Origin of the sequence: Stenotrophomonas pavanii, from assembly GCF_900101175.1 — a bacterium.
Lineage (GTDB): Bacteria > Pseudomonadota > Gammaproteobacteria > Xanthomonadales > Xanthomonadaceae > Stenotrophomonas > Stenotrophomonas pavanii.
Window position 1 is genome coordinate 281,188 of record NZ_FNFQ01000003.1, and the last position, 114,921, is coordinate 396,108.

Sequence of the window (114,921 nt, forward strand, 5' to 3'; positions counted from 1 at the left end):
CCAGCGCGCGCGGCTTCGAGGTCCGCGTGGTCCCGCTGCAGTTCATTTCCGCCACCGAGATGAAGAAGGTGCTGGAGCCGTATGCGCGCCCCAACGCCATCGTCAACGTCGACAGCGGGCGCAACGTGATCACCCTCGGCGGTACCCGCGCCGAGCTGGAAAATTACCTGCGCACCGTCGAGATCTTCGATGTCGACTGGCTGTCGGGCATGTCGGTGGGCGTGTTCCCGATCCAGTCGGGCAAGGCCGAGCAGGTCGCTGCCGACCTGGAGAAAGTGTTCGGCGAGGAGAGCAAGACGCCCAGCGCCGGCATGTTCCGCTTCCTGCCGCTGGAGAACGCCAACGCCGTGCTGGTGATCACCCCGCAGGTGCGCTACCTGGACCAGATCCAGCAGTGGCTGGACCGCATCGACACCGCCGGCGGCAGTGCCCGCCTGTTCTCCTACGAACTGCGTTACATCAAGGCGCGCGACCTGGCCGAGCGCCTCAGCGAGGCCTTTGCCAGCAGTGGCAACCGGGGCGCTTCCAGCCCGGCCTCGCTCGCGCCGGGGGCGATCCCGTCGCAGCTGGGCAGTGACGGCGATCGTGGCATGGATACCACAAGCAGCACCCTGGGCTCGACGCTGGGCGGTACCAGTGGCAGCGGCGGCAGCGGCAATGGCAGCCTGAACCTGCCGCAGCGCCAGCCCGGCAACGTCAGCGTCAGCCTGGAAGTGGAAGGTGACCGCGTCGGCGTATCGGCGGTGGAGGAAACCAACACCCTGCTGGTGCGGTCCAGCCCGCAGGCCTGGCGCTCGATCCGCGAGGTGATCGAGAAGCTGGACGTGATGCCGCTGCAGGTGCACATCGAGGCGCAGGTGGCCGAAGTCGCGCTGACCGGCGACCTGAAGTACGGCGTGAACTGGTTCTTCGACAATGCCGTGGCCGGTCGCGCGCTCACCGGAGCCCTGGCGGGCCTGACCCTGCCGCCGGCTGCAGGTGGCTCGTGGAACACCTTCGCCGGCGGCGTCACCGGCAACGACGGCGTCGGCTGGGCCTTCACCGGCCACAACGCGGCCGCGGTGGTCAGTGCGCTGGACAAGGTGACCGACCTGCGCCTGCTGCAGACGCCGTCGGTGTTCGTGCGCAACAACGCCGAGGCCACGCTCAACGTGGGCGACAAGGTGCCGATCAACACCACCACGGTGAACACCGGCGTGGGCACCAGCACCTACAGCTCGGTGCAGTACATCGACACCGGTGTGATCCTCAAGGTGCGCCCGCGCGTGACCCGCGACGGCACCGTGTTCCTGGACATCGTGCAGGAAGTCAGCAGCGCCTCGGACGTGCCCGACAGCTGCAACCCCACCGAGCGCAACTGCAACCCGCGCATCTCGACCAAGAAGCTGTCCACCGAAGCAGCGGTGCAGAGTGGCGACACCATCATGCTGGCGGGCCTGATCACCGACTCGGCCACCGATGGCAGCAGCGGCATTCCGGGCCTGAGCAGGATTCCGGTGGTCGGTGCGCTGTTCGGGCAGAAGACGCGCACCAGCCGTCGTTCGGAAGTGATCGTGCTGCTGACGCCGACCATCGTCCGCAACAACCAGGAGTCGCGCAACCTGACCGACGAGTACAGCAAGCGCTTCCGTGCGATGGAGCCGCTGAACGCGCCGCGCGCGAAGAAATAAGGGAGTTACGGCCGGGCGGCGCCCGGCACCCGCGGTAGTGCCGGCCGCTGGCCGGCAACAGCAGCGGCGACAGCCAAAGCCAAAGCCAAATCAACAGCGGGTTTACTGAGGGAGGTGGGTCGGCGTGGGGTGGCAGGACACGCCGTAAACCCCCAGACCGGCCCAGCCGCTGGCGGCTGTGCGTTCGGGCGCTTGCGAAGCAGTGCTTCGCAAGCAAAGCGCCCTCACCCCTGGGGGCTCGTGTCGACCTTGGTCGACACCTCTGTCAGAGACCGATATACACAAATGGGATCTGACGCCAGGCTTTGCTGGCAGATCGAAGAAATCTGTCGAAGGCGGGGTGGGTCCGGTTGCGGGGGTGTCCGCGGCATGGATGCCGCGGCCAAGCCCCCATGGATGGGTTTACGGCGTCCCCCGCAACCGGACCCACCCCGCCAACCCACGGAATGTGGGCCTCTGCTCTTGATGTTGCTGGCTAGCGGCCGGCACTACCGCGGGTGCTGGGTGCAACCCGGCCGATACCCGCCCGGTGCTACGCTGTGGCCACCGACAACCACGGAGGCGGGATGGGGGCGATCGTGTTGTTGCCGCTGTGCGTGGACGATGCCGCGCTCGACCGCTGCCTGGCCGCGCTGGATGCCGGCACGGCGCCGGGCACTGCGGTCTGGCTGGCCGATGATGCGCAGACCGGGCCGCGTGCGCAGGCCGTGGTCGAACACTGGTTGGCGCATACGCCGTTGCAGGCCGAATACACCCGGCGCGCGCGGCCACTGGGCGAAGTTGCCCATCTGGACGAAATGCTGCGCGCCTGCGATGGCATGGACGTGGCCGTGCTCGCACCGGACAGCGTGCCCGCGCCGGGATGGCTGCAGCAGCTGCAGGACGCCTTCGCCCGCGACGCCTCCATCGCCACGGCGACGCCCTGGTGCAACGCCGGCGAGACTGCGGCGTGGCCACGGCTGGGCGAGATCAATCCCGAACCGAATGACCCCGCGGTGCTCGCGCAGACCTGCGCCACGCTGCCGACGCTGCATCCGGAACTGCCTTCTGCAGTCACACATGCGGTGCTGGTGCGCGGCAACGCGCGCCGTCGTGCCGGTGGCCTGGACGTGGAAAGCTATGCGGGCTGGAATGCCGCGCTGGTCGATCTCAGCCTGCGCATGGCTGGCCTGGGGTGGCGCAATGTGTTGTGCGAGACCGCCTTCGTCAGCCGGGCAGGGGAGGCGGTCAGCCGCGACGGTGATCTGGAAGCGCTGGCGGCGCGCTGGCCGGCCTGGGTGCCGCGCCTGGCCGACTTCCTGATGCATGATCCGCTGCACGGGCTGCGTGCCGACCTGCAGCAGCGCATGCGGCAGGCGATAATGCCGCGGGAACAGGGCGACCTGTTCGTTCCGTCCGCGTAGGAGTTCCCCGTTTGAATGCAGCCATTGCCGCCATCGTCGTCACTTACCAGAGTGGCAGCACCATCGATGCCTGCCTCTCGCGGCTGCGCCAGGCAGAGGAGGTGGCCGAGATCCGGGTGATCGACAATGGTTCGCTGGACGGCACCCTGGACATCGTGCAGCGCCATGCCAGCCACGATGCCCGCGTACGCTTCGTCGGCAACCCGGACAATCCCGGCTTCGCCGCCGCCAACAACCAGGGCGTGGCCGACTCGCACAGCCCGTGGCTGGCCTTCATCAACCCGGACCTGATGGTAGAGCCCGGCACGCTGGCCGAGCTGCGCCGCCGGGCCGAAGCGCTGGGTGACTGCCTGCTGGGCGTCGAACAGGTGGACGAGCAGGGTCATGCCGACGAGGCGGTGCGTCGCCGCGATCCGGATTTCCTGATGATGCTGCGCTCACCCGGCAAGGGCTCGAAGCTGGCGGTGGCGCGCGACCCGCACCAGGCACTGCAGCGGGTGCCGGCATTGTCCGGTGCGCTGTTGATGATGCCGCGCGCACTGTTCGACCGTATCGGCGGCTGGGACGCGGGCTACCGGCTGCATGCCGAGGACCTGGACCTGTGCCGGCGCGCACGCCAGGCCGGTGCGGTGGTGGCCATCGCCAATGATCTGCAGGTTACCCATGTGCGCGGTGTCTCCAGCCGCTCGCGGCCGTTCTTCGTGGAGTGGCACAAGCACAAGGGGCTGTGGCGCTATTTCCAGAAGTTCGAAGCCGGGCAGCGTTCGCTGCCGGTGCGGGCTGCGGTGTGGGCCGCGATCTGGGCACACGCGCTGATGCTGGTGCCGCGCCTGCTGCGCAGGTCGCTGTAGCACCGGGCCCACGCGCGGCTCAGGCAACGCTCCAGCCGAGCGTGGCTCGGCCTACGGAAGGCGGGCGCGCCCACGGTTCACTCCGCCGGGCGCATAATCCGCCCCATGCCTATCATCCAGTCCCTGCTCGACACCGATCTGTACAAGTTCACCATGATGCAGGCGGTGCTCCACCAGCACCCCGGCGCCCAGGTGCAGTACCGGTTCAAGTGCCGCACCCCCGGCATCGACCTGGCCCGTTACATCGACCAGATCGACGAAGAAATCGACCACCTGTGCAGCCTGCGTTTCAGCGACGCGGAACTGGACTACATGCGCGGCCTGCGCTTCGTGAAGCCGGACTTCGCCGATTTCCTCGGCCTGTTCCATCTGGACCGCAAGTACATCCAGCTGCGCGCGTCGACGGCCGTGCCCGGCGAGATCGAGCTGGACATCACCGGCCCGTGGCTGCACACCATCCTGTTCGAAGTACCGCTGCTGGCGATCATCAACGAAGTGTGGTTCCGCAACACCACCACGGCCGACTTCGCCGAAGGTGAGCGCCGCCTGCAGGCCAAGGCCGCGCTGCTGCGCGATACCCCCGGCTTCGAGCAGTGCCGCATTGCCGACTATGGCAGCCGCCGCCGCTACTCGCGTGACTGGCATGCCCGCCTGCTGCCGCTGCTGCGCGACGCCCTCGGCCCGCAGCTGGTCGGCACCAGCAACGTGCACTTCGCCCGCCTGTACGGCATGACTCCGCACGGCACCATGGCGCACGAGTACCTGCAGGCATTCCAGGCACTGGGCCCGCGCCTGCGGGATTCACAGGTGGCGGCGCTGGAATCGTGGGCGCGCGAATACCGTGGCGACCTCGGCATCGCGCTGTCCGACGTGGTGGGCCTGGACGCGTTCCTGCGCGATTTCGACATGTATTTCTGCAAGCTGTTCGACGGCGTGCGCCACGACTCCGGCGATCCGTTCGACTGGGGCGACCGCATGCTGGCGCACTTCCAGCAGCGCCGGGTTGATCCGCGCAGCAAGGTGCTGGTGTTCAGCGACGGGCTGGACATTGCCAAGGTGATGCGCCTGTACGATTACTTCCGCGGGCGCTGCCAGGTCGCGTTCGGCGTCGGCACGCACCTGACCAATGATCTGGGGCCGACGCCGCTCAACATCGTCATCAAGATGGTCCGCTGCAATGGCCAGCCGGTGGCCAAGCTCAGCGATTCGCCGGGCAAGAGCATGTGCGACGACCCGGGTTACCTGGCCTACCTGCGCCAGGTCTTCGAGCTGCCTCAGCCGGCGTAACGCCGCCGGCCCTCAACGGCGCTTACAGGTAGTCGACCACCACCAGGTAGGCGCCCTGCAGCGGCTGCTGCTTGGTGGCCTGCACGCTGTAACGCTCGGAGAAGGCGATATCGCCGGCGCGCATCGCGCTGGCCGACACCGACAGCTTCTGGCCCTGGCGCTTGCCATCGCGCAGCGTCGCGGCCTGGCCATCGGCCAGCGCCGTCACGGCCACCGTCGAGCCCTTGGCCGATGGCGGGCACGCGGCCAGGCTCAGCTCACCCTGGGACAGGTTCGTCGTGCAGCCCGGCTCGGCGATGCGGCCGCTGAAACGGATGCTGCCACTGCTGGCCTGGGCCAGCGCACTGACGGACATCAGGGCCACGCACAGCAGAATGGAGTTCCTCATGACACGTTCTCTGGTTCGGTGTGTCCTAGTTAGCGACAGGTTCGATCAGCCTTTAATAGGACGATTCCGAATCTGCTAGGGCCATCACCAAGAAAGAGTGATGCGCATCAAACAAAGCGATTTCCGCCTGAAAAAAGCCTGTTTTCGCGCATGCCGAACGCGTCAGCCATTGCGTCATTTACGGTCGCTTGTGCCCCGCCCATGGCTGCGTCAATTCTCCCGCGCGCCTAGGGACGCGATTTCGCCTATCACGTCACATTTGGAGCGTCAATAAATCGTCGTTCAGAAAAATAGTGAGACTTTCATCACAGTTGTGCATATACTTGCGTCACGGATTCAGGGAGAGGTACGTCCGAGTCCGGCCACAGGTGAGACGCAAGGATGGGTCTTGTTAGCCCGGCAGTGCTCCTTGCTTCCTCCTCTACTTCTCATCTCTTCAGTAGGGTTAGGTAAAAGCGAATGCACAAGATCAACCTCATTGCCGCTCTGATGCTGGCCGCCGCTCCGCTGGCCGCCAACGCCGCCGACGGCACCATCACCTTCAATGGCAAGGTGACCGACAAGACCTGCACCATCTCGACCCCGGGCGGCAAGGACTTCGCCGTGACCCTGCCGACCGTGTCCAAGAACACCCTGGCCACCGCCGGTGCCGTTGCGGGCCGTACCCCGTTCGCCATCAACCTGACCAAGTGCAGCGCCGGCAACGTCGCCACCTACTTCGAGCCGGGTTCGACCGTTGACTTCAACAGCGGCCGTCTGGTCAACCAGGCGTCGGCCAACGCCGCCACCAACGTGCAGCTGCAGCTGCTGGGCTCGAACAACCAGTTCCTGCCGATCAAGGCTGCTGGCGCTGGCCTGGCCCAGACCAACTCGCAGTGGGTCACCGTCGGCACCGACGGCTCGGCCGACCTGAACTACTACGCTGAGTACTACGCCACTGCCGCCGCCACCCCGGGCGACGTCACCAGCAGCGTCAAGTACACGATCATCTACAACTGATCGCAGTCGTGCCCGCACTGGCCGGCGTTCGCGCCGGCCGGTGTTCCGCGGCCCCTGGCCACACCCCTCGAGCGTAGTACTTCCGATGAAAGCACTCTTTCCCCGGGCGCTGCTGCTGGCAGCGTTCACGCTGCCCTTCTGCCAGAACGCACTGGCCGGCGTGGTGGTCAATGGCACGCGGGTGATCTACCCGGCGCAGGCGCGCGAAGTCACCGTGCAGGTGGACAACGTGGGCGACTCGCCCGCACTGGTCCAGGCCTGGATCGACAGTGGCGACGCCAACCAGACCGCCGACACCAGTGATGCCCCGTTCGTGCTGACGCCGCCGATCGCGCGCGTCGAACCGGGCCGCAGCCAGGCGCTGCGCCTGATCTTCTCCGGCGCACAGCTGCCGACCGATCGCGAGACCGTGTTCTGGCTCAACGTGCTGGACGTACCGCCGTCGCCGGACAATGCCGACAGCGGCGACCAGAATTACCTGCAGGTCGCGTTCCGTTCGCGACTGAAGCTTTTCTACCGGCCGCAGGGCCTGAAGGGCGTCGCCAACGACGCACCGGCAGCGCTGCGCTGGACCCGCGCCGGCGACCGCCTGCGGGTGGACAACCCGAGCCCCTTCCACGTCACCCTGGCCGAAGTCCATGCCGTGACCGGCAGCAGTGAAAAGGCGGTCGAGGACAAGGGCGCGATGGTCGCGCCGAAGCAGAGCCTGGAGTTCGCCGCACCGGCGGGCACGCAGCAGGTGCGCTTCATCACCATCAATGATTACGGCGGCCGGGTCGAGCACACCGTCCGCCTCGACAGCACCGGGGGCTGAACGCGCCGCGCCGGCCATGGGCCTGCGCATCCCGCCACCGCCGCCGTGCGGCGAACTGAAGGAATGTCAGTGTGATCGGAAACAGATTGACATTGTCGATCCATCAGGCGCTTTGCCTGTTGGTTGTTGGCGCGGCCTGCCCAGGATGGGCGTTGGCGGCACCGGCCAATCTCGGCGAACAGGCGCTGATGGCGCAGAGCGGTGCGGCCACTGCGCGTGCACCGGAATCGGCCCAGTTCAATTCCAGCTTCCTGTCCGGCCAGGCCAAGCAGGTCGACCTGGCCGCCTTCAGCAACGGCAACCCGATGGTGGCCGGCAATTACCGCGTCGACGTCTACGTCAACGGCGCCTGGCAGGGCCGCCGCGACCTTCAGTTCAAGGCCGATGCACAGGGGCGCGTGGACGCGTGCCTGCCGCTGCCGATGCTGGAAGAAATGGGCGTGGACAGCGAGGCCGTGCTGCTGCAGCAGGACCCGACGCTGCCGACCGACACCACCAGCTGCGTGCCGGTGCAGCAGCGCATGGCCAATGCCTACGGTGTCTACGACAGCGGCAACCTGCGCTACGACCTCAGCATTCCGCAGGTGTTCCTGCGCCGTGAGGCGCGCGGCTACGTCAACCCGGCGCTGTGGGACCGCGGCATCAATGCCGGCTTCGTCGGCTACAGCTTCAATGCCATCGACAGCAACAGCCGCGTCGAAGGTGGCCAGCGCAACCGCAGTGCCTATCTTGGCCTCAATGCCGGCCTGAACCTGGGCGGCTGGCAGTTCCGCCACGATTCCAACCTGACCTGGTCCGAGGGTGACGGCCGCCATTGGCAGAGCATCGCCACCTACGCACAGCGCGGCATCCCGCAGGTGCGCGGCATGCTCACCATCGGTGAGGCCTACACCACGGGCGAGCTGTTCGACTCCATCGGCTACCGCGGTGCCAGCCTGGCCAGCGACGACCGCATGCTGCCCGATTCGCTGCGCGGCTACGCGCCGGTGGTGCGCGGCATCGCCGAGACCAATGCGCGCATCGAAGTGCGCCAGAACCAGCAGCTGATCTACTCCTCCACTGTCTCGCCGGGCAGCTTCGTCATCGACGACCTGTACCCAACCGGCTACGGCGGCGACCTGGAAGTGAGCGTGATCGAGGCCGATGGCCGCCGCCGCGAATTCAAGGTGCCGTTCGGCTCGGTGCCGCAGATGCTGCGTGAGGGCGTGTCGCGCTATTCGTTGACCGCCGGCCAGGTGCGCAACAAGCTGCTGGCCGACGAACCCTGGCTGGTGCAGGGCACCTACCAGCGCGGCATCGGCAACCAGCTGACGCTTTACGGCGGCAGCGCGCTGAGCGATGGCTACCTGTCGCTGCTGTACGGTGTCGGCCTGTCGACCCGGGTCGGCGCGTTCGCTGCCGACGTCACCCATGCGCGTACCTCGTTCGACCACTACGGCAGCCACACCGGCGCCAGCGTGCGGCTGAGCTACAGCAACATGATCGGCGAGACCGGCACCAACCTGACCCTGGCCGCCTACCGCTACTCGACCGAAGGCTTCTACAGCCTGCAGGACGCCCTGTATGGCCGTGATTCGGACGCGCGCGGCATCGATCCGACCACCCGTGGCCGCCAGCGCAGCCAGTTCCAGGTCACCCTGAACCAGCCGCTCGGCCGCCGTGGTGGTGCGCTGTACGTGACCGGTTCGGTGCGTGACTTCTACGACCGTTCCGGCACCTCCAAGCAGTACCAGGTGGGCTACAACAACGCCTGGCGTTCGGTGAACTACGGCTTCTCGGCGCTGCGCACCGAAGAGGGCGTGCTCGGCCGTTCCGATACCCAGTACCTGCTGTCGATGAGCGTGCCGCTGGGCCGGGGTACCCACCCGGTGTCGTTCAGCGCCGATCTGGGCATGCGCGATCGCGGTGGCTACGACAACAGCCGCGTCGGCATCACCGGTTCGGCCGGCGTCGACAACAACTTCAGCTACGGCGTGGCCCTGTCCGATTCCCGCGAGGGTGGCACCACCGCGGTCGGCAATGCCGAGTACCGCAGCCGCTACTCCGCGTTGAACGCCACCTACAGCCACTCGCGTGATTTCCGCCAGGCGTCGGTCGGTGCCAACGGCAGCGTGGTCGTGCATCCGGGCGGCTTCACCTTCACCCCGCAGCGGGGCGACACCATGGTGCTGGTCGAAGCACCGGGCGCGCGCGATGCGATCGTCAGCAATGCCCCGGGCCTGCGCGTCGATGGCCGCGGCTATGCGGTGGTGCCGTACGTGTCGCCGTACCGCCTCAACACCGTCACCCTCGACCCGCAGGGCATGGCCCACGACGTCGAACTGGAAAGCACCAGCCAGTCGATCGCACCGTTTGCCGGCGCCATCAGCTACCTGCGCTTCGACACCCGCAAGGGCAACGCGCTGCTGATCCAGGTACGCAACCCGGATGGCCGCAGCATGCCGTTCGGTGCGCAGGTCAAGGACGAGCAGGGCCAGCCGGTGGGCATGGTCAGCCAGGGCGGTCGCCTGTACGTGCGCAGTGAAAAGAACCAGGGCCGCCTGCTGGTGGAGTGGGGCGCCGGTGCCGAGCAGCGCTGCACCATCGATTACCAGGTTCCGGCGGGCGCCGATGCGTCCAAGACCGGCTTCATCCCGCTGGAGGCAGCATGCCGATGATTCCTTCCCGTGGCCGCACGCTGCTGGCCGCCTTGACCGTGATGGGGGGCGTGCTGCTGGCGCAGCAGGCCAGTGCATCGTGCCGCATCCAGAACAGCTGGTTCGTGGCCCAGGACGTAACCATGGACATGGGGCAGATCGTGATCCTGCCCAGCACGCCGGTCGGCGGCGTGATCAAGGAGATCAGCGAGCCGATCAACCAGCAGAACAGCGTGGCGCGCTGCGACTGGTCCGGCGGGCGTTCGATCGGTGAGTACGTCAATGCCGCGCAGAAGCGCCCGGTGGCCGGGTTCTCGAACGTCTATGAAACCGATGTGGCGGGCGTGGGCATCCGCCTGTACCGCGACTCCGGCGCGATCCAGACCTACTATCCGCACACCATCAACTTCGCCAGCAACAGCACCATCTCGCTGGTCGGAGGCACGTTCCGCATCCAGCTGATCAAGACAGCGGCACAGACCGGCTCGGGCGTGATCGCACCGAACGGTCGCTTCACCACGTATTACTTCGACGGTGATGGCGCCGGCCGACCGGTGCTGACCTCCACCTTCAAGGGCTCGGGCACCACCGTGGTCAGCCCGACCTGCGAAGTGCAGGCCGGCAGCCGCAACATCGCCGTCGACTTCGGCAGCGTGCCCAACACCACCTTCACCGGTGTCGGTTCCAGGGCCGTCGACCGCGATTTCGAGATCCGGCTGAACTGCCAGGGCAGCAATGTCGCCGCCTACCAGAGCAAGATCGGCATCCGCCTCGATGCCGACCAGGACAGCTCGAACATGCCGGGCGTGCTGAAGCTCAGCGCGGCTGCCAACAGCGCGACCCGCATCGGCATCCAGATGGTCCAGCGCGATGGCACCACCGAGCGCGAAGTGCGCTTCGGCCAGACCATCAACGTCGGCACCACGGCGCCGGGGACCAGCGTCATGGCGCTGCCGCTGCGCGCGCGCTACGTGCAGACCCAGGCCGGCACGGTCGGTGCTGGTGTCGCAAACGGCCAGGCCACGTTCACCATCCAGTACGAGTAAGGCCGCCCCGGCGGCTGCCCTTGCTGCGTTCCACCGCAACGTCGCCCGGCTCACGGGCGGCGTTGACTGCGTCTTGATCTTCCAACGATGAAGATCAGTGCCACGACGCACGTACCATCAATCGAATGTGATGTACGTCGCGATTTTGGAGTTTCCTCATGAGGTGACCGTCTCCTGCCTGCGGGCATTGGACGGTAACGCCGAAAGGATCCAGACGTGGCTACAGCTCCTGGCATTCTCCAGCACCGTCCTTCCGGAGCACCCCGGTGAAGGTCCTGTCGGTGTTCGGCACCCGACCGGAAGCAATCAAGATGGGGCCGCTGGTGCGCGCCCTGGCCCAGGCCGCGGACATCGAATCGGTGGTCTGCATCACCGGCCAGCACCGCGCGATGCTCGACCAGGTGATGTCGCTGTTCGAGATCACCGCCGACCATGACCTCGACGTCATGGTGCCCAACCAGACCCTCAATGGCCTGTGCGCCCGGCTGCTCGAGCGGCTCGATGTGCTCTACACGCAGGTCCGCCCCGACTACGTGCTGGTGCACGGCGATACCACCACGGCGATGACCGCCGCCCTGGCCGCGTTCCACCACCGCATCCCGATCGGCCATGTCGAGGCCGGCCTGCGCACCGGCGACATCCACCGGCCCTGGCCGGAGGAGATGAACCGGCGGGTGATCGATGTGGTCGCCCAGCAGCTGTATGCGCCCACCCCGGGCTCGCGTGCCAACCTGGCCCGTGAACACCTGGGTGGGCAGGTCCTGGTCACCGGCAATACCGTCATCGATGCCCTGCAGCAGACCGTGCAGCGCCTGGATGCTGATCCGGCACTGCGTGCCCGGGCCGACGAACCCTTCCACATGCTCGACCCCGGGCGCCGCCTGCTGCTGGTCACCGGCCATCGCCGCGAGAGCTTCGGCCAGGGCTTCGAGGACATCTGCCGTGCGCTGGCCGAACTGGCCCGGCGGCCAGACCTGCAGGTGCTGTACCCGGTGCACCTCAATCCGAACGTGCAGGGACCGGTCAATGCCCACCTCGGCACGCTCGACAACGTGCACTTGGTGCCGCCGCAGGATTACCTGCGTTTCGTGCGCCTGATGCAGCGCGCCGACGTCATCCTCACCGACTCCGGTGGCGTGCAGGAGGAAGCACCGGCCCTGGCCAAGCCGGTGCTGGTGATGCGCGACGTCACCGAGCGCCCCGAGGCGGTCGAGGCCGGTGTGGTGACGCTGGTCGGCACCACGCCTTCGCGCATCGTCGCGGGCGTCAACGCGGCACTGGCCCAGCCACCGCAGCCGACCCGCTTCGACCCCGATGCCAGTCCCTACGGTGATGGCCGCGCCAGCGCGCGCATCGTCGCCGCGCTGCGCGGCATGCCCCTTCCCGAGTTCACGCCCGGTCTCCGCAGTGGCGGTGCCGCCCAGCCCCTTCCGCATGAAGTGACGCCATGACCCCGACCGGCCGCTCCCCCCTGTTTGCCTCCGCCGCCGCGTTCGTCCTGTCGGGCGTGGTCGGTACTGCCCATGCCGCTGACACCGTCGCCGGCCAGTTCACCGAATGGAGCAGCGACAGCACGGTGAACCGGCAGATGACCCTGCGCGAACTCGGTTTCCGCCAGCCACTGGTGCTGAGCGGGCAAGAAAGCCAGCGCGAGGTCTACCTGCCGGTGCCGGCCGGAGTCGCCACCCGTGACGCGCAGCTGCAGCTGGATGGGCGCTATGTACGCGGCCACGCCGGGCGCACCTCGGGGTTGTGGTCGGTCGATGGCGACCCGATCGCGGCGCGTTCGATCACCGATGCGCAGGGCGATGCCGGCCAGTTGCTGGCCATCGACGGCGAACCCCGCCCGAGCGGCTTCGTGCGCGTCGGCATCGGCTGGTGGTCGATCGTGTCCGATTACCAGTGCGCCGACCAGAGCGCGCCGGCCAACGTGCTGCGGCTGTCGCCGGACTCGCGTTTCAGCTACCGCTTCGACGGCCGCGCCGTGGATACCGTGGCCAAGGCCTGGGGGGCGCTGCCACCGCGGGTGCGCCTGCTGGTGGATGGCAAGGCGCTGCAGGCACCGGCCTACGATGCGGCCTGGCGCATCGGTACCGCGTTGCAGGCCGGCGGCAAGCAGGTCCAGGTGGTGGCCCTGCCCACGATCGGTGACAGCGTCGACCTGGCCGGTATCAGCATCCCGGCCAGCCTGCAGGGCGTGCCGGCCTACGCCGCGCTGGCCACGGGTGAGCGCGCGCATGCGATCAGGGACCTGGCCGAAGTCGGCGCGCTGCTGTCATTGCGCGACAGCGGGCCGTTGGCCGCCGATGTGATGATCGGCAGCGATGCACTGCGCGCCGGCGTGCGCGCGGCGCTGGATGCGCTGGGCGCGCAGGTCGGCGCAGCCGGTGCGGATGCAGGCAGCGCGTTCGCCGCGTGGCGCGCGGGTGGCATGGCGGGCCTGGAAAAGCCCGCAGCCACTGCCTCGGTCGGCGTGGTGGCCGTTGCCGGGCGTCCGACGCTGGTGGTCGATCCTGCGGCGGCGGGCAAGGTCGCCGGGCTGCTCGCCGAGCAGTGGCGCAGCTATGCACTGGGCCGCAGCCTGCAGGTCAGCGCAGCGGGCACGCCCAAACTGGACGGTGACCAGGTGCTGCTGAGCAGGCTCGGCAACATCGCCGGCACCATGGATGTGGTGACCCGCGCCGACCGCAGCGCCAGCTTCGACCTCGGCGCACTGTCGGCCGATGGCCGCCTGCCCGAGCAGGTGGTGATCGATGTCTCGGCGGCCCCCAACGTGGCCGGGCAGGGCGCGGTCGCCACGATCTACCTCAACGATTACCTGCTGGGCGGCAAGGTGCTGTCGGCCAACGGCCAGCCGCAACGCCTGGTGGCCAAGGTGCCGGCCTACGCGCTGTCGGCACGCAACGAGATCCGTGTCAGCTTCCTGCGCCAGCCGGCGCGTCCCTACTGCCACGATCCGGCCACGGGCTATCCGGTCTCGATCCTGCCCAGCAGCCATCTGACCCTGGCCAAGCGATCGCTGGGCAATGATTTCGTCGGTGCCAGCAGCCAGCTGTCGCGCGGTAACCAGGTGTTCGTGCCCGACGCGTGGCTGCAGGACGCGCCGGCCTCGCTGGGCAAGGTCATCGCCGTGGCCAGTGCAGTGGGCGCCTCGCCGGAAGCGTCGGAACTGAAGGTGGTCGACGCCGGTGCCGCCGTCAGCCCGGGTGCGCCGTGGCTGGCCTTCGCCGTGGCGCCGGCCGGGGTTGATGTGGCCGGCCTGAAGGACGGCCACCTGCGGATCGGTGGCACGTCGCAGCCGTTGCTGGATGTCAGCGGCCTGGATCGCGCTGCCGTGGTGCAGGTGGGCACCTCCGGCGGCCAGCTGGGCGTGCTGTACAGCGACCTGGGCGCACAGGCACCGTCGTTCGGCGCACCGTTCCGGCTGCTGAAGGGCGACCTGGCCGTGCTCGACGGCAGTGACGCCGTGCGCGAATTCGACCGCCAGGATCCCTATGGCACGCGTGTCGCGCAGGACGGCAACCCGCAATCGAAGTGGGAACGGCACATGGTCTGGTTGCTGCTGCTGGTCGGCGTGATCGTGTTCGCGCTGCTGGCCGCCCGCGTCACCCAGGTGCGCCGCCGCAAGTCCGCCAACGCAGGGCACTGATCCACCGTGGACGGTCTGTTCTGGAACATCCAGCTGGCCAACTACTACGCCGCCCTGGAAACCACGGCGGCGGCGGTGGCCGTGCTGATCCTGATCTCCAGCCTCGATGACCTGTTCATCGATGTCTGGTACTGGGTGCGCGAGAGCTGGCGGGCATTGACCATCAAGCGCCGCGACGCATACCGGCCGCTGACCCAGGACGACCTGCTGCAGCGCCCGCAGCAGCCGCTGGCGATCATGGTGCCGGCGTGGATGGAGTACGACGTCATCGCGCAGATGGTGGAGAACATGATCAACGTGCTCGATTACCGCGAGTACGTCGTGTTCGTCGGCACCTATCCCAACGACCAGCAGACCATCGATGAGGTCGAGCGCATGCGTCGCCGCTACAAGCGCCTGCGCCGCGTGGAAGTGCCGCACGACGGGCCGACCAGCAAGGCCGACTGCCTGAACTGGCTGATCCTGGCGATCTTCGATTACGAGAAGCGCCACGACATCGAGTTCGCCGGGGTGATCCTGCACGACAGCGAGGACGTGCTGCACCCGATGGAGCTGCGGTTCTACAACTACCTGCTGCCACGCAAGGACATGATCCAGTTGCCGGTGACCTCGCTGGACCGCGAGTGGTACGAACTGGTGGCCGGGGTCTACATGGACGAGTTCGCCGAATGGCACGCCAAGGACCTGGTGGTGCGCGAGAGCGTATCGGGCATGGTGCCGTCGGCCGGCGTCGGTACCTGCTTCTCGCGGCGCGCGTTGCTGGCCCTGAGTGCGCAGACCGACAACCAGCCCTTCAACACCGACAGCCTCACCGAGGATTACGACGTGGGTGCGCGGCTGGCAGCCATGGGCATGCAGTCGATCTTCGCCCGCTTCCCGGTGCAGTTCCGCGTGCGCCGCCCCTCATGGTTCGGCTGGGGGCCGGTGCGCGAGCGCACCCAGCAGATGGCCCTGTGCGTGCGCGAGTACTTCCCCGACAATTTCCGCGCCTCCTACCGGCAGAAGGCGCGCTGGGTGCTGGGCATCGGCCTGCAGAGCTGGGAGTCGCTGGGCTGGCGGGGCTCGCTGGCCACCAAGTACCTGCTGGCGCGCGACCGCAAGGGCATCATCACCTCGTTTGTCAGCATCATTGCCTACCTGATCTTCCTGCAGCTGCTGCTGTTCTGGCTGTTGAAGATGACCGGGGTCTGGACGATGCAGTTTCCCAGCGTGTTCCAGGCCGGCACCTGGCAGATGACGGTGGCGCTGCTGACCACCGCAGCGCTGGCCACCCGCGTCGTGCAGCGCTTCTACTTCGTCAACCGGCTGTACGGCTGGGAGCATGCCTTGATGTCGATCCCGCGGATGGTGGTCGGCAACATGATCAACTTCATGGCCACCGCCCGCGCGTGGAAGGTGTTCCTGGCCTACCTGCTGTTCGGCAAGCGCATGGTATGGGACAAGACCATGCACGACTTCCCGGATGCGGCGCAGCTGGTGCAGACGCGCAAGCAGCTCGGCGAACTGTTGACCACCTGGCAGGCGGTGGAGCCGGAGCGCCTGCAGCAGGCACTGGAGCAGCAGCAGGACGGCCGGCAGCAGCCGCTGGGGCGCATCCTGCTCACCCAGGGGTGGCTGGATGATGAGACCCTGGCCGAGGCGATTGCCTTCCAGGGCGACCTGCCACGTGCGGTGATCGACGTGGATTACCTGCGGGCCGGCCCGTTCCCGGTCAGTGCCGACGCCTGCGTGCAATGGCGCATGCTGCCATTGCCGCCGCGGCAGCCGGGGACCCTGCGTCTGGCCGTGGCCAGCCCGCTGCCCGAGGAGGCACTGGCGCTGCTCAAGCAGGAAACCCGCAGCGACCACATCGAACAGAACATCGCCCGCGAGAGCGAGATCAACGCAGGGCTGCGCCTGATCGGCAGTGACCGGGACTGGCAGCTGGACAACGTGCCGCTGCTCGGGGACCTGCTGGTGGAGATGCGCCTGATCGACCACGCGCGCTTCGAGATCGCACTGGATGCCTACAAGCCGCAGCGCGATGGCCGCATCGGTGACTACCTGGTCAAGCAGGGCGTCACCACCGAGGACGCCGTCGCCCAGGCCATGCAGGAGCAGCGCCGGCGTGCGGCCGTGCTGCAGTCGCCGCCTCCCGGAGCCTTGCCGGCATGAAGACCACGCTGCTGTCCACCGTCATTGCCGTGGCACTGGCCACCGCCGCCACGCCGGTACTGGCACAGGCCGATGCGGCCCTGCCGCTGTCCGGCGCTGCATACCGCGTCGCCGAGCAGGCCTTCGCCGCTTACGAGCGCGGCGACTATCAAGCGGCTTACCAGCAGTCCACCGAAGCGATCCGGCTGCGCCCGGACGTGGTGCGGCTGCGCCTGCTGCAGATCTACGCGCTGCAGAAACTGGGCCGGCCGGCGGAGGCGCAGCAGCAGGCGCGCCGTGCACTGGATGCGGGGTTGAAGGATCCGGCCTTGCCGGCGTTGGCCGCTGCCACCGCTGCACGCAGCACGCCCCCGGATGCCAGGGGCGCGCGCGCGCCCTCCCCACCGCGTGCGGCCGGCAGCGGCGCAGACCGCGCCAGGCAGCAGGCCTACACGCTGGCTACCGAGGCCTATGCTGCCTATGACGCCGGGCGCATGGGGGAAGCGGCCAGCAAGGCCGAGCAGGCCTTCCGCCAGCAGCCGAAGCAGGGCGCCTGGGCGATGCTGTGGGTGGCGGCGCTGGAAGCACAGCAACAGGCCGACCTGGCCGACGCGGCCATCGGCACGGCGCTGCAGCTGGGCGCACCGAATGTCGAGGAACTGCGCGTCCGTCGCGTGGCGCTGGATCGACAGCGCGCGCTGCTGCAGGCCCAGCAGGCGAATCGGTCGCTGTCCACGCAGGATGATGCAGCGGCCGTTGCGCAGGCACGTGCCGCCGTCGAACTGGCGCCGGATGTTGCTTCGTACCGGTGGCTGTTGATCACCGCGCAGCTGCAGCAGGGGCAGCTGGCCGACGCCGAGCGCAGCGCCGACCAGGCACTGCAGGCCGACGGCGGGGATCTCAATGCCCGCGTGATGCGTGGTTATCTGCGCCAGCGCCAGGGCAAGACCCTGCTGGCCAATGAAGACTTCGACGCCGCACTCGCCGCGCCGGGGTCAACCATGCAGCAGCGCAACGTGCGCCTGCTGGCCGTGGATGCGGCCCTGGCCGCTGGGGACCGCACACGTGCGGCTGCACTGCTGGCGCCACTGCAGGCGGCGTCGCCTGCGGATGCGGGCGACGCACGCGCGCAGCAGCTTCTGCAGCAGGGCATCGAACAGCGCGCCAGGGCGATCCGGTCCAGTCGTGCGCCTGCGGGTTTGAGTGCGCAGGCGTATCCGGCGCCGTTCCAGCACTGCCCGCCTGCTGACACCGGTGATGCCTGCACGCTGATGCCGGTCGACCTGCAGGGCGACGGTGGTGCCGCACAGCGCGCGTATGCGGCCTACGCGCGGCAGGACTACGCCGAGGCCATCGGCGAGGCGCGGCAGGCCGTGCAGCTCGCACCGGAGGACGCGAGCCTGCAGGGGCTGCTGACCACCACGCTGGCGGCAGGCAACCGCAGCCAGCAGGACGAAGCACGGCTGCGCCTGGACGCGGCACTGGCGCAACGCCCTGATGACGCCGGGCTGCTGATGCAGCGCGGCTACCTCAACCAGAAGGCCCACGAACCGGCGCGCGCACTGGCCGACTTCCGTGCCGCCGAGGCCACCGGCAGGGCACCGAAGAGCGTGGTGCTTGACCAGGCCTACGCCAGCGCGGCCAGCGGCGATCACCCGCAGGCGGTGACGCTGCTGCGGACGGCCATTGATCGTGCCGATGCCGGCGAGCTGCCGCTGGATGAGCGCCAGCGCTACAACGTGCGCAGTGCCATCGCCAGTTACTCGCGCGAGTGGGGCGTGATCGCCTCGGCGGGTTTCCGCGGTGCGCGCCAGGCGGCGACCAATGTCGGCGGCGCCGCGATCAGCACGCCGGGCGATTCGGTGTTCAGCACGCTCGAGGCGTTCTGGCGACCACCGGCCTTCAACGACGCCCATGGCAAGCTGGAACTCTACGCACGACTGCTCAACACGCTGTACGACCAGGGCGGCACCTATGAATCGATCCGCGCGGTGGACCCCTGCACCGGCGAATCGACGCCCGACGCACGCGCACGCGCCGAACGACTCAGCCGCTCGCGTTCCACCACCGGCTGGCCGTCCACCATCGCCTCGTTCGGCCTGCGCTACGCCTTCGGCCAGACCGGCCTGAGCGCCGGCATCGAGCGTCGCCAGTTCCTCGGCAGTGCCACCCGTTCGGGTGATGTCTATCCGGCATCGGCGGCCGTGCAGTGCCGCCTGCAGTTGGCCCTGAACCCGCCACTGGAAGCCAGCACGCTGGCCCGCTACCGCCTGGCCAGCGGTTCTGGCGGCTGGATGTCCTACCTGACCTACGGCTATTACCACGGCACCGACCTGCGCACCGACGTCAACCAGTGGTGGATGGTCAGCGGCTACGCGCAGGGCGGTTACACCTGGGACGACAACAGCGCCCACTTCACCCTCGACGCGCTGGATGCCAACGGCACGCCGGTGCGGCGGATCGGCGATGCCCACGGGAGGTTGCATCGCGAGCAGTGGTTCGCGGCCGCTGAACTGCGCGCCGGCCGCAGCTTCCGCTTTGGCGCCGGGCAGACCCACTGGGTGGTCACGCCGTATGTGGTGGTGGGGGCGGACTGGCTGGACCAGCGCTCGCGGGTGCGCGACATCCGTTACCCGCTGTTCCCGGCGCAGTCGTTCGCGCTCAACGATACGCAACGCAGCTGGTCGCTCGGCGCAGGACCGGGCGTGGGCGTGCGCTACTGGTTCCGCGAGGACCACTACAACACCCCGCGTTCCTACCTCGACCTGACCGTGCAGTACCGCTTCGCGATCGGCGGCGGAGATACGCAGCGCGCCAAGGGCCTGTTCGCCACCGCCATCCTGTACTACTGAGCCAGCCCCCAGCGTCGCCGCAGCGCCGCCGCCTGCGGCGTGTCCTGGGTCAGCCAGGGCTCCAGCGCATAGACCAGCACGTGCTGTGCGCCACTGCCGCGTGCCCACGCCAGCTGCCGCTGGATGCGTGCGGCATCTGCGGTTTCGCCCTTGAACCCGCTGCCATCAGCGGCGCTGCCAGGCAGTTCGCGGAACAGTTCGACGATCGCATCGAAACCGATGTCCTGTGCCTGGAAATGGTCGAGCAGGGGTTGCAGCTGCTGCACGTTGCCGGCGCCGGCAACACCCCCCCCGTCCTGCACCATCGGCCGCAGCGTGGCCTGGGCCAGTACCGCCTGCCATAGCGTGACCAGGTTGCCATCGGACTGCAGGCGGCTGAAGTAGCAGGAGATCGCACAGTCACCGCCGCGCGCGCTGGCGGCCTGCACCAGCCCGTGCAGCCACTGCGCCAGCCATTGCTGGCGGGCCGGATCGGCCCAGTGGAACTGCTCCAGTTCGTAGGGCAGGTACCAGCCGCCGAAGGCCGGCTGCTGCACCCATGGCGCCTGTGCCAACCAGCTGCGCGCGTGCGCCAGGCTGTTGGCCAGGAACGCCTGCAGCGTGGCGTCGTCGGCGCCGATGGCCTGCCACCAGCGTTGCTGGAAGGGCAGGCCGACGCGGATGCGGAGGTCATTCTCGCGGGCCGCAGTGAACAGTTGCTGCAGGCTGCCGTCGGGCAGTGACCAGTCGCCATCGCTGCCACCGACGATGCCGGTCCATTGCAGCACCAGCTGCCGGCACCCCAGCGCATGGGCCAGCTTCAACGAGCGTTGCCAGTCGGCCAGGCCCCATTGCAGATGGCTGCGCCACGGTTGCAGGAAGGTGCCATCGACGTGCACAGGCAGCGAGCAGCCGGGCAGGGTGGCGAGCGTACCGGCCAGCGGCGCCAGCAACGCCGCGCGCAGCAGCCGGCGGCGCAATGGCGAAGACGGATCCGTGGGAAGGCCAGGCCGGAGCATGCCCGCATCATCCCAGAGCACCGTGGCTGGAAGGTGAACCCCGCCCCAGCTAGTACCGGCCGCTGGCCGCCGCGTGCTCTGGTAACGCCGGCCGCTGGCCGGCATCGCCCCCGGGTAGCAGGTGAGTCACCACCCGGTAGTGCCGGCCGCTGGCCGGCATGGCGCCCCGATTATTCCAACGCGTAGCGCAGCGCGAACAGCACCGCCACCAGCCACACCGCCGGATGCACCTCGCGCCAGCGCCCGGTGCCGGCCTTCAGCGCGGCATACGCAATGAAGCCGAACGCCAGGCCGTTGGCAATCGAATAGGTGAACGGCATCGCCAGCGCACACAGGGCGGCCGGCACCGATTCGGTCAGGTCGCTCCAGTCCACGTCCACCAGTTCGCGCAACATCAGGCCGGCCACGAACAGCAGCGCCGGTGCGGTGGCATAGCCGGGCACCATCGCCGCCAGCGGCGAGAACAGCAGTGCGGCCAGGAACAGTGCCGACACCACCAGTGCGGTCAGGCCGGTGCGGCCGCCCACCTGCACGCCCGAGGCGCTTTCAGCGAACGCGGTGGTGCTGCTGGTGCCCAGCAGCGAACCGGCCACGATCGCCGTGCTGTCGGCCAGCAGCGCGCGGCCGAAACGCTTCTGCGCGCCCGGCAGCTTCAGCAGTCCGGCGCGACCGACCACGCCATACAGGGTGCCGGTGGCATCGAACACTTCCACCAGCACGAACACCAGCACCACCTGCAGCAACACGGCGATCGGCGCGCCACCGTTGTGGTGCAGCAGGCCCGGCAGGTCCAGCTGCAGGAAGGTCGGCGCCAGGCTCGGCGGCAGCGAGACCAGGCCCTGGTACTGCACGTCGCCCAATGCCCAGCCCGCGCCGGTCACCGCCAGGATGCCGATCAGGATCGCGCCACGGATACGGCGCGCTTCCAGCACGGCAATCAGCAGGAAGCCGGCCAGCGCCAGCAGCGGCGGCGCCGTGTTCAACGGGCCCAGCGCCACCAGCGTGTCTTCATTGCCGACGATCACGCCGGATTTCTGCAGCGCGATGATCGCCAGGAACAGGCCGATGCCGGCCACGATCGCCGAACGCAGCGAGGCCGGGATGCCCGACACCAGCCACGCCCGCACACCGGTCAGCGACAGCACCAGGAACACCAGGCCGGAGATGAACACCGCAGCCAGTGCCTGCTGCCACGGCAGGCCAGCGGCACCGACCACGGTGAAGGCGAAGAACGCGTTCAGGCCCATGCCCGGTGCCATGCCCACCGGGAAGTTGGCCGCCAGCGCCATCACCGCCGAACCCAGCGCAGCGGCCAGGCAGGTGGCCACGAACACCGCACCCGCATCCATGCCGGTGGTGCCGAGGATTTCCGGGTTGACGAAGACGATGTAGGACATCGTCAGGAAGGTGGTGACACCGGCCAGCAGCTCGGTGCGCACGGTGGTGCCGTGCTGCTGCAGCTGGAACAGGCGTTCGAACAGGGACATGGGGCGTCTCGCAACAATAAGGTGTCACGACCAACGGTCGTGACCTACCCGAATGCAGAACGGCCGCGCAGAGCGCGGCCGTTCTTCCTTTCTTACTTCAGCGCCTTGAAGCGCAGGCGCTTCGGCGCGGCATCGTCGCCCATGCGGCGCTTCTTGTCTTCCTCGTACTCGCGGTAGTTGCCCTGGAAGAACTCCACGTGCGAATCGCCTTCGAAAGCGATGATGTGCGTGGCGATGCGGTCCAGGAACCAGCGGTCGTGCGAGATCACGAAGGTGTTGCCCGGGAACTCCAGCAGCGCGTCTTCCAGCGCACGCAGCGTTTCGATGTCCAGGTCGTTGGACGGTTCGTCGAGCAGCAGCACGTTGCCGCCCTGCAGCAGGGTCTTGGCCATGTGCAGGCGGCCACGCTCACCACCGGACAGCGAGCCGACCATCTTCTGCTGGTCCTGGCCCTTGAAGTTGAAGCGGCCGATGTAGGCGCGCGACTGGATCTCGATGCCGTTGATGTTGAGGATGTCCAGGCCACCGGCGATTTCCTGGAAGACGTTGTGGTTGCCTTCCAGCTTGTCGCGGCTCTGGTCCACGTAGGACAGCTGCACGGTCGGGCCGATCACGATCTCGCCCGAATCCGGCTTCTCCTGGCCGGTGATCATCTTGAACAGCGTCGACTTGCCGGCGCCGTTCGGGCCGATGATGCCGACGATCGCGCCCGGCGGAATCAGCATCGACAGGTTGTCGATCAGCAGGCGGTCGCCGAACTTCTTGGAGACGTTCTTGAACTCCATCACCATGTTGCCCAGGCGCTCGCCCGGCGGGATGAAGATTTCGTTGGTCTCGTTGCGCTTCTGGTAATCCTGCGACTGCAGCTCTTCCAGGCGGGCCAGACGGGCCTTGCCCTTGGAGCGGCCGCCCTTGGCGTTCTGGCGCGACCACTCCAGTTCCTTCTGGATCGCCTTCTGGCGGGCCTTTTCCTGGTTCTCTTCCTGCTTCAGGCGCTCATCCTTCTGCACCAGCCATTCGGTGTAGTTGCCCTTCCACGGAATGCCGCGGCCGCGGTCCAGTTCCAGGATCCACTCGGCGGCGTTGTCCAGGAAGTAGCGATCGTGGGTGACGGCCACCACGGTGCCGGTATAGCGCGCCAGGAACTGTTCCAGCCATTCCACCGACTCGGCGTCGAGGTGGTTGGTCGGTTCGTCGAGCAGCAGCATGTCCGGCTTCTGCAGCAGCAGGCGGCACAGTGCGACGCGGCGCTTTTCACCGCCGGACAGGTTGGCGATCTTGGCATCCCACGGCGGCAGGCGCAGTGCATCGGCGGCCACGTCCAGCTGGTTTTCCAGGGTGTGCGCGTCGCCGGCGGCCAGGATCGCCTCCAGGCGCTCCTGTTCCTTGGCCAGCGCGTCGAAGTCGGCGCCTTCCTCGGCGTAGGCGGCGTACACCGCCTCCAGCGCGGCCTGGGCCTGCAGCACTTCGCCCACGCCTTCCTCGACCGACTCGCGCACGGTCTTGTTCGGGTCCAGTTCCGGTTCCTGCGCCAGGTAACCGACCTTGATGCCGGGCTGCGGACGGGCTTCACCCTCGAAATCGGTGTCCACGCCGGCCATGATCTTCAGCACGGTGGACTTGCCGGCGCCGTTCAGGCCCAGCAGGCCGATCTTCGCGCCCGGGAAGAAGGACAGGGAAATGTCCTTGATGATCTGCCGCTTGGGCGGGACCACCTTGGACACGCGGTTCATGGTGTAGATGTATTGCGAGGACATGCGGTCTCCGTAGGCGCGGCCCTGCGCCCGACCCGTCACGGGAACATCCCGTTGCGGCAGCGGGCACAGACTGGAATGGAATACAGCCAATTATAGCCGGAACCGGTTCCGGCCCGCGCCCGGCCGGAGCCGCGCAGGCTGGCCGTGGCCTGAATACTCCGTCACAGTCCTGCAGCGGGAAGCGTTTCCAGCCGGAAACGGTTCAGATCGGTTGCGCAATATGGGCTCACCACCCACCCAAGCAGAGGTCTGACATGCGCATCAATCGAGTAATGGCCGGAGCCGTGGCCTCTGTGCTGGCGCTCGGCGCGGTGGCCCCCGCCTTCGCCGACAACGACCACCGTGACCGCCGCGAATGGCGGGAGGATCGCCGCGAGTGGCGCCAGGACCGCCGTGACTGGGAACGCGACCGCCGTGAGGCCCGGCGCGACTGGGAACGCGACCGCCGCGACTGGCACCGCGACCACGACCGCTACTATCGCCCGGCACCGCCGCCGCCGCGCGTGGTCTACCGCCCGGCCTATGGCCCGGGCTACGGCTGGAAGGTCGGACACCGCTACCGTGATTACTACCGCGGCCCGATCTACGTGGTGAACGACTACCCGCGCTACCACCTGCGCCGCCCGCCTTACGGCCACCAGTGGATCCGCGATGACCGCGGCAACATGCTGCTGGTGGCCATCGCCAGCGGGATCATCGCCGACTACATCGTCAGCAGCCGCTGAGGCACGAGGTAGGGTCGGATCCCACGCGTTGGGAAAGGGCCCTGATCCTCTTGCAGTGGAAAAAGAAAGGGCGCCCGAGGGCGCCCTTCTTCATTCAGCCGCCACCATCGCGGTCAGAACGCGACTGACCAGTCCAGCTGCGCGCCGACATCGCGCTGGCCATCACCGCGGCGGGTCTGCACCTGCAGCGCCACGCGGCTGCGGTCGGTCGGGCTCACTGCCACACCGAACTGGGCCAGGGCGCTGTGGCGGGCCAGCGGTGCACCGCTGATCGCAAAGCCCTGGGTACCTTCGACGAAGCGCGCATCGACCTGCGGCAGGCGATCACCGCCAGCCACCTGCCATCCCACGCGCGCGGTCAGCGCCGCACGGTCACGCTGGCCAGCGCTGATATCCCAGTCCGCGCGCAACGCGGCCAGGCCGGTGCGGTAGCGTGCGCTGCCACCGTTCCACTGCAGCGCGCTGTGACCACCGCGCTCCTGGCTACCGTCGCTTTCCACGCGTACCTGCGCCACTTCGAGTTCCGGTGTCAGCTGCAGGCGCGGGCCGCCGAAGGTCCAACCGGCACGCAGGAACGCGGTGGTGCCGGTGGCATCCTCGCGGGCCGACAGGTGTTCATCCAGGCGGGTGCCAACCTGTGCGGTGCGGGTGCTGTCGGTGCGGTAATCGGCACGGCTGACACCTGCACGCAGGCTCAGGCCCTGCCAGCGGTACTGGCCGTACACGCCGTACTCGGTGCTGTCGGTTTCGGCGCGCCCTTCGCGGCGGGCCAGGCGGCTGACCAGGTGCTGCGAACCCGCGGCCACGCCCACTTCCAGCGTTTCACCCAGGCGCCAGCCGGCGCCAGCCATCACGCCATGTTGCGATGAACGCAGGCCAGCGTTGTCGGCACTGGCATCGGTACGGCGCTGGCCACCGCTGCCGCCGACCCACGCGTGCACGCCCGGGGCGATCTCTGCAGCCATCGTGGCACCGTCCAGGTGGCGGTCGATGCCCTCGTGCAGGAATCGGTTCTGCAGCAGCGCGCCACGATGCGCGGCATGGATTTCACCGGACAGGCTGTCGAAGGCCGGCACGACGTCGGCCACCGCCAGGCGCACCACCGCGTCATACACGGCGTTGCCATTGCCCAGCGCTTCCACCGCGCCGGCCACGGCCTTCTGGTTGGGATTTACCACCACATCGGGGAAGGCCAGTTCGATATCCGGCATGGCGATATCGTTGCGGGCCAGGGTCAGGTAGACGTTGCTGGCGTCGTAGTCCAGCGTGGGTGTCAGGAAGGCCAGCGTGCTGCTTACGCCGGAGAAGGTGCCCTGCACGCCCTGCGCCGCGCTCAGGATGGTGTAGCGGGTACGCGGCTGCCAGTCACCCTCGCTGGCGATGGCCACCGTATTGCCGCCCTGCAGGGTAGCGCCGCCGCCCACCTGCACGCGGTCGCCGGCGCCATCGGCGCCAAGGTCCACCAGATAGCGCGAGCCATTTTCCAGCAGCAGGTTGCCGGTCATCGACAGCGTGCCGTAGGTCGTGGCCGCCCCCGGTGCCAGCGTGGCGCCGCTACGGAGGATCACACTGCCCAGCTGGCCGTCGCCGCTCAGTTCGGTGCCGGTGGCCAGCTCGGTCAGGCCGCCGAGGCGGCCACGCACGTCCAAGGCGCCGGCGCGCACGCGGGTGGTGCCGGTGAAGCCGCTGCTGTCGCCCGACAGGCTCAGCAGGCCCGCATCCAGCTTGACCACATCGCCGGCGCCGGACAGCACGTTGGCGAACAGGGTCTGGCCATTGCGCTGCAACTGCAGTGTCGCACCCGACGCCACATCCACCGCGCCACGGATGGCGCCATTGCCGGCCAGGACCAGGGTGCCCTGCTCGATGCGGGTGCCGCCACCGTAGGTGTTGTTGGCATACGTGGTCAGCGTACCGCTGCCGGTCTTGCGCAGTCCGCCGGTACCGGTCAGGCGGCCGCTGAACATCGCATCGACCTGGTCGGTATCCAGCGTAGCGGTGCCATCCAGCGCCATTTCAACAGCGGTGGTGAAGGCCTTGCGGGTCAGGTGCAGCGTGCCATCGGCAATGAGCACGTTGGCGGTGCCTGCGCCCTGGTAGATCTGGCCACCGGCCAGGGTCAGCGTGCCCTGCGCGCCGATGGCCAGTGAACCCCGGCTGCCGTTGGCGCCGCCCAGGCCCAGCACGTCATTGACCGTCAGAGCGCCACCGTCATGGATGGAAACGCTGCCGGTGCCCAGATTGCCGATGGTCAGGCGGCCCACGCTGGCCGAGCTGCCGGCGCCGGCCACGCGGAAACTGCCATCGCCCAGCGCATTCTCACCCACGCCCACGTCGCCCGCGGTCAGGGCGGCGCCGTCAAGGACATCCAGTTCGGCCACCGCGTTCTGGCCCACGGCGATGAAGCCGGCCGTGGCGGTGGTGCCCGCGCCGGTCAGTACCAGCACGCCATCGGGCACGCCTGCGGTGTGCCGTTGCTGGCCCAGCTGCGTGCTGCCCTGCACGGTCAGCGTGGCGCCGTCGGCCACGGTCATCCTGCCAGTGCCGGACACGCCGATCAGCAGGTCGCTGGTGTTCAACCAGCTGGCACCCTTGCCTGTCACCGTGGCTTCGCCACGGGCCACGCTGCTGTAGCTGCCCAGGCGCGCGACACCGGTCTCGAAGGTGCCACCGGCACGCACGTTCACGGTGCCGGTGCCTTGCGCACCCACATGGATCTGGTTGGTGGCGAAGCGCGAATCCTTGTCGGACACGGTCAGGACGCCGCTGCTGCCCAGTTCCGAGGCAACCCACGTGCCCTGGGCATTGATCACCTGGCCGCCATCGAGCACGTCCAGGTAGCCCCTGCCTTCATGGCCGACACCGATGCTGTTGTTGCCGATCCACCGCGAACCGGCGCCGGTCACCGTGACCTTGCCGGTCGAGCCGGGCAGCGTGGCGATGAAGATGGCGGTGCTTTCCAGCACGCCGCCATTCTGGATGGACAGCTCGCCGCTGCCGGCGTGGCCGATGTCCACGCGCCAAGAGTCGGCGCGGATGCCGTCGACGACAACCGGTGTCATGCTGTCGATGTAGGCATGGTTTTCAACGGTCAGGTTCGGATCGCCATTGCTCCATGCGCCCGGTGCGTACCAGCGGCCATCGAGCAGGTTCGGGTCGCGCACGGTGACCGTGGCCGCGGCCGCCGTCATCGGGCCGCCCATGGCCAGGCCGATCGCCAGGACCAGCAGGTGCGTGGAAAGGGCGCGGCGGGGTGCTGCGGGCGTGCGACGTGGTGCCAGCATCATTGCCGGCGAAACTTGGTGCGAATGGGTCACGCGGATTTTCCCCTGTATGGACAGGGCGTATCGGCCGCGGAGTGCAGGACTTTAAGGTTTGTGAAAGCTGGTAATTCGGTTTTGCAAGGAAGGAGGTCACACTTCCGGCGGAAATTGCCGATGGGCGAGGCCTGTGCAGGGCGCTGCGGACGGCACACGCAGGCATGCCAGCACATCATGCCACAGCGTGTTGCCCAAGCCCCTTCCGCTGCGGTCGCCCGGGCCCGCCAGCCCGCTTACAATCGCAGGCCCTGCTGTTCCCTCCCTGCCTGGAGTAACCGATGTTCCCGCGTGACGTCCGCATCGAAACCTACGATCCCGAACTGGCCAAGGCCATCGCCGCCGAAACCCAGCGCCAGGAAGACCATGTCGAGCTGATCGCCAGCGAGAACTACACCAGCCCGGCGGTGATGGAAGCGCAGGGCAGCCAGCTGACCAACAAGTACGCCGAAGGCTACCCGGGCAAGCGCTACTACGGTGGCTGCGAATACGTGGACATCGCCGAGCAGCTGGCGATCGACCGCCTGAAGCAGCTGTTCGGCGCCGACTACGCCAACGTGCAGCCGCACAGCGGCTCGCAGGCCAACCAGGCCGTGTACTTCGCCCTGCTGCAGCCGGGCGACACCATCCTCGGCATGAGCCTGGCCCACGGCGGCCACCTCACCCACGGTGCCAAGGTCAATGCGTCGGGCAAGCTGTTCAACGCCGTGCAGTACGGCGTCAACGACCAGGGCCTGATCGACTACGACGAAGTCGAGCGCCTGGCCCTGGAACACAAGCCGAAGATGGTCGTCGCCGGCTTCTCGGCGTACTCGCAGGTGATCGACTGGGCGCGCTTCCGTGCCATCGCCGACAAGGTCGGTGCCTACCTGTTCGTCGACATGGCCCATGTCGCCGGCCTGGTCGCCGCTGGCGTCTACCCCAGCCCGCTGGACCACGCCCACGTGGTCACCTCCACCACCCACAAGACCCTGCGCGGCCCGCGCGGCGGCATCATCATCGCCAAGGGCGCCGACGAAGACCTGGTCAAGAAGCTGCAGTCGATCGTATTCCCGGGCATCCAGGGCGGTCCGCTGATGCACGTCATCGCCGGCAAGGCCGTGGCCTTCAAGGAAGCGCTGGAGCCGGGCTTCAAGGCCTACCAGCAGCAGGTGGTGAAGAACGCCCAGGCGATGGCCAGCACGCTGATCGCGCGCGGCTACAAGATCGTTTCCGGTGGCACCCAGAACCACCTGATGCTGGTCGACATGATCGGCAAGGACGTGTCCGGCAAGGACGCGGAAGCCGCGCTGGGCAAGGCCCACATCACCGTCAACAAGAACTCGGTGCCGAACGACCCGCGTTCGCCGTTCGTGACCTCGGGCCTGCGCCTGGGCACCCCGGCGGTGACCACCCGCGGCTACGTCGAACAGGACTGTGTGGACCTGGCCAACTGGATCGCCGACGTGCTCGATGCGCCGAACGATGACGCCGTCATCGCCCGCGTGCGCGACGCCGTCAGCGCGCAGTGCCGTAAGTACCCGGTCTACGGCTGATCGGGGCAGGGATCAGAGCCCTTTCCTGGCGGAAAGGGATCCGACCCCGCCACGACGCAGGGGTCGGATCCCCTCCCGCACGGAAGGGCTCTGACCCCGTCACCGGGAACCCCGCGCATGGATGAGCGCCGCCTCAAGTACCTGTACATCGCGCTGGCGGTGCTGTTCGGCCTGCCCAGCCTGTTCTTCGGCGGTGCCGGCGCCTGCATCGCCGTGGTCATGGGCGTGATCGGGCTCGTCTCGCTGGACGCGGACAAACTGTGGTTTGCCGCCGGCATGTTCGCGTGGGGATCGTGCGCGATCGCCGGCCTCGTGGCCTGGGTCGCACTCAGCATCGTCTGGCTGCGCGATGGCGCGCGCGGGCTGCACAGGGCATCACGCCGCTGGTGGCTGCTGCTGGGCCTGGGCGTGCTGGCAGGCCTGCCCTTGCTGGCGATGGCGCTGTACTACTTCGCCGAGCTGGGTTCGTCCGTGCTCAGCGGGCTGTTCGCCGGGCCGTCCCTGCTGGTGCCCACCGGTATGTTGATCCTGCTGCGGCTGCGTGCTGACGCCCTGCGCGAGCCATCCGGCCTGGCACGGTCAAAGGAGTAGGCCCGCGTGGATGAGCGCCGCGCCCGGTATCTGTATGCCGTCCTGGCGGTGGTCTTCGGCCTGCCCAGCCTGGTGGCGGGTGGTGCCGCGGCGACGATGCTGCTGCTGACGGGGCTGGGCCAGTTCGGCCATGGCACGCTGGCCGCGGTGACCCTGATGCCGCTGTGGGGCCTGGCCGGCATTGCCGGCTGCCTGGCCTGGTTGTGGCTCAGCGCCGGGTATCTGCTGCAGGGACGTGCCGGGCTGCAGGTGCATCGCCTCTGGTGGTGGATGCTGCTGGCCGGCAGTCTTGCCGCCGTGCCCCTGCTGGGGCTGGCGCTGTGGTGGAGCATCACCGTCCACGCCGAAGGCATCGCCCTGTTGCTGCTGGGCCCGTCGATGCTGGTACCGGCCGCGGGGTTGGTGTGGATCAAACGCCGCGGCCGGACACAGCCCATCGAAGGAAACGGAACGCATGGATGAGCGTCATCACAAACGCTGGATGGCCATTGCCGGCCTGCTGGTGGGCCTGCCCGCCGTGGCGGCAGGCGGCACGGGGGCCGTGCTGGGGCTGATGGTCGTCTGGGAGGGCAAGTACCTGACGGGCGACGAGTACACGTTGTTGCTGCTGTGGTCGTCGGCCGGCCTCATCGGCCTGCTGTCATGGTTGTGGCTGAGCGGCCTGTTCCTGTGGCGCGGTGTTGCCGGCCTGCGCCAATCACCGGCTGTGGCCTGGGTCGGCCTGGCGCTGGGCAGCCTGGCCGCGTCGGGCGTGGTCGTCGCCACGCTGTACGCCACTATCAGCAATGGCGAGATCTCGACCTTTTGCTTTCTCGGGTTTGGTCCGCCGCTGCTGCTGATGGCCGCGCACCTGGCCTGGCTGCGCTGGGCACGCGCCGCATCGCCGCCACCCGCACCCGGTTGAGCGGCGCGTCGCGGCCTCGCCGGGCTGGCGGGCGGAATTGCAGGCGCTTCCGTGCAGGCAGCATTTGCTGCTGCGCCCCTTCTCAGGTACCTTTGCGACGCTGCCATGACCGTGGCAATAGGTACTTCCCTGAGCCAGGCGTTTCATGCATTGCCCCTTCTGCCAACATGCCGATACCCGGGTCATCGACTCGCGCGTCTCCGAAGACGGCGCGACGATCCGTCGTCGGCGGGAATGCGAAGCCTGCGGCGAGCGCTTCAGCACCTTGGAAACGGTCGAACTGAAACTGCCGGCCATCGTCAAGAGTGACGGCACCCGCGAGGCCTTCGACCAGCGCAAGGTCCGCGCGGGGTTCGACCGCGCGCTGCAGAAGCGCGCGGTGCCCGAAGACAAGATCGAAGCGGCGGTACGGGCGGTGGTGCACCAGCTGCGCATCAGCGGCGAGCGCGAAGTGCCCTCGATCAAGGTCGGCGAGTTCGTCATGAACGAACTGCGCAAGCTCGACCACGTGGGCTACGTGCGCTTCGCTTCGGTGTACCGCAGCTTCGAGGACGTGGCCGATTTCCGCGAGGAGATCGAGAAGCTCGAGCGCGATCTGCCGTCCAGTACCGAACAGCTGCAGCTGCTGGGTGATGTGATCGCCCTGACCAAGAAGAAGAAGGGCTGACCGCCTCTGCCTGGGTGAGTGCCCGCCTTGGTGGGCACTGGTGGCGTGCATCGCCACCGGCAGCGTTACCATGGTCGCATGACCACCCCGTTCTCCGTCCTCGATCACCTGCACATGGCCAACGCGCTGCGCCTGGCCGAGCGCGCTGCCTATACCACCCGCCCCAATCCGATGGTCGGCTGCGTGATCGCCCATGGCGAACGCGTGGTGGGGCAGGGCTGGCACCAGCGCGCCGGTGGCCCGCATGCGGAAGTGTTCGCGCTGCGCGAGGCCGGCAGCGAGGCGCGCGGTGCCACCGCCTACGTCACCCTGGAGCCCTGTGCCCATTACGGGCGCACACCGCCGTGTGCACTGGCGCTGATCGAAGCGGGTGTGTCGCGCGTGGTGGCGGCGATGCGCGATCCGTTCCCCAAGGTGGATGGCGGTGGCTTCGATCTGCTGCGCAACGCCGGCATCGAGGTTGCCGAAGGGCTGATGGCGGCGCAGGCGCGCGAACTCAACAAGGGCTTCCTGTCACGCGTGGAGCGCAACCGCCCGTGGCTGCGGGTGAAGCTGGCCGCCAGCCTGGATGGTCGTACTGCGATGGCCGATGGCAGTTCCAAATGGATCACCGGGCCGGCCGCGCGCGAAGACGTGCAGCACTGGCGGGCACGCGCAGGTGCGATCCTGACCGGCGCCGACACGGTGCTCGCTGATGACCCGATGCTGACCGTGCGCCTGGCCGATACCGAGGTGATGCCACCGCTGCGGGTGGTGCTCGATTCGCGCCTGCGTTCGCTCGAATGCAGCCGTGTGCGCGAGGGCGGGGCACCGACGCTGTACCTGCACGCTGCGGCGGTGAGCGCACCGGACGCGGCCGATGCCGAATTCGCCAGCATGCCCAGCGTTGATGGGCGGTTGGATCTGGGCGCGGTGCTGGCGCTGCTGGCCGAGCGCGGCATCAACGAAGCGCACACCGAAGCCGGTGCCACGCTGGCCGGTGCGCTGCTGCGCGGCGGCTGGGTCGATGAGCTTCTGCTTTATCAGGCCCCCACGCTGCTGGGCGACAGCGGACGCCCGCTGCTGGCTGGCCTCGGCATCGAGGCGATGGATCAGCAGCGTCGCCTGCGCGTGGTCGACCAGCGGCAGGTGGGCGAGGACATCCGGCTGCTGCTGCGCCCGTGAGGGACTAACGCAGAGCAGGCGCTATGCCCTCGGCGTCAGGTCGCTTCGTCGTCCTCTTCGCCAACGGGGCATTGGCCTTTCCATTGCTGCTTCCACAGCACATGCAGGTCGCGGCAGTACGCGCCCAATGCCTCGCCCGGCAGCTGCCTGGCCTTCAATCGCAGCTGGTGGCGGGTGAAACCGTCGTCGTACTGATCCGGCAGTACCAGCACGGCGCATTGATCGTGGTACATCAGGAAGTCGCGGCAGTGATCATCCTCACTCATCCACGCATCCAGGTGCCTGTCGCTCAGCTGCGTTGACTCGAAGGCGACCGAGGGTTGGACGACGATGATCTTCGTGGCTTTGAACCTGGAGGCCTCGGCCTGCCAGCACGCCATCAGCGCCAGCACCATGATCGCGGTCGACGTCATACGGTGGTTCATGCGGTTGCCCCCAGTGGAAGAGGGCAACAGCATTGACCATGGAGGCTGCACAGGGCCATGCAACGGTTCTGAAAAGTGCGATTACTTTTGCCGCAGGAAACCTCATGCAGGGGCCCATGCACCTTGTCTGAAAATGTGTGGCGTTGGGAAAGGCGCCGCGCTTGACCCGGCGCTACAGAGTCGCGCGAGCCTGGCGGTCAGCATCATTGATGTCATGGCTCGCGGAATCGGACCGAAGCGGCCATGGTGTCAACCGCGTCGTCCACTGCCTTGGCGGCGATCTGTGCTTCAGCATCGGTGTCACCTTCCAGCATGAACCGCGCGAACAGGTCGAAGCTCTGCTCCGGTGTTGGCACGGGTGTCTGCGCAGAGGCGGTCGAAGCAATCCACAGCAGGAAGAACAGCAGGCGCGGCAACATCGGGCCTCGTCGGGCAGGTGTTCATTCCATTCGAAGAATGGTAGGAATGCATCGGCAACCGTGTTCAACAGCGGTGTCGGGTTGCCGATGCGAACATCTGGAAGTCCTTCATGCTGTCGATGCTGACGCGTCGGTCTCGGGTGCGATGAGGGGAATGGACTGCAGCAGCGGAAGACAGCGCGTCAGCATCATGGAAGCCTTGCGGAACAAAGCGGACGGCGGAGCATACGCATCTGCGTTTCCGCGCGACTTTTTGTAGAGGAAGACTTGCTCTCTACAGTGTGCTGCGCGCGTCAGTTGACCTCGCACAATTCTGCGGAATCTGCCTCGTCCTCGCCGGCGTCCCACGTGTCCAGCGGCATGAGCTTCATCAGCACGGTCCGCGAAAGTTGTTGACCGCGCGCGGCGTCGGCGGCTTCGTGATTTCCCAGATACCAGCCCGTTACCGGTATGCAGTGCGTGCCATCCGGGGCATCGCGCAGTAGGGTGGCCCAGCGGCTGAATAGCTCATCGCTCTGCGCTTGGACGTCGGGTTGTTTCGTGTTGCGAAGCGCTAGGTAAGCCTCGCGCAGGGGTGATACGTCCGGGTGGGTGCACGCCAGCGCGAACATGCCGATTTCCGGTGAACCCAGGGGCAGGAAATTTCTGGCTTCGCAGCGAATCAGGGCCAACCGTGTGCGCAGTGCCTGGGCAAACCCGCGCCCGATGGCAGGGGAGGGCGCCGGAAAGGCCTGCCTCCCCAGCCACGCAGGCACATCATCAATGACGGGCTGCCAATCGATGCGTTCGCTGGGCACCCAGCCGGGGCCCAATGCCTCAAGCGATGCCTTCGCTGACGCATCACCCTGCAGGTAGACGCGGGCCTGCAGCGTGTACGCCTCTTCCGGCGATGGCGGTGAACTGGCCGCCCTTGCCGATGATGCCAGCAGAACGAACAGTGCCAAGGCGAGCGCACTCGGCGGCAGGGCATGGAGAGGCTTCAACATGGAGATGTGGCGAGGAAAAGATGGCGAAGCATCGCCAATACAGTCGTAGGCTGTCCATGCGAATTGTCCGAATTGTGCTGGCTGAAAAGCCGCGCACATCGCGCGCGGCCCGCCGTTACCACCTCACGCGCATTCGTCGGTCCACATCATCTCGGCGATCGGGCGCAGTGCCTTGCATTCCTGCGTCATGTCTTCGGCCGACTTCACCTTGGCCTTGGCCTTCAGTTCCTCGGCCATCGCGTCCACGCCACTGATCTGGTCCGGCGCGATCTTCGCCACGCAGGCGCGATGCTGCTGCAGCAGCAGGTCGCAGCCCGGTACGCCGGTGACCTTCGGCGCGGTGGCCGCCTGCGCGTCCTGCATCCAGTCTTCGAACGGTGCCAGCGCGCCGGCCACGGTGCCCACCAGATCATCGAAATTGCCGCTGTACCAGTAGCCGTTGTCCTTGGCCGGGTACAGGGTGAAGGTGCCGCTGACCGGCACGCGCGCGCCGCTCTGCAGCGCCTGCGTGTAGGCGTCGGTGAACTGCTTGCGCGCGGCCGGGCTGGCATCGGCTGCAAGACTGGCGGCGAACAACGGGCGCACGTTGCCCAGGTCGGGCACCTGGCAGCTGAAGGCGATGCGCGCCAGCTTCTGGCCCTCGACGTATTCGTTGTCTTCGATCACGCTCTTGGTCGCGCGGCACTTCGAATCACGCAGGGCCTTGGCATACAGCGCTTCGGTGGCGGCTGCATCGGCCTTGGCACCGGCGCTGGCAAGCACCACCTGCCACGGTTCGGCCAGCGCCTTGGCCAACGCGCCCGGGTTCGGGGTTACCGCATCCTGGCCTTCAAAGGCGGGTTTCAGCGCATCGTTGAGCGTGCGGGTCGCGGCGGCATCGTCTTCCAGCAGCACGCGTGCATACAGGTCGAAGGCCTGTTCGGGCGTCAGCGTGGCCGGGGCGGCGGCGGCCAGCAGCGGGGCAGCCAGCAAGGCGCTGGCCAGCAGGGTACGCAAGGGGGTCTTCATGACAGTGTTTCCGGTTCCAGATGCGCGCAAGCCTAGCGCATCTGTTCGCGGGCGTGATGACGCCCGGTCGCCACGGGCCGGCACGCGCGGGCCAAAAAAACGGGCCCCTCGCGGGGCCCGTTCGATCGCACGACGAGGAGCGATCGTTGGATCAGAAGCTGGCGCGCACGCCAACCGAGTACTGGGTGACGTCGCGGTAGCCGGCGATCTCGCCCACCAGACCCCAGGTCTTGGTGAAGTTGATCTGGCCGCCGACGGTGCCGACCCAGGTGCCCTTGTAGTTGTTGCCGCCATCCATGTAGCCGGCCTTGGCCCAGGCTTCGGTCATGCGCGACGGCTTGCCGCGGATACCCAGGGTGACGCGGCCCAGGTTGGTGTGGTCCTTGCCGTGGTAACGCACGCCGTCGTAGCGCAGGGTCGATTCAGCGTTCTGGCGCACCCAGGCGGCATCGGCAGTGAAGTCCAGGCGGTCGGTCCACGGCATGTGGTAGCCGATACCCAGCTCCGGCTGGTTCAGTTCCAGCTTCAGCGAATCTTCGCCGTAGTGGCGGGTCTTGCTGGTGCGCGACCAGCCACCGAACACGTAGACCTGCTCGGCCAGCGCGACCGAACCACGCAGGTAGCCGCCGTCGACCTTCGGGTCGTCCAGCACGTTGTCGTCAACCTGGACCTGGGTCCAGCCGCCTTCGACGTAGGTGTAGCTGAGGGCGTCGGCCGAGGCCGAGAACGGGGCAGCGGCCAGCAGGGCAGCCACGATCAGGATCTTGCGCATGGGAATTCCTGTGAATTTCAGTCCATTGGCGGGCCTGCCATCGCAGCTGCCCGTGGCGACCTCATGTCGTCCGCTGCGGATTTTAATGAAAGTTTTACAAAATGCGAGAGACCGTCGTCACAGGCTGGCCAGACGTGGCCGGGGTCGGATCCGTTTTCCCTTGGGAAAACGGCTCTGACCCCTCCGCGATTCCGAGAGGCCCAGGGACAGAGCCCCTTTCCTGCGGAAAGGGATCCGACCCCGGGCATCCCACCCCGTTCAGCCCGGGCTGGTACACTAGCCACGCCGGTTCGCCGGTACACAAACGTCTTCAGGGCGGGGTGCAATTCCCCACCGGCGGTAGGTGCGCAAGCACGAGCCCGCGAGCGCCCCGGCCCACGGCCGGGGGTCAGCAGATCCGGTCCGATGCCGGAGCCGACGGTATAGTCCGGATGAAAGAAGACGGTGCCACAGGGCCTTCGCGGCCCTGCGCCCGCCTGTTTGCCTTGCGGCGTTTTTCGCTCACTTTTCGCGGAGAACGTTACTTGTTTACTGGAATCATCGAAGGCGTCGGCCGTCTGGCCGCACGCGAATCCATCGGCGGCGATGTCCGCTTCACCTTCCATGTCGGGAATCTGCCGTTCGACCACGTGCAGATGGGCGAGAGCATTGCCATCAACGGCGTCTGCCTCACCGTCATCGCATTCGACGCCAACAGCTTCCAGGCCGATGCCTCCACCGAGACCCTGGGCCTGACCACGCTGGGCCAACTGGGCGAAGGGGCGGTCATCAACCTGGAGCGCGCCATGCGCCCGACCGACCGCCTGGGCGGCCATCTGGTCAGCGGCCACGTCGACGGCCTCGGCCAGGTGCTGTCCATCCACAACGACGCGCGGGCCCAGCGCTGGCGTTTCGCCGCGCCGGCCTCGCTGCGCCGCTACATCGCCAAGAAGGGCTCGATCTGCGTGGACGGCGTCAGCCTCACCGTCAACGAAGTGGACGACGAAGGTTTTGAAGTCGCCCTGATCCCGCACACCGTGGCCAACACCGCCTTCTCCGCCACCGGCGTGGGCAGCGCGGTCAATCTGGAAATCGATCTGGTGGCCCGTTACGTCGAACGCCTGTTGGGCGAAGGAGCACGCGCATGAACTTCGCCCCGATTCCGGAAATCCTGGAAGACATCCGCCTGGGCCGCATGGTGGTCATCGTCGATGACGAAGACCGCGAGAACGAAGGCGACCTGATCATGGCCGCCGAGCTGGTCAAGCCGTCGGACATCAACTTCATGGTCACCCACGGCCGTGGCCTGGTGTGCCTGCCGCTGACCCGCACCCGCGCCGCCGACCTCGGCCTGGCGCCGATGGTGCAGGCCAACACCGCGCAGTTCCAGACCAACTTCACGGTCAGCATCGAGGCCGCCGAGGGGGTTACCACCGGCATCTCGGCCCACGACCGCGCCCACACCATCCGCACCGCGGTGAAGCCCAACGCCAAGCCGTCGGACCTGCACCAGCCGGGCCACATCTTCCCGCTGATCGCCCAGCCGGGCGGGGTGCTCACCCGCGCCGGCCATACCGAAGCCGGCGTCGACCTGGCCATGCTGGCCGGGCTGGAGCCGGCCGGCGTGCTGGTGGAGATCCTGAACCCGGATGGCAGCATGGCGCGCCGCCCGGAGCTGGAAGTGTTCGCCCGCGAGCATGGCCTGAAGATGGGCTCCATCGCCGATCTGATCGCCTACCGCCTGGCTACGGAAAAGACCGTTGAACGCGTGGACGAGCGCGAGATCGACACCGAATTCGGCCCGTTCAAGCTGGTGACCTACCGCGACCGCATCGCCCACGACCTGCATTTCGCGCTGGTGCGCGGCACGCCGGATGCGGAGACACCGACCCTGGTGCGCGTGCAGGTGGAAAACCCGCTGGCCGACCTGCTGCACTGGCGCCGCGACGATTTCGGCGTGGCCGCCACCGATGCCCTGCGTGCGATCGATGCCGAGGGCGTCGGCGTGATGGTGGTGTTGTCGGCCCCGCGCGATGGCGAAGCCCTGCTGGCCCGCCTGCGCCAGCAGCCGGCGCCGGTGGTGCCGGGCAAGGACAAGGACGTGGGCCAGTGGCGCCGCAACGGTGCCGGCGCGCAGATCCTGTCCGACCTGGGCCTGGGCAAGCTGCGCGTGCTGGGCACCCCGCGCCGCCAGGTTGGCCTGGCTGGTTACGGCCTGGAAGTGGTGGAGACGGTCACCCTGTAATGGGGTTGCCGGCCAGCGGCCGCCACTACCGGTGGGTGCCGACCGCTGGTCGGCAGCCCCTGCGGGCCCCCGCCAGCCACGGCCGGGGCCCATCCACGCTAGAATTACCCCCTTATCGAGTTCCCCAAGCCGCATATGAGCCACTACGAAGGCGATCTTCGCACTCCCGAGTCGGCGCGCTTCGCCATCCTGGCCAGCCGCTGGAATGCCCGCATCACCGACACGCTGGTCGCTGGCGCCCGCCAGAGCCTGGCCGGCAACGGCATTGCCGAAGCCAACATCGACGTGATCCGCGTGCCGGGTGCGTGGGAACTGCCGCTGGTGGCCGCACGCCTGGCCGCCGCCCATGAACACGCCGCCATCCTCACCCTGGGCTGCGTGATCCGTGGCGACACCCGCCACTACGAACACGTGGCCGACCGCTGCGCCGAAGGCCTGATGCGCGTGCAGCTGGATTTCGGCGTGCCGGTGCTGAACGGCGTGCTGGCGGTGGAACGCGTGGAAGACGCCGAGGCCCGCGCAGGCGGCAGCCACGGCAACAAGGGCGAGGAAGTCGCACTCGCCGCACTGGAAATGGTCAATCTGCTGGAGCAACTGCCATGAACAAGAACACCCAGGGCAAGCCCTCCGGTAAACCCGTCCGCCGCGATGGCGTCGATCCGGTGCTGCGCTCGCGCGCCCGCCGTCGTGCCGTGCAGGCCATCTACGCCTGGCAGATCTCCGGCGGCAACGCCCAGTCGCTGATCGCCCAGTTTGCCCACGAGCAGGCCCGCGAAATTGCCGACCTGGCGTACTTCGAGGCGCTGGTGCACGGCGTGCTCGACAACCGTCGCGACATCGACGAAGCGCTCGGCCCGTACCTGGACCGTGGCATCGAGGAAGTGGACGCGATCGAACGCGCAGTGCTGCGCCTGGCCGCCTACGAGCTGCGCTACCGCCTGGACGTGCCGTACCGCGTGGTGATCAACGAAGCCATCGAATCGGCCAAGCGCTTCGGTTCCGAACACGGCCACACCTACGTCAACGGCGTGCTGGATCGTGCCGCCGTGGAATGGCGCAAGGTCGAATCGGGTCACTGACCCGCCTGTGGTAGTGCCGGCCGCTGGCCGGCAGCTGCAGGGATCCTGAGGTTGCCGGCCAGCGGCCGGCACTACCGCCCACCGCGCGATGCGCGGCACGAACAACAGCGGGAACGCCCCATGTCCCTGGCCGAATTCGCCCTCATCGACCGCATCCGCGCCCGTACCCTCGAGCGCGACGACATCCTGCTCGGCATCGGTGACGACGCCGCGCTGCTGCAGCCGCGTGCCAACGAACAGCTGGTGGTCACCGCCGATACGCTCAACAGCGGCGTGCACTTCCCGGTGGAAACCCCGGCCTTCGACATCGGCTGGAAGACCTTGGCTGTCAACCTGTCGGACCTGGCCGCGATGGGCGCGCGCCCGGCGTGGTGCACGCTTGCGTTGTCGCTGCCGGAAGCATCTGAAGACTGGATCGAGGCCTTTGCCGATGGCTTCTTCGCCCTGGCCGACCAGCACGACATCGCGCTGGTCGGTGGCGACACCACGCGCGGTCCGCTGTCGCTGTCGGTGACCGCGATGGGACAGGTCGGGCGTGGCCAGGCCCTGCGGCGCGACCGCGCGCAGGTGGGTGATGATGTCTGGGTCAGTGGCACGCTGGGCGATGCCGCCGGCGCGCTGCGCCTGTGGCAACAAGGTGCGTTGAGCATCGCCACCGCCACGCTGCTGGCCGACTACGAAAGCCTGCGCCTGCGCCTGCTGCGGCCGACGCCGCGCGTGACCCTGGGCCTGCGCCTGCGGGCCTTCGCACACGCGGCGGTGGATGTGTCCGACGGCCTGCTGGCCGACCTCGGTCATATCGCCACGCGCAGCAACGTGGCCGCGCATGTGGATGCCGACTCGCTGCCGATCTCGCACGCGCTGCGTGAACTGCTCGGCCGCGACGCTGCACGCGACTGCGCACTGCGCGGGGGCGACGACTACGAGCTGTGTTTCACCGCGGCTGCCGACCAGCGCGATGCGCTGCACTACCTGGCCGAATCGCTGGACGTGCCGCTCACCCGCATCGGCCGCATCGCCGAAGGGCAGGGCGTGCACGTGGACGGCGAAGCCGCCGACGGCGGATACCAGCACTTCGCGTAGCCGCAGCGGTACTGCGCTGCTGGGTGCCAACCTTCCGGCGTGGGGTCAGATCCCTTTGCGCCGCAAAGGGCTCTGACCCCAGGTGAAGCACCTCGGCATCGCTCGGGCAGGTGCCAACCGGGGTTGGCACGAATGTGTCAGCCGCCCTTGGCAACACCGTGTCGACCAGGGTCGACACCTGCCAACGCGTGGCGATTACACATGCGGCACCGGCGCACCGAAGCGGTTGTCGCCCGGGGTGCTCGGCAGCAGCATGAACACCAGCACCACCAGGCCCACAATCGGCACCAGCATCAGCAGGTACCACCAGCCGGAACGGTCGGTGTCATGCAGGCGGCGCACGGTCACTGCAATCATCGGCACGATGATCGCCAGCCACACCAGCGCGCCCACGCCCGTCGATATCAGTGCCAGCGTGCCTGAACCGGTGTAGCCAGCAATGAAGCCCAGCACATTCGACGGTATCAACGCGATCACGACGAACAACTGGAACCACCAGAACTCGCTGCGGCTGGCGCGCCCGCTGAACTGGGTGTAGCGGGTAAGCGGAGTCATCATCTTTTTCATGCTGTGTGTTTCTCTCTCTAGGTAGCGCCGAGCCATTGCCCGGCGTCAATCAGTGAATGACCTTTGCCTGGGCATCGCGCGTGGTGCCGTAGTCGTCCAGCCACTGGAATGTCAGGCTGTTGGGCACCGAAGCACTGGCTGGCAGCGGCAGCCGTACCTGTGCACCGGGCGCGATCATGTCCGCCGGCACCCTGCTGCCATCGGGCAAGGTCAACGAAGTCAGTGTCACGTGATAGGCAGTGGGATTGCTGATCTGCAATGCCCCTGCCGCCATGCGCCACTGCAGCTGGCCCGGCGCATCGCGCGCACTGCCCGGCAGGCCGGCGGGGCGATGGAACAGCTTCACCCGCGTGCGCACCGCGAACTGCAGCAGGTTGCGGTCGCCGGCATTGGCCGGCTTGGGCGGGATATCCAGCAGGTTGAAGTAGAACACCGACTCGCGATCTGTCGGCAGCGGCGCTTCCGAAGGCCGCGGCGCATAGGTGATGCGATAGGCCTGTGCCTGCTTGGCCTGCAACAGGCGCGGCTCGGATGGCGTCAGCCGGAACGGCGTGCGCACGCTCTCCGGACGCGCATGGCTGTCGCCCGCGTCGATCCAGACCTGCGTCATCGCGGGTTGCTCACCCACATTGCTGGCCTTGACCGTGACATCGCGGCTTTTGCTGGCGTCGTGCACGATGCGCGTGCCTTGCAGGGTTACCGCGGCCTGCGCCGGCAGCACAAGCGCGATGACCAGCAGGGCCGGCAACCACAACGATGGGCGGAGTTTCATGGAAGACCTCATGCAGGCGACGCACGCGCGCATCCGTGCGCGTGCGCCGGATACCGTTTACTTGTAGAGCACCACGAAGTCACCTGACGCGTTGGCGGTGCCGGTCGTAGCGTTCTGGGCCGGCGAGGCATACCACGCGCTGTAGTCCAGCTGGCCAGTGCCACCGGCGGCGATGGTCACCCACTGGGTCGGGTCATCACCGATCTTCTGGTGATTGCCCGCCGCGTCATACAGCGCCACGCCCACATTGGTCGCACCGGATGCTGCGGTCAGTGCCAGGTTGCCGGTACTTCCCTCAGGCGTGCCACCGAAGCGCACGCCAACGTCCTGCGCAGCGCCCGAGCCGGAGCAATCCAGGGCAATGCTGAAGTTCTTCTGGCCGGCACGGGTACCGGCGTTGACCGACGCCAGATCCACTTTGCCCATCGGCACGGTGATGGTGCCGCCCGCGGAGCCGACACTGCAGGTGGAGGTCATCAGTTCGCCGGTGATTTCCAGCCGTTCGGCCTGGGCAGCGGGTGCAGCCAGGATCGCCAGCGCGGACAGCGCCAGCAGGTTCAGTTTGATCGACATCGAAGCCTTCTCGTTGCGGAATGGGAGGCGTCGGCAGCCGCGGGCCACCGAACGATGCGCAGTGTCGATGTCGCGCGGCCGCACCACCATGCAACTTGTTGTAAACGGTTTCCTGCTGGCGGCGAATGCAACTTTTTGTATGGGGCTGCAGGGTGGGGCGAACTACTGTGCGCTTCCTTCCGCTACTGGCTGCCGCCGAGCCGCACTTGCGATTCGGCCCACAGGCACCTGCCTTCGCCCCCTCTCGGAGCCACTCCATGCATGGCGCACGTCTTGATCCACGAACGCTCCCTCTTGCGCTTGCACTGTTGGCTGCTGCGTCGGGTGCCTCCGCTGCGTGTCGCCCCATCAGCGGCGATGTGTTCATCGATCGCGTGTTCGACGTTGCCTTCGTCGATGCGCCTGATCAGTTCCTGGGCCGGGCCAGCGGCCGCCTGGCCCTGGTCTGCGACCCCGCCGACAGAAGGGCGCAGCTGCAGCCACTGTTCAACGGCCTGCGCTACGCGCGCGACATCATGAATCCAGACGGTGGCTTCGATCCCGCGTATGAGATCAACGCGACCTCGCCCCTGATCGTGCTCTCTTTCAACTCTGGCGCCTGCGAAGAACACGATGCGGAGTGCCCGCTTGAAGAGGTTGAAGGTGGCAGTACGCCGTTCCGCGATGGTGTTCCACAGGTCGTCGATATAAGCGGAGGCGATCGCAAGGAAGTGCTGGTCAATCTCAGCATCTATTCACGCGGGGGGCCGATGCGTGATGTCGCATCGATGCCTGTGGGTACTGTCTCTACCACTTTCAGTGGCAGCGGCGGCAAGCACCACATCAGCGCGGGTTTCCGCTTCCACGCACAGACTTGCGCGGTAACGCCCCAGGCCATAACGCTGGATCCGATCGATGCGCAGACGCTCGATCAGCAGCAGAGCGCAGGCGAAAAGGCCTTCAACGTCGCCATCAACTGTGGCGCCAGCGGTCGTCCGCTGGTGCTGGAGATGCGCGACGTGCACGACGCTGCCAACACCGGCGACATCCTGGCCCCTGCGCCGGGAAGCACGACGGCCGGCGTTGCACTGCAGGTGTTGCAGGCTGGAGCACCCGTGCGCATGCAGCAGCCGTGGAGCTATGGCACCACCACGGGCACGGTCATGTCGGTTCCGTTCAGTGCCCGCTACCAGCGCACGCCTGCAGAACTGCGCACCGGGACCATCCGCAGCGAAGTATCGCTGCTTGCCGACTACTACTGATGCACGCGCGTTCCTTCCTGTCGCTGCCACCGCGCGGCCTTGCGCGACGTCCCTTCGTACACCACCTGTCATGACCACCCTTCGATCCTTCACGCGCGCACGCGAGCGCTGCCGCCTGCCGCGTGCCATTGCAGCGGCGCTGTCCCTCTCGGTTCCTGGCGCCGCTGTTGCCGCGCCCGCCATCGAGTTCAGCGAAGGATTCCTGGTGGGTGGGCAGGCCATCGATATGCGCCGCTATGCGCAGGGCAATCCGGTCGAGGCCGGTCTGCACCGGGTCGATGTCTGGATCAACGGCCAGTTTGAGCAGACCCGGGATATCCGCTTCGTGGTCCCGGACGGACACGCCAGCGCACGCCCCTGCCTGCCGGATGGCCTGCTGGACGCATTGCAGCTGCGTGCGGAACGGCTGCAGGTGGTCCGCGCAGACGCCGTCGATACCGGCTGTATCGATCTGCCGACGGTTGTGCCGGGCGCCACGGCCACCTTCGACGACAGCAGCCTGCAGTTGTTGCTGACCGTGCCGCAGGCGATGCAGGAACGCGCTGCCCGCGGCCACGTGATGGCCGAGCAGCGCGATCCCGGCATTGCCGCCGGTTTCGTCAATTACACCGCCAACCACTACCGCAGCGACACCCGCGACAGCAGCTACGTAGGCCTGAACGGGGGGTTCAACCTGGGCCACTGGCGCGCGCGCCATCGCGGTGCGTTCAGCCACGGCACGCAGGGAACCCGCTATCGAACGATCAGCAGCCACCTGCAACGCGATCTGCCGGCCATCAACAGCCAGTTGCTGCTGGGTGAGGGCCATACCGGCGGCGAACTGTTCGACAGCGTGGCCTTCACCGGGGCCCGCCTGTATACCGACGAGCGCATGCTGCCCGACTCGTTGCGTGGCTACGCACCGGCCGTGCGCGGCATCGCCGAAGGCAACGCCCTGGTCAGCATCCAGCAGAACGGCATCGTCATCCATGAAGTCAGCGTAGCGCCCGGGCCGTTCGTCATCGACGATCTGTACCCGACCAACTATGGCGGCGACCTGGAGGTCGTCGTTACCGAAGCCGACGGGCGCAGCCAGCGCTTCAACGTGAGCTTCTCCGCGGTGCCGCAGGCCCTGCGCGAGGGCAGCTCCCGATTCAGTGCCAGTGCCGGCACGCTGCGGGACGTTGGCAACGACGTCACCGCGCTGCGCTTCGCCGAGGGTACGTATGCGCGCGGTCTCAGCAATCACCTCACGGCATTGGGCGGCATCCAGGTCGCACAGGGCTATCGGGCGGTCATCGCCGGTGCTGCGGTCAACTCGCGATGGGGCGCCGTTGGCGCCGATGTCACCCACTCGCAGGCGCAGCTGCACGGACGCCCTGCAGTCGCCGGCAGCAGCCTGCGCCTGAACTACCAGCGCTACGTCTCGCGCACGGGGACCAACGTGGGTCTTGCCGCCTATCGCTACAGCACGCAGGGGTTCCTCACCCTGAACGATGTAGCGCGCGCGGCGGCCGACGACTGGGGCTACGCCGGGCGTGCGCGGCAGCGCTACCAGGCCAACCTGTCCCAGCGCCTGGGCACGGCCGGCCAGCTGTTCCTCAACGGCGGGCACGTAGCGTACTGGGACACTGCACAGCGGCAGACCGACTTCCAGTTCGGCTTCAACGGCACAGTCGGCCTGGCCAACTACGGTGTTTCCGTGCAGCGCTACCGGCTGGGAAGTGGCCGGCCCGACACACGCTATGCATTCACCCTCAGCATGCCGCTGGGACGCACCGGAAACGCCCCGCGGGTGAGCACCCGGATCAGTCACGCCAGTGGCGGTCAGCAGGTGCAGGCAGGCGTGAGTGGGTACCTCGGCGAGCGGCGCGCGCTGAACTATTCGGTGTCCAGCGTGCAGGGCCGCAGTGGAACCAGCAGCAGCGCCTATCTGGACTACCAGGGCCGCTACGCCAACGTCAACGCGGCCTACAGCCGGGCGAGCGGCCACAGCAGCCAGACACTCAGTGCCTCCGGTACGCTGGTGGCGCACGCCGGCGGCCTGAACATGGGGCCACCGGCAGGCGACGGTTTCGTGCTGGTGCATGCGCCAGGCGCAGAGGGCGCGCAGGTCGGCACGGGTGTGGATATCCGCGTGGCACGCAATGGCTACGCGTTGTTGCCGCACGTCAGCCCCTATCGCTGGAACCGCATCGATCTGGACCCTTCTGGGCTGCCGCTGGAGGTGGAACTGCTGCAGACCTCGCAGCGTGTTGCGCCCACCGCCGGCGGCATCGTGCGCGTGCCGTTCGAGGTGCGCCGCGAGCACACCTTGTTCATCGATGCCACCGATGCACTGGGCCAGCCCTTGCCGTTTGCGGCGCGCGTGCAGCGCGAGGACGGCACGCCCGCCGGCGCGGTGGGGCAGGGCGGCGTCATCCAGTTGCGTGGCGCACCGCCCGAAGGCGCGCTGATCGTCGATCCGGACGGCCCGCAGCGCTGCCGCCTGGTCTATCAACTACCCGACGCGCCCGATGCCTACGGCCTGTCCTGGTCGCAGGGCATCTGCCAGCCCTTGGCGACCTCACCCCAATCGGCAACGGCCGGCCTCCCCGTCTACTGATCTCCTGGAGTACCCGATGAAACGCCTGCTGCTACCCTCTTTCACCCTTCTGGCACTGGTCGTGCCGCTCGGCAGCGCTGCGGCGGCCACGCTCACCATTTCCGGTCGCGTATTGCCCGGCACCTGTACGCTGACGGCACCGGCCATCACCCTGGACAACGTAAAGGCCGACGAGCTGAAGGTGGGTGACAACCTGCTCAAGCAGGGCACGTTGAACTTCACTGGCTGCATCGGTGTTGCCAAAGCCACGCTGTCCTTCGACGGCACCGCGGCCGATGGTGATGCGCAGCGCTGGAAGAACACGGCCAGCACCGATCCGGCACGAGGCGTTTCGGTCGCCTTGTTGGCCGGGGCCACGGGCAACGTCTATCTGAAGAAGGGCGATACCGGCATCGAAGTGCCAGTGACCGGCGCCACGGCCAGCTATACGCTGCGCGCGGGCTATTACCTGCCCACGACCAGCGGCGTCAACGCGGGTGCCGTGGAGACGGCCATTACCGTGACTGCGCTCTACGATTGAACAGGCTGCGGTTGCGGGTTGTCATACCGCCCGCAACTGCACATCCACATACTCGGCCAGCCCACGGCAGGCCAGCAACAGCCCTTCGCGCGCGCCGTCATCCATGTGCTGGTCGATATCCCCGTCCACGCGGACGCGTTCGGTGGCGTGCAGTAGTTCCAGCAGGAAACTCAGCCCCGCATTGGCGCGGTCGATGCGTGCCAAGGCCAGGCGCTGGCCGGGTGCACGGTTGGTGCCGGGCCACGGCTGGCCATCGGCGGCATCGCCCTGGCGGATGTACTGCAGGCAGGCCTGCAGGGTGATGGCGCCAGGACTGCTACCGGTCTGCAGCGCAACGAAGGTGTCTTCCAGCGTGCGGGCCAGGTCATCGGGCAGGCGCGTGGCGGCCTCGCCCAGGGTGGCGAACAGGTGCGGGTAAGGGGAAGCGGTCATGGCGGCGTCCTTGTGCAAGCGGCAAGGTGCCACCCTGCTTAACAGCGGGGCGGCGGACGGTGCGTGGTTCCAATACCGGTGGTAGCTCTGCGAAACGCCGGCGGGCACGAGGCCCCCACGCACCGCCCGCCATAGGTGCGCGGACAGAATGCCTGCCGACGCCACCCAACAAGGAAAGGGTGACGCCGGCAGGCAAGCGTAAACAACAGAGTTACCTAACGGGATTGGAAGCCCGTGCCACCCGTTGTCGGTGGCGCTACATGATTTGCATGAAGCGCCCGTGCCGCCAATGAGAATTGTTGGAAAGTTCGAAAGCGTTGCAACTTTGTCGCTGGCAGGTAGCGGATGGCGATTCTTGCCAAATGCGACATTCTTCGCCGCTCGCACCGTAGAGTCGAGCGCGCTCAACCACTTCGTCGAAGTGGCATCAGCTTCAGCGGGGGTTGCCGCGCTCAGCGGTGCCGCTACGCTGGGTAGATGAAAATTCTCTTGCTCGCGTTCTTGCTGGCCTCTTCGCCGGACGTCATAGAGCCCGGCTACAGAATGGGCAGCTACAAGGAAAATCCGTCGCCGATGCCGGGCACGCTGAAGGCATTGGGCGCGCGATGGGAGATGGACTACAGAACGCTACGCCCTGCCCTGTTGAAAGCGGGGTGGGGCGGAATACCACGCGAGTACTCGCATGCGACCGTGCTTGGATTTCCCGAGGTCAATTGTGGCCTTGGCTGGCAGGCGGTCTGCTGGTCCATGTTCCACAAGAATGGCCGGGATGTTTTTCTGCAACTGCATCCCACAGACGACGGCCGCCTTATCCTGATTGGCGCAGAGTGACGCTTTCGCTTTCGCTTTCGCTTTCGCCTTCGCCATCGCCATCGTCGAGCTGTTTGTTGATACCCAGGCATTCATTGGTCGGGATGCCGGAGGCACTACCGGTTTTCGGGGTTCCCGCTGCTGAACTGTGAAGCGGTGCAGACGGGGCACGTGGGAGGCCCCATCCTGATTACTCCTCTGGCCGGATCAGCCCGGATCAGCCCGGATCAGCCCGAATCAGCCCAGATCAGCCCGAATCAGCCCGAATCAGCCCGAATCAGCCCGAATCAGCCCGAAAGAGTGGATCGCTGCCGGAAGAAAACACTGACCAGACAGGTCCATGGTTCCTTGCCATCGGCGCCGAGCTTGCTTGGCTGATGCAGAACGTAGCCGAGCGTTGGCCCGGTTCTACACGAGCAAAGTAAAGCGGCGCCGGAATCATCCGGCGCCGTGCGTGTTTCTACCTCACCACTTGTACGACATGCTCAGATTGGCCGTCGCTTCGCGGTAACCATGGTCACCGCGCATCACGCCGAAGCCACCCCACGCACTCAGCCCGGAACGGAAGTCCACGCGCGCACCGGCACTGAGCTCGTAGCGGTTGCGCGGCACGCTGGCCCTCAGCGCTTCATCGTCGAACGCCATGCCGTTGCTGGCGTCATCGCGGTACCAGTTGGCCACCACATACGGGCTGACCGATGCACCGGCGGCACCGCGGCCTTCTCCCTGCAGGCGCAGGCCCACGCGGCCGGACAGACCGCTGTCGCCCAGGCTGCGCACCACCGTGCCGTTGGTTTCTTCGTGGCGATCGGTGTTGGCTTCGGTGTAGATCAGCTGCAGTTCCGGCTGCAGGCTCAGCGCCGTGCTGCCGATCTGGCCGATGCCAATGCGGTAGCCGGCTTCCAGCGACGACTGCCAGATGTCCGAGTCGTAGCGTTCCTCGGCCAGGCCTTCGCCCTGCACGCGGTTGCGGAACTGGCCGCGCTGCACGCTGGCATCCACATACAGTGCATCGTTGCTCCAGTTGCCGTACACGCCCAGCGCGCCACCGTTGACCTTGCCGCGTGCGCTGTAGCCGGTCAGCTGCGAACGCGAAGTAGCATCGGACTTGGCCAGCGTACCCATCACGCCGACGCGGCCCTGGCCGTTGTCGAACACGCCGATGTCCGCACCCAGCTGCAGGCGCGAGCGGTCCACGCGCAGGTCCAGCTGGTCTTCCACCGCCGACAGCTTGCTCTGCGCAGCGTCCACGCGGGCCCAGCCACGCACGCCATCCACGGCGGAGGTGTTGCCGCCCTGGCGGTCGCGCCAGCCGTGGCGCAGCAGCTGGTCCATCGCGAACTGGTTGGCCAGGTACGCGCCGGCCTCCGGGCGCAGCACCGGCGTCGGGTCGATCGGATCAACGGGATCGACCGGGTCCACCGGATCGACCGGCGTGCACTCCGGCAGCGTGGGATCCACCACGCACGGGTCCGGCGTGCCGGCCAGCTCCGAGCGCAGGTACCAGCCGCCGTTGGTGGCGTCCTTGAACAGGAAGTACTCGTACTGCCCGCCCACCGCGCGGCCCTGCAGGTCGAACTGCGCGTTGGAGGCACCGCCCACGCGGATCAGCTCGATGCCCTTTTCGGTCTTCGCGCCCGCGCCACCGGCATTGAGCACACGCACGTTGGCCTGGCCGTTGGCATCGCCCTTGATGATCAGCTTGTCGGTGGCCGAGCTGTCGTCACCCAGCTGGGTGTTGAACAGCAGGGTGCCGCCGGCACCGTCGAAGGTATCCACAGTGAGGGTGTTGAACGTACTGCCATTGCCCAGCGCCACCGTGCCGGTGCTGCCCAGTGCGAGATGACCGACAGTGCTGTCGCCGGTCATCAGCCAGGTGCTGCCGCTGTCGATGCTGGCCGAAGTGACGTTGAGGAAGCGGCCATCGATCTGTGCCTTGTTGCGCAGGAAGACATCGAGGGTGCCGTCGACAGTAGCTGCGTCGAAACTGACATTGCCTGCAATCCGAGCATCATCCACGTTGAAGGTCACGTGGCTGGCACCCGGCGTAGCGCTGCCGGTGCGGGAATCGACCTGCAGCAGGTTGCCGTTGCCGCCGTGCAGCTGAGCGCCGTTACTGACGTTGATGACGAAGTCGGCGGGCTGGTCGGCCGCTACACGGATGGCGGCGCCGCGGCCAGACGCGATCGTGGAGCCGTCCACGGCGAGCTGCAGCGTGTCGGGGGTGTTGCGCGTGCCAAACATCAGTACGCCCACGTTGTCTGCATCGATGCGCGACCCGTTGACGATGCTGACCTTGCCGTTTTCCATGCGAACGCCCAGGCCGCTGGCGATATCACTGCCCGTGGCAGTGTCCTCCACCCGCATGTAGGTGGAATCGATGATGGCCCATGCACCGGGCAGCGGCGCGCTGGCCGGCGTGCTACCCATCAAGAGGCCGATGCTGAGTGATTCAGTGGGTGACAGGCCGTCTGCGGCGGTGACCAGGATGCGACTGCCGATCAGATGGGCGTTTGATGAACCACTGACACGGATACCGCCACCACGCACGGTGCTGGTGCCGAGTTGCAGAGAAGAGTCCCCACTGAGGTCGATTGCGACCTGGTGGGTGCCACTGCGACGGACGATGGCATCGAGTGCCAGTACGTCGGAATTGTTGGCTTGGATCGCATTCGTCTCGCCACCTTGAACGCGAAGCAGCGACCAGTTCCGCAGCGTCCACTCTTCGACAGGGTCGCCCGATCCCACAATCTTGTGTTCGTTATCCAGATCTCCTGCGGCGACGGTGGCTGCTGGCACCAAGGCCATTGCCACCAGCAGGCTGCGAGCCAACGGCCGAAGGGCGGGTCGGGGAAAGCGGTAGTGATGACGCATCGGAAGGTCCTCATAGGCGGAAACGAATTGGACTTCGCACTGCGGTGAAAGCGACCCCCTGTTCATGCGTGTGCGTATTACGCGCACGCAGCGTGAAGACGATGTGATGGGGGCTTTTGCGACAGCGCGTGTCTGGAATGAGCCCAGTCTTGCGCTCCCCCTGCCCCGGAGCCATGCAAATAGTTGTAAAGCCGGCTTTCCGCCTCTCATCGAACTGCATGCGTTCATGAAACTGCGGCAGACGGTCGCACCTGCGCAGACTGCAAATCATTCGATGTCCGAGAGCGCTGCAGACACCGAGCATGTAAGGCAGTTCCCCAGAGACATGCCATGCACGACCACTTCCCCCGCCACGATTCCTTGGCACTGGCGTTGACAGCCATACTCGCTGCCACTTCCACCGCGCACGCACAACAGGTCGTCGCCGACGGTGACGAACAGACGCCTGCGGCCGGCGACTATGCCACGACCGAGCCGGTGGAGCCTGGCAACCCGGCTGGCTATGCCTTCCACGCACTCAATGGAGGCACCATTGTTCCAACCGGTGCGGTCAATCTTCGTACGGACGGCATGCGCGCCGCCGCGGCGCGGGCGGAGGATGCGGGCAGCAAGATTGCGTTGCAGCAAGGCAGCATACTGACGACAGGCTCGGGTGCGGCGGGGGTCTCTGCCGCCAATGGCGGGCATATCGAGGTGGTTGACACGCGCATCCAGACCGAAGGCAGTGTGTCGAATGGGGCAGAGGCCCTGGGCGGCCAACTGGTCCTGGATCGCGTCAGCATCACCACGCAAGGTAGCTTGTCGCATGGTGTCTTCGTGCAGGGGGGGGCGGCCGATGTGAAAGGTGCCGTCATCGAGGTCAAGGGTAGCCAGTCCAATGGTCTGGAAGTGCGCGGTGGCAGCTTGACGGCGGAGCATGTCCGCATCGACATGCACGGTGACGGCTACGGCGCATGGCTGCAGGACGGGGCCGACGTGCACCTGCGTTCGGTTCAGATCAACGGGACAGGTGCAGGTGCAGGCGGTGTGCTGGCCGGTACTGGAAAGCTGCTGCTGGAGGATGTGGACATCAACCTGACCCACGGGCGTTCCGGCCAGGGACTCTATGTCGTCGGAGACGTTGAGATGCGAGGGGGCAGTATCCACACAGGTGGGGATCACGCCAGCGCGATCAGCTTCGCGACGGGCTCCGGCGGGACGCTGCTGCTCGATGGCGTCGATGTTTACGGACACTTCGGCATCATCATGACCGAAGGAACTGAACTGGCCCTGCGCAACAGCCAGTTGCGCAGTGAGAGCATTGGTATTGACGTCAACCAGCGTGATGGCAACGCCAGTGTCGTCGGATCGACCATCACCACGCGCAATGGCATCGGTGTCCGGCTGATGAATGAAGGCGAGCTGGATATCGAGGGCTCGCAGATCACCGCCGAGGGCAACCGTTGGCAGGCCGTCGCGCTGTACGGCGGGACGACGCGGATTACGTCCAGCCAGTTGCATGCCCGCGGCCAGAACGGGCACGGACTGTATGCAGAAGGAGGGAGCGGGAGGCAACCGCTGGCCGAGGTGGGTGACAGCGTTATTTTGACCGACGGCGATGGCGCCATCGGTGCGATCGCGCGACTGGGCGGCACCGTGCATCTGGCCGACAGCGTGGTGCGCACCACCGGCATCAACTCGCACGGTGTGCTGTCTGGCGGGACCGGTGAAATGACGTTGAGCAACACCCATGTACGCACTGAAGGCGAGGGCGCGTGGGCGGCGGTGATCAATGACAACGGTCGGATGCGCATCGACGGCGGCTCGCTGGTGAGCGCCCAGCATGGCGGTGTATGGGTGCGCAGCAGCCGCGACCCGGGCCTGACCCTGTCCAACGGAGCGGTGGTATCGGGCGGCAATGGCATCGCGCTGGCGTTGGATGCGGCAGTGGCCGGGCGCTTCGATGTGGCACTGGACGGTGGCTCGCAGCTGGTGGGCGACATCGTCCTCACGCCGGAGGACGAGGATGCGGGGCTGGTTCCGCTGTCCGACGTACATGTGGGCCTGGCCAATGGATCGCTCTGGCAGGGTTCGTCGGATCTGGTGCAGACGATGGCCATCGAGAGCGGCAGCCAGTGGACGTTGACCGGTGACGCCACGGTGGGCGAACTGCAGGTGCTCAACAGTGGCGTGGCATTGTCTGACGGCAGTGGTCGCTTCAATGCGCTCACCGTGGACGGCGACCTGCATAGCGAAGGGGCTACGTTCCTGTTCCAGGGGGCGCTGGCCGGCGATGACAGCGCGAAGGACCGCCTGCACGTGCGCGGCGACACCTCCGGCGACGCGTTGATCGCGGTGAAGAACATCGGTGGCGTGGGCGCGCCGACGGTGGATGGCATCCCGCTGATCGAGATCGACGGCGCGTCGCTGGCGAGCTACGCACTGAGCGGCCGCGCGGTGGGCGGATCGTATGAGTACTTCCTGTTCCAGGGGGGCCTGGCCGATCCTTCCGATGGTAACCGGTACCTGCGTTCGCAGTGGTTCGATGTCTGCCAGGACAACCCGGCTGCGCCGGGATGCGCGGTCGATCCTGGCCCGGATCCGGATCCAACCGATCCGACTGATCCGACTGATCCGACTGATCCAACCGATCCGACTGATCCGACTGATCCGACTGATCCGACTGATCCGACTGATCCGACTGATCCGACTGATCCGGGCGATCCGATCCTGCCGCCACCGGTGCTGCGCCCGGAAGCGGGGGCTTACCTGGCCAACCAGTCGGCTGCGATCAACCTGTTCGCGCACCGCATGCAGGAGCGCAATGGCGCGCGTTCGATGGGCGACGAGCGCCAGGCCTGGGCACGCGTAGGCCGCAACCAGGCAGATTTCAGTGCGGTCGGTGGCCAGTTGTCGGTGGACGGCACCGCCTCAGTGCTGCAGATCGGCACTGACCTGCTGCAGCGTGGCAACGCGGTTGCCGGTGTGATGCTGGGCAGCGGCCGCGCCGACAGCAGCGCAGTGTCCGATCTGACCGGCTACAGCGCCAAGGGCCGGGTGCGTGGCAGCGCGGTGGGTGTGTACGGCACCTGGATGCAGGATGCAGACAGTACGCGGGGCGCGTATGTGGACGCCGCCCTGCAGTACGGCCGCTTCGACAATCGCGTGCAGGGCATCGGCCTGGCGCCGGAGCATTACGACTCGCGCATGACCAGCGCGTCAGTGGAGTCCGGCTACACCTTCAACGTGCGGCAGGGCAGCGCCAGTGCGCTGTACGTGCAGCCGCAGCTGCAGCTGAGCCATGTCGATTTCCGCGCCGATCGCCACGTGGAGAGCAACGGCACGGTGATTGACCACGCCGACGCCGGTGGCCTGAGCGGGCGCTTGGGCGTGCGTGTGTTCGGCCATGGCACGGCCGCCGGCAACTCCGTGCAGCCGTACCTGGGCGTGAACTGGCTGCGTGGCAGCGGCAGCAGCACGCTGCAGTTCAACGGCGACACGCTGGGTGCGGACGTGCCGCGCAACCGCTATGAAGTGCAGGCCGGTGCCCAGCTGAAGCTGGGCCAGCACTGGGGCGCGTGGGGTGGCATGAGCGTGCAGCGCGGCGATCATGGCTACCGCAACGTGGGCGGCCAGCTGGGCCTGCGCAGGGCCTGGTAAGCGCGTGAAGCGGGGTCGGATCCCATTGCCAAGGCAATGGGCTCTGACCCCCAGTTGCTGCTGTGGAGCCGAATGAAGGTAGGGCAGTCGAGCATGGCTCGGCTCTACAACCGCGTCGCGCTGTGACCGGACCTGAACGATGCCCAGCTCTGTCGCAATTGACCATTGAATGACTGCGGCGAAGGTGGCGATGCTGGCCAATTGCTCGCTTCTGGTTGCCCGCGTGTTCCTTGCCGAACGTTCCCACAACGCCGCCATCGATGGCCTGCGCGCATTGGCGGTGCTGGCCGTCGTCCTCTTCCACACCAACGCCACCTGGCTGCCCGGTGGCTTCACCGGGGTGGACCTGTTCTTCGTGGTGTCCGGCTTCGTGATCAGCCAGTCGCTGGCCTCGCGCACCCATGCGTCGCTGGGCGCGATGCTGCTCGACTTCTACCGGCGTCGCGTGCTGCGCCTGTTGCCGGCGCTGCTGGTGATGCTGATGGCCACCTTCGTGCTGTCGGCGTTGTTCATTCCCCGCGCGTGGCGCAACGAGCAGTTCGACCAGACCGGCTGGGCCGCGCTGGTCGGCTTGAGCAACATCGTACTGGCTGGCCAGCAGGACGATTACTTCTCACCCGGTGCTGAACTCAATCCGTTCCTGCATACATGGACGCTGGGCGTGGAGGAGCAGTTCTACCTGGTCTTCCCGCTGTTGTTCTTCGTGTGGCTGCGCGGGCGTGAGCGCTGGCCGTGGTCGCGTTGGTTGTTGCCGGTGCTCACCGTGCTGTCGCTGGCGTGGGCGGGCTGGCAGGCACAATCGGCACCGGCTGCAGCGTTCTATCTGCTGCCCGCACGGTTCTGGGAGCTGGCCGCAGGTGCGCTGCTGTACCAGTGGACGCGTACGCGTACACCCGGCCGGAACGGTGACGCGGTTGCAGCGGCCGGGCTGGCGCTGCTGGCCGCAGGCGTGGTGATTGCCCCGCAGCTGGCAATGCCGGTGCCGGGTGTGCTGGCCACCGTGGCCGGTACCCTGCTGCTGTTGGCGAGCGTGTCGACAGCGGGGACATCGCGCATCGCCGGTGCGCTGGGCTGCGCACCGCTGGCCTACCTGGGCCGGCTGTCCTATTCGCTGTACCTGTGGCATTGGCCGCTGCTGGTGCTGCTGCGCTGGACGTATGGCCTGCATGGCGTCGTGCTGTGGCTGTATCCGGTGCTGCTGCTGGCGGTGTCGGCCGCGTCCTACCACTTCATCGAGCGCCCGCTGCGCAGTGCGGCGCCGCTGCTGCGGCTGGCACCGGCCAAGGTGCTGGCGATGGCGTTTCCGCTGGTGGCGCTGTGCGGTGCCGGCGCCTGGGCCACGGTGGAGTACCACGAGCAGGTCTCGCTCAGCGTCACCCGCGACGGCTACGCATGGCAGGCGCGCCGCTACCCCGCGTGGCGCCCGCTGGAGCCGGTGCGTGCGCCGGCGCTCGAAGGGCGGCGCCTGTTCGTGGCCGGTGATTCGCACGCGGCGGCGTATCGCACGATGACCAGCATGGTCGCGCGCCAGACCGGCATGGAGGTGCGCCAGCAGGATCGCGGCGGCTGCAGCTTCGTCAACCTGCTGCGGGCCAGCCCGGCCGACTGCCAGGACTTCATTGAAGACACATTGTCGACCATCGAACGCGAGGCGCGCCCGGGTGACATCGTGCTGCTGGCGGCCTTGCGCATGCCGGAACTGCGCGGCTTCGACTGGCAGCAGCAGGACGCACAGCCGATCTATCAACAGCTGCTGGCCGAGCGCACGCCGGCGCATGCACAGGTGGCACGCGACGAAGCCGATCGCGTGCTGGGGCGTTTGCAGAAGCTGGGCGTACACGTGGTGATCGATGCACCGCTGCCATTGTTCAAGGCCGGTGCGTACCGCTGTTCGGACTGGTTCAACCGCCGCAATCCGGCGTGTGCCGGCGGTCTGAGCATGCCGCGTGCGGATCTGGAAATGCTGCGCGTGCCGCAGATGGCACTGCTGGATGACCTGGCGGCACGTTACCCTTCACTGACCGTATGGGATCCGCTGCCGCTGCTGTGCGGGCCGCAGACCTGTTCGGCGGTGGAAGAGGGCGAACCGCTGTTCTTCGACAACGATCACCTGAGTGGCCATGGCAACCGGGTGCTGTTGCCCAGCTTCCGACAAACCCTGATCGATATCGCAGCCGACAAGACGGTGTAGCGCCGAGCCCACGCTCGGCTTGTGCGCGCGCAGCCCGGGCTTCATCGCGATCTGGTCGAAGAGCAGCCGAGCATGGCCCGGCTCTGCAGGAGAGCGTTCGGTCTATGCCGGCGGCAGCACCTTGCCCGGGTTGAGAATGCCGTCCGGGTCCAGCGCGGCCTTGATCGCGCGCATCGTCGCCAGCGTTTCCGGGGTGAAGGCCTGCGCCATGAAATCGCGCTTGGCCAGGCCAATGCCGTGTTCGCCCGACAGCGTGCCACCCAGCGCCAGCGTCAGCGCGAAGATCTTTGGCAGCGCGGCCTGCGCGCGTGCGTTCTCGTCGGCATCGTCCGGGTGGTAGAGGATATTGACGTGCAGGTTGCCATTGCCAGCATGGCCGAAGGTGACGATGGTCAGCGTGTAGTCGCGTGCCAGCGCCTGCACGCCGGCCACCAGCTCCGGAATGCGCGACACCGGGACCACTACGTCTTCATTGATCTTGCCCGGCGCCACGCTGCGCAGCGCAGGCGACAGTGCCTTGCGCGCCGCCCACAACTGGTCGCGCGCGCGGCCTTCCATCGCCACGTCCAGTTCGATCATGCCCTCGCCTTCGGCGGCGCTGGCCAGGGCCTGCAGCAGATAGGGCAGGGTGTCGTGGTCGCCATCGGCCTCGACCAGCAGCATCGCACCGGCCTCCGGCACGTCAGCACCATTGAGTCGCAGCAGTTCCAGGCTGCGCGCGTCCATGAACTCCAGGCGGGTCGGCACAACAGGCTGCGACATCAAGCGTGATACGGCGGCGGCGGCGGCATCGGCATCGCGGTACAGCACGCGCAGCCCGGCTTGGCTGACCGGCAACGGGGTCAGCTTCAGCGTCGCTTCCACGATCAGTGCCAGCGTGCCTTCGCTGCCCACCAGCAGATGGGTGAGGTCGTAGCCGGTGGCGTCCTTCGTGTAGGCACCACCGCAACGGATCACCTCGCCGGTGCCGGTCACCGCCACCAGGCCCAGCACGTTGTCGCGGCTGGTGCCGTACTTCACCGCGCGCGGGCCGCCCGCATTGCAGGCCAGGTTGCCGCCGATGCTGCAGATCTCCGCGCTGGAAGGATCCGGTGCCCAGAACAGGCCGTGCGGGGCCAGGGCCTGCTGCAGGGTGCCATTGAGCACGCCCGGCTGCACGACTGCGCAGCGATCACCGGCGCGGATCTCGATGATGCGGTCCATGCGGGTGAACGACAGCACGATGCTGCCCGGTTGTGGGACGGCGGCGCCGGTGGTGCCGGTGCCGGCACCGCGCGCGACCAGCGCCACGCCATGTGCGCGACAGGCGCGCACCAGTGCTTGGACCTGTTCGATGTCGGCCGGCAGCGCCACCGCCGCCGGGCGCTGGCGGCGCCATGAGTTGTCCTGCGCGTTGGCCTCCAGCGCGCTGTCATCCATGCGCCAGCCCTCCGCGCCCAGCAGGGCGGACAGTTCGGCAACCAGGGCAGCAGGCAGTGCGGTACTCATGACGGATCTCGCGGGGCAGCAGGAGCGGGTTGGATCAGTTTCCAGGCGACAACGGCGCCGGCGAGCGGCAGCCACACCCAGCGCAGTTCGGAGAGCAGGGTAGCCAGGCCGCGCGCGCTGAAGAATTGCGGGGCAAACGGTGAAACACGGATCGGTCGCCACGGCGCGAAGAAGCGTTGTTCACTCCACGGCCAGGCCAGCGCGACGCCGAGGCCGCCGGAGGTCATCGCATCGAGCAAGGGATGGCTGGCCGCGCATACGAAGACGAATACAGCGGCTTGTACGGTCGATGCCACCGTTGGCCCTGGCTTGGTAGGTGCCAACCTTGGTTGGCACGAAACCGCCGACCAAGGTCGGCGACTACCCAAGAACGCCAACACCGCGGCCAATGCCGCCAGCACGCTGGCAAACAGCAGTGAATGGCTGGCGCCGCGATGGCCGAAGGCATCCGCATAGGGAATGTGCAGCGCAAAGGCCAGTACATCGGCATCGGGCAGCATCGCTGCGATCACGCCGGCCGCCAGCAGGCGCGGTGGGATGCGGCCACGATCAGCGGCGCACCACAGCGCCAGCGGCACAGCGGCATGGGTGATGATCGACGGCATCAGTCACGCACCATGGTCGTGCCGGCCGCTGGCCGGCAAAGAGTAGCCATCAGCAGTCATCCAATCGGAACGCATCCCGCAGCCAATGCAGCTGCGGCGGCTCGCCGGTGGCTTCGACCACATCGAAGCGGCAGGGCGCATTGGCCAGCGCCGGGTGGTCCTGCAGGTACAGCTGCGCGGCATGGGCCAGGCGCCGGCATTTGCGCGCATCGACCGAAGCGGCGCCACCGCCGAAATCCGATCGCGCACGGTAGCGCACTTCCACGAACACCACGGTGCCGGCATCGTCCATCACCAGGTCCAGTTCACCGCCGCGATAGCGCACGTTGCGTGCACGCGGCTGCAGTCCGGCCAGTTGCAGGTGCTGCTCGGCAGCGGCTTCCACCGCCGAGCCCCGTTGGCTGCGCTCAGCGACCACCGACGATCGGCATCGGCCGGCCGCCACTGAAGGTCGACCATGCCGGCTGGCGCAGGATGTTGCCATTGCTGTCCAGGAACAGGGTGCCGGTGGCACCGTCCAGGCCGCCTTCGTTGGACAGCTTGTCCAGGTAGGCGGTGATCTTCCAGGCGTCGGCACCGAAGGCGAACAGGCGGCCGGCCGCACCGCGTGCGCTCGGCAGGGTGCTGGCCACCTGGCTGGCCGACGGCAGGCCGGACACGCTGCGCACGTTCCAGGCTTCGTTCGGGTAGACGATGCCGTCCAGCGCCACGTCTTCTTCCACCTTGCCGCTGCCGACGGTCAGCTGCGAGGTGCCGACGCGGGTCGCGCCACCGGCACCGGCCAGCGCCAGCTGCGGCGCCAGCAGGCGGGCCTGCGGCGCACGCACGGCGAGGAACACGGCATCGACCTGGCCGGCGTTGCGCACCTGGGCGCTGACGTCGCCCACCGCATCGCTGACGCCGACCGTGGCCACGACCTGGCCACCGCGCTGGGCGAAACGCTGGGCGAAGGCGGCGGCGGCACGGCGGCCGGTGTCGTCGGCGCTGTTGATCACCAGCGCCTTGCCGCGCTCGCGGCCGCGCAGGTACTCGGCCGCGACGATGCCATCGTCTTCCGGTGCCAGCGAGAAACCGGCGCTGCCGGCCGGCGGTGCGTCCTTGCCGCGGTTCAGGGCCAGCACCGGCACCTGCAGCTGCTGGCGGCCGTACACCGCGTCCACCTCGTCGCGGCCCAGCGGGCCGACCACGAAGTCGGCACCGGAGGCAACGGCCTTGTCGTAGGCGGCGAGGGCACCGGCCGGGGTGCCGGCGGTGTCGAAGAAGTTGATGTCCGGGCGGCGGCGGCTTTCACCGTAGTAGGCGCTCAACAGGCCATCGCGCACCGGCTGTGCGGCGGTGGCCAGGCGGCCGCTGAGCGGCAGCAGCACGGCCAGCTTGGCCGGCGGGCGGTAACCGTCGCTCATCGCCGGCGGGCGCTTGCTGGTGTCGAACTGGGCCGCGCCATCGCGGTCGAACGGGCGCGGCAGCGGCAGGCCACGCGCGATCAGTGCGCGGCCGGCAAAGTTGTAGAGCGGGTCGTTGGCCGGCAGGGCGGCGGCGCGGCTGCGCAGGGTGGCGTCGTCGAGGGTGCCGAGCAGGCCGGCAATGGCGGCCTGGTTATCGCTGCGCGCACTGCCGGTCAGGCTGGCATGGGCGCGGGCGCGCTCGGTGGCGGCGCCGAAGGCATCGCCGGTGCCCTGCAGGGCGCCGGCCCGGGCCAGGTACCAGCGCGTACGCAGGGCCGGCAGCACGTTGTCGCCATGGTCCTTCAGCAGGGCCAGCGCCTGCGCCGGCTGCTTGTCGGCCAGGGCCAGCTCGGCACTGGTCAGCTGGTAGCGCTGCAGGCTGGCGCCGGACAGCTGGCGGGCGGTGAGCTGGCCGAGCAGGCTGCGCGCGCGGGCACTGTCACCGGCGAGGTGCCAGGCCCAGGCCGCATCGGCCAGTGCGTTGCTGCGGGCACCGCCACGCAGCGTGGCGGCCAGGCCTTCCAGCTGCAGTGCGGCGTCGCGCGGCTTGCCCTGTTCGATCAGCGCCAGCGCCTGGCCCTGGGCCGGCGAATCGGGGGTGCTGGTCAGGCTGGTGGTGGCACAACCGGCCAGCAGCATCAGCGACAACGACAGGGCGGAGATCCGTGCGGCGGGCTTGTTCATGATCGGGTCCATGCGATGAGGGCAGCGGCCTTGGCCGGGTACACGCTACGATTCTACCCTTGCCCCGTGAGTACCGCTGAAATGAGTGTCCCAACCCTGTACGTCGTCGCCACCCCGATCGGCAACCTGGCCGATCTGAGCCCGCGCGCGCAGGAGGTGCTGCGCTCGGTGGCGGCCATCTGTGCCGAGGACACCCGCCGCAGCGGCCAGCTGCTGTCCCATTTCGGCATCCAGCAGCCGCTGGTGGCCCTGCACGAGCACAACGAGGAGGCGCTGGCGCAGCGGCTGGTCTCGCGCCTGCAGGCCGGCGAGTCGCTGGCGCTGGTCAGTGACGCCGGTACGCCGCTGGTCAGCGATCCGGGGTTCCGCCTGGTGCGTGCCGCGCGCGCGGCGGGCATCAAGGTCAGCCCGGTGCCCGGCGCCTGCGCCGCCATCGCCGCGCTGAGCGTGGCCGGCCTGCCCAGCGACCGTTTCAGTTTCGAGGGCTTCCTGCCGGCCAAGGCCAGCGGCCGCCGCGACCGCCTGCAGGCGCTGGCCGGCGAAGTGCGCACGATGGTGTTCTACGAATCCTCGCACCGCATCGCCGAATCGCTGGCCGACATGGCGGCGATCTTCGGCGGCGAGCGCCCGGCGGTGCTGGCCCGCGAGCTGACCAAGCTGTTCGAGACCGTGCTTGATGGCGACCTGGCGGGCCTGCTGGCGAACGTCGAGGCCGACGACAACCAGCGCAAGGGCGAATTCGTGGTGATGGTGCAGGGCGCCGGCGATGACGAGGAGGCGCAGCTGGCACACGGCCGCCGCGTCTACGCGAAGCTGAGCGAGCACCTGCCGCCGTCGACCGCCGCCAAGCTGGCCGCGGAACTGACCGGTGCGCCGCGCAAGGCGTTGTACGGCAGTTGATGGATCGTGCGGACCAGGGGCCGCACCCACCAGAGCAGCGGAACCGGTAGATCCACGCCATGCGTGGATGAATGGACCGCGCCACGGCCTGCACCCACCCAGGCGGAACCGTCCGCGCCATGCCTTGCGGCGTCAGGACTGCAGGGTTGTGGCGAGGGTGTCCAGATAGTCGGCAATCTCGGCAATCACCGAAGAGAGATCCGGCGCGATCAGGCGGTTCCTGCGCAGGAAGGCGCGCCACTGGGTCTGCTTCTGGGTATCTGCGGCGAACGACTGAGTCAGTCCGTAGGGCAGGGGCGTTGGCGCCGGGGTCCTTCGTCGATCAAACGTCGCGCCAATGGCCGCAATGAGGTGCGGGCGATCCATGGCGTCTTCGCGGATCAGTGCCAGCAAGTCGAAGTAGTCCTTCATCCTGCTGTTAGCGATGCCCAGTGCCGCTATGGCCTCCAACTTCTCGGCAAACACGGTTTCGCGCGGATAGACGTGCAGGCACGGTGGAGGAAAGCCATCGAGCATCACCGGGTAGGTGATTTCCTGCGGTGGAGGAATCACCGCGTCGCCAAACCCCACGTCCCACTGTACGTGGCAGCGCGATCGACCAAGATGTGCTATCAGGCGCATTCGCAGCCCCTCATACTCCGCTTCTTCGCGGGTGGCCTCGATGGCGATGCTGCGTGGGTCGAAGCACAGGCCGTCGTCGCCCGCTATTGCGCAGAGCGACCGTGCGATGTGCAGCAGATGGCCGGGATGTGCAGAGCCGAATCGCAGAAAGTCGGCATCCCGCGTGGGACGGTGGGGCGCGTCGAACCACACTGCAAACAACATGGCCCCCTTCAGCAGGAACTGGTCGCGGTATCGGGAAGCGGAGAGCCGGTAGAGCAGGCGCTCAACGGCGAACCGGTCCAGAACGAACTGAAAGTCCTCGCCTCGGCTGCGCGCGAGATCAAGCAGCCGTTGCCGGATGGAAGCAACGCGCCGGGGAAGCGTTGGAGAGTGGGTCACGCCAAGGCATCGAGGTACGGTCTCATCAGTCTGGCAACGCGGCAGATCCGCGCATACTCCATCAACGCATCCGGGGTGGTTGCACGGCTGTGAAGCGCGTCACGCAGGGCTTCAAGTGCGACATCAAGTCCTACGAGATTGCGGAACTTGAAGCAATCGACGACGGTTTTGGCTACGTTACTGACGTATATGAGACGCCTGCCTACGCGACGTTCTTCCAGCCCCACATTGAGGGTCGTTGCCGACATGCGGACCACACGGAGGGGGGGCCAGTCGATCCGCGGAACGCGGTCGTTGTTGCCGATGGAGACCCAGCGTTCGAATGGCGCCTGGGTGGTCAGGCCATGCAGACTCAGGGCACTCAGCAGGCATAGACGGGGGTGCGGCAGGCGTTCTGCGATGATCTGCAGTCCATCATCGGCGTCGTCGCTGTTTCTTTCCGCCAACGCGTAGACGCCACGGGACAACCGGATCAGTGCACCGGCCTCGACCAGGCGGGTCAGCTGGGCGCGGGCGATCCCGGCAGTGACCAGTTCGCGGGCGCGCAGGGTGCCTGCGCGTCGCAGCAGCTTTCGTGCCCGGGCCTCGGGGTTTCCCATGATGGCATTGTTCCATAACGTCGGGTTTTTTGAATATCGACGGACAAAACGGAACATCGTCGGCTGCGATGACTGGACGGTGCGACAAGCTCCGCACCCACCCACGCGGAATCTCTGGAGCCACGCCACGCGTGGAAGGTTGAACCGGACGCCGCGATCGGCACGGCAGGAAGGGCGTGCGTACGCTAGAATACGCGCTGGCGGAGTCGGCCAGACAGTCGCGTCATCCCTTCGGGGGTGCCGAGGAAAGTCCGGGCTCCATAGGGCAAGGTGCCAGGTAACGCCTGGGCGGCGCAAGCCGACGGAAAGTGCAACAGAAAGATACCGCCTACGTCTTCTTCGGAAGGCCGGTAAGGGTGAAATGGTGCGGTAAGAGCGCACCGCGAGTCTGGCAACAGACCGGCACGGCAAACCCCACCTGGAGCAAGACCAAATAGGGATCCTTTGGCGCGGCCCGCGTTGGATCCGGGTAGGTTGCTTGAGCGTTGCGGTGACGTAACGCCTAGAGGAATGACTGTCCACGACAGAACCCGGCTTATCGGCCGGCTCCGCCTCTTTCTTCCATAGGCATGAACCGCGCATCGGTAGTGCCGGCCGCTGGCCGGCAGCTTCACGATGCCCGCAGCGGCGGACAGGGTGCTGCCGGCCAGCGGCCGGCACTACCTCGACGTCGCGCGGTCCTCAGCCCGGCGTGCGGTACTGCCCGGCCGAAATGAACTGCGAGAAGCGCTCGCACCACACCACGACGGTGGTGTAGTCGTCCACATCCACGTTCGCGGGCACCTCGACCAGGAAGCGGTTGAAGGTCTTCACTTCGCCGATGCGCTGGGCCTGCGCCTTGATCTTCAGGAAGTCGGCCTTGTTGTCGACGAAGTCGCGGACCAGGTACACCTTGTAATCCGGGCCCGGTCCCATCTTCCCGTCGAAGGCGACCTGAGTGGCGCTGACACTGACCTTGCCTTCGGCCCAGTGCACTGCGTCGCTGCCCTTCAGGTCGCGGCGGAAGGTGGTGCGGTAGGTGGCGTCTTTCATGGCGGCCCGTACCGGTTCTACCGGCGGGTCATCGGGGGCGATCAGGATCGGCAGGAGGTAGACGCCCAGGCCGAAGCCCAGGCCGAGGGTGAGCAGGTGGGTGGCGAGCAGGATGAGGATGCGGCGCATGGGGCCTCCTTGTGGTTGCGGTCGATCGCGCGGCGAAAGGCCGGGCGCGACCACCCTGGGAGGTGAGGGCCGACATTTATAGACACAGTGCCGAATGCGAAAAGGACACAGTGGGCCGGCTGCGATGCTGAAACCCCTGTGGCGCGGACGGATCGCGGTCGGCGCTGGAAGCTGAATGACGTTTCGGGCGTGGTGCGCTGACGACGACCGTCACTTCAATGACGACACGCGTGCGGGTAGTGCCGGCCGCTGGCCGGCAACTTTGTGCTGCATCCGAAGATCCAGAGGCTGCCGGCCAGCGGCCGGCACTACCACGCTGGCAATCGAATCCGGCCAGCGGCCGGCACTACCCCCCGCCAAGAGCGTCTGGCCAAGGGCCGTCATGACCGGGTCAGAAAATGACGTGGCTCTGTCCGCTGGGGACACCCTGCGGGCCGAAGCGGCGCTCGTAGATCTCGCCGTGGCCGTCGCCATCGATCAGCAGCACGGTGCTGGCGCGGGTGCCGTAGTCGTCGCCGCGGATGAAGGCCGGGCTCAGCCAGCGCTCGCGCTCCAGACCGATGCCGGTGTCGGGCAGGTCGCTGTCGGCGGGGCGGTGTTCGTCGGCCAGCGCGGCCCAGAGCGGGGTCAGATCCCTTTCGCGCTGCGAAAGGGCTCTGACCCCGTCTTCCTGCAGCCAGGCTTCAAGGGCCGCCATCAGCCGCCGGGTCTTCGGCCAGGGGGCGTCCAGCGCGCCGTTGGACATGCCGTGTACGCCCGGACCGAGGGTCTGCCGTTCGGCAGGATGGTTGCCCAGGTACTCCAGGCTGTCGCTATCGGCCAGCAGGAGATTGAACGGGGCGTAGGCGCCAGCCACGGTCGCCAGGCGGTCGATATGCACGGCCGCCGGGTCGCGGCCGCGCAGGAAGTCGGCCACCAGTGCCCCGCGTGAAGGACCGGTCTGGGCGGCCAGCGGGTCGCGGACGTTGGTGACCACCGCCATCCGGCCCGAGGCGCCAACCCCGGCCCAGCCTCCGCCGGAGCGCAGGTCGCGACCGCCGATGACCGACGTCTCATCCTGCCAGGGGGCCAGCGCCGCCGTCGGACGGGCGTGGAACTCATCACGGTTGCCGGCCATCACCAGCCGCCAGCGCGGGTGGTGCATCCAGCCAAGAGCGAGCAGGCACATGGCTTCATTGTGCACGGTTTGCGCAGTCTGGCGCCGTTTCCGGCCCGCTCCGGATGAATGCGCGGCTGATGTTTCACGCCCTGTCCACGCCCCTGAACTTCCGTTCAATCTCAAAAATTGAGACGGATCAGCAACTTGTGGATAAGCCTTGAACAATTCTCTAAAGGTTGTTGCAAGCCATTGATGCGGCTGGCGATTTCCCTGCTGAAAAGTTGTTGACAACCCTCCGCCCGCTGCTAAGGTGGGCATCAGAGGGAAATCCGGGTGTTTTGTGGGTTTTCGTGGTTCAATGTTTCACCGGGCGAAGGACAAGGTGCAGGCGTCGTGTTCCAGGGCGAGACGGCCATCACAGTTGACGACAAGGGGCGCATGGCGGTTCCCACCGCTTACCGCGACCTCGTCGCGCGCGCCAGCAACAACCGTCTCGTGCTGACCTACAACCCGTTCGAAGCCGGCTGCCTGTGGCTGTACGCAGAGTCGGAATGGGAGCGGGTCCGCGACGATGTGATGTCCAAGCCCAACACCCAGCGCGTCGTGCGCCTGTTGCAGCAGAAGCTGGTCGGCTCGGCCGCCCATCTGGAACTGGACGGCAACGGTCGCATCAGCATCCCCGCCAGCCACCGCGGTGCGGTGGGCATTGAGAAGAAGGCGGTATTGCTCGGCATGGGCGACAAGTTCGAATTGTGGAGCGAGCAGGCGCATCGGGCCCTGATCCAGCAGACGTTGTCTGACGAGGATCTGGGTGATGGGTTGCTCGACCTGAAGTTGTGAGCCGGGGTGCCCGGATGCGCCCAGAAGCGCAGGCCGGTCACCTTCCGGTGTCGCAGTCGCCGGCGGTGCACCTGCCGGTCCTGTACACCCAGGTCCTTGAAGGCCTGAGGGTGATCGAAAACGGACGTTATCTGGATGGCACGTTCGGTCGTGGCGGTCATGCACGTGGCGTGCTCACCCAGCTCGGTCCCGAGGGGCGCCTGCTGGTCATGGACAAGGATCCGGAAGCCATCGCCGTTGCCGAGCGCGATTTCGCGCCGGACCCGCGCGTGTCCATCTTCCGTGGCAGCTTCGCCCAGCTGCTGCAGTGGGATGCGACGGCCGAAGGCCTGGATGGCGTGCTGTTCGACCTGGGGGTGTCGTCGCCGCAGCTGGACGTGGCCGAACGTGGCTTCAGCTTCGGCAAGGACGGCCCGCTGGACATGCGCATGGATCCGGACAGCGGTGAAAGCGCCGCGCAGTGGATCAACCGCGTGGAAGAGCGCGAGATCGCTGATGTGCTGTGGACCTACGGCGAAGAGCGGCAGAGCCGGCGCATCGCCCGCGCCATCGTGGCCCGCCGCGAGAAGCAGCCGTTCTCCCGCACCGCCGAACTGGCCGAGCTGATCGCCTCGGTGATGCCGCGTGGGAAGGACAAGATCCACCCGGCCACGCGCAGCTTCCAGGCCATCCGCATCCACATCAACCGCGAGCTGGCCGATCTGGAAGCCGGGCTCGATGCGGCGGTGGAACGGCTCAAGCCCGGTGGCCGCCTGGCGGTGATCAGCTTCCACTCGCTGGAAGACCGCATCGTCAAGCAGTACATGAACCGCCTGGCCAAGGCGCCGCCGGCCAACCGCCGGCTGCCCGAGGCGGTTGCGTTCGTGCCGACGCTGGACCTGATCGGCGGCGCCATCAAGGCCACCGACGAAGAGCTGGCCGCCAACCCGCGTGCCCGCAGCGCCGTGCTGCGCGTGGCACAGAAGCGGGAGGCCGATGCATGAGCCGGCTGCTGCTGATCATCCTGCTGGCCTGCACCGTCGCCTCGGCGATCGGCGTGGTATTCGTGCGCCACCGCCACCGGCAGACCTTCATCGAGCTGTCGCGTGCCGAGCGCAAGCGCGATGACATCAATCTTGAGTTCGGCCGCCTGCAGCTGGAACAGGCCACCCTGGCCGAAGCCAACCGCGTGGACCGCATTGCCCGAGAGAAGCTCGGTATGAAGTTCCCCGAGGCGGCTGACATCGTGGTGGTGCGCCCATGAGCAAGACCGGCCGCAACCGCCCGCGCAACGCCTTCAACCTGCGCCAGCGCCTGCGCTGGGTCGCGCTGGCGCTCGGCCTGTGCTCGGTGTCGCTGGTCGGTCGCGCGGCCTACGTGCAGATCATCAACAGCGACTTCTACCAGCGCCAGGGCGAGGCCCGCTACCTGCGCGAACTGCCGATCAAGACCTCGCGCGGCATGATCACCGACCGCAACGGCGAGCCGCTGGCGGTGTCCACCCCGGTCGCCTCGATCTGGGTCAACCCGCAGGACCTGCTGCGTTCGCCCGAGCGCATCCCGGAGCTGGCCCAGGCGGTCGGCATGTCGGTGGATGAGCTGAGCAGCCGCCTGTCGCAGAAGTCGGACAAGGAATTCATGTACCTGCGCCGCCGGATCAATCCGGACGAGGCGGAGAAGGTGGTCGCGCTGAAGATCCCGGGCGTGGCCGCGCAGCGCGAGTTCCGCCGCTTCTACCCGCAGGGTGAGGCGATGGCGCACGTGCTGGGCTTCACCAACATCGACGACCGCGGCCAGGAAGGCCTGGAACTGGCGTTCGACGAATGGCTGCGCGGCAAGCCCGGTGCGAAGCGGGTGATCCGCAACCGCAAGGGCGAGACCGTCGAAAGCGATCTGCTGCGCGCCGCCGAGCCGGGCAAGGACCTGACCCTCAGTATCGACCGTCGCATCCAGTACCTGGCCTTCAAGGAACTGCGCAACGCGCTGGTGGCCAACAAGGCGGCCGGCGGTTCGATGGTGATCATGGACGTGACCACCGGCGAGATCCTGGCCATGGTCAACCTGCCGACCTACAACCCGAACTCGCTGACCGGCGCGATCCCCGATACGCGCCGCAACCGCGCGGTGACCGACCTGGTCGAGCCGGGCTCGACGATGAAGCCGCTGACCATCGCCACCGCGCTGCAGGCCGGGGCGGTGACCAAGGACACCATCATCGATACCAACCCGGGTTACATGACCCTGGGCCGCTTCACCATCCGCGACGTGCCGCGCAACAACGGTGTGCTCAACGTGACCGGCGTGATCACCCGCAGTTCGAACGTGGGTGCGGCCAAGGTTGCGGCGAAGATGCCGGACCAGACCTTCTACGACGGCGTGCGCCGCTTCGGCTATGGCTCGGCGCCGCACAGTGGTTTCCCGGGGGAATCGGCCGGCGTGGTGATGCGCCCGGCGCGCTGGTCGGGCACCACCAAGACCACCATGTCCTACGGCTACGGCCTGTCGGTGACGCCGCTGCAGATCGCTACGGCGTATTCGGCGCTGGCCAACGGCGGCAGGTTGATCGCGCCGACCTTCGTCAAGGGCCAGCGCAACGAGGGCCAGCAGATCATCGACGAGAACGTCGCCCGGCAGGTGGTGGCGATGATGGAAACGGTGGTCACCCAGGGCGGTGCCAAGCAGGCGGCCGTGCTGGGCTACCGCGTGGCCGGCAAGACCGGTACCGCGCGCAAGGCCGGCCCCGGCGGTTACGAGCGCGGGCATTACAACGCGCTGTTCGCCGGCGTGGTGCCCGCCACCAACCCGCGCTTTGCCACCGTCATCGTCATCAACGACCCGCAGGCCGGCAAGTTCTACGGCGGCCTGGTCTCGGCGCCGGTCTACCACAACGTGATGGAAGGCACCCTGCGCCTGATGGACGTGCCGCTGGACGACCTGCAGTCGTGGCTGGCCGCACAGCAGTCCGGCAAGGTCGGCCATTCGGCTTCGATCCTGCCTGCGCCGCCGGCCGAGACCGCGCTGCCGGTGGATGCCGCCGCTGAATTCGACGCTGCGCTGCCGAGCGCGCAAGCCCAGACGCCGCCCGCTACGGGAGGCACGCAATGAGTCCTTCGATGTTGCTTTCGCAGTTGCTTCCGGACGTGGCCCTGGCGGGTCATGATCCCGTTCTGACCGGCCTGGTGCTGGACAGCCGTGCCGTGCGCCCCGGTAACGCCTTCGTCGCCATCGCCGGTTTCGGCGCGCATGGCCTGGGCTTTGTCGAGCAGGCGCGCGCTGCCGGTGCCAGTGCCATCCTGTTCGAACCGCCGGCACCGGCCGATCTGCCGGCACCGGCCGATGCGATCGCCGTGCCGGGCCTGCGCGCGCGCATGGGCGCGATGGCCGACCAGTTCCATGGCGCACCGTCGCGGGCAATGGCGATGGTCGGCGTGACCGGCACCAACGGCAAGACCTCCACCGTGCAGCTGCTGGCCCAGGCCTGGCACCTGCTCGGAACGCCCAGTGGCAGTATCGGCACGCTGGGCGCCGGACTTTATGGTGCCGTCGAGCCGACCGGCTTCACCACGCCGCTGGTGCTGCAGATGCATGCGTTGCTGGCCCAGCTGCGCGACGCCGGTGCGCGCGCGGTGGCGATGGAAGTCAGCTCGCATGCGCTCGACCAGGGCCGCGTGGACGCCGTGCACTACGACGTGGCGGTGTTCACCAACCTCACCCGCGACCATCTGGATTACCACGGCGACATGGCCAGCTACGGCGCGGCCAAGGCGCGGCTGTTCCATCGCCCGGGCCTGAAGGCGGCGGTGATCAACCTGGACGATGCCTTCGGCCGCCAGCTGTTCGCGGGCCTGCCGGCCAGCGTGCAGCCGATCGGGCTGAGCTCGCGTGGTACCGAGGACGCCAGCGTGCGCGCCGAGGCGCTGCAGCTTGACGGTCGTGGCATCGCCTTCGAACTGGTCATCGACGGCCAGCGCGCTGCGGTGCAGTCGCCGCTGCTGGGCCGCTTCAACGTGGACAACCTGCTGGCCGTGGCCGGTACCCTGCACGCGCAGGGCCAGCCGCTGCCGCGTATCGCCGAAGTGCTGTCGGCGCTGCAGCCGATCCGTGGCCGCATGAACCGCCTCGGCGGCGAGAACGGCCTGCCGACCGTGGTGGTCGACTACGCACATACCCCGGACGCGCTGGAGCAGGCGCTGGACAGCCTGCAGGGCCACCTGCACGGCGCGCTGTTCTGCGTGTTCGGCTGCGGTGGCGAGCGCGATACCGGCAAGCGCCCGCAGATGGCGGCGATCGCCGAGCGCCTGGCCAACCAGGTCATCGTCACCGACGACAACCCGCGTGGCGAAGACGGCGACGTGATCGTGGCCGACATCCTGGCCGGCTTCCAGAACGCCGATGCCGTGACCGTGCAGCGCAGCCGCGCGCGCGCGATCGGCCTGGCGGTGAAGCGCGCCGGTGCCGGCGACATCATCCTGATCGCTGGCAAGGGCCACGAGCCGTACCAGGAAGTGAATGGCGTGCGCCATGACTTCGACGACACCGAAGTGGCCGCGGCCGCACTGGCGGCCAAGGCCGGTGTTCTAGAGGCACAGGCCGGGGAGGGCGCCGCATGAAGCGCACCCTGCTTTCGCTGATCGCACACTGGGCCGGCGGCGAGATCCACGGCGACGACGTGGCCATCGATGCGGTCAGCAATGACACCCGCAACCTGGGCCCCGGCAGCCTGTATGTCGCGCTGCGCGGTGAGCGTTTCGACGGCCATGACTTCGCAGCCGACGCGCAGGCGCGCGGTGCCAGTGCGCTGCTGGTCGAGCGCCTGCTGCCGATCGAACTGCCGCAGGTGCTGGTGGCCGACAGCGAACTGGCACTGGCCAGGATCGCCACCGGCATGCAGCGTGACCGTGGCACCGAGGTGTTCGCGATCACCGGCAGCAACGGCAAGACCAGCGTGAAGAGCCTGCTGCTGTCGATCCTGCAGCAGGTGGCCCAGCACGCGCACAAGGTGGTCTACGCCAATCCGGGCAACCGCAACAACGAGATCGGCCTGCCGCTGGCGGTGATCGATGCACCGGAAGATGCCGACTATGCCGTCTACGAGATGGGTGCCGGCAAGCCGGGCGACATCGCCTACCTGACCGACATCGCCCGCCCGCGCTACGCGCTGGTCAACAACATCGCCCCGGCGCACCTGGAGCGGATGGGCAGCCTGCTCGGCGTGGCGGTGACCAAGGGCGCGATCTATGCCGCGCTGCCCGCCGATGGCGTGGCGGTGATCAATGCCGACGATGCGTACGGCCGCTGGTTCGAACAGCATTTTGTCGGCACCCCGGCGCGCTGCCGCGTGCTGCGCTTTGGCCTGGAGCATTCGGCAGACGTGACCGCGCGCGATATCCGCGCCGGTGCGCAGGGCAGCCAGTTCACCCTGGTCGCGCCGGCCGGCGAAGCCCGCGTGGTGCTGGGACTGCCGGGCCGCCACAACGTCAGCAATGCACTGGCCGCCGCCAGCCTGGCGCTGGCCGCCGGCATCGACCTGGCACGCATCGCGGCAGGCCTGGCCGAGGCCCAGCCGGTGCCGGGCCGCCAGATCGCCCATCAGCTGCGCAATGGCGCGGTGCTGGTGGACGACAGCTACAACGCCAATCCCGGTTCGCTGGCAGCGGCCATCGATGCCCTGGCCGCCGCGCCGGAAGAGGGCTGGCTGGTGCTGGGCGACATGCGCGAGCTGGGCCCGGATGCCGAAGCGCTGCATGCGCAGGCGGGCCTCCGCGCACGCGCCGCCGGGCTCAAGCGCCTGTATGCGCTGGGTCCGCTCAGCGCTGCCGCCGCTGCCGCCTTCGGCGACGGTGGCCGTCATTTCGCCACCCATGACGCGCTGTCGCAGGCGCTGAAGGACGAGCTGCACGCCGGCGTGCGCTGCCTGGTCAAGGGGTCCCGTGGCAGCGCCATGGACACGATTGTCAAAGCGCTGCTGGCGCAAGGAGAGGAATCCCCGCATGTTGTATGAACTGGCTCGATGGTTGCAGCAGTTGGAGAGCCTGTTCGGGCTGTTCAACTACCAGACGTTCCGCGCCATCCTTGCCGCGCTGACGGCCCTGTTCCTGTCGCTGTGGCTCGGCCCGGCGATGATCCGCAAGCTTGCCCAGTTCAAGGGTGGCCAGCCGATCCGCAAGGACGGTCCGCAGACCCATTTCTCCAAGGCCGGCACGCCGACCATGGGCGGTTCGCTGATCCTGCTCACCGTCACCCTGTCGGTACTGATGTGGGCCGACCTGCGCAACCGCTACGTGTGGCTGGTGCTGGCGGTGATGCTGTGCTTCGGCGCCATCGGCTGGTATGACGACTGGATCAAGATCGTCCGCCGTGACCCGAACGGCCTGAAGTCGCGCTGGAAGTACCTGCTGCAGTCGATCTTCGGCCTGGCCGCGGGCCTGTTCCTGTTCTATACGGCCGACGTGCCGGCCGCGCTGACGTTCTACATCCCGATGTTCAAGTCGGTCGCGCTGCCGCTGGCCGGCATCGGCTTCGTGGCCATCGCCTACTTCTGGATCGTCGGTTTCTCCAACGCGGTGAACCTGACCGACGGCCTGGACGGCCTGGCGATCATGCCCACCGTGCTGGTGGCCTGCGCGCTGGGCGTGTTCGCCTACGCCTCGGGCAACGTGGTGTTCGCCAACTACCTGCAGATCCCGCAGATTCCGGGCGCAGGCGAGCTGGTCATCATCTGCGCGGCGATCGCCGGCGCGGGCCTGGGCTTCCTGTGGTTCAACACCTATCCGGCCATGGTGTTCATGGGCGACATCGGTGCACTGGCGCTGGGAGCGGTGCTGGGCACGATCGCGGTGATCACCCGCCAGGAGCTGGTGCTGGTGATCATGGGCGGCGTGTTCGTCATCGAGACGCTGTCGGTGATGATCCAGGTCGCATCGTTCAAGCTGACCGGCAAGCGCGTGTTCCGCATGGCGCCGATCCACCACCATTTCGAACTGAAGGGCTGGCCGGAGCCGCGCGTGATCGTGCGCTTCTGGATCATCTCCGTCGTGCTCGTGCTGATCGGCCTGGCCACGTTGAAGGTGCGCTGAGATGAACGACCTGTCCCGCCAGGCAACACGCCTAGAAGCCATCGAAGGCAGCTACGACAAGTGGCTGCTGGGCGCGATCATCGCGCTCACCGGTGTCGGCGTGGTGATGGTGGCCTCCAGCTCGATCGCGCTGATGAGCAGCCCGTTCTATTACCTCAACCGCCACCTGATCTTCCTGGCGGTGGGCATCGTGCTGGCGGTCATCGCCGCCCGCACCGAGCTGAAGTCGATCGAGCAGTACAACCAGATGCTGCTGCTGGGCTGCTTCGTGCTGCTGCTGGCGGTGTTCGCGCCGGGCCTGGGCAGCACGGTCAACGGCGCACGCCGCTGGATCAACCTGGGCATTTCCAAGTTCCAGACGGTCGAGGCGGTGAAGGTGCTCTACATCGTCTGGTTGTCCAGCTACCTGGTGCGCTTCCGCGACGAGGTCAATGCGACCTGGCCGGCGATGCTCAAGCCGCTGGGCGTGGCCGGCGCGCTGGTGGTGCTGCTGCTGCTGCAGCCGGACTTCGGTTCCTCGACCCTGCTGCTGGCGATCACCGCCGGCATGCTGGTGCTGGGCGGGGTCAACATGCCGCGCATGTCGATGCCGGTGATCATCGGCCTGGTCGGCATGAGCGCGCTGGCGATCATCGAGCCGTACCGCATGCGCCGCATCACTTCCTTCCTGGACCCGTGGGCCGACCAGCAGGGCGACGGCTACCAGCTGTCCAACGCGCTGATGGCGGTGGGCCGTGGCGAATGGACCGGCGTCGGCCTGGGCAATTCCGTGCAGAAGCTGTACTACCTGCCGGAAGCGCACACCGACTTCATCTTCTCGGTCACCGCCGAGGAATTCGGTTTCCTGGGCACCTGCGTGATCGTGGCGCTGTATGCGCTGCTGGTCGGCCGCACCTTCTGGCTGGGCATGCGCTGCGTGGAAATGAAGCGCCACTTCTCCGGCTACATCGCCTTCGGCATCGGCCTGTGGATCAGCATGCAGACCTTCGTCTCGATCGGCGTGAACCTCGGCATCCTGCCGACCAAGGGCCTGACCCTGCCGCTGATCTCCTCCGGCGGTTCGTCGGTGCTGATGACCTGCGTGGCGATGGGCCTGCTGCTGCGCGTGTCGTATGAACTCAAGCGCGCCGAGCGCCGCCAGGCCGTGCGCATCGGTGGCGCCGAAGACGCCGCGGCCGAGCCGGTGGACGCGCCGGCCGCACCGATGGCCACCGGCGTGCCGCTGAGCGCCGCCCCGGTCGCCCCCGCGCCTGCTGCAGCGAACGCCGCGCGCGGCACCAGCCGACTGCAGTCGCGCATCGAACCGACCTTCGGGAGGCTGTCATGAGCGCGGCCACCGATAGCGTGCGTCCGGTGATGATCCTCGCCGGTGGCACCGGCGGCCACATCTTCCCCGGCCTGGCCGTGGCCCGCGTGCTGCGCGGGCGTGGCGTGCCGGTGACCTGGATGGGTGCCGAAGGCGCGATGGAAACGCGCCTGGTGCCGCAGCACGAAATTGCCATCGACACGCTGGCCATCACCGGCCTGCGCGGCAAGGGCAAGCTGGCCCTGCTGGCGGCACCGTGGCGGCTGATGCGTGCACTGCGCGCGGCTGGGTTGATCATCCGCAAGCGCCAGCCGCGCGCGGTGGTCGCCTTTGGTGGCTTTGCCTCCGGTCCCGGCGGCATGGCCACGCGCCTGCATGGCCTGCCGCTGATCGTGCATGAGCAGAACCGTGCGCCGGGCCTGACCAACCGCATCCTGTCGCGTTATGCGCGCCGCCTGCTGACCGGTTTCCCGGGCACCTTCGCCCAGCGCGAGGAATTCGTCGGCAACCCGGTGCGTGCGGAAATCGCCGCCATTGCGCCGCCGGAGCAGCGCTTCGCCGACCGCCACGGCCCGCTGCGCGTGCTGGTGGTCGGGGGCAGCCAGGGCGCGCGTGCGCTCAACACCGGCGTGCCGCAGGCGATCGCCGCGCTGGGCGCTGACGTGCCGGTGCAGGTGCGCCACCAGAGCGGCGAGAAGATGCATGCCGAAGCGGTCGAGGCGTATGCCAAGGCCGGCGTGCAGGCTGAGATCACCCCGTTCATCGCCGACATGGCCGAGGCCTTCGCCTGGGCTGACCTGGTCGTCTGCCGCGCCGGCGCGTCCACCCTGGCCGAGCTGTGCGCGGTCGGTGTCGGCAGCGTGCTGGTGCCATTCCCCGCTGCCGTCGACGATCACCAGACCCGCAACGCGGAGTACCTGGTCGAGCGCGGCGCGGCGGTGTTGCTGAAGCAGGACGGAACGCTGGCCGACGGCATCGCCGCACTGCTGCGCGATCTGTCCGAAAATCCCGCCCGCCGCATGCAGATGGCGCAAGCCGCGCGTGACCTGGCCAAGGTCGATGCCGCCGAGCGCATCGCCGATATCATTCTCGAGGAAGCTGTATGAAGAAGGCATGCCACCGCGCCTGCCCTGCGCGAGGCCGCGCATGATCCGTCGCCTGCACGACACCAACGACCTGGTGCGCGCGTTCCCGCGCGTGCACTTCGTCGGCATCGGTGGCACCGGCATGAGTGGCATCGCCGAAGTGATGCTGACGCTGGGCTACGAAGTGTCCGGCTCGGACAACGCTGACAACGTGGCGACCCGCCGCCTGGCCAGCCTGGGTGCGCGCATCATGCGCGGCCACTCCGCCGCCAATGTGCTGGGCACCGACTGCGTGGTGGTCTCCAGCGCCATCCGCGAGGACAACCCGGAGCTGATGGAAGCGCGCAGCCAGCGCATTCCGATCATGCCGCGCGCGGCGATGCTGGCCGAGCTGATGCGCTTCCGCCGCGGCATCGCCGTGGCCGGTACCCATGGCAAGACCACCACCACCAGCCTGACCGCAGCGGTGCTGAGCGAAGGTGGCCTGGACCCGACGTTCGTGATCGGTGGCCAGCTGCTGGCCGCCGGTGCCAATGCCAAGCTGGGTGGCGGGCAGTGGCTGGTGGCCGAGGCCGACGAAAGCGATGGCAGCTTCCTGCGCCTGAACCCGTTGATGTCGATCATCACGAACATCGATGCCGACCACCTGGAAAACTACGGCAACGATTTCGCCCGCGTGCAGGCGGCGTTCGCCGAGTTCCTGCAGCGCCTGCCGTTCTACGGCCTGGCGGTGCTGTGCATCGATGATCCGGAAGTGGCGGCACTGGCTGCCAAGACCCCGCGCCACGTGATGAGCTACGGCATGAGTCCGCAGGCTGACGTGCGCGCCGAGAACGTGGTGCAGGAAGGCCCGCGCATGCGCTTCACGCTGCGCCTGCCGCAGGGCACCAGCCAGGAAGTGGTGCTGGCGCTGCCGGGCAGGCACAACGTGCTCAACGCGCTGGCCGCCGCGGCGGTGGGCTGGCAGCTCGGCGTTGCCCCGGACGCGATCGCGCGCGCGCTGGAAGGCTTCGCCGGTGTCGGCCGCCGCTTCAACGACCTGGGCGAAGTGACCACCGCCAGCGGTGCCAAGGTGCGCATCATCGACGACTACGGCCATCACCCGAGCGAGCTGGAGGCGGTATTCGCCGCCGCCCGCGGGGGCTGGACCGACAAGCGCCTGGTGGTGGCCTTCCAGCCGCACCGCTACAGCCGTACCCGCGACCAGTTCGACAAGTTCGCCGCGGTGCTGTCCAGCGTCGACGCGCTGGTGCTGAGCGAGGTCTATCCGGCCGGTGAGGAACCCATTGCCGGTGCCGACTCGCATGCGTTGGCCCGCGCCATCCGCGCACGCGGCCGCAGCGAGCCGGTGGTGGTGGGCAAGGCCGCCGAGCTGGCCAGCGTGCTGCCGGATGTACTGCAGGACGGTGACCTGCTGCTGATGATGGGGGCCGGCGACATCGGTGCCGTGGCTACCCACATCGCGGTGGAAGGCTTCAAGGGGGAGGGCCAGGCGTGAGTACGCTGACCTTCCCGCCGCTGCGCGTGACCGACCCGGCCGTGTTCGGCCGCGTCGCCGTGCTGCTCGGCGGCAGCTCCAGTGAACGCGAGGTGTCGCTGGACTCGGGCCGCAACGTGCTCGAAGCCCTGCAGTCGCGCGGCGTCGATGCGTTTGCCGTGGATGGCATCCCGGCGCTGGCCAGCGCGCTGGCCGCCGGTGGCATCGCCCGCGTCTTCAACATCCTGCACGGCCACAACGGTGGCGGTGAGGACGGCATCGTGCAGGGCCTGATGGACGCCTTCGGCGTGCCGTACACCGGCTCGGACGTGCTGGGCTCGGCGCTGAGCATGGACAAGATCCGCACCAAGCAGGTGTGGCTGTCGCTGGGCCTGCCGACCCCGCAGTACCGCAAGGTCGACGCCTCGAACGTGCATGCGCTGGCCGCCGAGCTGGGCCTGCCGGTGGTGGTGAAGCCGGCCAACGAAGGCTCCAGCGTGGGCATCAGCCGGGTCACCGACGAGGCGGGCCTGGATGAGGCCGTGGCCCTGGCCGCGCGCTACGACGGCCAGCTGCTGATGGAACAGATGGTGGTCGGCGACGAACTGACCGTGGCCATTCTCGGCGACGTCGCGCTGCCGTCGATCCGCATCGTGCCCAAGGGCCAGTGGTACGACTACAACGCCAAGTACATCGCCGAGGACACCCAGTACCTGTGCCCGGGCCTGGAAGGCGATGCCGAGGACGAGATCCGCCGCATCGCGCTGGCCGCGTTCCGCGCCGCCGGCTGCCGTGGCTGGGGCCGCGTGGACGTGATGCGCGACCGTGCCAGCGGCCGTTTCTTCCTGCTGGAAGTGAACACCGCGCCGGGCATGACCAGCCATTCGCTGGTACCCAAGGCGGCGCGCCAGGCCGGCATCGGTTTCGAGGAACTGGTGTGGCGCGTGCTGGAACAGACCCTGGAGGCCGCGCACGCATGAACGCGCTGCTGCGCATCTTCGTCTGGCTGTTGGCGCTGTCGGTGGTTGCACTGCCGGTGGTGGCCGTGGTCAATGGCTGGGTCGGCGCCGAGCGCTGGCCGCTGGCGAAGCTGCGCGTGCATGGCGAGTTCAAGCGGGTACCGGCCGAGCAGCTGCAGCAGGTGCTGCTGCCGTATGCGCGCGCCGGGTTCTTCGCGGTCAAGCTGCAGGATGCGCAGGATGCCCTGGAAAAGCTGCCCTGGGTGGAGAGTGCCCAGGTACGCAAGCAGTGGCCGGACGTGCTGGAAGTGACCCTGGTCGAGCACAAGCCGTTCGCACGCTGGGGCACCGACCGCCTGGTGTCCGAGCAGGGCAAGCTGTTCCCCACGCCGAAGAAGCTGTCCGACCTGGCGTTGCCCGAACTGGATGGCCCGGACAGCCAGACCGGAGAAGTGATGAAGCTGTACAGCGACGCACGTGCATTGTTCGCACCGGCCGGCGTCGATGTGCGCCGGGTGACGATGGATGCGCGCGGCAGCTGGTCGCTGGTGCTGAGCAATGGCACCGAAGTGGTGGTCGGCCGTGACGACGCGCGCTCGCGCATGCAGCGCTTCGTCAAGGTGCTGCCGCAGCTCAACCGTCAGGACGCGCCGATCGAGCGCGCCGATCTCCGCTACACCAATGGTTTCACGCTGAGCTGGGGTACCCCGGCCACGCCGGCGAAAACGCCGGCGACCCCGGCCAGAAGCACGCAGGAAAGGACATGAATCGCAAGGGTGACAAATCGCTGATCGTTGGCCTGGACATCGGCACCTCCAAGGTGGTGGCGCTGGTGGGCGAGTATTCGCCGGGCAACCCGATCGAAGTGATCGGCATCGGCTCGCACGAATCGCGCGGGCTGAAGCGTGGCGTGGTGGTGGACATCGAATCGACCGTGCAGTCGATCCAGCGTGCGGTGGAAGAAGCCGAGCTGATGGCCGGCTGCGAGATCCGTTCGGTGTACGCCTCGATCTCCGGCAACCACGTGCAGTGCAAGAACTCGCCGGGCATCGTGCCGATCCGCGACGGCGAAGTGACCTGGGGCGACCTGGATCGCGTGCTCGATGCGGCCAAGGCGGTGGCGATCCCGGCCGACCAGAAGATCCTGCACGCGATCCCGCGCGAGTACGTGCTGGACGATTCGCAGGAAGGCATCCGCAATCCGGTGGGCATGACCGGCGTACGCCTGGAGGTGCATGCGCACCTGGTGGTGTGCGCGCAGTCGGCCGCGGCCAACATCAGCAAGTGCGTGCAGCGCTGCGGCCTGCAGGTGGATGACCTGGTGCTGTCCTCGCTGGCCTCCAGCGTGGCGGTGCTGACCGCCGACGAGCGCGAGCTGGGCGTGGTGCTGGTCGACATGGGCGCCGGCACCACCGACATCGCCGTGTTCGTGCAGGGCGCGATCTGCCACACGGCCTCGCTGCCGATCGCCGGCGACCACGTGACCAACGACATCGCGCACATGCTGCGCACGCCGACCCCGGAAGCCGAGCAGATCAAGGTGCGCTATGCCTGCGCCCTGGCCCAGCTGGCCACCGCCGAGGAGAGCATCCAGGTGCCGTCGGTGGGTGATCGTCCGCCGCGCCGCATGCCGCGCCACTCGCTGGCGCAGGCCGTGCAGGGCCGTTACGAGGAGATCTTCGAGATGGTGCAGGCCGAACTGCGCCGCTCCGGCTTCGAGGAACTGGTGCGCGCCGGCATGGTGCTGACCGGAGGCGCGTCGAAGATGGAAGGCGTGGTCGAACTGGCCGAGGAAATGCTGCAGATGCCGGTGCGCGTGGGCATCCCGCAGCACGTCACCGGCCTGGGCGAAGTGGTCGGCAACCCGGTGCACGCCACCGGCGTGGGCCTGCTGCTGATGGGCAGCCAGATCGAGCACCCGCGGCGGCCGTCGCTGCCGACCGGGCGCGCTGGAAGCATGTTCAAGAAACTCAAGACCTGGTTCCGCGGCGAGTTCTGACGCGGAACCCGCAACACCCGGGTCACCCCGGTGCAACACCCGCAGTACCCGCATCACAACGCAGCAACGCACTACACAACCCACACAGCCGCAACGGCAACATGACACGCGAAGGCAGGAGGCCCGACCGTCCATGCCACCGACAAGCGGATACAACGAGGACACGGACATGGCGCATTTTGAACTGATCGAAAAGATGGCACCCAATGCGGTGATCAAGGTGGTTGGCGTGGGCGGCGGCGGCGGCAACGCCGTGGCGCACATGGTCAACTCGGCGGTGGATGGCGTGGAATTCATCACCGCCAACACCGACTCGCAGGCCATCAAGAATTGCGGTGCCAAGCTGCAGCTGCAGCTGGGTACCAACGTGACCAAGGGCCTGGGCGCAGGCGCGAACCCGGAAGTCGGCCGCCAGGCCGCGCTGGAAGACCGTGAGCGCATCATGGACGCGCTGCAGGGCGCGGACATGGTGTTCATCACCGCCGGCATGGGTGGCGGCACCGGCACCGGCGCTGCGCCGGTGGTGGCACAGCTGGCCAAGGAAATGGGCATCCTGACCGTGGCCGTGGTCACCAAGCCGTTCCCGTTCGAAGGCCGTCGCCGCATGCAGGTGGCGCTGAAGGGCATCGAGGAACTGAGCCAGCACTGCGACTCGCTGATCACCATCCCGAACGAGAAGCTGATCACCGTGCTGGGTCGCAACGCGACCATGATCCAGGCCTTCCGTGCCGCCAACGACGTGCTGCAGGGCGCCGTGCAGGGCATCGCCGACCTGATCGTGCGTCCGGGCCTGATCAACGTCGACTTCGCCGACGTGCGCACCGTCATGTCCGAAATGGGCCTGGCGATGATGGGTACCGGCACCGCCCGTGGCGATGACCGTGCCCAGGCCGCTGCCGAAGCCGCGATCCAGAACCCGCTGCTGGACGATGTGAACCTGGCCGGTGCCAACGGCATCCTGGTCAACATCACCGCCGGCGCCGACTTCACCATGGCCGAGTTCGACGAGATCGGCCGCACCATCGATGGCTTCGCTTCGGAAGACGCCACCGTGGTGGTCGGCACCGTGCTCGATCCGGACATGCAGGACGAAGTGCGCGTGACCGTGGTCGCCACCGGCCTGAACCGCGTTTCGGCCAGCAAGACCCAGCGTCCGGGCGAGCGCGCACCGATCAAGCTGGTCCGCAATGCCACGACCGGCCAGCCGGAGTTCGGCGACTTCGACAACGGCGGCGACGCCGTGTCCAAGGCCGTCGGCGGGATGGGCATGGGCATGGGCCTGCGTCGTGCCAGCAGCGACACCGCGGCGGCGTCCGCACCGTCGGCCCCGGCCGCATCGGCCCCGGCGGCGGCGGAACTGCCGAACGATTACCTGGACATCCCGGCCTTCCTGCGCCGCCAGGCGGACTAAGCGGGGCGGCCCGGGGTTGTCCTCCCCGGGTTGCGCCACCATGTCCTGAAAACGCGGGCGCCGGGCCAGGATGGGCCCGGCCGCCCTGCTTCACGCGCTTTCCAGCGGCGTGCCGGTGGGTCCTGCCGGTGGCTGCAACTGGCGTTTCAGCCAGGGTAGGGGAGTGCGCGTGTTAATCTAATGTGTCACTTCCGGTCCATCCCCCATGATCCAGCAACGCACCCTCAAGAACACGATCCGCGCCACCGGCGTTGGCCTGCACAGTGGTGACAAGGTCTACATGACCCTGCGCCCGGCACCGGTCAACCATGGCATCGTGTTCCGCCGCGTGGACCTGGACCCGGTGGTGGAGGTGCCGGCCAAGGCCGAACTGGTCACCGAAGTGACCCTGTGCACCGGCCTGACCTGCAACGACGCCAAGATCCAGACCGTCGAACACCTGATGTCGGCGCTGGCCGGCCTGGGTGTGGACAACATCATCGTCGAACTGTCCTCGGCCGAGCTGCCGATCATGGACGGTTCGGCCGGCCCGTTCGTGTTCCTGCTGCAGTCGGCAGGCATCGTCGAACAGGATGCGCCCAAGCGCTTCATCCGCGTGCTCAAGACCGTGGAAGTGACCGAGGGCGACAAGGTGGCCCGCTTCACCCCGTACGAGGGCTACAAGCTGGGCTTCACCATCCAGTTCGACCACCCGATGATCCCGGCCAAGCAGTCGCGCCAGGAAATCGAGTTCTCGACGCTGGCCTACACCAAGGAAATCTCCCGGGCGCGCACCTTCGGTTTCATGCGCGACCTGGAATACATGCGCGAGCGCAACCTGGGCCTGGGCGGTTCGATGGACAACGCCATCGTGCTGGACGAGTTCCGCGTGCTCAACGAAGACGGCCTGCGCTATGCGGACGAATTCGTGCGCCACAAGATTCTTGACGCAATCGGCGACCTCTACCTGGCCGGTGGCCAGGTGCTGGGCGCCTATGAGGGCTTCAAGTCCGGCCATGCGCTCAACAACAAGCTGGTGCGGGCCCTGATGGCCGACGCCAGCGCCTGGGAATGGGTCACCTTCGACTCGCCGGCCACCCCGGATCCGGTTGAATACGCCACCCCGGCCTACGCCTGATTCCGTAGATCGTTGAATTTAAAGATAAAAACGCCGCCTTTCCGGGCGGCGTTGTTGTTTCCGGCGTCGTCGACGCATTCAGCGCGCTTGGATCGTGTCAAGCCCGGTTCGAGATCACGGTTTTGTGAACCTGTTGGATCGGAAGCCTGAATTTAACGAAGTTTTAACTCCAATCTAACGACAGGCCCCCGGATGGCCGCTAGGATGCGACCCGGCCCCCGAAATGTTTCACGCCGTGGTGACACGCGCGACGGGGAGCGGAGCCGGATGCTCCGTTGCCATCAGGATCGCTTCTTCGGCTTCGAGGGAACGTCCTGCAGGCAAGCCAAGGCGTCGCGTAGCCCTTTGTGCGTGGCGGCTGAAACTGCGTGGGGGCCATTCCGGTTGTCGATCGCTGGGGAGCGTGAGGGAGTGGTGGACGCAGTCTTGATGGTCACCCTGGTGGCCTTCAGCCCGATGGAACGGGCCGCGTCGAGCAACTGGGCTTCGGCAAGCCGCAACTTGGCATGCCAGACCGGCGATTCGACGAGAAAAACGAGGTGTTCCCCGTCCACATTGGCCAGCCGGCAGCGGCTGCGCAGAGGTGGCGGCAACTGGGGGCGCAACTGCCGGTCCAGCGCGTCGAGCCACAAGGCCCGACGCAGCGGGTTCCCGCTTTTGTCCGCCATTACCGCATCCAGCGCCGGTTTCGGCACTGACGCGGGGCGAACGCTGGATTTCGGCTCAGACATGAAAACTCACTGATGGCATTCAAAAAGATCGTAATCAAAACGCGTGAAGGACAGGCCAAGGCGTCGCCGATCACGCGTTTGCGGTTCTATTTCGAGGACCGCCCCCGCGCCCTGCTGGGCAGCGTGCTCGGGGTAGGCTGCATTATCGGCCTTGCCGGCGGCATTGGCGCCAGTGCGCTGAATGATTCGCGCCTGCAGGCCAAGGTCGAGCGCCAGGATGCGGAGCTGGCCAAGGTCAAGCGCGATGCGCAGACCCAGGTCAACGCGCTGGCCGCCCGCCTCGGCGAGCTGCAGGCGCAGGCCACCCGCCTGAACGCCCTTGGCGAACGGCTGACCCAGATGGGCAAGCTGGAAGATGGCGAGTTCGACTTCAACGAGACCCCCGGCCTCGGTGATGGCGACGCCGGCGGCCCGACCAGCGACATCCCGGTCAAGGACGTCAACGCCGACTTACAGGTGCTGGAGCAGCGCTTCGCTGCTTCAGGCCGCCAGTTGTCGGTGATGGAATCGCTGATGTTCGACCACCAGCTGCAGCAGAACGCCGTGCCCTCGCGCATGCCGATCCGCAACAGCTACGTGACCTCCGGTTTCGGCACCCGTGCCGACCCGTTCGGCCGCGGCGCCGCCACCCACAAGGGCATGGACTTCCACGCCAAGGTCGGTGATCCGGTGATGGCCGTGGCCGAGGGCGTGGTCAGCTTCGCCGGTGTGAAGGGCGGCTACGGCAATGTCGTCGATGTCGACCACGGTAACGGCTACGTCACCCGCTACGCGCACAATTCGCGCCTGGTGGTGAAGGCCGGTGACCTGGTCCGTGCCGGCCAGGAAGTGGCCAAGGCCGGTTCCACCGGCCGTTCGACCGGTGCCCACGTGCACTTCGAGGTGTGGGAGAACGGCAACGTGGTCAACCCGCGCAAGTTCCTCGGCGACGGCGGCAACACGCCGGTCGGCCGCATCAGCCGCGGCTGATTCCCGGGCCGGATCCGGTTGATCTGGTAGTGCCGGCCGCTGGCCGGCAACCTCATGATCTGCGGCGGCATCGCGTACCCGGCCAGCGGCCGGCATTACCGGCAAGGTTCGGATGCCATTGCCGCCAAAGGGTTGAAACCCCTCGCGCCCGTCCCAAGCTACAATGGGTGTTGCCATCGACAGGGCGCCAGGCGCCCTGTTTCGTTTGCGGCGGACGGATCCCCAGGGGGAGGCCGGGCGTCGTGTCCATCCAACCCGGTTCCTTCAATGATCAACAGCCTGCTTACCCGCGTATTTGGCAGTCGTAACGAACGACAGCTGCGCCAGCTCAACCGCATCGTCGCCAAGATCAATGCGCTGGAGCCGGAGATCGAGAAGCTGTCCGACGAGCAGCTTCAGGCCAAGACGCCGGAGTTCAAGCAGCGCATCGCTGGCGGTGAAGCCCTGGACAAGGTGCTGCCGGAAGCGTTCGCGGTCTGCCGCGAAGCCGGCCGCCGCGTGCTGGGCATGCGCCATTACGACGTGCAGCTGATCGGCGGCATGGTGCTTCACCTGGGCAAGATCGCAGAAATGCGCACCGGTGAAGGCAAGACCCTGGTGGCGACCCTGCCGGTGTACCTCAATGCACTGGAAGGCAAGGGCGTGCACGTGGTCACCGTGAACGACTACCTGGCCCGTCGCGACGCCGCGCAGATGGGCAAGCTGTACAACTGGCTGGGCCTGAGCGTGGGCGTGGTGTACCCGGGCATGCCGCACAGCGACAAGCGCGAAGCCTACGCGGCCGACATCACCTACGGCACCAACAACGAATTCGGTTTCGACTACCTGCGCGACAACATGGCGCTGTCCAAGGCCGATCGCTACCAGCGTGGCCTGCACTACGCCATCGTCGACGAAGTCGACTCCATCCTGATCGACGAGGCGCGTACCCCGCTGATCATCTCCGGCCCGGCCGATGATTCCCCGGAGCTGTACATCCGCGTCAACCGCGTCGTGCCGCACCTGGTCAAGCAGGAAGCGGAAGACGGCGAGGGCGACTTCTGGGTCGACGAGAAGGGCAAGCAGGTGCACCTGTCCGAAGCGGGCATGGAGCACGCCGAGCAGCTGCTGGTGGAAGCCGGCATCCTCGACGGCGAGACCGAAGGCCTGTACGCGGCGCAGAACCTGACCGTGGTCCACCACCTCAACGCCGCCCTGCGCGCGCACGCGATCTACCAGCGTGACGTGGACTACATCGTGCGCGACGGCGAAGTGGTCATCGTCGATGAGTTCACCGGCCGCACCCTGGCCGGCCGCCGCTGGTCCGATGGCCTGCACCAGGCGGTGGAAGCGAAGGAAGGCGTGCCGGTGCAGCGCGAGAACCAGACGCTGGCGAGCATCACCTTCCAGAACCTGTTCCGCATGTACAAGAAGCTGTCCGGCATGACCGGTACGGCCGATACCGAAGCATTCGAGTTCCAGAGCATCTACGGCCTGGAAGTGGTGGTGATCCCGACCAACCGCCCGACCATCCGCAAGGACAGCCCGGACCAGGTGTTCCTCAACCGCAAGGGCAAGTTCAATGCGGTGCTGGCCGACATCGAAGAGTGCGCCAAGCGCGGCCAGCCGGTGCTGGTGGGTACCACCTCGATCGAAACCTCGGAAATGCTGTCCGAGCACCTGAGCAAGGCGGGCGTGAAGCACGAGGTGCTCAATGCCAAGCAGCACGACCGCGAAGCGACCATCGTCGCCAACGCCGGCCGTCCGGGCGCAGTGACCATCGCCACCAACATGGCTGGCCGCGGTACCGACATCGTGCTGGGCGGTTCGCTGGAAGCCGAGATCCACGCCCTGGGCGAGGACGCGACTGACGAGCAGAAGGCGGCGGTCAAGGCCGAATGGCAGAAGCGCCACGAGGCAGTGAAGGCGGCCGGCGGCCTGCACATCGTCGGTACCGAGCGCCACGAATCGCGTCGTATCGACAACCAGCTGCGCGGCCGTTCGGGCCGCCAGGGTGACCCGGGTTCGTCCCGCTTCTACCTGTCGCTGGAAGACAACCTGATGCGCATCTTCGCTTCCGACTGGGTGCAGAAGGCCATGCGCATGATGGGCATGAAGGAAGACGACGTCATCGAGGACCGCCTGGTCAGCCGCCAGATCGAAAAGGCGCAGCGCAAGGTCGAGGCCCACAACTTCGACATCCGCAAGAACCTGCTGGACTTCGACGACGTCAACAACGACCAGCGCAAGGTGATCTACGCCCAGCGCGACGAGCTGCTGGACGCCGAGTCGGTGAAGGCCAACGTCGACGGCATCCGCGACGACGTGATCTTCGACACCGTGGCGCGCTTCGTGCCGCCGAACTCGATCGACGAGCAGTGGGACCTGCGTGGCCTGGAAGCGACCCTGGAGTCGGACTTCGGCCTGCAGATGTCGCTGACCGACCTGGTCAAGGCGCACGAGGAACTGGACGCGGAGGCCATCGCCGCCAAGGTCCAGGAGCGCGTCAACCAGCACTTCGCCGAGAAGGAAGCCGGCCTGGGCGAAGAGACCATGCGCGCGCTGGAGAAGCACGTGATGCTGACCGTGCTGGACCAGAGCTGGAAGGAGCACCTGGCACGCATGGATTACCTGCGCCAGGGCATCTACCTGCGAGGTTACGCGCAGAAGCAGCCGAAGCAGGAATACAAGAAGGAAGCCTTCGAGCTGTTCTCGGACATGCTGGAGAACGTCAAGCGCGAAGTGGTGACCCTGCTGGCCCGCGTGCGCATCCGCAGCGACGAGGAAGTGCAGGCGCTGGAAGCGGCCGAGCGCCAGCAGGCGCAGGCCCGCCTGAGCCAGTCGCAGTTCCAGCACCAGGATGCGGGCGGTTACAGCGCCGACGAGGAAGCCGCGCAGGTGGAAGCCGCCCAGCAGGGCGTGGCCACGCTGCAGCGCGACGAGCCGAAGATCGGCCGCAATGATCCGTGCCCGTGCGGCAGTGGCAAGAAGTACAAGCACTGCCACGGCCAGCTGAGCTGACCCCGGAAGGCCCCGTGCAAGCGGGGCCTTCTGCTTTGGCGCGGGCAATCCGGCGCGGATTCGTGATTGCGCTGGTCGCCCTGTTCTGGGCATGCTGCCCCCATGGTTTCCCCCACCCGATCGATCCACGTTGTCGCTGCCGTCATCACCGACGCCCGTGGCCGCGTGCTGCTCAACCGCCGTACCGAGAACCGCGACATGGCCGGCCTGTGGGAATTCCCCGGCGGCAAGCGCGAATCCGGCGAGACCTCCGAACAGGCGCTGGTGCGTGAACTGCGCGAGGAGCTGGGCATCGAGGCCGATGTCGGGCCGTGGCTGATGGACGTGCCGCAGCGCTACCCCGACAAGCACCTGACCCTGGAGGTGCGCCATGTGCGCAGCTGGAAGGGCACCCCGCGCGGCCGCGAGGGCCAGGCGATCACCTGGGTGGCGCAGGACAAGCTGGGCCGCTACTCGATGCCGCCGGCCGACCTGCCGGTGGTGGCCGCCTTGCGCCAACCGGACCGCTACCTGATCACCCCGGCACCGGCCGACGATGCCAGCGGCGTGCAGCACTGGCATGACTGCCTGCAGCGCGCGGTCGCGGCGGGCCAGCAGCGCATCCAGCTGCGCCTGCCGCCGGAACACCCGCAACGGCAGTCGATGATCGAACAGGCCGTGCGCGCGCATCGTCGCGGCGTGCAGTGGCTGCTGAACCGCGATATCGCGCTGGCACGCTCACTGGGCGTGGGGGTGCACCTGGGCAGCGAGCAGCTGCGGGACCTGCAGGAACGGCCCTTGCCGGAGGGGCAGCTGGTCGCCGCGTCCTGCCATGACCTGGACCAGCTGCAGGCGGCGCAGCGGCTGGGCAGCGACTTCGCAGTGCTCGGCCCGGTGCAGGCCACGGCCAGCCACCCCGGGGCAGCGCCGCTGGGCTGGGAGGCCTTCGCCGCACTGCGTGCGCAGGTGTCGCTGCCGATCTACGCCCTGGGTGGCATGGCGGCGGGACACATCACCGAAGCCCGCCGCCATGGTGGGCAGGGGATCGCCGCCATCCGCGGGCTGTGGCCAACGTAACGCCGCGCACGCGGGGTCAGATCCCTGCGCAGCAGGCCTCTGACCCCATGGCCGAGATCCGGGGTCAGAGCCCTTCCGCTGGAAAGGATCCGGCCCCGTCCGATCACAACGTGATCCAGAAACACCCGTATTGCCGCCGCAACCCCAGCACGGTCGAAGCGCGCGACACGCTGCCGGGCAGCGTCTGTTCCAGGCGCAGGCCGATCGGATGGCGCGCCGCCGGCGGCTCGGGGTCGGATTCCTGCGCCGCAGCGCTCTGACCGTCCTCCTGCGAGGCCGCCAGCCCCTGTGACGGATACACCGGCACCACGTCCACCAGCGGCCGCCGCGCCAACGATTCCAACTGGCCGAGGATGCGCTGTGCGCCCGAATCGGAAACCGCACCCCACAGGTACAGTGAGGACAGCCGGTTCACATCGTTGCTGACGATGCCGATACGCAGCGCCTCCACCAGTTCGCTCAGCCGCCGCGGGCAGCGCGCACCCAGGGTGTCGCGCGGCGGGGTGTTGCCGGCGGGCGCGGGCGGTGGCAATCGTGATCGGGCGCCGACGCTGTCGCAGGGCCGGTCGGTATACACGCTCTGGCCCTGCGCATCGGTGCAGCGGTTCAAGCGCGTGGACTGCGCATGGACAACGCTCGATGCCGAGCACAACGACAGCAGCAACAGGAAGGAAAGCCGGTTCATCGCCGCAGGGTAGCGCCGATCGTGGCCAGATGGCGTGCTTTCAGCCGTGCAGCAGCTTCAACACCGACGTGGTCGGCTTGGCCAGGTTCAAGGTGTAGAAGTGCAGGCCCGGCGCGCCGCCCTCGACCAAGCGTTGGCACAGCCTGGCCACCACTTCGGTACCGAACGCGCGCACCGATTCGGCGTCATCGCCATAGGCCTGCATCTTGCGGCTGATCCAGCGCGGAATTTCCGCACCGCACTGTTCGGAAAAGCGGCGCAGCTGGCTGAAGTTGGCGATCGGCATGATGCCGGGCGTGATCGGCACCTGCACGCCGAGCCGGCGCACGGCATCGACGAAATGGAAATACGCATCCGGGTTGTAGAAGTACTGGGTGATCGCCGCGTCGGCGCCGGCATCGATCTTGGCCTTGAAGTGCTTCAGGTCGGCCAGTGCATCGGAGGCCTGTGGGTGGGTCTCCGGGTAGGCGCCGACCTCGATGCGGAAGGCGTCCCCGTGTTCGGCGCGGATGAACTCGATCAGCTCGGCGGCATAGCGCATGTCGCCGGGGAAGCCCATGCCGGAGGGCAGGTCGCCACGCAGCGCGACCAGGCGATGGCAGCCGATGGCGCGGTACAGCTTGAGCAGTTCGCGGATTTCCTGGCGGGTGCCGCCGACACAGGACAGATGCGGTGCCGCCTCGAAGCCGTGGTGCTGGTTGAGGTGGCGCACGGTCTCGGAGGTGTAGCTGAGGGTCGAGCCACCGGCACCGAAGGTACAGGACACGTACTCGGGGCTGTAGTCCTTCAGCCTGGCCGCGGCGCGGTCCAGCTGGCTGCGCTGTTCGTCGGTCTTGGGCGGATAGAACTCGAAGCTGATGGCGGTCATGGCACGGGCGGCGGCGGCGGGTGCGGATCAGTATATCGCTTCATCAAGATGGATGTGCGATTGCGGTGTGAGGGCGGCTCGTCCGGGGTACGCGACCGTTCGCGGCGGCGACCGGCCGTTGCTCCGGAATCGCAACCGGCGGCCCCGCGCCGGCGCCACGCTGTTCCCATCCCGGCAGCACCCACCCGACGAAGGAGCAGACGATGAAGATCTTGCTGGCACTCTGGTACGCAATGAACGCCCTGGCCCGGCTGGCGATGATCGGCATGGCGATGGCCGTGCTGGGCTCCGGTTCCGCACATGCCGCCACCGGCGCGAGCGCTGGCAAGGTGCAGGTCGAGGTGGTCGGCAAGGGCCGCCCGCTGCTGATGATCCCCGGTCTCAACAGCAGCGCAGAGGTCTGGCGCGGGACCTGCCGGGCCCTCAAGGATGTGCAGTGCCACCTGGTGCAGCTGCCGGGGTTTGCCGGCGCCGCGCCGGCAGACCCGCGGCCGGCGGATTTCCTTCCGGCCATGCGCGACCAGCTGCTGGCCTATGTGCATGACCAGAAGCTGGACCATCCGGCGGTGATCGGCCACAGCCTGGGGGGCCTGTTGGGCCTGCAGATGGCGCAGGCCGAGCCGAAGACGGTCGGTGCGCTGATGGTGGTCGATGCCTTGCCGTTCCTGCCTGCGGCACGCGACCCGCAGGCCACGGCGGCCAGCGTACGGCCCATGGCCGACCGGCTGCGCAGCGGCATGCTCGCCGCCGACGCCGCGCAATGGCAGGCGCAGCTGAAGGCCGGCCTGCCGGGCCTGACCCGCGATACGCAGCGCCAGGCCGAACTGGGTCGTTGGGGCGACGCCAGTGATCGCCAGACCACGGCCGATGCCATGCATGCGGTGATGACCACCGACCTGCGCGACAGCATCGCCTCGATCACCGCACCGACGCTGGTGCTGGGCAGCTGGGCCGGCTACCAGCCGATGGGTGGCACCGAGGACAGCACGCGTGCGGTGTTCCAGGCGCAGTACGCGAAGCTTCAGGGCGTGCAGATCGCGATGAGCGCGCAGGGCTTCCACTTCCTGATGTGGGATGATCCGCGCTGGCTGCACGGGCAGGTGCAGGCCTTCCTCGACCGCCACCCCTGAGTTTCACCACGCCTCGGAATGGACATGCCGGCTTCCTCCTCGACGGTACGCTTCTGGCTGCTCAATGCATTGGTATGGGCGCTTTATGGCGCCGCGGGACTTGGCTTGCGGCATGCCTACCTCGCCGACGCCGGAAGTGCGGGTGCATTGATCACGGTCGGCCTGGCGCTGACCCTGTTCGCGTGCAGCGGCGGCATCCGCGCCCTGGCCCTGCGCGCCGGCTGGTGGTCGCGCGGGACCGCCGGGTTGCTGCTGCGACTGGCGCTGTCGGTGGGCGTAGGCGCTGCGTTGGCACAGTTGCTGGTGAACATCGCGTTGCACGCAGCGCTGGCCTGGGGATGGGTGGACATCGGTCGCCAGGTGGCCGACTTCAGCCCCAAGGCGCTGCTGCTCTACTGGTACACCACCGCGGTGATGCTGGCACTGTGGACCGCGCTCTGGGCAAGCCTGCACAGCCTTCGCCGCGTACGCGGCGCCGAACTGGCACGCCTGCGCGCCGAAGCCGAACGCAGTGCGCTGGAACGTGACGCGCTGCGTGCGCGGCTCAATCCGCACTTCATGTTCAATGCGCTGAACAACCTGCGCGCGCTGATCCTGGAAGATCCCGAGCGTGCGCGCGACATGGTCACGCGGCTGTCGCGCACGCTGCGCCAAGCGCTGGCGCACAACCGCAGTGAGCAGGTGACGTTGGCCGAGGAACTGGCGGTGGTCGACGATTACCTGGCCATCGAGGCGGTCCATTTCGAACAGCGCCTGCAGGTGCGGCAGCAGATCGATGCCGATGCCACGCAGGCGCAGCTGCCGGCGATGGCGTTGCAGTTGCTGGTGGAGAACGCGATCAAGCACGGTATCGCCAGCCACCCCGGCGGCGGCGAGGTACAGATCCGCGCCACGCTGGACAATGACGTGCTGCGGTTGCAGGTGGAGAACCCACGTGCAACCGGCAGCGAACCCACCCATGGCCATGGCGTCGGCCTGGCCTACCTGCATGCGCAGTTGGGCACGCGTGGCCGATTCGTGCTGCAGCCGGTCGGCGACCGCATGCAGGCCCTGCTGGAGATTCCACAATGAGTGGCCTGCTGCGCGTGTTGATCGTGGATGATGCGCGGCTGGCGCGGCAGGAACTGCGTACGCTGTTGTCGGCGCTGCCGTGGGTTCAGTGCGTCGGCGAGGCCGACGACGTGCCCGCCGCACGCGAGGCGATCGCCACGCTGGCGCCGGACCTGGTGCTGCTGGACGTGCAGATGCCTTCCGGCAGCGGCTTCGACGTGCTGGAGGGCCTGGAGGCAGTGCCGGCGGTGGTCTTCGTCACCGCCTATGACAGCTACGCGGTGCGCGCGTTCCAGGCCAACGCGCTGGACTATCTGGTGAAGCCGGTGGAGGCACCGCGCCTGTTGGAAGCACTGGAGCGCGCGCGCGAGCGCAACGTAGGGGCGAGCGGGGCGCCGGCACTGCGCAGCACGCTGGCTGCGCAGGACCAGGTGTTCGTGCGCGAGGGCGAACGCTGCTGGTTCGTCGCGGTCTCGGAGATCCGCAGGCTGGTGGTGGACGGCAACTACACGCGGCTGTGGTTCCGCGACCAGAACGCGTTGCTGACCCGCAGCCTGAGCGCGCTGGAGGCTCGCTTGCCGCAGGAGCTGTTCTTCCGTGCCAACCGCAACACGCTGGTCAATCTGCGCCGTATCCGCGGCATAGCGCCCAGCATCGGCGATGGCTACGACCTGACGCTGGAGGATGGCAGCGAGGTGGAGGTGTCGCGGCGGCAGGCGCGGGAGCTGCGCGAGCGGATGGCGCTGTAGGCGCTGCCAGCGGTTACCCTGTGCAGCGGATTCCCAGATCACGCCGCGCCATGTCCATCGTCCTCACCGATTTCGCCCGTCCCCGCCTGTTCCCGCGCGTACCGCGTGGCAACACGATCCAGGACTGCACTGCCGAACAGTTCGAGGCGCACCTCAACGCGCACGCGCCGCTGAAGGTGCTGGACGGCTATGCACCGTTCTGCAAACTGTTCGTCTACGAGAACTGGACCAGCACGCGCTGCCTGACCGTGCCGATCACCGAGGCCAACCGCCCTCTGCTGCGCAGTGGTTACGAGGCACGCAATCGCGACGAACTGCCGGTACTGGTGCGCTGGTTCGAGGGCGTGGAGTCGCCGCGTGCGAACTACCTGGTGGTGATCCTGTACAGCGCCGGGCAGCTGGCCAAGGAAGGCTCGCCGATCGAGGCCGAGTGGGGCATCGTCGGTTGCATCTATACCGCCGAACCGGAAGAGGTGCCGATGGCGCCGATCACGATGATGCGCAATGCGCTGGGCGTGGAAGAGGGCGGTTCCGGCGTACCACTGGACCGCGAGGCCTACCGGCGCGCCGTTACGTTCTGGGAGAACAACGCCAACTGGCGGCCCTGAGCGGCATTGGTCATCCACGCCTCGCGTGAATGTACGGGCCGCAGTAGAGCCACGCCATGCGTGGCTGCCTGGCCTTCAGGCAGCTTTCCACTCCCACCACGGGTAGTGGTACTCGCGGTCGATGGCCTGCCAATGCTGGCCGCAGTGCGTGCAGGCAACGATGTGGCAATCGCCCCACCCCTCCTCGGCCGCCTGCAACGCGAGCAGCTGCATCTGTCCTTGTTCGATCAGGCGGCGCGGATCGAAGAACGGGTAGCCGGGATTGAGCGCGCACAGGCAGCCTGCGTGCGCCTGCCAGTAACGCAGCCGTTTCAGGGCCGCCTCCAGATGCGCCTGGTTGCTGATCAGCATGCCGCCGAAAGCGATGCCCTGGCAGCTGCGTTCGATCAGGTCCACATGCGCGGCCAATGCGTCCAGCGACGGTGCACTGAACAGTCGTGCGACGACGCGGGCGGCGTCGGTGATGCGCTCGGCGTCGCGCGACAGCAGGTCCTGCAGCAGCACATCGGCCTGCGCATCGTCCAGCCGCGGTATCGGGCGGGCAGTCCAGGGCCAGCGCATCAGCGTGCCTTGCCGATGGCGGCGAAGTGGCCAGCGGTCAGGCGCAGCAGGTCGGCCGGCGCCAGTTCCACTTCCAGGCCTCGGCGGCCGGCGCTGACGTGCAGCGTGGGCAACGCCTGCGCGCTGGCATCCAGGAACGTGCGCAGGCGCTTCTTCTGCCCCAGTGGGCTGATGCCGCCGACCAGGTAGCCGGTCGCGCGCTGTGCGGCGTCGGCGGCGGCCATCTCGCACTTCTTGCAGCCGGCCGCTTCGGCCAGCGCCTTCAGGTCGAGCTGGCCGGCCACCGGCACGATCGCCACCAGCAGTTCGGGGGCCTCGGTACTGGCCAGCAGAGTCTTGAACACCTGGGCCGGGTCGAGGCCGAGCTTGTCGACGGCTTCGCCGCCATACGATTCGGCGTGGGCGTCGTGCACGTAGCTGCGCACGGTGTGGGCGATCTTCTCGCGCTTGAGCAGGTTGATGGCCGGGGTCATGCAGGCATCGTAGCGTGGCGTAGGGGCGCTGCCTTGACCGAGGCTATTGTTCCCGCCCCGGGTGAGGATGCGCGGTGTCCGGCCGCACGCAAACGCAGAACGGGCGCCCGAGGGCGCCCGTTCCGTTCTTTGCATGCACCGGTAGTGCCGGCCGCTGGCCGGCACCGCGCAGGGCATCAGTAGCGGTAGTGGTCCGGCTTGAACGGGCCTTCCACCGGCACGCCGATGTAGTCGGCCTGGTCCTGGGTCAGGGTGGTCAGCTTCACGCCGATCTTTTCCAGGTGCAGGCGGGCCACTTCCTCGTCCAGCTTCTTCGGCAGCAGGTAGACCTTCTTCTCGTAGCTGTCCTTGTTCGCCCACAGGTCGATCTGTGCCAGGGTCTGGTTGGCGAAGCTGTTGGACATCACGAAGCTCGGGTGGCCGGTGGCGCAGCCCAGGTTCACCAGGCGGCCTTCGGCCAGCAGGAAGATCGCATTGCCGTTCGGGAAGATGTACTTGTCCACCTGCGGCTTGATGTTGACGTGCTTGATGCCCGGGTAGGACACCAGTGCGTCGACCTGGATCTCGTTGTCGAAGTGGCCGATGTTGCAGACGATGGCCTGGTCCTTCATCGCGCTCAGGTGCTCGATGCGGATGATGTCGCGGTTGCCGGTGGTGGTGACGTACAGGTCGGCACGGCCCAGGGTCGATTCGATGGTGTTGACTTCGTAGCCTTCCATCGCCGCCTGCAGGGCGCAGATCGGGTCGATCTCGGTGACGATCACGCGCGCGCCGTAGGCACGCAGCGAGGCGGCGCAGCCCTTGCCGACGTCGCCGTAGCCGCAGACCACGGCCACCTTGCCGGCCAGCATCACGTCCATCGCGCGCTTCAGGCCATCGGCCAGCGACTCGCGGCAGCCGTACAGGTTGTCGAACTTGCTCTTGGTGACCGAGTCGTTGACGTTGATCGCCGGGATCAGCAGGGTGCCGGCCTGTGCCAGCTGGTACAGGCGGTGCACGCCGGTGGTGGTCTCTTCGGAGACGCCCTTCCAGTCCTTGACCACGCGGCCCCAGTAACCCGGGCGCTCCTTGGCCACGCGCTTGAGCAGGTTCTTGATGACCTGTTCTTCGTGCGAGGACGAGGCGGTGTTGACCCAGTCGCTGCCGTTTTCCAGCTCGTAGCCCTTGTGGATCAGCAGGGTCACGTCACCACCGTCGTCCACCACCAGCTCCGGGCCGGTCAGGGTGCCGTCGGCCAGGGTGAAGGTCAGCGCGTCCAGGGTGCAGTCCCAGTACTCTTCCAGGGTCTCGCCCTTCCAGGCGAACACCGGGGTGCCGGTGGCGGCAATGGCGGCGGCCGCGTGGTCCTGGGTCGAGAAGATGTTGCACGAGGCCCAGCGCACGTCGGCGCCGATGTCCTTCAGGGTCTCGATCAGCACCGCGGTCTGGATGGTCATGTGCAGCGAGCCGGTCACGCGCACGCCCTTCAGCGGCAGCTCGGCCTGGTACTTGCGGCGGATCGACATCAGGCCCGGCATCTCGTGCTCGGCGATGTCCAGTTCCTTGCGGCCCCAGTCGGCCAGCGTGATGTCGCGGATCTTGTAATCACCTTCGGTGGAGAAGGTCTTGGCAACAGCGTTCATTGATGTGCTCCGGTTGTGGGCGAGCGGGTGCTCGCATCTGGCCGGGCGCCGTTGTTACAAAGCCACCTTACCGAGCCTGGCCGGGCCTCGGGGGATCCGGTCGCAGCGCCCCTCGGCAGGGGAGAACCCCCATTATATCGCGGCCTCGCCATGACATCCGGATGACCCAACCATCGGCAGGTGGGCAAGCGTGCATGGACTGTTAAGGTCGGTGTTTTCACGCATCACACAGGTGGAACGATGAGCATGCACGCGCGCCGTACGCGGCGCTGGACCGGCCTGGTCCTGTCGATGGGACTGCTGGCAGTGGCCCCGCTGGCCTCGGCGGTGGCGCCGCAGCCTGCTGCGGCACAGGCCCAGGGCGTGACCGGCTATGAATTGCCGTCGGCCGCGCTGCAGGCAGTGGTCGATGCGCCGCGCGCGCCGTCGCTGTTCCTGTCGCCGCGCCGCGACGTGGCCGCGATGATGCAGATGCCGTCGCTGCCGTCGATCCAGGTGGTGGCGCAACCGGAGTTGAAGCTGGCCGGCCTGCGCATCAACCCGCGCACGTTCTCCGACAGCCGCTTCAGCTTCGGCGAGAAGCTGTGGCTGATGAACGTGGCCGATGGCAGGGAACGGCCGATCAGCGGCCTGCCGGCCACGCTGTCGATCGCCAGCCTGATGTGGTCGCCGGACCAGAAGTGGCTCGCTTTCAACCAGGTCGACGCCACCAGCGGCGCCAACGAACTGTGGCTGGTGGACGTGGCCGCCGGCAGCGCCCGCCGCCTGGTTGCGGGCCTGAACACCGTCATCGGCAGTGGCTACCAGTGGTTGCCGGACAGTCGGGGGCTGGTGGTGTTCACCCGCCCAGCGAACCTGGGGCCCGCCCCGGCCGCCGACGGCATCCCGACCGGCCCGGCCGTGCAGCAGACCCGCCAGGACGGCGGCGTCGTGTCGATCCGGACCTACCAGGACCTGCTGAAGAACGAAGCCGATGCGCGCCAGTTCGACTACTACGCCACCACCCAGCCGGTGGAAGTCAGCCTGGACGGGCGCACCCGCGCGATCGGTGCGGCCGGCATCTTCATGGGCTTCTCGGTGTCGCCCGATGGCCGCTTCGTGCTGCGCCAGCCGGTGCAGCGCCCGTATTCCTACGTGGTGCCGGTGAGCAGCTTCCCGCGCCGCATCGAAGTGATCGACCGCGCCAGCGGCACGCTGGTGCACACCGTGGCGGTGCGGCCGCTGGTGGAAGGCCTGCCGACCGGCAACGATGCCGAAGTGACCGGCGTGCGCGACATCAGCTGGCGGGGGGATGCCGATGCCACCCTGGTCTGGGCCGAAGCGCAGGATGGTGGCGACCCGAACAGGGACGCCAAGGTGCGCGACGCGGTGCTGATGCAGGCCGCGCCGTTCGACAAGCCGCCGGTGACGCTGGCCCAGCTGGGCAGCCGCCTGGCCGGCATCAGCTGGGGCCGCGGTGACCTGGCCGTGCTGACCGAATCGTGGTGGAAGACCCGCAGGACCAAGACCTGGCTGATCGCCCCGGACACTGCCAGCGCCGAACCGCGCCTGCTGTGGGATCGCGATGCGCAGGACCGCTACGCCGATCCGGGCCGGCCGCTGCTGGCCAGCGACGAGCGCGGCCGTTCGCTGCTGCAGACCAGCCCCGATGGCGGCAGCCTGTACCTGGCCGGTGCTGGCGCGTCGCCGGAAGGCGACCGTCCGTTCGTGGATCGCTTCGACCTCGCCACGGGCAAGGCGACGCGCCTGTTCCACTCGCAGGCGCCGAGCTATTCGCTGCCGGTGGCATTGCTGGACAACCAGGGCAGTTCGCTGCTGCTGAGCCGTGAGAGCCCGGACGAGCCGGCCAATTTCTTCGTGCAGTCGCTGGCCGATGCCAGCGCCGCGCCGCGCGCACTGACCCACTTTGCCCATCCGCTGCCGCAGCTGAAGGGCGTGCAGAAGGAGCAGATCCGCTACAAGCGCAAGGATGGCGTCGACCTGACCGCGACCCTGCTGCTGCCGCCGGGCTACGACCCGAAGCGCGATGGCCCGCGCCCGCTGCTGATGTGGGCCTACCCGGGTGAGTTCAAGAGCGCGGCCGCGGCCAGCCAGGTCACCGATTCGCCGTACCGCTTCAATGCGATCAGTTACTGGGGCCCGCAGGCGTTCCTGGCCAAGGGCTACGTGGTGCTGGCCAGCCCGTCGATGCCGATCATCGGCGAGGGCGACAAGGAGCCGAACGATACCTATATCGAACAGCTGGTCGCCAACGCGCAGGCCGCGGTGGATGAGGTGGTGCGCCGTGGCGTGACCGATCGCGATCACATCGCCATTGGCGGCCACTCCTACGGCGCGTTCATGACGGCCAACCTGCTGGCACACACCCGCCTGTTCAAGGCCGGCATCGCACGCAGCGGCGCCTACAACCGCACGCTCACGCCGTTCGGCTTCCAGGCCGAGGAACGCAACTACTGGCAGGCACAGGACGTCTACCAGAAGATGGCGCCGTTCAACTACGCCGACAGGATCAAGGATCCGATCCTGTTCATCCACGGCGTGGACGACAACAACTCCGGCACGTTCCCGATCCAGAGCGAGCGCATGTTCGCCGCGGTGAAGGGCCTGGGTGGCACCGCGCGGCTGGTGATGCTGCCCAACGAATCGCATGCCTACCGCGCACGCGAATCGATCATGACCATGCTGGCCGAGAGCGAGCGCTGGCTGGAGCAGACCATCGGCCCGGCCGCGCAGGGCACGGCGAAGAAGAAGCGCTGACCGGACCGGGTAGTGCCGGCCGCTGGCCGGCAACCTCATGGAGCCATGCAACCTGAGGTTGCCGGCCGGCGGCCGGCACTACCAGATGAAACCATTTTTGCATCGCAGCACGACGCCCGATCTGGGATAGGCTTGGGGTCTGGATCCGTTGACCGAGGCCTGTGCGTCGCCGATGAACGAGTACCGCAGCAGCATCGAGTTTGCTTCTCCCGATCTTCCGCTTCGCGATGACGTGCGCCGGCTCGGCGCACTGGTCGGCGACCTGCTGGTCGAACAGGTATCGGCCGCGTTCCTCGATGATGTCGAGGACGTGCGCACCCGCGCCATCGCCCGCCGCGAGAACCAGGCGCCGCTGTCGGAGCTGGCCGAAGGGCTGGCCGGGCGCACGCCGCAGCAGGCCGAGACCATGGTGCGGGCGTTCAGCACCTACTTCCAGGTGGTCAACATCGCCGAGCGCGTGCATCGCATCCGCCGCCGCCGTGATTACCAGCGCGCGGGCACCACCGCGCCGCAGCCCGATGGCCTGCAGGATGCGCTGCAGCACCTGAAGGCGCAGGGCGTGACGCTGGACGAACTGGCGCAGTGGCTGCCGCGCATCGACATCGAGCCGGTGTTCACCGCGCACCCGACCGAAGCCGTGCGCCGCGCGCTGCTGGAAAAAGAGCAGCTGATGGTGGCCAGCCTGGTCGACAACCTCGACGGCCAGCGCACGCCGGGGGAAGCCGCCGCCGATGCCGCGCGCTTCCGCATGGCGCTGACCGCTTCCTGGCAGACCACCGACTCCTCGCCAGTGCGGCCCACGGTCGATGACGAGCGCGAGCACGTCGGCTTCTACCTGGTGCAAGTGCTGTATCGCGTGATTCCGGTGCTGTACGAATCACTGCAGCAGGCGCTGCGCGATACCTACGGCGAAGAACTGCCGCTGCCGCGCCTGCTGCGCTTCGGTACCTGGGTGGGCGGCGACATGGACGGCAACCCGAACGTGGACGCGCACACCATCCGCAATACGCTGGATGCGCAGCGGCAGGCAGTGCTCGGGCGCTACCAGAAGGAACTGCTGCAGCTGGCCAGCCTGCTCAGCCAGTCCACCGAGCGGGTGGGCGTGAGCGAGGCGCTGCAGGCGCGCGTGGCGCACTACCAGCAGCTGCTGCCGCAGGTGCAGTCGCGGCCGCGCCATGCGGACATGCCGTACCGCCTGCTCAACGACCGCATGCGCGCACGCCTGCAGGCCACGCTGGAGGATGGCGAAGGCGCCTATGCCGGCCCCGACGAACTGATCGACGACGTACAGCTGATCCTGGACAGCCTACGCGCGAACCGCGGTGAACATGCCGGTGGCTTCGCTGTGCAACGCCTGCTGTGGCGGGTGAAGACCTTCGGCTTCCATCTGGCACGGCTGGACGTACGCCAGGAATCGAGCGTGCATGCGCGCGCGCTGGCCGCAGTGCTGGGCGGCGACGCAGCGTGGGAGGGTCTGGATGCCTTGGGCCGCGCGCGCCTGCTGGCCCCGCATGCCAGCGGTGAGGCCCCGTTGCCGAAGGGCGACGACGAAGGCAACCGGCGCCTGGACGCGGTGTTCGCCGCACTGGCCGATGCGCGTGCGCGCCACGGTGGTGATGCGCTGGGCAGCTACATCATCTCGATGGCACACGACCGCAGCGACGTGCTGGCGGTGTTGGCGCTGGCGCGCCGTGGCGGGCTGGTGGAAGGCAATGGATCAGTCCCGCTGGACATCGCGCCGCTGTTCGAGACGGTGGACGACCTCAAGCGCGGCACGGCGACCCTGCGTGACCTGCTGGCCGATCCGGTGTACCGCGCTCACCTGCGTGCGCGCGAGGACGTGCAGATGGTGATGCTCGGCTATTCGGACAGCAGCAAGGACGGTGGCATCGCCGCCTCGCGCTGGGGCCTGCAACGTGCGCAGGTGGAACTGCTGGAGGTGGCAGCCGAGGCGGGCATCCGCCTGACCTTCTTCCATGGCCGTGGCGGCTCGATCAGCCGCGGTGGCGGCAAGACCACGCATGCGGTCGATGCGTCGCCGCGCGGCAGCATCGATGGCCGCCTGCGGGTGACCGAGCAGGGCGAGGTGATCCACCGCAAGTACGGCATCCGTGCGCTGGCGCTGCGGTCGCTGGAACAGGCCACCGGTGCGGTGCTGCGCGCCAGCCTGCGCCCGCGTGCCGCCGAACCCCGCGAGGACGACTGGCGGCCGGTGATGGACGCGGTCGCCTCTGCCAGCAGCGAGGTGTATCGCGCCTTCGTTGGACAGGCCGGTTTCATGGATTACTTCCGTACCGCCACGCCGATCGACGTGATCGAGCGGATGACGCTGGGCTCGCGGCCGTCGCGTCGGCTCGGCCAGGATGCCGCGCTGGGCAACCTGCGTGCGATTCCGTGGGTGTTCGCCTGGAGCCAGGCGCGTGCCGTCATTCCCGGCTGGTACGGCGTGGGCAGCGGCCTGCAGGCGGCGGTCGATGCCGGCCACGAACAGACCCTGCGCGACATGGCGCGAGACTGGCCGTTTTTCCGCACCTTCCTGGACGACATCGCGATGGTGCTGTCCAAAGGCGATATCACCATCGCCGAGCAGTTCTCGCGGTTGTCGGGCGACCTGCACGGCCGGTTCTTCCCGCAGGTGCAGCGCGAACTGGAACTCACCCGGCACTGGCTGCTGGCGTTGATGGGCCAGCAGACGCTGCTGGACCACGATGCGCGTCTGGCGTTGTCGATCCGCCTGCGCAATCCCTACGTCGACCCGATCAGCGTGCTGCAGGTCGACCTGCTGCAGCGCTGGCGGGCCAGCGGGCGCGAGGATGACGATCTGTTGCGCGCGCTGGTGGCGTGCGTGAATGGCGTTTCGCAGGGTGTGCAGAACACCGGTTGAGGTGTCGCGGTAGTGCCGGCCGCTGGCCGGCAACCTCATGATGTTTGCCGGCACGCACGAGGTTGCCGGCCAGCGGCCGGCACTACCTCATTCTTCCGGCGACGGCGGGTTCGACGCCAGCAGTTCCAGGTGGCGCTGCTCCATTTCCTGGCGCAGCTGGCGGCGGATCTGCGCTGCGGCCTGGCGGCGTTTTTCGTCGGACGTTGCCGGCTGCAAGGACGGGACGGGCGTCGGCCGGCCTTCCTCATCCACCGCCACCATGGTGAAGAAGCAGCTGTTGGCGTGGCGCACGCTGCGCTTGAGGATGTCCTCGGCCACCACCTTGATGCCGATCTCCATCGACGAGGTGCCGGTGTGGTTGACCGAGGCCAGGAAGGTGACCAGCTCGCCCACCGCGATGGGCTGGCGGAACATCACCTGGTCCACCGACAGGGTGACCACGTAGCTGCCGGCGTAACGGCTGGCGCAGGCGTAGGCGACCTGGTCGAGCAGGCGCAGGATGGCGCCGCCGTGGACCTTGCCGGAGAAATTGGCCATCTCCGGCGACATCAGCACGGTCATGGACAGCTGGTGGGTTTTCAGTTCGGTCGACATGGGGCGATTGTATCGGCAACCGGGTAGGGCCGGCCGCTGGCCGGCAACCGCGCGATTGTTTCCGGAGGCCATGAAAAAGCCGGCCAGCGGCCGGCTCCACCAGAAAAGAGAAGGGCCGCTTGCGCGGCCCTTCGTCTGTCTTACTTCAGCTTCGCATCGGCGCGCAGGGCGGCGGCGCGGTCGGTCTTCTCCCAGGAGAAGGCCGTGGCGTTGACGGTCTCGCCTTCGCCGTTGAGGTAGCTGAACTCCTTCGGCTTGCGGCCGAAGTGGCCATAGGCCGCGGTCTGCTGGTACATCGGGTGGATCAGGTCCAGCATCTTGATGATGCCGTACGGGCGCAGGTCGAAGTGCTTGCGGATCAGCTTCTCGATCTTGTCGTCGCTGATCTTGCCGGTGCCGAAGGTGGTGACCGAGATCGAGGTCGGCTCAGCCACGCCGATGGCGTAGGAGACCTGCACTTCGCAACGGTCGGCCAGGCCGGCGGCGACCACGTTCTTGGCGACGTAGCGGGCCGCGTAGGCCGCCGAACGGTCGACCTTGGACGGGTCCTTGCCGGAGAACGCGCCACCACCGTGACGGGCCCAGCCGCCGTAGGTGTCGACGATGATCTTGCGGCCGGTCAGGCCGCAGTCGCCCACCGGGCCGCCGATCTCGAACTTGCCGGTCGGGTTGATGTGGAACTTGGTGCCCTTATGCAGCCACTTGGCCGGCAGCACCGGCTTGATGATCTCTTCGCGGACGGCCTCGATGAGGTCCTTCTGCTTGATGCCCGGGGCGTGCTGGGTCGACAGGACCACGGCGTCGATGGCCGAGACCACGCCGTTCTCATAGCGCAGGGTGACCTGGCTCTTGGCGTCCGGGCGCAGCCAGGACAGCGGCGAGTTCTTCTTCTTGCGGATCTTGGCCTGCTGCTCGACCAGGCGGTGCGACAGGTGGATCGCGGCCGGCATGTAGCTGTCGGTCTCGTTGGTGGCATAGCCGAACATCAGGCCCTGGTCGCCCGCGCCCATTTCTTCCGGCTTCTTGCGGTCCACGCCCTGGGCGATGTGCGGCGACTGCTTGCCGATCAGGTTCAGCACGCCGCAGGTGGCGCCGTCGAAGCCGACGTCGGAGCTGTCATAGCCGATGTCCGTGATGACCTTGCGGGTCAGCGCTTCCAGGTCGATCCAGGCGCTGGTGGTGATTTCACCGGCCACGATGGCAACGCCGGTCTTGACCATGGTCTCGCAGGCCACGCGGGCGCGCTGGTCCTGGGTCAGGATCGCGTCCAGCACCGCATCGGAAATCTGGTCGGCAACCTTGTCCGGATGGCCTTCGGAGACCGACTCGGAGGTGAAGAGATAGCTGGACATCAGGCGTAATATCCCTTGATTCGGATGGAAAGATGGGCGCGCATGATACACGGGGTGCGCCGCCTGTGCATTGTGAACCTGTACCGGTTGCCGGTGGTTAAGCCCGTGTCGGCCTGCAGGGCCTGTCCCAGCGGGATTGGGCCCCGGGCGCGGGGCCCAGTGTTCCACCAGCGTGACAGCGGGGCGGGGGCTGCCGGGGCCGGCCGCGCAGGTCGCGGGTCCGTCGGCAGGGTGGGGCGGGCGTCATCGTTCTGCCCCGAAACCGCCATCTGGCTGCCGCCTGGCGGGCGCAGGCTGTCGGCCAATCCGGCCGCCGGGCATCCGTGGATCCGCCATGCAGGAACTCGAACAGCGCCTCCAGCAACGTTTCCCCGACTGGTTCCACGGCCGTCGCGGCCAACTGGCGCGGCCGTTGCTGCGAAGCGTCGGCCGCTGGTCGCGGCTGGACCAGATCGAAGCCTTCCTGCAGCGCAGTGCGGGATTGCGCGGCTTCGGCTTCGTCGCCGCCGGCCTGGAATTCATCGGTGGCCAGTACCAGGTGGATCCGGCCGCGCTGGCCAGGATTCCGGCCACCGGCCGCCTGTTGATCGTCGCCAATCACCCTTCCGGAGCCCTGGATGCGCTGGCGCTGCTGGACGCGGTCGGCCGTATACGCCGCGACGTGCGGATCGTGGCCAATGACCTGCTGGGGGCGATCGCACCGCTGCAGGATCTGCTGCTGCCGGTGCGCATCCTCGGCGGCAAGGCGCAGCGCGGCAGCCTGCATGCGGTGGAGCAGGCGTTGGCTGCCGAGCAGTGCGTGATCGTGTTCCCGGCCGGCGAGGTCTCGCGCCTGTCGCTGCGCGGCATCCGCGATGGCCGCTGGCAGCGCGGGTTCGTCCGCTTTGCCCGCGCCGCCGGGGCACCGGTGCTGCCGGTACGGGTGGAGGCGCGCAACTCGGCGCTGTTCTACGGCGCCTCGACCCTGTTCAAGCCGGCCGGTACCGCGCTGCTGGCACGTGAGATGTTCACCCGTCGTGGCCGCCCGCTGCGGCTGAGCATCGGCGAGCCGATGCAGCTGGGCAAGGGCGGTGACCCGGGCGCGCAGCTGCTGGCCGTGCGCCGTGCGCTGTACGCGCTGGGCCGCAACGGCGCGGCCGACCCTGCCGCTGCGTTCACCGGCCCCGAGCCGTTGGCGGCGCCGGTGCCGCCTTCGCGGGTCGCCGCCGGCATTGCCGCAGCGACCCAGCTGGGCCAGACCGCCGATGGCAAGCAGATCCTGCTGGCCACCTGCACCGCCGATTCCCCGCTGCTGCTGGAGCTGGGCCGCCTGCGCGAGCTGACCTTCCGCCAGGTCGGCGAGGGCACCGGGCGCAGCCGCGACCTGGACGACTACGACCCACGGTACGAGCACATCGTGATCTGGGACGCGGCCGCGCAGCGCATCGCCGGTGCCTACCGGATCATGCGCGGCGCGCAGGCCCTGGCCCGGCACGGCCTGTCCGGGCTCTACAGCGCGTCCCTGTTCCGCTATTCCGACGATGCGATCACCCACATCGCCGAGGGCCTGGAACTGGGCCGCAGCTTCGTGGTGCCCGACTACTGGGGCAGCCGCAGCCTGGATTACCTGTGGCAGGGCATCGGCGCCTACCTGCAGTGCCGGCCCGGCATCCGCTACCTGTTCGGCGCCGTGTCGATCAGCGCGGCGCTGCCGCGCGAGGCACGCGAGCAGCTGGTGGCGTACTACCAGCGCTACTACAGCGGTAGCGCCGGGCTGGCCGAATCGAACCGCCCCTTCCAGTACTTCGCCGCGCCGCCCAGTTTCGGCGAGCTGGATGCAGGCGCAGCCTTCGATGTGCTCAAGGCCAACCTGGCCGCGCTCGGCACCGGCGTGCCGACGCTGTACCGGCAGTACACCGATCTGTGCGAACCCGGCGGCGCACGTTTCCTTGCGTTCGGCGTCGACCCGGACTTCAGCGATTCGATCGACGGCCTGATCGAAGTGGACCTGTGCGCGATCCGGCCAAACAAGCGCAAACGCTATCTGCGCGACGCGGGGACGCCGGCATGAGCACGCTGGCGAACCTGTCGCCGCACCGGCGCGCAGTGTTCGTCTCCGACGTGCACCTGGGTTCACGTCATTGCCATGCCACCGAGCTGGCACGGTTCCTGTCGCAGCTGCGCTGCGAACGGCTGTACCTGGTCGGCGACATCATCGACCTGTGGTGGATGGCGCATCGCCGCGCCCATTGGCGGCAGTCGCACAGCGACGTCATCCAGGCCCTGCACGCGCTGCGCCGTGCCGGTACCGAGATCATCTACATTCCCGGAAACCACGACGCATCGCTGCGCCACGTGTGCGGGGTGATGCTGCCGGCCATGCAGGTACGCCGCCGCGCCATCCACGTGACCGCCGATGGCCGCCGGTTGCTGGTCGCGCACGGCGACGAGTACGACGGCGTGACCCACTTCGGCGGCCTGCAGGACAAGTTCGGCGACTGGCTGTACTACCGCATCCTGACCGGCAACCATGCCTTGAATGCAGTGCGGCGGCGGCTGGGCATGCGCTACTGGTCGCTGTCGGAGTTCCTGAAGAAGCGCAGCGGCGCCGCCGAACGCTACATCGAGCGCTTCGTGCAGGCCGGGCTGGACGACGTGCGCCGGCGTGGCCTGGACGGTATCGTCTGTGGCCACATCCATCGTGCCGCACTGCTCGAACGCGATGGCCTGGTCTATGCCAACGATGGTGACTGGGTGGAGAACCTGACCGCACTGGCCGAAGACCATGATGGCGCGCTGCGCCTGCTGGACCACAACGGCCAGACCCTGGCGGAACTGCCAGGCGCGCGCTTGTCGCAGGCAGCATGACCCGTTTCCGTAGCGTCGACTGTCGCGCGTAGCGCGCGGTTTCCGCAACCTGACGGAAGAGCAGTCGACTGGCAGTCGACTCTACAGAGGCGGTGTCCGGGAGTGAGACGGCGCGCCCGCAAGCGGCTAGCATCAGGCCATGGATTCATTGACCCAGATCGTGCTCGGCGGCGCCGTCGCTGCTGCCATCGCCCCGCCCGGCCACCGCCGCGCGGCCCTGCTGGCCGGTGCCGCGCTTGGCACCCTGCCGGACCTCGACGCCCTGTGGCTCGGCTTCACCGCCGCCGACCCGGTGGCGAACATGATCGAGCACCGCAGCTTCAGCCATTCACTGCTGGTGCTGCCCTGGGTGGCCGCATTGATCTGGTGGTTGTTCAAGCGCTTCGGCAACGGTCGGGTCGCACAGTCACCCGTGCGCTGGTTCTGGGCGATCCAGCTGGCGCTGGTCACCCATCCCGTGCTCGATGCGTTCACCGTGTATGGCACGCAGCTGTGGTGGCCGTTGCGGCCACACCCGACCATGGGTTCCAGTGTCTTCATCATCGACCCGGGTTATACGGTGTGGCTGCTGCTGGGCTGCGTGCTGGCTTGGTTTGGCCGCGCCCGGCCGTGGGTGGGCAAGGTGCTGGGCGTGGCGCTGCTGATCAGCAGTGGCTACCTGGGCTGGGGCCTGATCGCCAAGGCGCAGGTCGACCGTGCCGCGCAGCAGAGCCTGGCCGCGATGGGCCTGGGCGATGCGCCGCGCTTCTCGGTGCCGATGCCGTTCAACACCCTGCTGTGGCGGGTGGTGGCGATGACGCCCAACGGCTACGTGGTGGGTGATCGCTCGCTGGTGGCCGACCACGGGCCGATGCGGTTCGAAGGCCATGCGTCCAACGTGCAGGCCTTGCGCGACGCGGGAGACATCCCGGCGGTGCAGCAGCTGCAGTGGTTCAACCGTGGCTTCATGCGTGCACGGGTGGTGGACGGCCGGCTGGTGCTGAGTGACCTGCGCATGGGCCTGGAGCCGGACTACACCTTCAACTTCGTCGTGGCCGAGCAGGCCGACGGGCAGTGGCGGGCGATCGTTCCCGAGCAGGTGCGGATGGATTACCGCAGCCCGGCCGCGCGCGCCGACGCCGGTCGCCGGCTGGCCGTGATGTGGCAGCGGATCTGGCATGCGCCCGTAGCCGGTGCCGCCGAGTAGATCCACGCCATGCGTGGATGAAGGGACATCGGCGGTGGCAGCCACGCATGGCGTGGCTCTACTGTGTCGATCAGCACCCGCAGCCGGCGCCGTTGAGTAGATCCACGCCATGCGTGGATGAAGGGACATCGGCGGTGGCAGCCACGCATGGCGTGGCCCTACTGCGTCGATCAGCACCCGCAGCCGGCGCCGTTGAGTAGATCCACGCCATGCGTGGATGCGGGAGCATTAGTGCCGCGTCGGCTCAATACACCGTGGCGCGGCCCTGCACGAACGAATAGAAGAACACCGCATTGGGGTCGTTCTGCACCAGGCGGAACTCGCGGCGCATGCCTTCCACGGTTTCCTCGTCCACCGAGCCGGCCTGCAGCAGCTGGTCGGCCGCCGACAGCAGCAGTTGTTCCCAGAACGCGATCATCGTCTTGCGACGGGCCGGTTCGCGGTTGTCCAGGTGGATGGTCTTGATCTCGGTGTGCACGTCGCGGAAGCCACCGGCCAGCAGCAGGTTGCCCAGCTTGGCGCCGACGAACGGGTCGCCGCCGTGGTCGTACTGGAAGTCGTTGAAGGCCATCCAGTAGCGCCAGATGTGCGGCGAGTACGGGTCGAGCAGGAACGAGGCATTCATCACCTCGGTGATGTAGACCGGCGAACCCGGTGCCAGCACGCGGCGCACTTCGCTCAGCACCCGCGCTGGTGAAGGCACGTGTTCCAGCACCCAGCACAGGAACGCCGCGTCGAAGCTGCGTGCCTCGAACGGCAGCTCGCCGGCGTCGGCCTGCTGCAGGGTGTAGCGGTCGCTGCACCACGGCGTGCGCGCCAGGTTCTCGCGCGCGGTGGCCAGCTGCGTTTCGCTCAGGTCCACGCCGGTCACGTGCAGCTCGGGGAAGCGGCGCAGCAGGATCTCGGTCTGCGCACCGACGCCACTGCCGACTTCCAGCAGGCGCCGCGCGCCGCCGTAGTCGATCTGGCCGAAGATGCTCGATTCCAGCAGCCGGGCCTGGGTCATCAGGCGCTGCTGTTCGGTGCCGGAAAAGCCGTGCAGGTAAGTCGGGGAGGAAATCGGCGGGGTCATGGGGCGGGCTCTTGTAGCGTCGAGCATGCTCGACGGCTCTGGAAATTCAGTCGGGCAAGCTCGACTCGACGGCGTGGCAGTACGCTCAGGCAGCAGATGACAACGCCGGTTCCCCGGCGATCAGGCGGTCGAAGTATTCGGTGGTCAGCGCGATCTGGCTCTGCGGGTCTTCGGCGCGGTTGACCACTGCGCGGAAGGCGGCATTCTCCGGCCGGTCCTTGGCATACCAGCCCAGGTGCTTGCGTGCGATGCGCACGCCCTGCGGCTCGCCGTAGAACGCGTGCAGGGCATGCAGGTGGCCGAGCAGGATGTCGCGTACTTCCGCCAACGACGGCGGTGGCAGTTCCTCGCCGGTGGCCAGGTAGTGCGCAACTTCGCGGAAGATCCATGGCCGGCCCTGCGCGGAGCGGCCGATCATCACGGCATCCACCCCGGTCTGCTGCAGCACGTAGGCCGCCTTCTGCGGCGAATCGATATCGCCGTTGGCGATCACCGGAATGCGCAGCGCGGCCTTGATCTCGCCGATGGTGGCGTACTCGGCCTGGCCGGTGTAATGCTGGTCGCGGGTGCGGCCATGCACGGCCAGCGCGGCGATGCCGCTGGCCTCGGCGATGCGCGCGATCAGCGGGCCATTGCGATGGTCGCAGTCCCAACCGGTGCGGATCTTCAGCGTGACCGGCACGTCCACTGCGTTGACCACGGCTTCGAGGATGCGCGCCACCAGCTGCTCGTCGCGCATCAGCGCCGAGCCCGCCCACGCATTGCACACCTTCTTGGCCGGGCAGCCCATGTTGATGTCGATGATCTGCGCGCCATGGTCCACGTTGTAGCGGGCCGCGTCGGCCAGCTGCTGCGGCTCGGTACCGGCGATCTGCACGCTGATCGGCGCCGGCTCGCCGTCATGGTCCATGCGGTGGATCGACTTGCGCGTGGTCCAGAAGCGCGGGTCGCTGATGGTCATTTCCGAGGCGGCCAGCCCCGCGCCCAGCCGTTTGCACAGCAGGCGGAAGGGCTTGTCGGTGACGCCGGCCATGGGCGCCAGCACGACGTTGGGGGCGATGGTGTACGGGCCGATCTGCATGCGCCCATTGTAGGGCGCAAGCGGCGGCCCGACCGTGCCGGGCGCGGTCCGGTTCAGGCCGATCGGCACCGACCTCATGCCGTACCGGCATCAGCAGATGCTTGACGGTTGCTTCCGTCGCCCCAAGGGCCGCGCGATGGTGGGCGGCTAACCCAGGCGCTGCCAGGCCTGGTGGGTGCCCAGGGCGAAGGCCAGGCCCAGGCGCAGGCAGGCCAGCGAGCTGACCACCCAGAAGCGCACGCCGTTGTAGCCGGGGCGGAACAGTGCCAGGCCGAAGCCCATCGTGGCGCGCAGCAGCAGCAAGGCACCGATGGCGGGCAGAACCCAGCGGCTGGCCGGCAGCGGCGAATGCCAGCCCGCGGCGGCCAGTGCGTACAGCGTCCAGGCCACCAGCACGGCCGTAATGCCGGCGGTCATCAGCGGCGGCCACCAGTGCCCGGCGTGCGCCAGCCGGACCACGCGCGGGCCGGCACCGAAGTACCTGTACCACGCGGCGCCGAAGGCGATGCAGCCGATGTGCAGCAGGGCCGCGATGGCACTGCCGGCGGCCGCGACCAGCAACCAGGGGAATCCGTCCACGTCCTGCCCGTGCAAGGAAGCTGCGCCGATGGTGGGCGCAGGCCAGGGGGCCGGCAATGCGACCGGCGGTCGCAGGAGCGGGGGGATGGGCAAAAGAAAGGCCCGGGTGCCTGCGCCCCCGGGCCGTCTCATCCACGCGTGGGGTGGATCTACTTGGCTTCGGAATCGGCCGGGGTGAAGCGCGGCATCGCTGCAGCGGCGCCTTCCTTCTCGGTCGAACGACCGGCGAACTGGTTGGCGAAGCGTACGTGGCGGGCGAACGGTGCATCGGCCACCTGTGCCAGCGACGCAGCCAGCGCACCGTTGAAGGCATCACCGGCACCGGTGGTGTCGATGGCCTGCACCTGTTCGGCACCGACGCGGTAGTACGGCTGGGTGTCGCCGCGCAGGTTCTCGTCGGCGTGCGAGACGAACACGCCCACCGAACCCAGCGTCACCACCACGGTACCGTTGCCGACCAGCTTGCGGCACAGCGCGTGCAGGCTGGCGCCATCCAGCGCGGCGACGTCGTTGGCGTCCACGCGCTCACCGACATGGCGGCCGAGCAGGGCGGCGAACTCGGTCTCGTTCGGGGTGATCACATCGGCCAGCTTGAGCAGGCCGATGGTCGAGGGCGCGTCGGCCGGCGCGGTGTTGAGCACGGTGGTGACACCGGCCTCGCGGGCCGTGGCCAGCGCCGCTTCGATGGTCTGCACCGGCGATTCCAGCTGCACCAGCACCACCTTGGCACCGGTCAGCAGGGCCTGCTGCTGTTGCAGGAAATCGGTGCCCAGCGCGGCGTTGGCGCCCGGTCCGATCACGATCGTGTTGCGGCCACGCGCATCCACGTAGATGCCAGCGGTGCCGGTCGGCTCGCTGCTGGCCTCGGCGATCAGCGCGAAGCCATCCTGCGCAGCCAGTTCACGCGCAGTGGCGCCACCGGCGTCATCGCCCAAGGCGCACACGAAGTGCGTCTGGGCACCGGCGCGGCAGGCCGCCACGGCCTGGTTGAAGCCCTTGCCCCCGGGGCCGGTGCTGTAGCGGCCGGCAATGGTCGCACCCGGTGCCGGCAGCGACTCGCACCGCCACACGTGATCGACATTGAAGGAACCGACGACAACGACACTGCTGCTCATAGGAAATCTTTTCTCAACCAGGGGTTCAACTGAAGTGCGTGAGCACGCCGGCGATGGTCGCCGTCATGAAGGTGGCAATGGTACCGCCCAGCACCGCGCGCAGGCCGAACTTGGCCAGGTCGTGACGACGTTCCGGGGCCAGGCCGCCGATGCCGCCGATCTGGATCGCGATCGAGCTGAAGTTGGCAAAGCCGCACAGTGCATAAGTGGCAATCAGGCGACCTTCGGCGGACAGGCTCACGCCGGGGATCTGGCCGTTCACGATCTGCGACAGCTCGGTGTAGGCGACGAACTCGTTGATCACGACCTTCTGGCCGATCAGCGAGCCGACGGTGGTGGCGTCGGCCCACGGCGTGCCGATCACCCACGCGATCGGGGCCAGCACGTAGCCGAAGATGGTCGACAGGTTGGTCGGCTTGCCGATGGCAGCGGCCAGGCCGGTCACCTCGCCGAACCAGGTCAGCGGGGCGTTCAGCAGCGCGATCAGGGCGATGAAGGCCAGCAGCATCGCGCCGATGTTCAGCGCCAGCTTCAGGCCGTCGCCGGCACCGGCAGCGGCCGCATCGATGATGTTGCTGGAGGTCTTTTCGACTTCCATCTTCACCGTGCCGCGGGTCAGCGGGGTGCCGGTTTCCGGGATCAGCAGCTTGGCCACGACCAGGGTGGCCGGTGCGGCCATGATGCTCGCTGCCAGCAGGTGCTTGGCGTAGAAGGCCTGCTGCGCCGGGTCGCCACCGCCGAGCATGCCCACGTAGGCCGCCAGCACGCCGCCGGCGATGTGCGCCATGCCGCCGATCATCATGGTCAGCAGCTCGGACTGGGTCATCCTGGCGATGTACGGGCGCACGGTCAGCGGCGCCTCGGTCTGGCCGATGAAGACGCTGGCGCAGACGCTGGTGGTTTCCGCGCCGGACACGCGCATCACCTTGGTGATCGACCAGGCCATCACGCGCACGATCGCCTGCATGACGTTGAGGTGGTACATCACCCCCATCAGCGCCGAGAAGAAGATGATGGTCGGCAGCACCTGGAAGGCGAAGATGAAGCCGTAGTTCTTGGTGTCCATCAACGAGCCGAAGATGAAGCCCGAGCCCTCGTTGACGAAGCTGAGGATCTTGACGAAGCCCTTGCCCAGCGCATCGAACACGTCGCGCCCGCCCGGTACCAGGATCACCAGCGCCGCAAAGGCGATCTGCAGGGTGATACCGGTGGCAACCAGCTTCCAGTCAACTGCACGCTTGTTGTTGGAAAACAACCAGGTGATGCCGATCAGCACCGCCAACCCGAACAGGCCGAAGCCGATCCTGCCCAAACCTTCGACCATGTGAGTGACTCCCCTGGGGCGTCGCGAAAAACGGGAAGCCTAGTGCAGGGCAGGGGCCGGGGCAAGAAAAAGCAGCGTGCGCGCACCCAACGGTACCGATCGGGCCAGCAACGGCAAGGGCTTGCGGCCGGCGACGGCAGGTAGAATGGGGTTCGATCCCGGCCCGGATGCGGGCCCGCAGCAGGAGATTCGCATGCAATACCGTCGCCTGGGCTCTACCGGCCTGCCGATTTCCGCCCTGTCCTTCGGCGCCTGGGTGACCTTCGGTGACCAGATCCCGCGCGACGAGGCCCGCAACCTGGTGGCGGCCGCCTGGGACCACGGCGTCAACTTCTTCGACAACGCCGAGGGCTATGCCAACGGCCGCGCCGAACAGGTGATGGGCGATGTGATCGCCGACCTGCGCCTGCCGCGCGACGGCATCTGCGTCTCCAGCAAGGTGTTCTTCGGCAGCGCCAAGGACCCACGGCCGACCCAGCGCGGCCTGTCGCGCAAGCATGTGACCGATGCCTGCCACGCCGCGCTCAAGCGCCTGCGGGTGGAGTACCTGGACCTCTACTACTGCCACCGGCCGGATCCGGACGCGCCGATCGCCGAGACCGTGCACGCCATGGACACCCTGGTGCGGCAGGGCAAGATCCTCTACTGGGGCACCTCGGAGTGGTCGGCGGCGCAGATCCAGCAGGCGCTGGACATCGCCGAAGCGCACAACCTGCAGGGCCCGTCGATGGAACAGCCGCAGTACAACCTGCTGCACCGCGAGCGGGTCGAGGTCGAGTACGCGCCGCTGTATGCCGGTGCCGGGCTGGGCACCACCATCTTCTCGCCGCTGGCCTCGGGCCTGCTGACCGGCAAGTACGACCAGGGCATCCCGGCCGATGCGCGGCTGGGCCGCGAGGGCATGGAATGGCTGCAGGCGCTGGTGCTGGGTGACGACACCGAGGCCCGCCTGGCCCAGGTGCGCCGCTTCAGTGCGGTCGCGCGCGCACTGGGGCAGGCGCCGGCCACGCTGGCCATCGCCTGGTGCCTGCGCAACCCGAACGTCTCCAGCGTGATCCTCGGCGCCAGCCGGGTCAGCCAGCTGCTGCAGAACCTGCAGGCACTGGACGTGCTGGAGCAGGTCGACGCGGCCGGCTGGGCCGACGTCGAAGCCGCCTTCGCCTGAAACCCGGCCGACCGGGCGTGGGCTCGGTCGGGCCGGCTCGGCCGAGGGAACGGGAACGGGAACGGTAGAGTCGACTGTCAGTCGACTGCTTCGAATGACCGACTGCTTCGAGCTACAGCAGTCGACTGACAGTCGACTCTACACGGCTGCTTCGTCCTT

Annotated in this window: 95 protein-coding genes, 1 other RNA gene, 1 pseudogene and 2 riboswitches (1 of these 99 only partly in view); of the genes and pseudogenes, 60 read left to right on the forward strand and 37 right to left on the reverse strand. The window is 67.7% G+C overall.

The annotated features are described in order from the left end of the window. The 4 genes from gspD to pncB form a co-directional block, all read left to right on the forward strand. Positions 1-1,670 carry the 3' portion of a type II secretion system secretin GspD gene (gene gspD, locus BLS66_RS07455; RefSeq protein WP_057493410.1) on the forward strand. 535 nt of this gene lie to the left of the window's left edge, so the window shows 1,670 of its 2,205 coding nt (coding positions 536-2,205); the start codon falls outside the window, past its left edge; its stop codon occupies positions 1,668-1,670. A gap of 566 nt (positions 1,671-2,236) precedes the next feature. Then, positions 2,237-3,073, forward strand: coding sequence for a glycosyltransferase family 2 protein (locus BLS66_RS07460; protein WP_074725551.1), 837 nt, complete (start codon positions 2,237-2,239; stop codon positions 3,071-3,073). Positions 3,074-3,084: 11 nt separating this feature from the next. Next, positions 3,085-3,924, forward strand: a complete 840-nt coding sequence (locus tag BLS66_RS07465; protein ID WP_074725552.1) for a glycosyltransferase family 2 protein — start codon at positions 3,085-3,087, stop codon at positions 3,922-3,924. A 105-nt stretch (positions 3,925-4,029) separates the two neighbouring features. Continuing rightward, on the forward strand, positions 4,030-5,211 hold the full coding sequence (gene pncB / locus BLS66_RS07470) for a nicotinate phosphoribosyltransferase (protein ID WP_053462135.1): 1,182 nt from the start codon (positions 4,030-4,032) through the stop codon (positions 5,209-5,211). Positions 5,212-5,233: 22 nt separating this feature from the next. On the opposite strand, the gene BLS66_RS07475 is transcribed toward pncB, so the two are convergent. Beyond that, positions 5,234-5,599: a hypothetical protein gene (locus BLS66_RS07475; protein WP_074725553.1), complete on the reverse strand. Its 366-nt coding sequence runs from the start codon at positions 5,597-5,599 to the stop codon at positions 5,234-5,236. Between the two features lie 459 nt (positions 5,600-6,058). Between BLS66_RS07475 and BLS66_RS07480 the strand changes: the two genes are divergently transcribed. From BLS66_RS07480 to BLS66_RS07515, 8 genes are all read left to right on the forward strand, one after another. Next, positions 6,059-6,598: a fimbrial protein gene (locus tag BLS66_RS07480; RefSeq protein WP_005415238.1), complete on the forward strand. Its 540-nt coding sequence runs from the start codon at positions 6,059-6,061 to the stop codon at positions 6,596-6,598. 85 nt (positions 6,599-6,683) lie between these two features. Then, positions 6,684-7,412: a fimbrial biogenesis chaperone gene (locus BLS66_RS07485; RefSeq protein ID WP_049468303.1), complete on the forward strand. Its 729-nt coding sequence runs from the start codon at positions 6,684-6,686 to the stop codon at positions 7,410-7,412. Between the two features lie 92 nt (positions 7,413-7,504). Beyond that, positions 7,505-10,069: a fimbria/pilus outer membrane usher protein gene (locus BLS66_RS07490; RefSeq protein WP_053462136.1), complete on the forward strand. Its 2,565-nt coding sequence runs from the start codon at positions 7,505-7,507 to the stop codon at positions 10,067-10,069. Continuing rightward, the gene (locus tag BLS66_RS07495; protein ID WP_074725554.1) at positions 10,060-11,094 is read left to right on the forward strand and encodes a fimbrial protein; all 1,035 of its coding nucleotides are present in this window, start codon (positions 10,060-10,062) and stop codon (positions 11,092-11,094) included. The genes BLS66_RS07490 and BLS66_RS07495 overlap by 10 nt, the downstream gene beginning before the upstream one ends. 266 nt (positions 11,095-11,360) lie before the next feature. Beyond that, on the forward strand, positions 11,361-12,545 hold the full coding sequence (wecB, locus tag BLS66_RS07500) for a non-hydrolyzing UDP-N-acetylglucosamine 2-epimerase (protein ID WP_057493414.1): 1,185 nt from the start codon (positions 11,361-11,363) through the stop codon (positions 12,543-12,545). After that, positions 12,542-14,743: a hypothetical protein gene (locus BLS66_RS07505; RefSeq protein ID WP_074725555.1), complete on the forward strand. Its 2,202-nt coding sequence runs from the start codon at positions 12,542-12,544 to the stop codon at positions 14,741-14,743. Before wecB ends, BLS66_RS07505 begins: the two co-directional genes overlap by 4 nt. A gap of 6 nt (positions 14,744-14,749) precedes the next feature. Beyond that, positions 14,750-16,897, forward strand: coding sequence for a glycosyl transferase family protein (locus BLS66_RS07510; RefSeq protein WP_057493416.1), 2,148 nt, complete (start codon positions 14,750-14,752; stop codon positions 16,895-16,897). Then, positions 16,894-19,728: an NfrA family protein gene (locus tag BLS66_RS07515; RefSeq protein WP_074725556.1), complete on the forward strand. Its 2,835-nt coding sequence runs from the start codon at positions 16,894-16,896 to the stop codon at positions 19,726-19,728. Before BLS66_RS07510 ends, BLS66_RS07515 begins: the two co-directional genes overlap by 4 nt. Here BLS66_RS07515 and BLS66_RS07520 read toward each other — a convergent pair. The 3 genes from BLS66_RS07520 to ettA all read right to left on the reverse strand — a co-directional run bounded on the left by BLS66_RS07520 (position 19,722) and on the right by ettA (position 23,970). Next, complete coding sequence (locus tag BLS66_RS07520) at positions 19,722-20,687, reverse strand: DUF4434 domain-containing protein (RefSeq protein ID WP_074725557.1); 966 nt, start codon at positions 20,685-20,687, stop codon at positions 19,722-19,724. The two genes, BLS66_RS07515 and BLS66_RS07520, sit on opposite strands and share 7 nt — an antisense overlap. 209 nt (positions 20,688-20,896) lie before the next feature. Continuing rightward, a complete protein-coding gene (locus BLS66_RS07525; RefSeq protein ID WP_053462142.1) occupies positions 20,897-22,213 on the reverse strand; it encodes an NCS2 family permease in 1,317 nt (438 codons plus the stop codon). A gap of 92 nt (positions 22,214-22,305) precedes the next feature. Continuing rightward, on the reverse strand, positions 22,306-23,970 hold the full coding sequence (gene ettA, locus BLS66_RS07530; protein WP_005415249.1) for an energy-dependent translational throttle protein EttA: 1,665 nt from the start codon (positions 23,968-23,970) through the stop codon (positions 22,306-22,308). Between the two features lie 254 nt (positions 23,971-24,224). On the opposite strand from ettA, the gene BLS66_RS07535 reads away from it, so the two are divergent. Beyond that, positions 24,225-24,695: an RcnB family protein gene (locus tag BLS66_RS07535; protein ID WP_049468289.1), complete on the forward strand. Its 471-nt coding sequence runs from the start codon at positions 24,225-24,227 to the stop codon at positions 24,693-24,695. A 113-nt stretch (positions 24,696-24,808) separates the two neighbouring features. Here BLS66_RS07535 and BLS66_RS07540 read toward each other — a convergent pair whose 3' ends face one another. Continuing rightward, entirely contained in the window at positions 24,809-28,012 is a 3,204-nt protein-coding gene (locus BLS66_RS07540) for an autotransporter outer membrane beta-barrel domain-containing protein (RefSeq protein ID WP_143025137.1), read from the reverse strand. 281 nt (positions 28,013-28,293) lie between these two features. Between BLS66_RS07540 and glyA the strand changes: the two genes are divergently transcribed. The 6 genes from glyA to ribD all read left to right on the forward strand — a co-directional run bounded on the left by glyA (position 28,294) and on the right by ribD (position 32,873). Then, positions 28,294-29,547: a serine hydroxymethyltransferase gene (glyA, locus tag BLS66_RS07545; RefSeq protein ID WP_049468287.1), complete on the forward strand. Its 1,254-nt coding sequence runs from the start codon at positions 28,294-28,296 to the stop codon at positions 29,545-29,547. Between the two features lie 117 nt (positions 29,548-29,664). Then, a complete protein-coding gene (locus tag BLS66_RS07550) occupies positions 29,665-30,138 on the forward strand; it encodes a hypothetical protein (RefSeq protein ID WP_074725559.1) in 474 nt (157 codons plus the stop codon). 6 nt (positions 30,139-30,144) lie between these two features. Beyond that, entirely contained in the window at positions 30,145-30,600 is a 456-nt protein-coding gene (locus tag BLS66_RS07555; protein WP_074725560.1) for a hypothetical protein, read from the forward strand. Continuing rightward, complete coding sequence (locus BLS66_RS07560) at positions 30,593-31,042, forward strand: hypothetical protein (protein ID WP_074725561.1); 450 nt, start codon at positions 30,593-30,595, stop codon at positions 31,040-31,042. The genes BLS66_RS07555 and BLS66_RS07560 overlap by 8 nt, the downstream gene beginning before the upstream one ends. Positions 31,043-31,187: 145 nt before the next feature. Continuing rightward, entirely contained in the window at positions 31,188-31,709 is a 522-nt protein-coding gene (nrdR, locus tag BLS66_RS07565) for a transcriptional regulator NrdR (RefSeq protein WP_005415256.1), read from the forward strand. A gap of 78 nt (positions 31,710-31,787) precedes the next feature. Then, positions 31,788-32,873 carry a bifunctional diaminohydroxyphosphoribosylaminopyrimidine deaminase/5-amino-6-(5-phosphoribosylamino)uracil reductase RibD gene (ribD, locus tag BLS66_RS07570; protein ID WP_074725562.1) on the forward strand — a complete coding sequence of 362 codons (1,086 nt, stop codon included), beginning with the start codon at positions 31,788-31,790 and terminating at the stop codon, positions 32,871-32,873. A gap of 35 nt (positions 32,874-32,908) precedes the next feature. Here the strand turns inward: ribD and BLS66_RS07575 are convergent, their stop codons facing one another. From BLS66_RS07575 to BLS66_RS07595, 5 genes are all read right to left on the reverse strand, one after another. After that, positions 32,909-33,298 carry a hypothetical protein gene (locus BLS66_RS07575; RefSeq protein ID WP_057494409.1) on the reverse strand — a complete coding sequence of 130 codons (390 nt, stop codon included), beginning with the start codon at positions 33,296-33,298 and terminating at the stop codon, positions 32,909-32,911. A 212-nt stretch (positions 33,299-33,510) separates the two neighbouring features. Then, positions 33,511-33,717, reverse strand: a complete 207-nt coding sequence (locus BLS66_RS07580; protein ID WP_074725563.1) for a hypothetical protein — start codon at positions 33,715-33,717, stop codon at positions 33,511-33,513. A 293-nt stretch (positions 33,718-34,010) separates the two neighbouring features. Then, positions 34,011-34,703, reverse strand: a complete 693-nt coding sequence (locus BLS66_RS07585; RefSeq protein ID WP_074725564.1) for a hypothetical protein — start codon at positions 34,701-34,703, stop codon at positions 34,011-34,013. Between the two features lie 123 nt (positions 34,704-34,826). Beyond that, positions 34,827-35,711: a hypothetical protein gene (locus BLS66_RS07590; RefSeq protein ID WP_074725565.1), complete on the reverse strand. Its 885-nt coding sequence runs from the start codon at positions 35,709-35,711 to the stop codon at positions 34,827-34,829. Positions 35,712-35,862: 151 nt separating this feature from the next. Next, positions 35,863-36,483 carry a hypothetical protein gene (locus tag BLS66_RS07595; RefSeq protein WP_049468274.1) on the reverse strand — a complete coding sequence of 207 codons (621 nt, stop codon included), beginning with the start codon at positions 36,481-36,483 and terminating at the stop codon, positions 35,863-35,865. A gap of 302 nt (positions 36,484-36,785) precedes the next feature. After that, positions 36,786-36,930: riboswitch (FMN riboswitch) on the forward strand. Between the two features lie 77 nt (positions 36,931-37,007). On the opposite strand from BLS66_RS07595, the gene BLS66_RS07600 reads away from it, so the two are divergent. The 5 genes from BLS66_RS07600 to thiL all read left to right on the forward strand — a co-directional run bounded on the left by BLS66_RS07600 (position 37,008) and on the right by thiL (position 40,869). Beyond that, positions 37,008-37,610: a riboflavin synthase gene (locus tag BLS66_RS07600; RefSeq protein ID WP_074725566.1), complete on the forward strand. Its 603-nt coding sequence runs from the start codon at positions 37,008-37,010 to the stop codon at positions 37,608-37,610. Continuing rightward, positions 37,607-38,707, forward strand: coding sequence for a 3,4-dihydroxy-2-butanone-4-phosphate synthase (gene ribB / locus BLS66_RS07605; protein WP_074725567.1), 1,101 nt, complete (start codon positions 37,607-37,609; stop codon positions 38,705-38,707). The genes BLS66_RS07600 and ribB overlap by 4 nt, the downstream gene beginning before the upstream one ends. Before the next feature lie 135 nt (positions 38,708-38,842). Beyond that, complete coding sequence (gene ribH / locus BLS66_RS07610) at positions 38,843-39,310, forward strand: 6,7-dimethyl-8-ribityllumazine synthase (RefSeq protein ID WP_012479138.1); 468 nt, start codon at positions 38,843-38,845, stop codon at positions 39,308-39,310. Beyond that, the gene (gene nusB, locus BLS66_RS07615; RefSeq protein WP_005415268.1) at positions 39,307-39,786 is read left to right on the forward strand and encodes a transcription antitermination factor NusB; all 480 of its coding nucleotides are present in this window, start codon (positions 39,307-39,309) and stop codon (positions 39,784-39,786) included. Before ribH ends, nusB begins: the two co-directional genes overlap by 4 nt. Before the next feature lie 120 nt (positions 39,787-39,906). After that, complete coding sequence (gene thiL, locus BLS66_RS07620; RefSeq protein ID WP_049415692.1) at positions 39,907-40,869, forward strand: thiamine-phosphate kinase; 963 nt, start codon at positions 39,907-39,909, stop codon at positions 40,867-40,869. Between the two features lie 195 nt (positions 40,870-41,064). Here the strand turns inward: thiL and BLS66_RS07625 are convergent, their stop codons facing one another. Genes BLS66_RS07625 through BLS66_RS07635 form a run of 3 tightly spaced genes read right to left on the reverse strand, consistent with a single transcriptional unit; the run spans position 41,065 to position 42,781 of the window. Next, the gene (locus tag BLS66_RS07625) at positions 41,065-41,436 is read right to left on the reverse strand and encodes a DUF805 domain-containing protein (protein WP_074725568.1); all 372 of its coding nucleotides are present in this window, start codon (positions 41,434-41,436) and stop codon (positions 41,065-41,067) included. Between the two features lie 49 nt (positions 41,437-41,485). Next, the gene (locus BLS66_RS07630) at positions 41,486-42,208 is read right to left on the reverse strand and encodes a fimbrial biogenesis chaperone (protein WP_074725569.1); all 723 of its coding nucleotides are present in this window, start codon (positions 42,206-42,208) and stop codon (positions 41,486-41,488) included. A 57-nt stretch (positions 42,209-42,265) separates the two neighbouring features. After that, positions 42,266-42,781 carry a fimbrial protein gene (locus BLS66_RS07635; RefSeq protein ID WP_074725642.1) on the reverse strand — a complete coding sequence of 172 codons (516 nt, stop codon included), beginning with the start codon at positions 42,779-42,781 and terminating at the stop codon, positions 42,266-42,268. Positions 42,782-43,038: 257 nt separating this feature from the next. Between BLS66_RS07635 and BLS66_RS20360 the strand changes: the two genes are divergently transcribed. From BLS66_RS20360 to BLS66_RS07650, 3 genes are all read left to right on the forward strand, one after another. After that, positions 43,039-44,022 (forward strand): fimbrial protein, encoded by a 984-nt coding sequence (locus tag BLS66_RS20360; RefSeq protein ID WP_167357702.1) that lies wholly within the window; start codon positions 43,039-43,041, stop codon positions 44,020-44,022. Positions 44,023-44,092: 70 nt separating this feature from the next. Beyond that, the gene (locus BLS66_RS07645; RefSeq protein WP_074725570.1) at positions 44,093-46,606 is read left to right on the forward strand and encodes a fimbria/pilus outer membrane usher protein; all 2,514 of its coding nucleotides are present in this window, start codon (positions 44,093-44,095) and stop codon (positions 46,604-46,606) included. Positions 46,607-46,622: 16 nt separating this feature from the next. Further along, positions 46,623-47,126 (forward strand): fimbrial protein, encoded by a 504-nt coding sequence (locus tag BLS66_RS07650; RefSeq protein WP_049468261.1) that lies wholly within the window; start codon positions 46,623-46,625, stop codon positions 47,124-47,126. Positions 47,127-47,147: 21 nt separating this feature from the next. On the opposite strand, the gene BLS66_RS07655 is transcribed toward BLS66_RS07650, so the two are convergent. Next, positions 47,148-47,558, reverse strand: coding sequence for a hypothetical protein (locus BLS66_RS07655; RefSeq protein WP_074725571.1), 411 nt, complete (start codon positions 47,556-47,558; stop codon positions 47,148-47,150). Positions 47,559-48,035: 477 nt separating this feature from the next. On the opposite strand from BLS66_RS07655, the gene BLS66_RS07660 reads away from it, so the two are divergent. Further along, positions 48,036-48,389, forward strand: coding sequence for a hypothetical protein (locus BLS66_RS07660; RefSeq protein ID WP_143025139.1), 354 nt, complete (start codon positions 48,036-48,038; stop codon positions 48,387-48,389). A 444-nt stretch (positions 48,390-48,833) separates the two neighbouring features. Here the strand turns inward: BLS66_RS07660 and BLS66_RS07665 are convergent, their stop codons facing one another. Continuing rightward, entirely contained in the window at positions 48,834-50,798 is a 1,965-nt protein-coding gene (locus tag BLS66_RS07665; RefSeq protein ID WP_244152967.1) for an autotransporter family protein, read from the reverse strand. A 711-nt stretch (positions 50,799-51,509) separates the two neighbouring features. Beyond that, positions 51,510-52,475, reverse strand: coding sequence for a hypothetical protein (locus BLS66_RS20880; RefSeq protein ID WP_244152968.1), 966 nt, complete (start codon positions 52,473-52,475; stop codon positions 51,510-51,512). 12 nt (positions 52,476-52,487) lie between these two features. Here BLS66_RS20880 and BLS66_RS07670 point away from each other — a divergent pair, with 12 nt between their 5' ends. Both BLS66_RS07670 and BLS66_RS07675 read left to right on the forward strand, forming a co-directional pair. After that, positions 52,488-54,881: an autotransporter family protein gene (locus tag BLS66_RS07670; protein ID WP_244152969.1), complete on the forward strand. Its 2,394-nt coding sequence runs from the start codon at positions 52,488-52,490 to the stop codon at positions 54,879-54,881. A 169-nt stretch (positions 54,882-55,050) separates the two neighbouring features. After that, positions 55,051-57,072, forward strand: a complete 2,022-nt coding sequence (locus BLS66_RS07675) for an acyltransferase family protein (RefSeq protein WP_074725575.1) — start codon at positions 55,051-55,053, stop codon at positions 57,070-57,072. Between the two features lie 102 nt (positions 57,073-57,174). Here BLS66_RS07675 and BLS66_RS07680 read toward each other — a convergent pair whose 3' ends face one another. The 4 genes from BLS66_RS07680 to BLS66_RS07695 are packed head-to-tail and all read right to left on the reverse strand — an operon-like array spanning position 57,175 to position 61,294. Beyond that, the gene (locus BLS66_RS07680; RefSeq protein WP_049468253.1) at positions 57,175-58,560 is read right to left on the reverse strand and encodes an FAD-binding oxidoreductase; all 1,386 of its coding nucleotides are present in this window, start codon (positions 58,558-58,560) and stop codon (positions 57,175-57,177) included. After that, positions 58,557-59,165: a metal-dependent hydrolase gene (locus BLS66_RS07685; RefSeq protein WP_074725576.1), complete on the reverse strand. Its 609-nt coding sequence runs from the start codon at positions 59,163-59,165 to the stop codon at positions 58,557-58,559. The genes BLS66_RS07680 and BLS66_RS07685 overlap by 4 nt, the downstream gene beginning before the upstream one ends. Positions 59,166-59,214: 49 nt before the next feature. Beyond that, positions 59,215-59,583: a YraN family protein gene (locus tag BLS66_RS07690; RefSeq protein ID WP_049468249.1), complete on the reverse strand. Its 369-nt coding sequence runs from the start codon at positions 59,581-59,583 to the stop codon at positions 59,215-59,217. Then, positions 59,573-61,294 carry a penicillin-binding protein activator gene (locus tag BLS66_RS07695; RefSeq protein ID WP_049468247.1) on the reverse strand — a complete coding sequence of 574 codons (1,722 nt, stop codon included), beginning with the start codon at positions 61,292-61,294 and terminating at the stop codon, positions 59,573-59,575. Before BLS66_RS07695 ends, BLS66_RS07690 begins: the two co-directional genes overlap by 11 nt. Positions 61,295-61,375: 81 nt before the next feature. Here BLS66_RS07695 and rsmI point away from each other — a divergent pair, with 81 nt between their 5' ends. Continuing rightward, on the forward strand, positions 61,376-62,194 hold the full coding sequence (gene rsmI, locus BLS66_RS07700; RefSeq protein WP_074725577.1) for a 16S rRNA (cytidine(1402)-2'-O)-methyltransferase: 819 nt from the start codon (positions 61,376-61,378) through the stop codon (positions 62,192-62,194). A gap of 132 nt (positions 62,195-62,326) precedes the next feature. Here the strand turns inward: rsmI and BLS66_RS07705 are convergent, their stop codons facing one another. Beyond that, the gene (locus tag BLS66_RS07705) at positions 62,327-63,196 is read right to left on the reverse strand and encodes a nucleotidyl transferase AbiEii/AbiGii toxin family protein (protein ID WP_074725578.1); all 870 of its coding nucleotides are present in this window, start codon (positions 63,194-63,196) and stop codon (positions 62,327-62,329) included. Further along, complete coding sequence (locus BLS66_RS07710; RefSeq protein ID WP_083348142.1) at positions 63,193-63,852, reverse strand: type IV toxin-antitoxin system AbiEi family antitoxin domain-containing protein; 660 nt, start codon at positions 63,850-63,852, stop codon at positions 63,193-63,195. Before BLS66_RS07710 ends, BLS66_RS07705 begins: the two co-directional genes overlap by 4 nt. Before the next feature lie 145 nt (positions 63,853-63,997). On the opposite strand from BLS66_RS07710, the gene rnpB reads away from it, so the two are divergent. Beyond that, an RNA gene (rnpB, locus tag BLS66_RS07715) (RNase P RNA component class A) lies at positions 63,998-64,349 on the forward strand. 127 nt (positions 64,350-64,476) lie between these two features. On the opposite strand, the gene BLS66_RS07720 is transcribed toward rnpB, so the two are convergent. Further along, a complete protein-coding gene (locus BLS66_RS07720; RefSeq protein ID WP_074725580.1) occupies positions 64,477-64,956 on the reverse strand; it encodes a DM13 domain-containing protein in 480 nt (159 codons plus the stop codon). A 391-nt stretch (positions 64,957-65,347) separates the two neighbouring features. Beyond that, complete coding sequence (locus tag BLS66_RS07725) at positions 65,348-66,124, reverse strand: NRDE family protein (RefSeq protein ID WP_074725581.1); 777 nt, start codon at positions 66,122-66,124, stop codon at positions 65,348-65,350. Positions 66,125-66,448: 324 nt separating this feature from the next. Between BLS66_RS07725 and mraZ the strand changes: the two genes are divergently transcribed. The 15 genes and pseudogenes from mraZ to lpxC all read left to right on the forward strand — a co-directional run bounded on the left by mraZ (position 66,449) and on the right by lpxC (position 83,304). Beyond that, entirely contained in the window at positions 66,449-66,895 is a 447-nt protein-coding gene (gene mraZ, locus BLS66_RS07730) for a division/cell wall cluster transcriptional repressor MraZ (RefSeq protein ID WP_004143635.1), read from the forward strand. 14 nt (positions 66,896-66,909) lie between these two features. After that, entirely contained in the window at positions 66,910-67,878 is a 969-nt protein-coding gene (gene rsmH, locus BLS66_RS07735) for a 16S rRNA (cytosine(1402)-N(4))-methyltransferase RsmH (RefSeq protein ID WP_049468237.1), read from the forward strand. Further along, positions 67,875-68,138, forward strand: a complete 264-nt coding sequence (ftsL, locus tag BLS66_RS07740; RefSeq protein WP_005415286.1) for a cell division protein FtsL — start codon at positions 67,875-67,877, stop codon at positions 68,136-68,138. The genes rsmH and ftsL overlap by 4 nt, the downstream gene beginning before the upstream one ends. Beyond that, a complete protein-coding gene (locus BLS66_RS07745; protein WP_049406060.1) occupies positions 68,135-69,979 on the forward strand; it encodes a peptidoglycan D,D-transpeptidase FtsI family protein in 1,845 nt (614 codons plus the stop codon). The genes ftsL and BLS66_RS07745 overlap by 4 nt, the downstream gene beginning before the upstream one ends. Further along, positions 69,976-71,484: a UDP-N-acetylmuramoyl-L-alanyl-D-glutamate--2,6-diaminopimelate ligase gene (locus BLS66_RS07750; RefSeq protein WP_057494294.1), complete on the forward strand. Its 1,509-nt coding sequence runs from the start codon at positions 69,976-69,978 to the stop codon at positions 71,482-71,484. The genes BLS66_RS07745 and BLS66_RS07750 overlap by 4 nt, the downstream gene beginning before the upstream one ends. Continuing rightward, positions 71,481-72,875 carry a UDP-N-acetylmuramoyl-tripeptide--D-alanyl-D-alanine ligase gene (locus BLS66_RS07755; protein WP_053462171.1) on the forward strand — a complete coding sequence of 465 codons (1,395 nt, stop codon included), beginning with the start codon at positions 71,481-71,483 and terminating at the stop codon, positions 72,873-72,875. The genes BLS66_RS07750 and BLS66_RS07755 overlap by 4 nt, the downstream gene beginning before the upstream one ends. Further along, positions 72,865-73,950, forward strand: a complete 1,086-nt coding sequence (gene mraY / locus BLS66_RS07760) for a phospho-N-acetylmuramoyl-pentapeptide-transferase (RefSeq protein WP_033834434.1) — start codon at positions 72,865-72,867, stop codon at positions 73,948-73,950. The genes BLS66_RS07755 and mraY overlap by 11 nt, the downstream gene beginning before the upstream one ends. A 1-nt stretch (position 73,951) precedes the next feature. Beyond that, positions 73,952-75,277 carry a putative lipid II flippase FtsW gene (gene ftsW, locus BLS66_RS07765; RefSeq protein ID WP_049468228.1) on the forward strand — a complete coding sequence of 442 codons (1,326 nt, stop codon included), beginning with the start codon at positions 73,952-73,954 and terminating at the stop codon, positions 75,275-75,277. Continuing rightward, complete coding sequence (gene murG, locus BLS66_RS07770) at positions 75,274-76,362, forward strand: undecaprenyldiphospho-muramoylpentapeptide beta-N-acetylglucosaminyltransferase (protein ID WP_074725582.1); 1,089 nt, start codon at positions 75,274-75,276, stop codon at positions 76,360-76,362. Before ftsW ends, murG begins: the two co-directional genes overlap by 4 nt. Positions 76,363-76,402: 40 nt before the next feature. After that, a complete protein-coding gene (gene murC, locus BLS66_RS07775) occupies positions 76,403-77,839 on the forward strand; it encodes a UDP-N-acetylmuramate--L-alanine ligase (RefSeq protein ID WP_074725583.1) in 1,437 nt (478 codons plus the stop codon). Further along, positions 77,836-78,798 (forward strand): D-alanine--D-alanine ligase, encoded by a 963-nt coding sequence (locus tag BLS66_RS07780; protein WP_057494295.1) that lies wholly within the window; start codon positions 77,836-77,838, stop codon positions 78,796-78,798. Before murC ends, BLS66_RS07780 begins: the two co-directional genes overlap by 4 nt. Further along, positions 78,795-79,472: pseudogene (locus BLS66_RS07785) on the forward strand (cell division protein FtsQ/DivIB); the annotation flags it as partial. The gene BLS66_RS07780 and the pseudogene BLS66_RS07785, both read left to right, overlap by 4 nt. 68 nt (positions 79,473-79,540) lie before the next feature. Then, positions 79,541-80,776 carry a cell division protein FtsA gene (gene ftsA, locus BLS66_RS07790; protein WP_005408083.1) on the forward strand — a complete coding sequence of 412 codons (1,236 nt, stop codon included), beginning with the start codon at positions 79,541-79,543 and terminating at the stop codon, positions 80,774-80,776. 169 nt (positions 80,777-80,945) lie between these two features. Then, positions 80,946-82,187 (forward strand): cell division protein FtsZ, encoded by a 1,242-nt coding sequence (gene ftsZ, locus BLS66_RS07795; RefSeq protein ID WP_049468218.1) that lies wholly within the window; start codon positions 80,946-80,948, stop codon positions 82,185-82,187. A gap of 205 nt (positions 82,188-82,392) precedes the next feature. Next, the gene (gene lpxC / locus BLS66_RS07800) at positions 82,393-83,304 is read left to right on the forward strand and encodes a UDP-3-O-acyl-N-acetylglucosamine deacetylase (protein WP_049468216.1); all 912 of its coding nucleotides are present in this window, start codon (positions 82,393-82,395) and stop codon (positions 83,302-83,304) included. Between the two features lie 281 nt (positions 83,305-83,585). Here lpxC and BLS66_RS07805 read toward each other — a convergent pair whose 3' ends face one another. Further along, positions 83,586-84,035, reverse strand: a complete 450-nt coding sequence (locus tag BLS66_RS07805) for a DciA family protein (protein WP_032956682.1) — start codon at positions 84,033-84,035, stop codon at positions 83,586-83,588. A 12-nt stretch (positions 84,036-84,047) separates the two neighbouring features. Here BLS66_RS07805 and BLS66_RS07810 point away from each other — a divergent pair, with 12 nt between their 5' ends. From BLS66_RS07810 to BLS66_RS07820, 3 genes are all read left to right on the forward strand, one after another. Beyond that, on the forward strand, positions 84,048-85,004 hold the full coding sequence (locus BLS66_RS07810; protein WP_053462174.1) for a M23 family metallopeptidase: 957 nt from the start codon (positions 84,048-84,050) through the stop codon (positions 85,002-85,004). A gap of 267 nt (positions 85,005-85,271) precedes the next feature. Beyond that, positions 85,272-88,004 (forward strand): preprotein translocase subunit SecA, encoded by a 2,733-nt coding sequence (gene secA / locus BLS66_RS07815; protein WP_049468212.1) that lies wholly within the window; start codon positions 85,272-85,274, stop codon positions 88,002-88,004. Between the two features lie 102 nt (positions 88,005-88,106). After that, on the forward strand, positions 88,107-89,060 hold the full coding sequence (locus BLS66_RS07820; protein ID WP_074725584.1) for a Nudix family hydrolase: 954 nt from the start codon (positions 88,107-88,109) through the stop codon (positions 89,058-89,060). Positions 89,061-89,163: 103 nt separating this feature from the next. On the opposite strand, the gene BLS66_RS07825 is transcribed toward BLS66_RS07820, so the two are convergent. Further along, positions 89,164-89,745, reverse strand: coding sequence for a DUF4124 domain-containing protein (locus BLS66_RS07825; RefSeq protein WP_074725585.1), 582 nt, complete (start codon positions 89,743-89,745; stop codon positions 89,164-89,166). 40 nt (positions 89,746-89,785) lie between these two features. Then, a complete protein-coding gene (gene metF, locus BLS66_RS07830; protein WP_049468206.1) occupies positions 89,786-90,613 on the reverse strand; it encodes a methylenetetrahydrofolate reductase [NAD(P)H] in 828 nt (275 codons plus the stop codon). 203 nt (positions 90,614-90,816) lie between these two features. Here metF and BLS66_RS07835 point away from each other — a divergent pair, with 203 nt between their 5' ends. From BLS66_RS07835 to BLS66_RS07850, 4 genes are read left to right on the forward strand one after another with little or no spacing between them, the layout of a single operon-like run. Next, complete coding sequence (locus BLS66_RS07835; RefSeq protein WP_074725586.1) at positions 90,817-91,743, forward strand: alpha/beta fold hydrolase; 927 nt, start codon at positions 90,817-90,819, stop codon at positions 91,741-91,743. 24 nt (positions 91,744-91,767) lie between these two features. After that, positions 91,768-92,814, forward strand: a complete 1,047-nt coding sequence (locus BLS66_RS07840; RefSeq protein ID WP_074725644.1) for a sensor histidine kinase — start codon at positions 91,768-91,770, stop codon at positions 92,812-92,814. Next, positions 92,811-93,542: a LytR/AlgR family response regulator transcription factor gene (locus tag BLS66_RS07845; protein WP_057494299.1), complete on the forward strand. Its 732-nt coding sequence runs from the start codon at positions 92,811-92,813 to the stop codon at positions 93,540-93,542. The genes BLS66_RS07840 and BLS66_RS07845 overlap by 4 nt, the downstream gene beginning before the upstream one ends. A gap of 50 nt (positions 93,543-93,592) precedes the next feature. Next, the gene (locus tag BLS66_RS07850) at positions 93,593-94,150 is read left to right on the forward strand and encodes a DUF3228 family protein (protein ID WP_074725587.1); all 558 of its coding nucleotides are present in this window, start codon (positions 93,593-93,595) and stop codon (positions 94,148-94,150) included. Positions 94,151-94,225: 75 nt separating this feature from the next. Here BLS66_RS07850 and BLS66_RS07855 read toward each other — a convergent pair whose 3' ends face one another. The 3 genes from BLS66_RS07855 to ahcY all read right to left on the reverse strand — a co-directional run bounded on the left by BLS66_RS07855 (position 94,226) and on the right by ahcY (position 96,806). Further along, complete coding sequence (locus tag BLS66_RS07855) at positions 94,226-94,711, reverse strand: hypothetical protein (RefSeq protein ID WP_057494301.1); 486 nt, start codon at positions 94,709-94,711, stop codon at positions 94,226-94,228. Further along, complete coding sequence (ybaK, locus tag BLS66_RS07860) at positions 94,711-95,184, reverse strand: Cys-tRNA(Pro) deacylase (protein ID WP_074725588.1); 474 nt, start codon at positions 95,182-95,184, stop codon at positions 94,711-94,713. The genes BLS66_RS07855 and ybaK overlap by 1 nt, the downstream gene beginning before the upstream one ends. A 176-nt stretch (positions 95,185-95,360) precedes the next feature. Beyond that, positions 95,361-96,806, reverse strand: coding sequence for an adenosylhomocysteinase (ahcY, locus tag BLS66_RS07865; RefSeq protein WP_053462184.1), 1,446 nt, complete (start codon positions 96,804-96,806; stop codon positions 95,361-95,363). 36 nt (positions 96,807-96,842) lie between these two features. Continuing rightward, a riboswitch (S-adenosyl-L-homocysteine riboswitch) is annotated at positions 96,843-96,926 on the reverse strand. A gap of 120 nt (positions 96,927-97,046) precedes the next feature. Here ahcY and BLS66_RS07870 point away from each other — a divergent pair. Further along, positions 97,047-99,563, forward strand: a complete 2,517-nt coding sequence (locus BLS66_RS07870) for a S9 family peptidase (RefSeq protein ID WP_057494303.1) — start codon at positions 97,047-97,049, stop codon at positions 99,561-99,563. 172 nt (positions 99,564-99,735) lie between these two features. Then, positions 99,736-102,447, forward strand: coding sequence for a phosphoenolpyruvate carboxylase (gene ppc / locus BLS66_RS07875; protein ID WP_074725589.1), 2,712 nt, complete (start codon positions 99,736-99,738; stop codon positions 102,445-102,447). A gap of 87 nt (positions 102,448-102,534) precedes the next feature. On the opposite strand, the gene BLS66_RS07880 is transcribed toward ppc, so the two are convergent. Both BLS66_RS07880 and metK read right to left on the reverse strand, forming a co-directional pair. Continuing rightward, complete coding sequence (locus BLS66_RS07880; protein WP_057494305.1) at positions 102,535-103,041, reverse strand: acyl-CoA thioesterase; 507 nt, start codon at positions 103,039-103,041, stop codon at positions 102,535-102,537. A gap of 140 nt (positions 103,042-103,181) precedes the next feature. Then, positions 103,182-104,393: a methionine adenosyltransferase gene (gene metK, locus BLS66_RS07885; protein WP_005408103.1), complete on the reverse strand. Its 1,212-nt coding sequence runs from the start codon at positions 104,391-104,393 to the stop codon at positions 103,182-103,184. Positions 104,394-104,727: 334 nt separating this feature from the next. Between metK and olsF the strand changes: the two genes are divergently transcribed. From olsF to BLS66_RS07900, 3 genes are all read left to right on the forward strand, one after another. Continuing rightward, positions 104,728-106,443 (forward strand): bifunctional ornithine lipid synthase OlsF, encoded by a 1,716-nt coding sequence (olsF, locus tag BLS66_RS07890; RefSeq protein WP_049468188.1) that lies wholly within the window; start codon positions 104,728-104,730, stop codon positions 106,441-106,443. Beyond that, positions 106,440-107,240 carry a UDP-2,3-diacylglucosamine diphosphatase gene (locus BLS66_RS07895; protein ID WP_057494307.1) on the forward strand — a complete coding sequence of 267 codons (801 nt, stop codon included), beginning with the start codon at positions 106,440-106,442 and terminating at the stop codon, positions 107,238-107,240. The genes olsF and BLS66_RS07895 overlap by 4 nt, the downstream gene beginning before the upstream one ends. A 139-nt stretch (positions 107,241-107,379) precedes the next feature. Continuing rightward, complete coding sequence (locus tag BLS66_RS07900) at positions 107,380-108,426, forward strand: metal-dependent hydrolase (RefSeq protein ID WP_074725590.1); 1,047 nt, start codon at positions 107,380-107,382, stop codon at positions 108,424-108,426. A gap of 244 nt (positions 108,427-108,670) precedes the next feature. Here BLS66_RS07900 and BLS66_RS07905 read toward each other — a convergent pair whose 3' ends face one another. The 5 genes from BLS66_RS07905 to BLS66_RS07925 all read right to left on the reverse strand — a co-directional run bounded on the left by BLS66_RS07905 (position 108,671) and on the right by BLS66_RS07925 (position 113,597). Then, on the reverse strand, positions 108,671-109,498 hold the full coding sequence (locus BLS66_RS07905; protein ID WP_049468181.1) for a class I SAM-dependent methyltransferase: 828 nt from the start codon (positions 109,496-109,498) through the stop codon (positions 108,671-108,673). Positions 109,499-109,583: 85 nt separating this feature from the next. Beyond that, on the reverse strand, positions 109,584-110,579 hold the full coding sequence (gene dusB / locus BLS66_RS07910; protein ID WP_057494388.1) for a tRNA dihydrouridine synthase DusB: 996 nt from the start codon (positions 110,577-110,579) through the stop codon (positions 109,584-109,586). 147 nt (positions 110,580-110,726) lie between these two features. Next, positions 110,727-111,158, reverse strand: a complete 432-nt coding sequence (locus BLS66_RS07915) for a hypothetical protein (protein WP_057494309.1) — start codon at positions 111,156-111,158, stop codon at positions 110,727-110,729. A 149-nt stretch (positions 111,159-111,307) separates the two neighbouring features. After that, on the reverse strand, positions 111,308-112,273 hold the full coding sequence (locus BLS66_RS07920) for a ribokinase (RefSeq protein ID WP_049466532.1): 966 nt from the start codon (positions 112,271-112,273) through the stop codon (positions 111,308-111,310). A gap of 25 nt (positions 112,274-112,298) precedes the next feature. Next, positions 112,299-113,597, reverse strand: a complete 1,299-nt coding sequence (locus BLS66_RS07925) for a NupC/NupG family nucleoside CNT transporter (protein WP_049466534.1) — start codon at positions 113,595-113,597, stop codon at positions 112,299-112,301. A 193-nt stretch (positions 113,598-113,790) separates the two neighbouring features. On the opposite strand from BLS66_RS07925, the gene BLS66_RS07930 reads away from it, so the two are divergent. Beyond that, positions 113,791-114,762 (forward strand): aldo/keto reductase, encoded by a 972-nt coding sequence (locus BLS66_RS07930; protein ID WP_049466556.1) that lies wholly within the window; start codon positions 113,791-113,793, stop codon positions 114,760-114,762. Positions 114,763-114,921 lie beyond the last annotated feature (159 nt).

Bases quoted from the DNA above. Each gene is read 5' to 3' on its own strand.
- BLS66_RS07710 (WP_083348142.1), bottom strand. From the start codon at position 63,852: ATGTTCCGTTTTGTCCGTCGATATTCAAAAAACCCGACGTTATGGAAC.
- ahcY (WP_053462184.1), bottom strand. From the start codon at position 96,806: ATGAACGCTGTTGCCAAGACCTTCTCCACCGAAGGTGATTACAAGATC.
- BLS66_RS07805 (WP_032956682.1), bottom strand. From the start codon at position 84,035: ATGTCTGAGCCGAAATCCAGCGTTCGCCCCGCGTCAGTGCCGAAACCG.
- BLS66_RS07480 (WP_005415238.1), top strand. From the start codon at position 6,059: ATGCACAAGATCAACCTCATTGCCGCTCTGATGCTGGCCGCCGCTCCG.
- BLS66_RS07680 (WP_049468253.1), bottom strand. From the start codon at position 58,560: ATGAGTACCGCACTGCCTGCTGCCCTGGTTGCCGAACTGTCCGCCCTG.
- BLS66_RS07575 (WP_057494409.1), bottom strand. From the start codon at position 33,298: ATGAACCACCGTATGACGTCGACCGCGATCATGGTGCTGGCGCTGATG.
- BLS66_RS07630 (WP_074725569.1), bottom strand. From the start codon at position 42,208: ATGAAACTCCGCCCATCGTTGTGGTTGCCGGCCCTGCTGGTCATCGCG.
- secA (WP_049468212.1), top strand. From the start codon at position 85,272: ATGATCAACAGCCTGCTTACCCGCGTATTTGGCAGTCGTAACGAACGA.
- BLS66_RS07485 (WP_049468303.1), top strand. From the start codon at position 6,684: ATGAAAGCACTCTTTCCCCGGGCGCTGCTGCTGGCAGCGTTCACGCTG.
- BLS66_RS07755 (WP_053462171.1), top strand. From the start codon at position 71,481: ATGAAGCGCACCCTGCTTTCGCTGATCGCACACTGGGCCGGCGGCGAG.
- BLS66_RS07655 (WP_074725571.1), bottom strand. From the start codon at position 47,558: ATGACCGCTTCCCCTTACCCGCACCTGTTCGCCACCCTGGGCGAGGCC.
- BLS66_RS07905 (WP_049468181.1), bottom strand. From the start codon at position 109,498: ATGACCCCGCCGATTTCCTCCCCGACTTACCTGCACGGCTTTTCCGGC.
- BLS66_RS07845 (WP_057494299.1), top strand. From the start codon at position 92,811: ATGAGTGGCCTGCTGCGCGTGTTGATCGTGGATGATGCGCGGCTGGCG.
- rsmH (WP_049468237.1), top strand. From the start codon at position 66,910: ATGCGCCCAGAAGCGCAGGCCGGTCACCTTCCGGTGTCGCAGTCGCCG.
- BLS66_RS07820 (WP_074725584.1), top strand. From the start codon at position 88,107: ATGGTTTCCCCCACCCGATCGATCCACGTTGTCGCTGCCGTCATCACC.
- BLS66_RS07825 (WP_074725585.1), bottom strand. From the start codon at position 89,745: ATGAACCGGCTTTCCTTCCTGTTGCTGCTGTCGTTGTGCTCGGCATCG.
- BLS66_RS07675 (WP_074725575.1), top strand. From the start codon at position 55,051: ATGACTGCGGCGAAGGTGGCGATGCTGGCCAATTGCTCGCTTCTGGTT.
- ribD (WP_074725562.1), top strand. From the start codon at position 31,788: ATGACCACCCCGTTCTCCGTCCTCGATCACCTGCACATGGCCAACGCG.
- lpxC (WP_049468216.1), top strand. From the start codon at position 82,393: ATGATCCAGCAACGCACCCTCAAGAACACGATCCGCGCCACCGGCGTT.
- BLS66_RS07835 (WP_074725586.1), top strand. From the start codon at position 90,817: ATGAAGATCTTGCTGGCACTCTGGTACGCAATGAACGCCCTGGCCCGG.
- BLS66_RS07460 (WP_074725551.1), top strand. From the start codon at position 2,237: ATGGGGGCGATCGTGTTGTTGCCGCTGTGCGTGGACGATGCCGCGCTC.
- ettA (WP_005415249.1), bottom strand. From the start codon at position 23,970: ATGTCCTCGCAATACATCTACACCATGAACCGCGTGTCCAAGGTGGTC.
- BLS66_RS07725 (WP_074725581.1), bottom strand. From the start codon at position 66,124: ATGTGCCTGCTCGCTCTTGGCTGGATGCACCACCCGCGCTGGCGGCTG.
- BLS66_RS07840 (WP_074725644.1), top strand. From the start codon at position 91,768: ATGCCGGCTTCCTCCTCGACGGTACGCTTCTGGCTGCTCAATGCATTG.
- BLS66_RS07930 (WP_049466556.1), top strand. From the start codon at position 113,791: ATGCAATACCGTCGCCTGGGCTCTACCGGCCTGCCGATTTCCGCCCTG.
- BLS66_RS07920 (WP_049466532.1), bottom strand. From the start codon at position 112,273: ATGAGCAGCAGTGTCGTTGTCGTCGGTTCCTTCAATGTCGATCACGTG.
- nusB (WP_005415268.1), top strand. From the start codon at position 39,307: ATGAACAAGAACACCCAGGGCAAGCCCTCCGGTAAACCCGTCCGCCGC.
- BLS66_RS07895 (WP_057494307.1), top strand. From the start codon at position 106,440: ATGAGCACGCTGGCGAACCTGTCGCCGCACCGGCGCGCAGTGTTCGTC.
- BLS66_RS07665 (WP_244152967.1), bottom strand. From the start codon at position 50,798: ATGGGTAGCACGCCGGCCAGCGCGCCGCTGCCCGGTGCATGGGCCATC.
- thiL (WP_049415692.1), top strand. From the start codon at position 39,907: ATGTCCCTGGCCGAATTCGCCCTCATCGACCGCATCCGCGCCCGTACC.
- dusB (WP_057494388.1), bottom strand. From the start codon at position 110,579: ATGCAGATCGGCCCGTACACCATCGCCCCCAACGTCGTGCTGGCGCCC.
- BLS66_RS07495 (WP_074725554.1), top strand. From the start codon at position 10,060: ATGCCGATGATTCCTTCCCGTGGCCGCACGCTGCTGGCCGCCTTGACC.
- BLS66_RS07925 (WP_049466534.1), bottom strand. From the start codon at position 113,597: ATGGTCGAAGGTTTGGGCAGGATCGGCTTCGGCCTGTTCGGGTTGGCG.
- metK (WP_005408103.1), bottom strand. From the start codon at position 104,393: ATGTCCAGCTATCTCTTCACCTCCGAGTCGGTCTCCGAAGGCCATCCG.
- metF (WP_049468206.1), bottom strand. From the start codon at position 90,613: ATGACCGCCATCAGCTTCGAGTTCTATCCGCCCAAGACCGACGAACAG.
- BLS66_RS07590 (WP_074725565.1), bottom strand. From the start codon at position 35,711: ATGAAGACCCCCTTGCGTACCCTGCTGGCCAGCGCCTTGCTGGCTGCC.
- murC (WP_074725583.1), top strand. From the start codon at position 76,403: ATGATCCGTCGCCTGCACGACACCAACGACCTGGTGCGCGCGTTCCCG.
- BLS66_RS07810 (WP_053462174.1), top strand. From the start codon at position 84,048: ATGGCATTCAAAAAGATCGTAATCAAAACGCGTGAAGGACAGGCCAAG.
- BLS66_RS07660 (WP_143025139.1), top strand. From the start codon at position 48,036: ATGAAAATTCTCTTGCTCGCGTTCTTGCTGGCCTCTTCGCCGGACGTC.
- BLS66_RS07650 (WP_049468261.1), top strand. From the start codon at position 46,623: ATGAAACGCCTGCTGCTACCCTCTTTCACCCTTCTGGCACTGGTCGTG.
- BLS66_RS07850 (WP_074725587.1), top strand. From the start codon at position 93,593: ATGTCCATCGTCCTCACCGATTTCGCCCGTCCCCGCCTGTTCCCGCGC.
- glyA (WP_049468287.1), top strand. From the start codon at position 28,294: ATGTTCCCGCGTGACGTCCGCATCGAAACCTACGATCCCGAACTGGCC.
- BLS66_RS07515 (WP_074725556.1), top strand. From the start codon at position 16,894: ATGAAGACCACGCTGCTGTCCACCGTCATTGCCGTGGCACTGGCCACC.
- BLS66_RS07560 (WP_074725561.1), top strand. From the start codon at position 30,593: ATGGATGAGCGTCATCACAAACGCTGGATGGCCATTGCCGGCCTGCTG.
- BLS66_RS07550 (WP_074725559.1), top strand. From the start codon at position 29,665: ATGGATGAGCGCCGCCTCAAGTACCTGTACATCGCGCTGGCGGTGCTG.
- murG (WP_074725582.1), top strand. From the start codon at position 75,274: ATGAGCGCGGCCACCGATAGCGTGCGTCCGGTGATGATCCTCGCCGGT.
- BLS66_RS07685 (WP_074725576.1), bottom strand. From the start codon at position 59,165: ATGCCGTCGATCATCACCCATGCCGCTGTGCCGCTGGCGCTGTGGTGC.
- BLS66_RS20360 (WP_167357702.1), top strand. From the start codon at position 43,039: ATGCATGGCGCACGTCTTGATCCACGAACGCTCCCTCTTGCGCTTGCA.
- rsmI (WP_074725577.1), top strand. From the start codon at position 61,376: ATGAGTGTCCCAACCCTGTACGTCGTCGCCACCCCGATCGGCAACCTG.
- BLS66_RS07505 (WP_074725555.1), top strand. From the start codon at position 12,542: ATGACCCCGACCGGCCGCTCCCCCCTGTTTGCCTCCGCCGCCGCGTTC.
- BLS66_RS07900 (WP_074725590.1), top strand. From the start codon at position 107,380: ATGGATTCATTGACCCAGATCGTGCTCGGCGGCGCCGTCGCTGCTGCC.
- BLS66_RS07475 (WP_074725553.1), bottom strand. From the start codon at position 5,599: ATGAGGAACTCCATTCTGCTGTGCGTGGCCCTGATGTCCGTCAGTGCG.
- BLS66_RS07880 (WP_057494305.1), bottom strand. From the start codon at position 103,041: ATGTCGACCGAACTGAAAACCCACCAGCTGTCCATGACCGTGCTGATG.
- olsF (WP_049468188.1), top strand. From the start codon at position 104,728: ATGCAGGAACTCGAACAGCGCCTCCAGCAACGTTTCCCCGACTGGTTC.
- mraY (WP_033834434.1), top strand. From the start codon at position 72,865: ATGTTGTATGAACTGGCTCGATGGTTGCAGCAGTTGGAGAGCCTGTTC.
- BLS66_RS07580 (WP_074725563.1), bottom strand. From the start codon at position 33,717: ATGTTGCCGCGCCTGCTGTTCTTCCTGCTGTGGATTGCTTCGACCGCC.
- BLS66_RS07585 (WP_074725564.1), bottom strand. From the start codon at position 34,703: ATGTTGAAGCCTCTCCATGCCCTGCCGCCGAGTGCGCTCGCCTTGGCA.
- BLS66_RS07645 (WP_074725570.1), top strand. From the start codon at position 44,093: ATGACCACCCTTCGATCCTTCACGCGCGCACGCGAGCGCTGCCGCCTG.
- ftsZ (WP_049468218.1), top strand. From the start codon at position 80,946: ATGGCGCATTTTGAACTGATCGAAAAGATGGCACCCAATGCGGTGATC.
- ppc (WP_074725589.1), top strand. From the start codon at position 99,736: ATGAACGAGTACCGCAGCAGCATCGAGTTTGCTTCTCCCGATCTTCCG.
- pncB (WP_053462135.1), top strand. From the start codon at position 4,030: ATGCCTATCATCCAGTCCCTGCTCGACACCGATCTGTACAAGTTCACC.
- BLS66_RS07525 (WP_053462142.1), bottom strand. From the start codon at position 22,213: ATGTCCCTGTTCGAACGCCTGTTCCAGCTGCAGCAGCACGGCACCACC.
- BLS66_RS07855 (WP_057494301.1), bottom strand. From the start codon at position 94,711: ATGCGCTGGCCCTGGACTGCCCGCCCGATACCGCGGCTGGACGATGCG.
- BLS66_RS07670 (WP_244152969.1), top strand. From the start codon at position 52,488: ATGACCGAAGGAACTGAACTGGCCCTGCGCAACAGCCAGTTGCGCAGT.
- ybaK (WP_074725588.1), bottom strand. From the start codon at position 95,184: ATGACCCCGGCCATCAACCTGCTCAAGCGCGAGAAGATCGCCCACACC.
- BLS66_RS07870 (WP_057494303.1), top strand. From the start codon at position 97,047: ATGAGCATGCACGCGCGCCGTACGCGGCGCTGGACCGGCCTGGTCCTG.
- BLS66_RS07695 (WP_049468247.1), bottom strand. From the start codon at position 61,294: ATGAACAAGCCCGCCGCACGGATCTCCGCCCTGTCGTTGTCGCTGATG.
- BLS66_RS07595 (WP_049468274.1), bottom strand. From the start codon at position 36,483: ATGCGCAAGATCCTGATCGTGGCTGCCCTGCTGGCCGCTGCCCCGTTC.
- nrdR (WP_005415256.1), top strand. From the start codon at position 31,188: ATGCATTGCCCCTTCTGCCAACATGCCGATACCCGGGTCATCGACTCG.
- BLS66_RS07535 (WP_049468289.1), top strand. From the start codon at position 24,225: ATGCGCATCAATCGAGTAATGGCCGGAGCCGTGGCCTCTGTGCTGGCG.
- ftsL (WP_005415286.1), top strand. From the start codon at position 67,875: ATGAGCCGGCTGCTGCTGATCATCCTGCTGGCCTGCACCGTCGCCTCG.
- ftsW (WP_049468228.1), top strand. From the start codon at position 73,952: ATGAACGACCTGTCCCGCCAGGCAACACGCCTAGAAGCCATCGAAGGC.
- BLS66_RS07635 (WP_074725642.1), bottom strand. From the start codon at position 42,781: ATGTCGATCAAACTGAACCTGCTGGCGCTGTCCGCGCTGGCGATCCTG.
- ftsA (WP_005408083.1), top strand. From the start codon at position 79,541: ATGAATCGCAAGGGTGACAAATCGCTGATCGTTGGCCTGGACATCGGC.
- BLS66_RS07720 (WP_074725580.1), bottom strand. From the start codon at position 64,956: ATGCGCCGCATCCTCATCCTGCTCGCCACCCACCTGCTCACCCTCGGC.
- ribH (WP_012479138.1), top strand. From the start codon at position 38,843: ATGAGCCACTACGAAGGCGATCTTCGCACTCCCGAGTCGGCGCGCTTC.
- ribB (WP_074725567.1), top strand. From the start codon at position 37,607: ATGAACTTCGCCCCGATTCCGGAAATCCTGGAAGACATCCGCCTGGGC.
- BLS66_RS07750 (WP_057494294.1), top strand. From the start codon at position 69,976: ATGAGTCCTTCGATGTTGCTTTCGCAGTTGCTTCCGGACGTGGCCCTG.
- BLS66_RS07745 (WP_049406060.1), top strand. From the start codon at position 68,135: ATGAGCAAGACCGGCCGCAACCGCCCGCGCAACGCCTTCAACCTGCGC.
- BLS66_RS07625 (WP_074725568.1), bottom strand. From the start codon at position 41,436: ATGAAAAAGATGATGACTCCGCTTACCCGCTACACCCAGTTCAGCGGG.